Below are 115343 nucleotides of genomic sequence, written 5' to 3'. Positions count from 1 at the left end.
AAGTCGGCTCTCGCGGTCTCCGGGATCCGCAAGCGCTACGGCGACCGCGAGGTCCTCCGGGACGTGACCTTCGACGTCCCGGAGGGGCGGGTCCTCGCACTCCTGGGCCCCAACGGCGCCGGCAAGACCACCCTGATCCGCATCCTCACCACCCTGGTCCGGGCCGACGGGGGGACCGCCCGGCTCCTCGGGCACGACGTCGTCCGCGATCGGGCCAGGGTGCGCGAACTCATCAGCGTCACCGGGCAGTACGCGTCGGTCGACGAGGAGCTGACCGGCCGGGAGAACCTGGTGATGGTCGGGCGCCTGCTCCGGCTCGGGAAGTCCGAGGCGCTCCGACGCGCGGACGAGCTCCTCGAGGAGTTCGACCTCACCGCGGCGGCCCACCGCCGCGTCGGCCACTACTCGGGAGGGATGCGCCGCCGCCTGGACCTGGCGGCCAGCCTGGTCGCCTCCCCGCCGCTGATCTTCCTCGACGAACCGACCACCGGGATGGACACCCGGAGCCGGGCGGCGCTGTGGAACGTGGTCACCCGGCTCGCGCGCGGCGGGCGGACCATCATCCTCACCACCCAGTACCTGGAGGAGGCCGACGTCCTCGCCGACCGCATCGCCGTGCTCGACGGCGGGGCGATCGTCGCCTCGGGCACGGCGGCGGAGCTCAAGAAGCGGGTCGGGCGGGAGACCGTCGAACTCGTCCTCGACGACGGGGCCGTCATCCGGTCCGTCACCGACGGCAACCCCGAGCGGGTCCGCCTCCTGCTCAACCGCCTGCACTCCGAGGGGCGCCACGTCCGCACCCTCACCGTCCAGAACCCCACCCTCGACGACGCCTTCCTCGCCCTGACCGGCCACAGCACCGCGACGGCACCGACCGACAAGGAACCCGCCCGATGAGCACCGCCACGCTCCCCGCCGAGCTGGTCTTCGCCAAGCGCAGCATCACCCACTCGCTACGCAACCTCGACAGCCTGGTCACCGCCGTCGTCGCACCGGTGGCGATCATGCTGCTGTTCGTCACCGTGTTCGGTTCCGCCCTGGACTCCACCGTGGGCGGCTCCTACGCCGACTACGTGACCCCGGGCGTGATGTTGTTGTGCGCCGGTTTCGGTGCCGCCCTGACCGCGACGTCCATCCACACCGACGTCTCCAAGGGCTTCGTCCAGCGGCTGCGCACCATGCCGGTCCGGGCGTCCGGCGTCATCTTCGGACACGTCCTCGCCAGCGTGCTGCGCAACCTGGCCTCCATCGTGATCGTGCTGCTCGTCGCGGTCGCCATGGGTTTCCGGCCGACCGCCACCCCGCTGGAGTGGCTGGGCATCGTGGGTCTGCTCGCGGCCTACGTCCTCGTGTTCACGCTGATCGCCGCCGCCTGGGGGCTGGCGTCGAAGTCCGTGGAGTCGGCGGGCATGTTCAGCTTCATCGCGCTGTTCCTGCCCTACCTGTCCACCGCGTTCATGCCGGCCGACAACCTGCCCGGGTTCCTGCGCGGCTTCGCCGAGCACCAGCCCGTCACCCTCGTCATCGAGGCGCTGCGCGGGCTCGCCACCAGCGCTCCGGACTCGACCACCCTCACCCACTCGCTGCTCTGGCTCGTGGGCCTGGGCGTCGGGGCGACGTTGCTCACGGCACGCCTGTTCGACCGCGCCGCCCGGAGCTGAGCACTCGCGACCGGTTCGGCGTCCCGTGCGCACCCCGGCGGGGGCGCCAGGCCTGACCTCCCGTGCGCGCCGGAGCGGGCCAGGCGTCCCACGGAGGGCGGTCGCCACGGCGGCCGCCCTTCCCCACGCGGCGGACCTCTCCTCATCGATCCGCGTCGAACGGGTGCCCGGACCCCGCCACCCGGTGGTGCGGCTCTCGGGGGAGTGGCCGCCGCCGGGGCTGGCGGGGTGTCCCAGCCGGTCGGTCAGTTCAACGTGCGGGTGCCCGCCGGCAGCCCACCACCGGCGTGGACGTCCTCGACGAGCTCGGCCAGCGCGGTCAGGGCGACGTTCTGGCTCCACGGTCCGTAGGACACCCGGCTGACCCCGAGTTCCCGCGCCACCTCCAGCGAGATCGAACCGGGAACGCCGATCAGGTTGACCTTGCGCTCGCCCAGCTCGGACACCAGCCGGGTGACCTGGTCGACGTCGAGCCTCCCCGGCACGAAGACGTTCGACGCGCCGGCGTCGAGGTAGGCCCGGCCCCGGGCGATCGCGTCCGCGAGCACCTCCTCGGGATCGCGGTCCCCAGCCTTGAGGAACGCGTCGGTGCGCGCGTTGAGCACGAAGTCGACCCCGGCGGCCTCGGCGGCGGCCACCGCGGCCTCGACCGCCCCCACCGACTCCGCCAACGGCTTCATCTGGTCCTCGAGGTTGGCGCCGACGGCCCCCACCTCGATCGCGCGGGCGATCGTGCCACCCGGGTCGCCGTAGCCGGCCTCGAGGTCGGCGGTCACGGGTAGGTCACCCGCCGCGCGCACGATCAGCGCCACCTCGGCGATCATCTCGTCGCGCGGGATGCGTTCCCCGTCGGGGTAGCCGCGCGAGGCGGCGATGCCGTGGCTCGCGGTGGCCAGCGCCCGTGTTCCCGGGATCTCGGCGACGACCTTCGCCGTGATCGCATCCCACACGTTGACGACGAGCAGCGGCTCCGGTGCCGCGTGCAGCTCCTGGAGCAGGGTGGCCTTCTCCGCCGTTGAGGTCATGCCGATCAACCTAGCGGCGGACGGCGGCTGCCGGTACTCCAGTCGATGCCCGCCCACCAGGCGGGCCGACTCGGCGGCGAACGCGGCCGGCGCCCCGCGCTCCGCCCCCGCGGGGACTCCCGGTGGCCGCCGGTCCGCTCCCACCGGGGCACCGCGGCCCGCTCCCCGGTGCCGGTGGGACACCATCGCCCAGCCCGGGGAGCCCCCGGAGCGGCACCAGCCCTGGTGCCACCGGCCCGGCTCCGCCCGATCGGTCACCGCCACCCGGGCCGGCCAGGACCTCCGAGGTCCTGGCGGGGGCTGGCGCCACCACGGTGCGACCCGACGTCCCGCCCGGGCTCGGACGTCGTCCGCCCCTCAGCCCCGTCCGGCGACGGTCGTCAGCGCCTGGTCCAGGATGTCCAGTCCCCGGTCCAGTTCGGCGTCCGTGGTGGTCAGCGGCGGGGCCATCCGGAAGATGCTGCTGCTCCCGGGGAACTGGACGATGTTGAGGTGCAGGCCCAGCTCGAAACAGGCCTGTGTGACGGCACCGCCGAAGTCGTGCGCCGGGGTCCTGCTCTCGCGGTCGGTGACGAGTTCGATGCCCTGGAGCAGGCCACGGCCCCGCACGTCGCCGACCTGCTCGTGCCGGGACTGGATCTCGAGCAGCCCACGGCGCAGCCGGTCGCCCAGCTGGCGCGCGGTCCGGTCGAAGGCGTTCTCCTGGAGGACGGTGACGACCGTGAGACCGACCGCCGCCGCCAGCGGATCGGAGACGTGGGTGGTGCCGAAGTAGAAGCCCCGGTCGTGGCAGGTGGACTCGATCTCGTCGCTGGTGATGACCGCCGCCAGCGGCAGCCCGGCGCCGAGCGTCTTGGACAGGGTGAGGATGTCCGGGGCGACGCCCTCGTGCTGGAAGGCGTACCAGTCACCGGTGCGGCACAGACCGGTCTGCGCCTCGTCGAGGATCAGCAGCATCCCGCGTTCCTCGCACTTGCGCTTGAGCGCGGTGAGGTACCCCGGGGGCAGCTCGATCACCCCTCCCGTGCTCAGGATCGGTTCGGCGATGAAGGCCGCCAGGCTGCCCACCGACTGGCGGTCCACCATCGCGAAGGCGTGGTCGAGTTCGGTCCGCCAGTCGTGCCGCCCGTCCCGCTCGAACAGCGGCCGGTAGGCGTTCGGCGTGGGGATCACGAGGTTGCCGGGGGCCACCGGACCGTAACCACGCCGGGAGATCCCGTAGGTCGCGGCGCCGGCCGCGTGCGTGACCCCGTGGTAGGACTGGTCGAAGGAGACGACCTCGTGGCCGCCGGTGTGGAGCTTGGCCATCCGGATGGCCGCCTCGTTCGACTCGCCGCCGGTGCTGAGCAGCATCACCCTGTCCAACCCGGACGGCAGGGTGTTCGCGAGGGCGGCGGCCAGGTCCACCACCGGGCGGCTGAGCATCCAGCTGAACAGGTGGTCCAACCTGGAGACCGACCGGCTGACGCACTCGACGATCGCCGGGTGGCAGTGGCCGAGCAGCGCGCTCATCTGCCCGGAGGTGAAGTCCAGGATGGCGCGGCCCTCCGAGTCGAAGACCTCGGATCCCGCCGCCCGCTCGATGATGGCGGGCACGAAGTCGTTGTGGGCGTAGCGGATCAGGTGGCGACGAGCCGTCGCCCAGAACTCGTCAACCGACTCGGCGGCCCGCGCGGTCGTCTGAGGGTCGGTGGTCATGCCCATGTCCTGCCCCTTCTCCTGGCGGCGCTTGTGGCCAGGCTAGGACAGACGTGGCGGCAGCCGATTGCGGATGTTGCCCGTGAACGGGGGTATCGGGGCACACTCAGTGCGTGGATCGCACCGACCGCGCCATCATCGACCACCTGCGCCGGGACTGCCGTCTCGCCAACACCGAGATCGCCGACCGCGTCGGGCTCACCCCCTCGCCGTGCCTGCGCCGGGTCAGGCGGCTGGAGGACGAGGGCGTCATCCTCGGTTACCACGCCCGCATCGCCCCCCACGCCCTGGACCGGGCCTTCGAGGTCCTGGTCGACCTCGAACTCACCGACCAGGCCCGCGCCACCCTCGAACGGTTCGAGGCCGCGCTGGTGTCCTTCGACGAGGTGGTGGAGGCACGCCGGATGTTCGGTGCGCCCGACTACCACGCGGTCGTCGCGGTGGCGGACCTCGCGACCTACGAGCGGTTCCTGACCCAGCGCCTGATGGCCGTCCCCGGGCTGGCGAAGCTCCAGTCCCGATTCCCGATGAAGACGATCAAGGCCGACGTGCCCGGCGGGCGAGGTGGAGCGGGGCCGGCGGGCACGTGACCGGGTGCGGCCACCCGGCCTTCCCTGGCACCGCGTGCCGCCCGCCCCGGCGGCGGCGCGCTGACCTCGGGTGAACGGAGTCGTCCGACGGGCCGTTGCCGGTGCTGCGCCGCCGGCGCGGCCCCTCGGACACGACGGCGCCCGTCGGCCACCGCCCGAGCGGGTGCGCCTGGGTACCGGGTGCCGCCTTGCGCCGCACCCGGCCGTCCCGGCGGAACGCTCCGACGTCCACTGTGCTCCGTCAAGTTCGTGGAAAACGCCGATCGGACCTGCGGTCGCCGATAGACTCCGGTCGTCACGACGGGTCGGGACGCGGAGGTTCGTCGCAGCGTGCGTACCCCTGGTCCTCCCCGGCGCGCCGACCGCCTGGCAGCACGCCGCGGCCCCGGACATCACGGATCGAGGAGCGGAGCGGACCGCCCGACGCCCTCTCGCCTCCCCACGTGGCGCGCTCCCCAGACGGCCCTCCACCCGCCGGGCCGACGTGACGGCGACCAGCCCCACCACCCGCGCCCGGCCATCCACCCCCGCCTGACGCGGGTGGTGCCACTCCCACGGCCGACCCGGCCACGAAGGACGACACCATGCACAGCGACACGTTCGGTAGCGGAGACCCGGTCCTGCTGTTACACGGCGCGGGCGTCAGCGGTTGGATGTGGCGACCGCTACTCGAACACCTCGGGCGGGACCTCACCGCGATCGTCCCTGACCTGCCCGGATTCGGCCGCAGCGCCCACCGCCCCTACGTCTCCCACCAGGAGACCGTCGCCGAACTGGCGGACCTGATCAGGCGCACCGCGCCCCGGGGGGCCCACGTCGTGGGGTTCTCGCTCGGCGCCCAGCTGGCCATCCTGCTCGCCTCGCACCACCCCGACCTCGTGCTCGGCACCGTCGTCGTCAGCGCGGAGACCACACCCGCCCCGCTGCCCGGGACCACGCTGGCGCTGGTGTCGGCGACCGCCCCGTTGGCCCGGCGGGCGTGGTTCGCCCGAGCCCAGGCCAGGCAGCTCGCCATCCCCGCCGACCTGATGCCCGACTACGTCCGGGACAGCGCCGCGACGACCAGGGAGACGCTGGTGGCGAGCGTCGGCGAGAACATCCGCTTCACCCTCCCCTCCGCCTGGTCCACGGTGTCCACCCCCGTCGCGGTGCTGGTGGGGGAGAAGGAACGCCGGCTCATGCGGGAATCCGCCCGGCTCACGGCCGACCAGGTCCAGGGCGACGGCCCGCGCACCGTCGAGGGCGCGGGGCACGACATTCCCTTCACCCGACCGGCGGTCCTCGCCACCGTGATCCGCGAGACCTTCGGCATCCCCACCGACGGCGGGCACCCACCCGGCCCGGAACCCCGGGACTGAGCGGAGCGCCGACGAACCCCGCTCTGGCCGAGCGCGATCCGTGGCGCCGCGGGCAGGGCGTGACCGACGACCGACCCGGCGGTGTGCCGGGCGCCGAATGGAGGAATGACATGGCAGGACGTGTTCGAACCATCGCGGTGCTCGACGCACCCTCCAACCTCGGGCTGCGACCTCCGGAGGACGGCGTGGTGCCCGGCTGCGGCAAGGCACCCGGGGTGCTGCGGGACGCGGGGCTGGTGACCGCGCTCGACGCCGTGGACGCCGGCGTGGTCACCCCCGGGCGCTACCGCCCGGACTGGACACCCGGCACCGTGCGCAACGAGGCTGCGATCGCCGAGCACTCGCTGCGGCTCGCCGCCAGGCTCGACCGGATCGCGGACCGGGGCGAACTCCCGCTGGTGCTCGGCGGTGACTGCTCCATCCTCGTGGGGATCGGCGCGCACCTGCGTGGGCGCGGCCGGTTCGGCCTGGTGTCCTTCGACGGCCTCGACTACCGGCACCCCGGCAACAGCGACGCCGTCGGCGCCGCGGGCGGCGAGAGCCTGGCGTTGACCACCGGGCGTGGCGGGATGTTGGCGGAGTTGGGCGGCACCCGCCCCTACGTCCGCCCCGCCGACACCGTGGCGCTCGGCGTGCGCCCCGACGACGAGTACCTCGCGGACGCGGTGGACGCCGGCCTGCGGGTGATCACCTCGACGGGCGTCGCGGCCGACCCGGTCGGGGCGGCGGAGGAGGCGCTGAGGACAGTGGACGGCCCCGAGCTGGCCGGGTTCTGGGTCCACGTGGACGCCGACGTCCTCGACCCCGACGTCATGCCGGCCGTCGACAGCCCGGAAGCCGGCGGCCTGACCTTCGACCAGCTCGTCGCCGCCCTGGGACACCTGGCCGTCTCGCCCCGCCTGGTCGGGGTGGACGTGACCATCTACGACCCGGACCGCGAACCCGACCCCGACTTCCGCCACGGGCGGCTGCTGGCCGACCTGCTCGTCTCGGCCTTGGCCGAGGCGGGCCGCGCCCCGGCTGAGCGGTGAACGGGTCTCCGCCCCGCGGCCGGTGGGACCGCTGACCCGTTCCACCGGTGCCGCCCCGGGGGCGGTGGCCCGCCCGGATCTCGAGGTGGGCCGGGGCCGCGCTCGGCGTGGCGGCGACGTCACGAGCGAGAACCGGGGCCAGGGGTATGCCCCGGTACCCCGACCGCCTGTCGCGCCCGGGGTACCGGCCATCGTCCCCGCCCTGGAACGGGACCCCGTCCACCCCGCCGAGACGGGACCGGTCAGGTGGTCTTCCGGCGAGCGCCCCGACCTGCCCCACCCGGGGTGGGGCCCCGGTCGACGTCGGCCGGGGGCGCGGCGGACGAGGGGCGGGCCAGCCCGGGAGCCGGCCGTCGGGTCGCGTGCCGGAGGACACGGAACACGGTCTTCGGGCGGAACAGCGCCTGCGGCGGGTCCGCGAGGCCGGCGACCCGCATGAAGGCGTTCGTGACGGCGGGGTCCCTGCTCGCCGCGTACTGCAACCGCGCCATGTAGGCGTTGGCCAGCCGCGTCTTCAGGGTGCGCCGCCCCTCCACGCCGGGGAAGTCGAGATCCCCGCCGGCGGACACCTCCCACGGGGCGTCGACCACCCGGGCCAGGTCGGACATGACCGCGGCCGGGGAGGGCGGCGTGCCCCGCCGGAGGTGGTCGCGCAGGGTCAACGCCTCGATCGCCGCGACGCTCATGCCCTGGCCGTAGACCGGGTTGAAGCTGCACACCGCGTCCCCGGTGACCAGGAGCCCGTCGGGGAAGGCACCCAGCCGTTCGTAGTGGCGCCGCACGCTGGCCGGGAACCGGAAGGACACCGGCTCGTCGAGCGGCTCACCGTCCCGGACCGCGTCGTAGATCTCCGGCACCGGCAGCGACCGGGCGAACTCCAGGAACGCCCCCGGCTCGGTGGGCGGGTGGTCCCCGAGCATCCCGGTGAGCGACAGCACGCACACGTCGCGCCCCACCTGGCCGAAGAAGGCACCTCGGGGGTGGGCGGGGGACGCCACCGGGTTGATCGACTGCACGCCGTCGAACCACTCGGGGCGGGTCCGGTAGTGCCTCGTCGTGTAGGCCAGGCCGACCCGCACCTTCGTCTCCTCAGGACGCTGGTAGCCCAGCTCCTCCAACCACACGGGAAGGCGGGACCCCCTTCCGGACGCGTCCACCACCAGGTCCGCCCGTAGTTCCTCCTCGACGCCCCCCGCCGCCGGGACCAGTCGGACCCCCACGACCCGGCTCCGGTCCGGGGACGTCAGCAACCCCTGGGCCTGCTGGCCCTCCCGGAACCGGACCTCGGGCAACGCGGCCACCCTGGTGCGCACGTGGTGCTCCAGCACCGGGCGCGGCGCGGTCACCGAGAGCAGTCCGGTGTGGGCCGGGCGGAGCCGCCGCGCGTCGAAGTACCACCGCATCTCCCCGAGATCCCCGGTGGGGACACCGGTGGCCTCCAGCTCCTCGGTCAGGCCGGGGAACAGCTCCTCCAACGCCAGGTGGCCCCGGGCGTGGAGGCCGTGCGCGTGCCGGGTGTGGGGAGCTCCCCGCCGGGCGCCCTTCACACCGAGCACCGTGTCCCGGTCGACCACGACGACCTCGGTGAAGTGCTCGGCCAGCACGCGGGCGGTCAGGCAGCCAGCCATGCTGCCGCCGAGCACCACGGCACGGCCTCGGTTCTGGGGGCTCATCGGACCACCTCTCCTCGCGGGGCGCGCCCCGGTCTCGTGTCGTTGTGGGTGAACACGTCAGTAGGTGACGACCGCGCGGAACCGGACGGAGCCCCGCTCGACCGCCTCGACCGCCTCGCTGATCCGCGACGGGGGGAAGACCTCGCATCGGGGCTCCACCTGACCGTCGGCGACGATGCGCAGGGCCTCGGTCAGCAGCTCGGTCCCCTCGTGGGTGGCACCGAGGACCTGTTGGCGCTGGGCGAAGAAGGGGCGGCCGAGGTCCGGTTCGATGCTGAACGGGGTGCGCCCGTCGATGCCGGCGAGGACCAGCCGACCCCCGGGGCGCAACCCGCGCAGGCACTCGCTGGCCAGGCCGTAGGACGGCGCGGTGATCAGGATGACGTCAGCCCCGCCCGCCCCGGCCAGTTCGTCGGCATCAGCCACCGCCAGCGCCGCCCCCAGATCGCGCGCGGGGCCCCGTTTGTCCGCCGACCTCGTCACGGCGATCGTCTCGAAGCCGGCCGAGGCGGCGAACTGCACCGCCAGGTGGCCCATGCCGCCGATGCCGACCACGGCGACCCGTTCGTGCTGGCGCGGGCCGCCCACGTGGAGAGCGCTCAACGCCGTGTAACCCGCGCAGAGCACCGGCGCGGCGAGCTCGAAGTCGAGGTCGTCGGGCAGCAGCACGGTGCCCGACGCCGGCGCCACCACGTACTCGGCCTGCCCACCCGGCGCGGTGAACCCGGTCATCGCCGGCGCCACGCACGCGAACGCCGCGTGGCCGGACAGCCTCGGGTCCCGGGAGCAGTGGGCGCACCGCCCGCAGGTCCCCTGGATCCACGGCACGCCCACCCGGTCCCCGGGACGCCGGGACGTCACACCGGCGCCCACCTCCACCACCTCCCCGGCCGCCTCGTGCCCGGGGACGGCCGGTGCCGTGGACGGGAACGGGATGATCCCCCGGGACGCGAGGACGTCGTTCAGGCAGATCCCGGAGGCACGAACCCGGACCAGCACCTCGCCGGGCCCCGCGCTCGGGGTGGGGATCTCAGCGAGGCGCCAGGGCTCGCCAACCGAGGAAATCACCGTTGCCTTCATGGTCGGCCTTCTCCGCTCGTCGGAAATGGATGGGTGGTCTGGTCGGCGGCGACGGGCGGAACGAACGCGCGTCGTCGAGCGCTTCGGGCCGGCCGTGGGAAACGGGGGCGGGAAAGGCGTTCCCCGTCGTCCCGGTCCGGCGCGTTGGTGGAGGACGTGCCCGCTTTTCCCTTTTCTGGTGGGCGGGTCGTCGAACGCGGTGGGAAAACCGTCCGCGCCCGATCGGGGGTTTCCGACGTGGTCACGCCGATCCCGTCGTGTCAACGGGAATGGCGAGGTGAGCCGCGTCGGCACGTCGGGTGCCGCGGGACCCATCCTCCCGCCGGCCGGCGGCGGGCCTCATCTCCCGTCGTGCGCTCTCCCCGTCGACGAGGTCGGCGGCGCCCCGCGAGGGGATGGTCGCTGGTCGTGGCACGTTCGGAGGTGCCGGCACTCCGAGCGTCCTGTGAGGATGCGACGAGGCAGCCGGGGCGTGGACACCGCGTGCGAGCAGGCCACTCGTCACCCGTCACCCGTCGTTCGGCCACGGTGTTCCCGTCCTCGCCTTCCCTTCTCCGCCGGGCGGGCGAGGGGGACACCGAGCCGTTCGCCAGCGCTGGCCGCGAATCGCGATTCACGGATCAGGGATCAGGAATCACGAAACGCGAATCGCGGACCGGGTGGCGGTTCGGCTCGCCCCACTCGCACGACACCCGGCGGATTTCCCGTTCTGGGTCGGCACGGAGGGAGTTCTCGCAATGAGAAGCGGAATCGGAGCGCGCGCGGTCGTGCTCGGAGGCAGCATCACCGGTCTGTTCGCGGCGGCGGCGCTCGCACCGTCCTACCGCGAGGTGGTCATCGTGGACCGTGACCGGTTGGTCGGCGTCCGGGAGTGGCGTCGCGGCGCACCCCAGACCAGGCACATCAACGGCCTGCTCGCCCGTGGCCACCAGGCCCTGGAGGAGCTGTTCCCCGGCATCACCGAGGAGATGGCGGACGACGGGATCCCCTTCTCCGACCTCTCGGGCACCGTGCGGTGGTACTTCTACGGCAAGCGGCTCCAGCAGCTCCGGGGAGGGCTGAGCTGTGTCGCGGCCACCCGTCCGATGCTCGAGTACCACGTGCGGCGTCGAGTCGAGGCGATGGCGAACGTGACCTTCCTGGAGGAGTGCGACGTGGTGGGTCTGACGACCTCCCCCGACCGCGCCCGGGTCACCGGAGCCAGGATCCACCGGCGCAAGGCGGACTCCAACGCCCGCCGCAAGGCGGAGACCGCGGAGGAGGTCATCGAGGCCGATCTCGTCATCGACACCACCGGTCGCGGCTCCCGGTCGCCGAAGTGGCTGGTGGAACTCGGCTACCAGCGGGTGGAGGAGCAGGGCACCAAGGTCGGCATCGGGTACGCCAGCCGGCACTACAAGCTCACCACCGACCCCTTCGGCAAGGACCACTCGATCAACCCGGTGGCCTCCCCGACGCTGCCCCGGGGTGCGATCTTCACCAAGACCGACAGCGGCATGGTGGAGCTGACCACCTACGGCATCCTCGGCGACCACCCGCCCACCGATCCCGAGGGCTTCAACGCGTTCGTCAAGACCCTCGCCGCCCCCGAGATCCACGAGGCGATCTCCGTGGCCGAGCCGATCGACGACATCGCGCTGTTCAAGTTCCCCACCACGATGTGGCGGCGGTACGACCTGATGGAGACCCTGCCGGAGCGGCTGCTGATCATGGGTGACGCGGTGTGCACCCCCAACCCCGTCTACGCCCAGGCGCAGTCGCTGTCCGCGCTGGAGGCCCTGGCCCTGCGCGAGCGCCTGAGCGCCGGTCGCGCACCCGACACCCCGGAGTTCCAGCGCGCGGTCGCCGACATCATCCGACCCGCCTGGGAGATGACGACGGCCGTGGACCTCGGTTTCCCCGGAGTGGAGGGCGAGCGCACCCCCAAGGTGCGGATGATGCACGTCTTCTCCCGGCTCCTGCACGACGCCGCCACCCGTGACGGCCGGTTCACGGCGGCGTTCATGCGGGTCGCGGGCCTGGTCGACCCACCGACCGCGCTCCAACGGCCGGGGCTGGTGCTGCGGGTGCTGCGGGACGCCGTGGGCGTACGGCTCTCCCGGTTCCTCGCCAGGCGGCGAGGCGGGAGCGCCTGACCCTCGCCGGAGGATCGCGTCGGGCACTCCGGTTCCCGGGCGCGACGGTTGACCAGTCGGTCCGGGTCCGTCCACGCGGCACGCGACGTGGACGGACCCGGACCGCCGTGTCTCCGGGACAGCCGGTGCTCACCCCCCGGGGCGGACGTGACGCGTTCCACCCCGACCGGCTCGTCGGACCTCGCTGCCGCCGCACCGGCTGGGACCGCCCCGGGGCGCGAACCCACCACGCCGCCGCCGCGACCAGCCGGCGCCGGGTCCGGATGCCGGGGAACTGGTTCCCGGCGGCGGCACCACCCGGCAACTCGCCCACAACGACGAACGGCCCCCTCGCCGAGGCGAGGGGGCCGTCCTGTCAGGGGAACTCCCCGAGCCGGGTCGGTAGCGCGGGGACCGCGCTACCGACCGGGTTCGTTACCGAACGGCGGGAGCCACGTCGATCGTCGCGGCCGTGGCGGCCTCGCCGACGACGACGCACTCCGAACCGTCGACCACCGAGGTGATGGTGGCGGGAGTCAGGGACACCTGGCCGGGCTCGTCCAGGGTGATCTGGGTCTCGCCACCGGTGAACCGGATCGGCTCGTTCGCGGGAGTCTCGACGTTGCTGAGACCCGCCGCGGTGACGCTGCCGGACGCGTCGCCGCCGAGCTCGATGTCGAGCTCCGTGGCGAAGGAACCGGCCGGGGCGTCGAAGGGCACGCCGAGGAGGATGAGGGTGCTCGCCTCCACGGTCACGGTGTCGCCCTGGGTCGCGGTCGCCGGCGCCGTAATGGTGACGTCGATGTCCTCGACCCGGGGGTCGGCCGGGTCGCCGCAGCTGTAGGTCACCCGCGACGTGCCAGCCAGGGAGTTGTCGTCGTTGTCGGCCGCGGCGACGCCGAAACTGGTGGCGAGTCCGGCGGCCACCACAGCGCCGGCGGCGAGCACCGCGGAATTCTTCCGAGATAGCCTCATGGATTTTCTCCTTGATAGTGCGGGGAAATCCTCCGATTCCGGATTTCGTTTCCCCGCGTTTTTCGCCTGCAGGACCACGGTATCGGTGGTGGGTCGCCCTTCCCAACTCCCGAGTTGCCTTCCCACCTGGACCGCCGAATGTCCGTTTGTCATTTTCCGGATGATTCCGGCGGTGTACCGGTGGTGGCCGGTTCCCGTTCGGGGGACCCACCGCGCCCCGTCATCCCCCCTCGCGGACCCCGGCGCAGGACCCGTGGGCGCCCTCGAACACCGTGTCGAGGAAAGTGTCCAGGTCAGGGTCGTCGAACAGGGCTCCGACGTCCACGGTGAGCCCTAGTTCGTCCTCGATCCGAGCGGTGATCCGCACCGCGGAGATCGACTGGCCCTGGAGCTCGAAGAACGTCAGGTCGCTCCGGCCCGGAGGCATCTCCAGGACCGTGGACCAAATTCTCGTCACCGTTTCCCTGATGGTGGACCGGGACGGGGCTGGCGGTACCGCGGCATCCGACATGGTGGCGTCTCCCTTGTTTCGGTGGTGGTGGGGTGTGTCGTGTCCCCCAAGGAATGGAGACCGAAGCGCCAGTGTCCTCCGAAGTGGGTCGTCCGGGCATCCGCGCACGTGCCCTGCGCGCAGGTGCCCGTGGGGCCAGAAAAGCGGAGCAATTCACGAGAAGCGTTTTCTTCGCGGCGCGTGTGACGATTCCGGTCGTGATCGGAGTGACGAGATGACCGAGATCGACCCGCCGTCCGGCCTCGCGCCGTCGACGGCGGGGCGCCACCGCGCCCGGGCCTGCCTCCCGGTCCACGAGGAGGTGCGCGCCCGGGCGCGGAGCGCGCCCCGGGCGCGGGCGGTCCTCGGGGACTCCCATGTCCTCACCTACCAGCAGTTGGACGAGGCGGCCGACGACCTCGCCGACCGCCTCCGGGACGTCGGGGTGGTCGAGGGAGCGGCCGTCGCCGTGCGGATGCCCGGCGGAGCCGCGCAGGCCGTCGCCTCGCTCGGGGCGCTGCGGGCCGGCGGCCACCTGGTCTGGCTCGGGGTCGGCGAACTGGGGACCCGGGGCCGCCACGTGCTCACCCAGACCGATCCGGTGTGCCTGCTGCGCACGACGTCGGCGCCCGGCGAACCGGACGAGCTGGTCCGGTGGTACCGCGAAGAGCTGGGGAGACCCGTGCTGGACGTCCACCCGCCTCGGGGACGCTCCGGGAGCAGGGACCCGGGGCCGACCCGCCGGGGACGGGACGTGCCCCTCGACCTGACCGCCTACGTGGCCCACACCTCCGGGTCGACGGGGGTGCCCAAGGGCGTGGCCCAGGACCACCGGTCGCTGCTGGAGATCGCGAACTGGCTGGTCGAGGAGTTCGACCTGGGCCCGGGGTCCCGAGTAGCCCAGTGGGCCGCTCCCGACCACGACCCGAGCCTGTGCGAGACCTTCGCCGCGCTGATCGCCGGTGCCACGCTCTGCCCGGTCCCCCCGTCCGTCCGGGTCGACCCCGAACGGCTCCTCGACTGGCTCACCGTCCGGCGGGTCACCTTCCTCCAGACCGTGCCCAGCGTGGCGCGGGAACTCCTCCGGCTGATCACCCGCCACGGCCGGCGCCCACCCCCGACGCTGCGCGCGTTGCTGCTGATGGGCGAGGCCCTGCCGGGGAACCTGGCGCGGGAACTGCGCGCGGTGCTGCCCACCACGCGGTTGGCCAACGTGTACGGCCCCACCGAGACCATCGCGGCCACCTGGCACGAGGTCACCGGGAACGAGGGCCAGCGCGTGCCCATCGGACGTCCGATCCCCGGCCGGGAGGTCCTCGTCGTGGACGAGCAGGACCTGCCGTGCCCGGTGGGCGTCGCCGGCGAGATCGTCGTGCGGGGGCGGTGCGTCGCCAAGGGCTACCTCGGGGACGAGGGCGCCTCGGCCGCGTTCGCGCCCCTCGCCGGCACCGACGCCGCCCCGCCGACCACCCGGTGCTACCGCACCGGCGACCGGGGACGACGGCGGCCCGACGGCCTCCTCGAGTTCCTCGGCCGCCGCGACGACCAGGTCAAGGTGGCCGGAGTGCGCGTCGAACCCGCCGAGCTGGAGGCGGACCTGGCCAGCCACGAATCGGTACTGGAGTGCGCGGTCGTGCCCGCCGTGGACGCCGACGGGCTCGTGGGCCGGCTGGTCGCCCACGTCGTCACGGGCCCGGCCGGAGCGGAGGCGACGTCCGAGGGCACCCCTGCCGTCTGGCGGGCGCACCTGCGCCGGGTGCGCGTCGGGCCCACCGGGCCGCTCGAGTTCGTCACCCGCGCCGGACCCCTCCCCCGCACGGTGGCGGGCAAGGTCGACCGGCGGGCGCTGATCGCCGCCGGCCCCACCGCCCCACCGGGACCCACCACCGAGCCCCCACCGGACCAGGCCGAGGGGCACGTCCTCGCGGTCGTCTCAGACGTGCTCGGCGTCCCCCGCGTCGAACCGGACGTCTCCTTCTTCGCCCAGGGCGGGAGTCCCCCGCTCCTGCTGCGCGTCCTCGTCGGAGTCCGGGGCCGGTTCGACGTCGAGGTGACCCTCCAGGACCTCCTCGCCAACCCGACCCCCGCCGGCATGGCCGCGTTGGTCGGGGCGGCCGTCCGGAATCGACCACAACCGGGTCCGTCAGCGGGCTGAGCCGCGACGCCACGAGAAGGAGCGAGAGTTGACACAGCAGGAGAGCCCACGCCCGGTCGTGTTCGACGGCGAGAGCCTGGACATCCCCGACGTGGTCCGCGTGGCGGAGGGGATCACCCCGTGCTCGGTCGCCCCGTCCGCCCTGGAGAAGGTGGCGCGGTCACGGGAGCTGTTCGAGGACATCGTCCACGACGGCACCCCGGTGTACGGGGTCACCACCGGGTTCGGCGAGATGATCTACATGCTCGTCGGGCCGGACCACGAGGTGGAACTCCAGACCAACCTGGTCCGCAGCCACAGCGCCGGGGTGGGGCCGCTCTTCGCCGAGGACGAGACCAGGGCCGTCCTCGCCGCGCGGCTGAACGCGTTGGCCAAGGGGCACTCGGCGGTGCGCCCCGAGGTACTGGAACGGCTGGCCCTGTACCTCAACCTCGGGCTGACCCCCGCCGTCCCCGAGATCGGCTCGTTGGGTGCCAGTGGTGACCTCGCCCCGCTGTCCCACATCGCCGCCACCCTCATCGGGGAGGGCTACCTGCTGCGGGACGGCGCCGCCGTCCCGACCGGCCCGGTGCTGCGGGAACGGGGCATCCAACCGCTCGAACTGCGGTTCAAGGAAGGCCTGGCGCTGATCAACGGGACCTCCGCGATGACCGGTCTCGGCTCCCTGGTCGTCGACCGCGCCCTGACCCAGGTCCGGCAGGCGGAGATCGTCTCCGCGCTGCTGACCGAGGCGCTGCGCGGGTCGACCAGCCCGTTCCTCGCCGAGGGGCACGAGGTGGCGCGGCCCCACCCCGGGCAGGTCGACACCGCCGCGAACATGCGGGCGCTGCTGGCGGGCAGCGGCCGCACCGTGGAACACGCGGTGCTGCGCGACCAGGTGCGGGACGCCGGAGAGGGCGACAGCGGGGTGCGGCGCACCCAGCTGTACCTCCAGAAGGCCTACTCGATGCGCGCGACACCGCAGGTGCTCGGCGCGGTGCGCGACGTGCTCTCGCACGCCCAGGGCAAGCTCCGGATCGAACTGAACTCCGCCAACGACAACCCCCTGTTCTTCGAGGACCGGGAGGTCTTCCACGGGGCCAACTTCCACGGCCAGCCCATCGCCTTCGCGATGGACTTCGTCACCATCGGCCTCACCCAGCTCGGTGTGCTCGCCGAGCGGCAGCTCAACCGGGCGCTCAACCGCCACCTGAGCTACGGGCTCCCCGAGTTCCTCGTCGCGGGGGACCCGGGGCTGAACAGCGGGTTCGCGGGCGCCCAGTACCCGGCCACCGCCCTGGTCGCGGAGAACCGCACCATCGGCCCCGCCAGCACCCAGAGCGTTCCCTCCAACGGGGACAACCAGGACATCGTCAGCATGGGCCTGATCTCGGCGCGCAACGCCCGCCGGGTGCTGCGCAACAACGACCGCATCCTCGCCGTGGAGTTCCTCGCCGCGGCGCAGGCCGTCGACCTCGCCGGCGGCCCCGACGAGCTCGGTCCCGCGGCGGCGGCCGCGTACCAGCACGTCAGGGACGTCGTGCCCACCCTGGACCGGGACCGGTACATGGCGGACGACATCGAGCGGACAGCCTCGGCCCTCCAGCACGGCGAGTTCCTCGCCGCGGTGGAGGCCGCCATCGGAGGGCTGCGGTGACACCGAGCGGAATGCCCCGAGACCCGACAAGGAGCAACGGTGAGTGATCCCTACGACGTCGTCGTGGTCGGCGGCGGACCCAGCGGCTCGACGGTCGCGACCCTGGTGGCCCGACAGGGTCACCGCGTCCTCCAGGTGGAGCGGGAACGGTTCCCCCGTTACCAGATCGGGGAGTCCCTGCTCCCCGCCACCGTGCACGGCATCGGGAAACTCCTCGGCGTCACCGAGGAACTGGAGAGGGCCCGGTTCGTGGTGAAGCGCGGCGGCACGTTCCGGTGGGGCCGCAACCCCACGCCCTGGACGTTCTCCTTCGGCGCGTCACCCCGCTTCGCGGGCGACTCCTCCACCGCCTACCAGGTCGAACGGATGCGTTTCGACCAGATCCTGCTGGACAACGCCCGGCGCCACGGGGTGGAGGTCGTCGAGGAGACCACCGTCCACGACGTCGTCGAGGAGGACGGCGGGGTGGTCGGCGTCGTCCTGTCCTCCGCCGACGGCCGCCGCCGGGAGGTGCGGTGCCGGTGGGTGGTCGACGCCTCCGGCAACACCAGCCGCATCCACCAACGCGTGGGCGGCCGTCGACGCTACTCGGAGTTCTTCCGGAACCTGGCGCTGTTCGGCTACTTCGAGGGTGGGCGCCGCATGCCGGCGCCGAACCAGGGCAACATCGTCGCCGCCGCCTTCGACTCGGGGTGGTTCTGGTACATCCCGTTGACCGACGAGCTGACCAGCGTCGGCGCCGTGGTGCTCCCCGAGGCCCTCGACCGGGTGCGGGGCGACCGGGAGGAGGCGCTCACCAGGCTGATCCAGGACTGCCCGATGATCGCCGAGCTGCTGGCCGACGCGCGTCGGGTCACCGAAGGACCCTACGGCGAGATCCGGGTCCGCAAGGACTACTCCTACATCCAGGAACGCTTCTGGCGGCCCGGTCTCGTGCTCACCGGTGACGCCGCCTGCTTCATCGACCCGGTGTTCTCCTCCGGCGTGCACCTGGCCACCTACGGCGCGCTGCTCGCCGCCCGATCCCTGAACACCGTGCTGCGGGGAGACCTGGACGACACCACCGCGTTCGAGGAGTTCGAGACCCGGTACCGCATGGAGTACACCCGGTTCCACGACTTCCTCGTCGGCTTCTACGACATGCACCAGGACGAGGAGTCCTACTTCTGGCGGGCGAAGAAGGTCCTCGGCCGCCAGGCCACCAGCATGGAGTCCTTCGTGGAGCTCGTCGGCGGTGGCGCCTCGGCCGAGCTCGCGCTGGTCACCCCCGAGGCGTACGCGGCCCAGCGGCAGGCCGCCTTCCAGGAGCTGGCCGACATCGTCGACCAGCCCGTGGAGCGGGAGGGCGAGGACCGCGACCTGCTCAGCTCGGCACTGGCCAAGGACGTCGCCCGGGCCGGGGCCCGGATCCAGGTGCACGCGGCGACCGGGGACAACCTCGACGAGACCCGCCCCGTGCGTCCCGGGGGCCTGGTCCCGTCCGCCGACGGCTTCCACTGGGCCCCACCCGTGGGGGCCACCACCGAAGGGAAGGTCTGATCATGGCGCACGACACGTCACGCACCCCGCCGGGCCAGGGGGCGGAACGGGTGCCGCTCACCGCCCAGCAGGAGTTCCTGCGGGCGATGGACCACGGTGACGACAGCGGCCCCTTCGGGCCCTACTACCACATCGTCGGTGGCTGGCGGGTGCACGGCAGGATCGACGTGGAGGTCCTCCGCGCCGCCATGACCGACCTCGTCGCCCGGCACGAGGCGCTGCGCACCTCCATCGTCGTCGAGGGCGACGACGCCCACCAGGCGGTTCGGCCGGCGGCGGAGCCGGAGTTGACGCTGCGGGACCTGCCCGCCGACGGCGACCGGGACCAGACCGCCGAACGGTTCGCCTGCGAGATCGAGGCCGGCCCGTTCCCCGCCACCGAGTACCCCGCCCTGCGGATGGTGCTGGGACGGTTCGACCACCAGGACGGCGTCCTGGTCCTGATCGCCCACCACACCATGGTCGACGGGTGGTCGGCGCAGGTGGTGATGCGGGACCTCGCCGAGTTCTACGCCGCCCGCCGGGGAGACCGGCTCCCCGTGCTGCCGCAGGTGCGGCAGCCCCGCGAGTACGTGGCGTGGCAGCGTGCCCAGGCCGAGGGGCCGTCCACGGCTCGGGCCCTGGCGTTCTGGCGGGAGAACCTGCGGGGGGCGCGGATGACGGCCATCCCCACCGACCGGCCCCGCCCGAGCGAGGGCGAGTTCCGCACCGGCTGGCACCGCTTCGTCCTCGACGAGCGGTACGGGCGGGCCGTCGACCTCGTCGCCCGGCGGACCCGCTCCTCACCGTTCATGGTGTACCTCGCCGCCTACCTCACCTATCTGCGGGACCGCACCGGGAGCAGCGATCTCGTCGTCCCCACCTTCACGCCCGGCCGCAGCCCGGGGTGGATCCAGGACACCGTCGGCAGCTTCTACAACTTCCTGCCGCTGCGCGTCGACATCGGCGGCGGCGACCTGGCCTCGGTGATCGAACGCACGCGAACCGCCTGCCTGGCCGCCTACGACCACGAGATCCCCTTCCTCCAGCTCTCGGCGGCGGCCCCCGACCTGATGGACCCGGTGCAGGACCCCGGGGGAGCGGCGGCGGTCTTCCAGGTGGTGCAGTCGCCGTTCATCATGAGTGAGCGGACGGCGGGAGACGTGACGTTCAGCGCGATCCGGAGCCGCACCCTGTCCGCGGCCGAGGGATCCCAACTGCCGGACGGCCTGCTCTGGTCCCTGGAACCGAGACCTGACGGCGTCGTGTACGGCAAGGTCGGCTACACCACGAACATGTTCGACGAGGACTCGGTGGTCGCCCAGGTCCGGGACCTCACCTCGGTGCTCCGCGACTCGGTCGTCGCCTCCGCCGCCGAGTAGTGCCCCGCGCCCCGCGCGGCGGAGGCCGGTTCTCGAGCCCGCCGCGCCGCCCCCGGTGCCGGGACCGTCGAGGAGACGGTCCCGGCACCTCACCGGCGTCTCAGGGACCCAGCAGGTCACGTCCCGCCCGCCGCAGGTCCTCGAAGGACTCCAGGTCCGGCGCGCGCCAACCGCCGAGGTCGTACTCGTCGAGGCACTGGTCCACGAACGCCCGGTAACCGTCCACCGTGCCGTCGGCGAGCTGCGCGGACAGCAGCTCGATCCGGGTGTTCTCGTGGCTGCCGGCGTAGTTGCGCTCGTACAGTTCGTGCCGACCGGCGAACTCCGAGCCGACGGCGTCCCACAGCAGCTTCATGACCTTGACCCGTTCGGTCGCCTCGACCCCACCCGACCCCCGCAGGTACCTGTCGAGGTCACCGCGGATGCGGGGGTCGTCGAAGTCCTCGACGCCCGAGTTGACGTAGATCAACCCGCTGGCGACGTCCTGGAGGACGATCTCGCGGACCCTCGGGTACCCGAGCTGCATGAACCACCGGTAGGCCATCCCGTACTGGGGGTTGGGCAGCAGGGCACCGCCCTTCCAGGGCACCGGGTTGCGGGCGGCGGCGTCGGACAGGCCCCAGAACAGGTTCCGCCAGGCGAGGACCTCCCCGAGGCGGGCGCGCACGCCTCGGAAGTCGGCCGTGCCGGTGATCTCCAGCGCCTTGGCGAGCAGGCCCGCGATGAACTCCAACTTCACCGCGAGCCGGGTGCAGCCGTGGAACATGAAGCGTTCCGGGAACCCCGACCGCGCGGTGAACAGCGTCGCCCTGCCCAGGTCGCCGTAGACGAACACGTTCTCCCAGGGGATGAGGACCCGGTCGAACACCAGGACGCTGTCGTTCTCGTCCAACCGGGACGACAGGGGGTAGTCGAAGGGGCTCCCCATCACCGAGGCCGTCGCCGAGTAGGAGGGGCGGCAGATCAACCGGACACCGGGGGAGTTGGTCGGCACCGCCGCCACCAGGGCGTACTCCCGTTTCCGGATCGGCAGGCCGTAGTGCGCGACGAAGACGTGGTGGGTGAGCGCCGAGGCCGTGGCGACGACCTTCGCCCCGCTGACGACGAGCCCCGCGTCCGTCTCCCGCTCCACGTGCACGTACACGTCGCCCACCTCCTCCGGCGGGCGGTCCCGGTCCACCGGCGGGTGCACGATCGCGTGGCTGAAGTACAGGACCTTCTCCTGCGCCCGCCGGTACCAGGCGCGGGCGTTGTCCGCGTACGGGCCGTAGTAGTCGGCGTTCGCGCCGAGGGTCCCCAGGAACGACGCCTTGTAGTCCGGCCCCCGCCCGAGCCACCCGTAGCCGATCCGCGCCCACTCCGCGATCGCCCGCTGGTCGGCCACCAGGTCGTCGACCGTGCGGGGCGCCCGGAAGAAGCGGTGCGTGTAACCGTCGCCGCCGCTGTCGGTCGGCGCGGTGAGCACGTCACGGCGTTCCGGGTCGTGCAGGGAGTCGTAGAGGCGAGCGGTCATCCGGACCGGGTTGCGGAAGGCCGGATGCCGGGTGACGTCCTCGATCCGCGTGCCGTGCAGGAAGACCTGCCGGTCGTCCCGCAGGCTCTCGACGTACTCGTCCCCGGTCATCGGCCGGGTGCCACGGTCGCGGTCGGGGGGTGGCGCCGCCCCACCCGCACGAGAATCCTGGCCTGTGCTCATGGATGACGCCCCCGTCGTGTCGGTGGTGGACTGGGCCGGAACCCACGATCACGGCGCCGTCCTGGGCTGACAAGCGTTCCCCGGCGATGCCGCACGCAGCGACATGCCGACCGGGTGGGCACCCCGGGACGTGCCCCGTCCGCACCCTCGCCCCCGGTCGGCGGAACACCGTGGTGGAGGGGTGTGGGCGCGCCCCACCCGCCCCGGCCGGGGCCGGGAGGAGCCCCGCACGCCGGGAGATGCGGCCCGGAGCGCGACGCCACGACGATGAGGGCGGGACGGACCCGCCATGCCCGGAGTCCGGCGGGAGGAGACGCGGTCCCGCGAGTTCCCGCGCCGTGGCCGACATCCGATCGAGGGGTACCCATGAACGATTCCGCAGCCAGCGCCGACGGACCGCCGTCGTTCCCGATCAGCCGCCCGGCGACCTGCCCGTACCGGCCCTCCACCCGGCACACCCGGCTCGGCGAGTCGGGACCGATGACGAAGGTCCGGCTCTACAACGGCAGGGACGCGTGGTTGGTGACCGGCGCCGCGCAGGCCCGCGCCGTCCTCTCCGACTACCGACGCGTGTCGATCCGCCCCCAGCACGGGAACTACCCGCTGCTCAACGAGGAGTTCGAGAAGGTCGTCGACAGCGGCTACGCCGACGTGCTGTTCGGCGTCGACCCACCCGAGCACACCCGGCAACGCCAGACGATCATGCCGAGTTTCACGATGCGGCGCACCGCCGAGCTGCGGGACGACATCCAGCGGATCGTCGACGACAGCCTCGACGACCTGGTGCGCTCCGGGAAACCGGCGGACCTGGTGACCCGGTTCGCCCAGCCCGTGCCGTCGATGGTGATGAGCCTGGTCCTCGGGGTGCCCTACGAGGACCACGAGGAGTTCGAGACGCCCGCCCACAAGCTGTTCGTCCCGGAACTGGCCGACGAGGCGACCACCGAGCTGATGGCCTACCTCGACCGCCTCATCGCCAGGAAGGAACGGGACCCGGGGGCCGGCGCCACCGGGCTGATCGACGACCTGATCGTCGACCAGCTCCACCCGGGGAAGATGAGCCGGGACGAGCTGGCCCACATCGCGATGTCGATGCTCGTCGCCGGCACCGACACCACGACGAACGTCATCTCCCTCGGAACCCTGGCGCTGCTCGACCACCCCGAGCAGTGGCAGGCGCTGCGGGACGACCTCGACCTGGTCCCGGCCGCCGTCGAGGAGATCCTGCGCTACGTGTCGCTCGTGGAGGTCTTCGCCCGCGTCGCCGTGGAGGACATCGAGCTGGATGGCGGTGTCATCAGGGCCGGTGAGGGGATCCTGGTGAGCTGCGCCGGGGTGAACTTCGACCCCCGGTTCACCGATTCGCCCGACGCCTTCGACATCCGCCGGCCCCCTCGGCCGTCGTTCTCCTTCAGCCACGGCATCCACCGCTGCCCCGGCGACAACCTCGCCCGCCTCGAACTGGAGATCGCCTTCCGCCGCCTCGTCGAACGGTTCCCGGACCTGCGGTCCGCCGTGCCCACCGAGGAACTGCCCAGCAACAACACCGACGGCACGCTGCAACGCCTCTACGAACTCCCGGTGACCTGGTGACAGCCGCCCGAGGTACCACCGCGACCACGAAGGGAACGACCACGATGACAGCTCCGCACAGCCAGGGCTCCCCGACGGACGGGGTCCTGGCCCGCCGCGGCGTCGCCTACGACACCGGAACGAACTTCGAGACGGGGCAGGGCCCGCTGTCACGTGACGTGTGGAGCTCCACGCGGATGCTCGAGGAGATCAGCCTGATCACGGACCAGCTGAACGCCAACTCGGTCACCGTGTACGGCAGCGACCCCCGGCGCCTGGAGATCACGGCCACCGCCGTCGCCGAACGCGGGCTGCACGTCCGGCTCCAACCCCGGTTGGTGGACCGCCCCCGCACCGAGGTCCTCGAACACCTCGTCACCGCGGCCCGGATCGCCGAGCGGCTCCGCGTGGACGGCGCCGACATCGACATGACGGTGGGCGCGGTCCACCTGCTCTTCACCCCGGGGCTGCTCGACGAGGGGCAGTACCACGAGCGGATGGCGAACATCTACGCCGACGCGCAGCACCACCTGCTGGTCCCCACCCGGACCGTGGACGTCGCCGCCGCGGCGCCCCGGCTGAACGCCTTCCTCGACGACGCGCAGAACCTGGTCCGGGGTGTCTTCGGGGGTGACGTCGGCTACGCGGCGGCGCCGTTCGAGGACGTCGACTGGGACCTCTTCGACTTCGTCGCCCTCATGTACCAGTACCTGCCCGCGGCGCGCACCGCCGAGGAGCACCTTGACCTGCTGGCCTCCTACCGGGAGACGGGACTGCCGGTGGACGTCGCCGAGTACGGCACGGCCACCTACCGGGGAGCGGAGGACAAGGCGTTCTTCTTCTGGGACGTCGTCGACCGGGAGGGCCCGGTGCCCACGATCCTGGACGGGTACACGCGGGACGAGGGCGCGCAGGCGGACTACCACCTGCGGATGCTCGACGTGTTCGAGCGGGCCGAGGTCAGGGGCGCCACCATCTCCGAGTTCATCCACCCCACCCACCCCCACTCCGACGACCCGGCGCTGGACCTGGACATGGCGAGCATGGCCCTGGTCAAGACCATCCGGGACGACATCACCAAGCACGGTTCGCCCTACCGCGTGGAACCCAAGGAGGCCTTCCACGCCGTCGCCGACCACTACGCCCACCTGGGTTTCCAACGGCGGGTCCGCCGCTGACGCGGGAGGTCCGGGGCGCGCGCCGGGGCCGACGACGTTCCCGCCGGGGACGACGTCGGCCCCACCGCCGTGCCCGACCCGCGGCGGCACGGCGCGTGGACCGGGTGGGGACCGGGGGCGGTGGGGCGAGGCCGGGCCTGGTCGCGGTACCAGGGGGAGCGGGACGAGGTGGGACGTCGTGCCGTCCGGGGCGAGGGGGACGGGACGGCGGCCGAGCGGGACGGCGAACACGGGAACGGGACCGGTGAGGACCGCCGGGTGTGGGCGAGCGGCGGGCGGCACGGTCGGGGCGGGGCGCACCAGCCTCAGCGGCGGCGGGCGATCGTCAGACCGTCGGCCACCGGCAGCATCACCGTCTCCAGCCTGTCGTCCTCCGCCAGGGACGCGTTGGCCGAGCGCACCGCCTCGGCGCACCGGCGGGGCAGGCCCGGTTCCGCCCGTTCCGGGGCCACCGCCCACCCCTCCATCAGCACGTTGTCCACGACCAGCAGGCCCCCGGGTCGCAGCAGGGGGACCGCGGCCCGGCAGTAGGCCGGGTAGTTCATCTTGTCGGCGTCCACGAACACCAGGTCCACCGGCGGCCCCTGCGCGAGCTCCCGCAGCACCCGTGCCCCGGACGACCGCCGGAACAGCACCCGGTCGGCCACCCCGGCCAGCCGCCAGTGCTCCCGGGCGAGCCCCACCCACCGGTCGGACACGTCGCAGGTGGTCACCTGGCCGCCCTCGGCCACCCCGAGGGCGAGCGACAACGCGGACAGCCCGGTGAAGGTGCCCAGGTCGACGACGTTCCGCGCTGACAGGGTCCTGGCCAACAGGGTCAGCAGCGCCGCCTGTTCGAGGGGCACGGCCATGCCCGCCGCCTCCCCGAGGGCTGCGGTCCGCGCGGCGAGGGACCGCAGCGCGGGAACCGGTGTGGTGCTCGACCGGGCCAGGTAGTCGCCGGTGGCCCGGTCGACGAGGAAGTGCTTGGGGTCGTTCCCGTGGCGCATCTCGTTCCTCCCACCTCGTTCCGGGGGTGACGACGGGGCCGCGGCCGGCCCGCCGGGACCTCAGCCAGCCCCGGTGTCCGACTGGGCCAACCACCAGGGGGTGTCCCGGGCCCAGGCCACCGTCCGCGCGATGCCCTCGTCCAACGGGGTGTCGGGGCTCCACCCCAACAGCGTGCGGGCCTTGGTGTTGTCCGGCACCCGCCGCGGCAGGTCCTCGTAGGCCGAGCCGAGGTGCCGGGTCGTGTCCACCTCGGTCCACGATCCGCCGGTGGCCTCGGCGATCAGCGACACCACCTCGCGGATGCTGGTCTCGCGCATGCTGCCGACGTTGAACGTCTCACCGACCGCCCTCGGGCTGCGCGCGGCCAGCACGGTGCCCTCCACGACGTCGTCGACGTGGGTGAAGCACCGGGTCTGCGCGCCCCGGTCGTAGACGACCATCTCCTCGCCGTTGAGCGCGCGGTGGATCGACCGGCTGACCACGTAGGCCGGTCGCTGGCGGGCGCCGTACACGTTGAAGTAGCGGACGACGGTGGTCGGCAGCGCGTGTTCCCTCGCGAAGGCGAAGGTCAGGTGTTCCATCAACGCCTTGCTCGACGAGTAGGCCCACCGGTCGGCGGAGGTCGGCCCCAACACCCGGTCGGCGTCCTCGCTCCAGGGCACGGCCGGGTTCTTCCCGAACACCTCGCTCGTGCTGGCCACCACGACCCTGGCCCGGCACCGGTGCGCCAGGTCGAGGACGTTGCGGGTCCCCTGGAGGTTCACGTCGATGACCTCCAGCGGGCGGGCCAGGTACTGGTCCACGCCGACGACGGCCGCCAGGTGGTACACGACGTCGAACCTCGCGGGCACCGAGGCCAGGGCGGTCCGGTCGAGGACGTCGTGCGGCAGGTGCTCCACGTCGCTCCGGTGGCCCCCCGCCCCGCCGGGCGGTGCCACGTCGAGCACGGTCACCTCGTCGCCGTCCGCGACGAGTCGGTCGACGAGATGGCCGCCGACGAAGCCGTTGCCGCCGGTCACCAGTGCGCGGGCCATCGGGTTCCTCCGGTTTCCTGGACGGGGAAACGCCCCCGGTGCGGGGGCAAAGCTGGGAGATCGGTCGGGCTGGGTCGGGGGGCGGTGCCCGTGCGAGCACCGCCCCCGCATCCGGTCGGCGAGCGGGTCGAGGCCCGTCAGGAACCGACCCGTTCGCGCATGGCCGCGGCGACGGTGTCCGCGGTGGTGTCCGCGCCGCCCTCGTGCACCCAGATGAAGACGTCGTCGGTCAACACCATGGAGTCCTGCGAGTCGCACGGCCCCTCGGTGCACTGCCAGGATTCCCGGATGGTCCTGACCAGCTCGTTCTCCTCGTCGTGGAAGGAGATGGACTGGGTGATGCCCAGGGTCTGGGCGTCGGGGACCTCGGCGACCTCCCGCTCGGAGAACGACAGGGTGCTGGAGACGATCTCGCCGCCCCCCGTCGCGCTGGGCGGCCAGCCCTGCATCGTCTGGAAACCCTCACCGCAGCCCTCGACGCGCATCCGGATCAGGTCCAGCACGTTCTCGTCCGGGGCCTCGGCGACGAAGGCCATGAACAGGGCGCCGTCGGCGCGGTTGCCGAACTGGTACCAGCCGTCCAGCTCCTCCAGACCACCGATGACGGAGAAGTAGCTGACGCAGCGCGGCATGACCACGATGCCGGAAGGCTCGCCGGTCCCCGGCATCATCCGGGCGGTGGCCTCCCGCAGCGGCATCTCCGCGTGGATCTGGCTGCCCTCCGGGTGTTCCTCCACCGGAAGCAGGACGGACTGGAGGTCGGCCGGCCCGGCCGGCGCGACGGTCTCGGAGGCCGTCTCCTGGGCGGCCTCCGAGACCACCGGATCCGTGCTCGACTCGGGGCTGCACCCCGCGACCACGATCGCGGCCGCGGCGGTCGCCGCGAGCACGGTCCTCGTCCTGGTTCGGCTTCGCATGGTCATGGCTCCATTCGTGGGTTCGTCAGCTGGTGTGGTGGGGCTGGTCGCGGGGCGCGGCGCGGGTGCGGGCCCCGGTACGCCTGGCCAGAGCTCCTCGGGCGCGGCGACGGGCTGCGGTCGGGGTCGCGGTCAGCCGGCGTCGAACCGCACGGGCAGGGCCGTCAACCGGTGCAGGTTGTACGTGGGCCGCCACCTCAGGTCCGCGACGTCGACGGCGAGCCGGAGGCCGGGCAGGCGCCGCAACATCGTCGTGACGGCGATCTCCCCCTCGATCCTGGCGAGGGGAGCACCCAGGCAGTAGTGGATGCCGTGGCTGAAACCGAGCACCCGTCCACCGGTCTCCCGCGCGGTGTCGAGGCGGCGCGGGTCGGGGAACACCGAGGGGTCGTGGTTGGCGGCCGCCACCGAGATCACGACGTGCTCGCCGGCCCGCACCCGGACACCCGCGAGCTCCAGGTCCTGCCGCGCGAAGTGGTAGGTGATGCTGGAGACCGGGCTGTCGAAGCGCAGCAGCTCCTCGAGCGCGGCGGGCACCAGCCCGGGATCCGCCCGCAGCCGGTCCAGGTCGTCGGGATGGCGGAGCAGGGTGAGCATCCCGTTGGCGATCAGGTTCACCGTCGTCTCGAACCCGGCGCTCAGCAGGAGCATCGAGTTCGACCGGACCTCGACGTCGCTGAGGCGGTCGTCCCGCTCCTGCGCGAGCACCATCGCCGACACCAGGTCGTCGCCGGGGCGCGCGCGCCGGTCCTCCACGAGCCCGCCGAGGTAGGTGTCCAGCCAGCGGCCCGCGGTGATGATGTCCTCGTAGGACGACGAGGAGTTGATGCCGGTGAGGACCTCGGCGTGTTGCTCGAACTCCCCCCGGTCCTCCCGGGGGATGCCCAACATCTCGCAGATGACGGCGATCGGGAGGGGCAGCGCCACCGCCTCGACCAGGTCGGTGGAACCCCGGTCGGCGACGGCGTCGAGGAGGGAGTCGGTGATCTCCTGGACGCGGGGACGCATGGCCTCCACCCGGCGCCGGGTGAACGCCTTCGACACCAACCGCCGAAGCCGCTCGTGATCCGGCGGATCGGCGAAGAGCATGTGCCGCGAGAGCGGGAAGTCCTCGCCCCCCATCGGGTGGTACGGGTGCAGTTCCGGCGCGGCGGCCCCGATCCCCCGGACCAGGCGGGGGTCGGACAACGCGTCCCTGGCCGCCTGGTTCCCCGTGACGAGCACGGTCGGCATCCCGTCGGGGAGCGTGACCCGGTGCACCGGGCCCCGGTGCCCCAGCCGGGCGAACAGGGCCTCGGGGTCGGCGAACACCTCGACGGGGAGCGCTACCGCGTCCTCATATCCACGCATGACGGCTCAGCTCTTCCTCTCGGTCCTCGCTCGTGACCCACGGGCCCTGGGCGGTTCCTCGTCAGTGGTCCCGGACTCCCACGCGAATCCACCGGAATCGACGTCCGGGGAACCACCGGGAAAGGGAGATCCGGTTCAGGGGAATTCGGGGTGGGTCCGCCGAAATGGTGCGGACCACCGGGATCGAGTGGTGACCGTGAACCGGCCCGCCCCGATCACCACGCCCAACCTAGCAATCGACGCGCGTCCTCGGTTCTTCCTGCGTGCGGGGAGCGAATCGCCGAAACCCGAGGCCAGGGACCGGGAAGCGGGCTCCCCGCGTGGCGGGACCGCGCGCGGAACCGTTCGCGACGCGGCCCCGAACACCATTCCGGCCCAGCGGGCCGGAGCGCATTCTGGAAGGTGCGGTCGGTCTCCTCGCCGCGAACCATGATGAGCGCGATTTCGACTGGCCGACAGCAGTGGCGGACCGTTTTCCGTCGGCGACCGCCGCCCGACGCCGTTCGCGGCCCGCCGTCGCCGGGCGGGGCCGACACGTTCCGGAGGAGACCCCATGCGAGTGCTGTTCATCGTCTACCCGTCGCACGCCCACTTCTGGCCGGCCGTGCCGCTCGCCTGGGGGCTCCAGAGCGCGGGCCACGAGGTCCGGGTGGCCACCCACGCGCGGTTCGAGGGATCGGTCACGGCCGCCGGGCTCACCCCGGTCGGGCTCGGCGACGCCTCCGTCGACGAGGCGCGGACGCGGCCCGACGCGCGGGCACCCGCCCACCCCGAGGAGGTCCTCCGGTACGCCGACGCCCTCGGGCTCGACGAGCAGGGCCGCGAACACTGGATCGCCTACTACCAGTGGTTGCTGAACCCGATCTCCGACTACATCCGCACGGACCTGCCCTACGCCGACGAACTCATCGACTTCGCACGCCAGTGGAAGCCGGACCTGGTGATCTGGGACCCGACCTTCGCCTGCGGGCCGTTCGCGGCCCGCGCGTGCGGCGCGGCCCACGCCCGGATGCTGATCGGCCCGGACATCCTGGCCTGGAGCCTCGACCGGCTGGCCGAGCGCGGGACCGAACTCCTCGCGGCGGGGCTCTCCCCGAACCCGCAGGTCGAGCTCATGACCCCGTTGGCGGAGAAGTACGGCATGGAGATCGACGACGAGCTCCTGTACGGCCAGTGGAGCATGGACCCGATGCCGCCGGGCATGGTGCTGCCGACCAGCACCACGACGCTGGCCATGCGCTACGTGCCCTACAACGGGGCGGAGGCCTTCCCCCGTTGGTTGACCGACCGGCCGGAGCGGCCGAGGGTGGCGCTGTCCCTCGGCGAGTCCACCCGCCGGTTCATCAAGGGGGACTGGGGGCGGACCCCGATGATCCTGGAGGCCGTCGCGGACCTCGACGTCGAGCTGGTCGCGACCCTCAACGAGCCGCAGTTGGAGGGCGTCGATCGGATTCCCGACAACGTCCGCGTCATCGAGTGGGTGCCGCTGACCCACCTGATGCCCACCTGCTCGGCGTTGATCCACCACGGTGGCATCGGCACCTTCGCCGCGCCCGCCGCCATGAGGGTTCCGCAGATCGTCTGCGACACCGGCGAGACCCTGATGATGCGCCCGGTGGAGGTCGATCCCCGGGGCCCCGGGGACGGCACCTACCGCGTCGGTTTCGAGTTCGGCATCAGCGAGGACGTCGTCGAGAAGGTCACCTCGTGGGAACTGCCCGCGAAGAAGCTCGAGGCCACCCTCACCGCCGACTACGTGGTCGCGCGGGGTGCCGGCCTGCGCCTGAACCACCGCACCACCTCCGTCGAGGACATCCGGCGGATGATCACCGCCGTCGTCGAGGACCCCTCCTTCCAGCGGGGCGCCCGCGACGTCCGGGAGTCCTGGTTGGCGATGCCCAGCCCCGCCGACGTGGTGCCCCTGCTGGAGGGGATGACGGCGGAACGCCGCTGACGGCGGTGACACCCGCGGCCCGCCGGCCGCGTCGGTTCCGGCCGTCGGGAGCCACCACCGGCTCCCGGCGGCGACCGGGACGACCAGGAACCCACGTCGAGGAGGAGAGAGCATGCCCGTGTCCGCTGGTGGTCCGCCGTCCACGGCGGGCCGGAGGGAATGGTTGGCGTTGGCGGTGCTGGCGCTGCCCACGATGATGACGATGCTGGACATCGGGGTGTTGTTCCTGGCCCTGCCGGAACTGACCGCGACGCTGTCCGCGAGCGCCAGCCAGCAACTGTGGATCACCGACGCCTACGGTTTCCTCACCGCCGGGTTCCTGGTCACGATGGGCACCCTCGGTGACCGCATCGGACGCCGGCGGCTGCTGCTCGTCGGCGCCGCCGTGTTCGCCGTCGTCTCCGTCGTCGCCGCCTACTCCTCCTCGCCCGAGATGCTCATCGCCTCCCGCGCGGCGCTGGGGGTGGCCGGGGCGACGATCGTGCCCTCCAGCCTCGCCCTGATCATGGTCATGTTCCGCGACGCCCGGCAGCGCGGCATCGCCATCTCGGTGTGGGCGGCCTCCCTGACCGCCGGCGTCGCGCTCGGACCCGTCCTCGGCGGGGTGTTGTTGCAGTGGTTCTGGTGGGGTTCGGTCTTCCTCGTCGCCGTGCCGATCATGCTGCTCCTGCTGGTCACCGGCCGCGCCGTCCTGCCCGAGTTCGCCAACCCCTCGGCGGGCCGGCCGGACGCGGTGAGCGTGCTGTTCTCCCTGGGCGCGTTGCTGCCCTTCATCTACGGGCTCAAGGAGATCGCCCGGCTGGGCTGGCAGCCCGGACCGGTGCTGGCCGTCCTCGTCGGGGCGCTGATGGGCCTGGCGTTCGTCCTCCGCCAGCGGCGGCTGGACGACCCGCTCCTGGACCTGCGCCTGTTCTCCATCAGGGCGGTCAGCGCGGCCCTGCTGATCGGCCTGCTGGTCGCCGGGGTGCAGTCGGGGAGCGGCTTCTTCGTCGCGCAGCACCTCCAGATGGTGGAGGGGTTCTCGCCCCTGGTGGCCGGGCTGTGGGTGCTCGTCCCGACCCTGGCCCTCACGGTCGGGATCTTCGTCAGCCAGGCCGTCAGCGGTCTGCTGCGGCCCGCGCACCTCATCGCGATCGGCACCACCGTCGCCGCCGTCGGCATGCTCGTCCTCACCCAGGTGGGGCCGACGACGGGGCTGCCGGTCCTCATGACCGGGTTCACCGTCGTCTACTTCGGGGTCAGCCCGGTGGGCCCGCTCGTGGCCCGCATCGTGGTGCCCTCGGCGCCACCGGAGAAGGCCGGGTCGGCCTCCTCCCTCCAGTCGACCAGTGGGGAACTCGGTGTCGCCCTGGGCATCGCGCTGCTCGGCAGCGTGGGAGCGGCCGTCTACCGCTCGGGGGTCGCACTGCCGGCCGAGGTCGCCGACACCGGCGCCGGCGCGGTCGCCGGGGAGACCCTCGCTGGCGCGCTCGTCGTCGCCGAGGGCCTGCCAGGTCCGGTCGCGGCGTCACTGGTCGAGTCGGCCCGCGCGGCTTTCGTCGCCGGGCTGAACACCGCGGCGGGCATCTGCGCGGTCGCCTTCGTGGTGCTCACCGGGCTCGCCCTCGTCGCGCTGCGCGACGTCCCGACCCCGAGGGCTCCCGCCCCGTGACCGGCGCGCCGTGGCGGGTGGGACGCCCGCCACGGCCGCTCCCATGAGGAGGACACGTGGAACACCAACCGAGGACGGGGTTCCTCCGGGTGCCCGGGGCGCGCCTGTACCACGAGGTACGGGGGTCGGGAACGCCGCTGCTCATCATCCCCACCGGCAACGGTGACGCGGCTCCGTTCGCTCCGCTCGCGGACCGGCTCGCCCGGCGGCACACCGTGATCACCTACGACCGCCGGGGTTTCTCCCGCAGCACGCTCGAGGGGCCCGTCCAGGACGACCGGCGGATCGGGGAGGACGTCGAGGACATCCGCGCTCTCCTGGACCACCTGTCGTCGGGGCCGGCCCACGTGTTCGGCAGCAGTTCCGGGGCGATCATCGCCCTCGCGCTGGTCGAGCGGTACCCGGAGGGGCTGCGCACCGCCGTCTCCCACGAGCCGCCGCTGGCCTCGGTCATGGCGGACTCCCGGCGCTGGCTCGGCTTCTACCGCGACCTCCACGCCACCTACCAGCGGTCGGGTGTCGAGGAGGCGCGCCGGATGTTCAGGACGGCGATGGGGATGACGACGTCGACCCGGGCTCCCGCGCACACCGAGCAGTCCCCGGAACGCCTGGCGGAGATGCTGGACCGCCTGCGCCGCAACCAGCTGTTCTGGTTCGAACACGAGGTGATCCCCTACCCGGCCCACCGACCGGACCTGGACGTGCTCCGGTCGGTCTCGGACCGGCTCGTGCTGGCCGGGGGAGCGGACTCCCGTGAGCACTTCCCGTACCGGCCCAACCTGGTGCTCGCCGAGCGGCTGGGCCTCGACATCACGCACTTCTCCGGCGGTCACGTCGGCTACGTGACCCATCCGGACGAGTTCGCGGCGGAGCTGGGCGGACTGCTGCGGGCCCGGGAGCACTGAGGCCCGCGGATCGCCGGCCCGCACGGGATCGGCTTGTCGGTGGACAGGTCGTGGACGGTGAACCGTGCCTGGTTGTCCGTCAGGCGTAGTGGGTGGTCCAGTCCCTCGGTCCGTTCTTCCGGCGACGCGCCCCGGGACTGGTCCCGGGGGCGCCGGCGTGTCCCGTGGCCACTCCGCCGCGGACCGCGCCGGGGTCGTCCCCGAGCAACCGGTACCCGGGCGGCGCAGCGTGCCGTCGGAGCCTCGCCGCCGCGGTGGTCCCACCCTCCCCGGGGTGAGGAACGGCCGGTCGGCACTCCCGTGGCCAGGGGGCGGACCGGTGTCGTTCCGGGAGCGGGGGACCGGCCGACGCCGCCCCACCGGGATGAGCCGGACGAGGTCCTCCCGCCGGCCGGCGACCCGAGCCGGAACGCCCAGAGTGAACGCGCCACCGCAGCCCAGCCGGAACGCCCAGACCGAACGCCCCACCGCGGCCCGGACTGAACGCCCCACCGCACCCCTGCCCGGGACGACCGGAGCGGAGACGGGGCCGCGCCCAGCTCGGCGGTCGGGACGTGGTGGCCTCGAACGGGGTCACCCGGCGCACCCGAGGTGGTGGCACGGGCCCACTCGCACCCTCGGCGGCTCACGCGCCCGAGGCGCGCGACGAGCCAGGCCGGTGCCCGGTCCCGGGCGACCTCGGAGGACCGGGGCCGACCGGGTGGCCCGCCGAGGGGCGGCCACCCGCGTCCGCGCTACCGCCAGGTGCTGGCGCGGCCGAGGGAAGCGGTCGGGGCTGGCGCCGGCCCGAGCGGAGCGGAGCACCCTGGATCGCCGACCCGGCCCCCGGTGCGCCCCCGGTGGGAGCGCACCTCGGGGTCAGGGACGTGGTCAGTCGAGGTCGGCCAACAACGCCCGCAGCGCCGGTTTGTCCGGTTTCCCCACCGGGGTGTGCGGCATGTCGCGGATGATCTCAAGGCGTTCGGGGATCTTGAACGCCGCCACCCCGCGCGCGGTCAGCGCCGCGGCGATCTCGTCGAGAGACGGCGGTCGTCCCGGGTGGGGACGCACGAACAGGCACACGCGTTCGCCCACCTCCGGGTCGGGGGCCGCGATCGCGGCGGCCTCGGCGACCGCCGGCAGTTCCTGCACCAGCGTCTCGATCTCACCGGCCGACACCTTCTCGCCAGCCCGGTTGATCAGGTCCTTGACCCGTCCGCACACGACGACGTCGCCCTCGGCCGTGAGGCGCACCAGGTCCCCGGTGCGGTAGAAACCGTCGGAGGTGAAGGAGACCGCGTTCTGCTCGGGGACGCCGTAGTACCCGCGCGGGGTGTACGGACCCCGGGTGAGCAGTTCACCGACCTCCCCCGGCCGCACCGGGTGGCCCCGTTCGTCCACCACGCGCAGCTCGTCGTACGGGCTGATCGGGCGTCCCTGTGTGGTGTGCGCCACCTCGGGAGGCGCGTCGGTCGGGGTGTAGCAGATCAACCCCTCCGCCATCCCGTACACCTGCTGGACGCGGCAGCCCAGCGCCGGTCCGATGCGTTCGGCCACCGAGGGCGACAGCACCGAACCACCGACGTGGACGAACCGCAGGCTGGACAGGTCGTGCCGGGTGTCCTCGGCCGCCGCCACCCAGCGCAGCGCCACGGCCGGGACGGCGGAGGTGACCGTGACCCGCTCCGCCTCGACGGCGGGGAAGACCACCGCCGGGTTAGGGGTCGGCACCAGGACGACCCGTCCTCCCGAGTGGAGGGTTCCCAGGATCCCCGGTGACGCGAGGGGGAAGTTGTGCCCGGCGGGCAGGACCGCCAGGTAGACGGTGCCCTCCCCGAAACCGCAGGCATCCGCGCTCCGGCGGATGTTGTACTCGTAGTCGTCGTGGGTGCGCCCGATGACCTTGGGAACACCCGTCGTGCCACCGGAGAGCAGGAACAGGGCCACGTCGGAGGACGGGGGCGCCTGGGCGTCCAGGGCGCGGCGGCGTCGCCGCTCGTCCCCGTCCGGGCGGGCCAGGTGGCGGACGTCGTGGCACCCGGGCCGGACCTCGTCCCCCACGACCAGCACCCGGGCGGGGGATGGGAGGGCCTCGGCGACCCGCACAGCGAGGTCCTGGTGGTCGTGCCCCCGCCATTCGTCCGGGACGACGACCGCCCTGGCGTCCACGTGCGCGCCGATGGACGACAGTTCGTACTCGCGGTGCGGCGGCAACATCATCACCGGCACGACACCGACGCGGAGGCAGGCCAGCGTGACGACCACGAACTCCGCCACGTTGGGCAACTGCACGAGGACGGCGTCGTGACGGCGCAGGCCGAGCCCCAGCAGGTTCTCGGCCAGGCGGTCCACCGAGGCCGCGAGGTCGCGGTAGGTCAACCGCCGCTCCCCGTCCACGATGGCCACCCGGTCCCCCCAGCGCCCGGCCCACTCCCAGGGCAACCGCCCCAACGGGCGACCGAGCCAACAACCGTTCCGCCGGTGGGTCTCGGCCGCATCGGCCGGCCACGGCACCACCAGGTCCGGGTTCATCGTGCCTCCCCGTTCGTGTCGTCTCCCGACCCGGCGCGTTCCACCAGCAGCGCGGCCACCGAGTCGATGTCGGGCTGGTCCCAGAACAGCGTGGTGGGCAGCGACAACCCGAACCGGCGTTCCAGCGCCCGCCGGATGCGCACGGTCATCACCGAGTCCACGCCCATCTCCACCAGCGGCCGGCGGGGGTCGACGTCGTCCGCCGGGAGCCGGGTCTCCTCCGCCACCTGGCGGCTGATCTCCTCGACGAGCGAGGCGTGCGACCCGAGGGCCTCGCGTGCCGAGGGTGACGACGCGCCAGCGCCCTCCCCGGCCTGGTCGGCGGTGTGGTCCACGCCGAGCTCCGAGAACAACGGGGGCCGTCGGTCACCCGGGCCGAGCGGGACGGTGCGCAGCACCGCGACCTGGGCCCGCTCGTGGCGGGCGGCCAGTTCCCATGCGGGGAACGCCTCGGTGGCGGTGATCTCCCGGGTGCCCCGCGCGGCCAGCTCCTCGGCGATGACACCGGTGCTGCGCGCCATCCCCAAGCCCCGCCACGAGGTCCAGGACAGACTCAACGCGGCCAGGTCCCCCCGCGACCGCCGGTGCGCGGCCACGGCGTCGAGGAACGCGTTCGCCGCGCCGTAGGCGGCCTGCCCGGGAAGCCCGAGGAGGTGCCCGCAGGAGGAGAACAGGACCAGGAAGTCGACCGTGCCCGGCGGGAACAGGTCGTGCAGTACCCACGCGCCGTCCACCTTGGGGCGCAGGACGGCGCGCAGCGACGAGGCGTCGAGCTCCCGCACCACCCGGTCGTCGAGGACCCCGGCGGCATGGACCACACCCCGGATCGGGGGCAGTCCCAGCGCCGAGGGGTCGAGCAGGCGAGCGGAGGCGTCCCTGTCCGCCAGGTCCAGGGCGACCACCACCACCGCCACCCCCCGCCGTTCCAGGGCGCGCACCGCCTCCACCCGGCCGCGCTCGTCCGGATCGGACAGCGAGTCCCAGGTGCCGCGGGGCGGCAGGCCGCGCCTGCCCGCCAGGACGATCCGCCGGGCACCCCGCCCGGCCATCCACCGCGCGACCTCCAGGCCGAGCGCGCCGAGCCCGCCGGTGACGAGGTAGGTCGCCTCGGGGCGGAACGTCGGCTCCCGCCCCGTCGGGACGCCCGCCAGCTCCCGCATCCGGGGAACCTCCTGCGTGCCGTCCCGCACGGCGACGACGTCCTCGCCCGGGCCCGCGCGGAGCACGTCCACCACGGTCCCGGCGTCCCGCACCGGGTCGGCGAGGTCGATCACGCCTCCCCAGAGCTCGGGGTGTTCCCCGCCGACGACGCGACCGAGCCCCCACAGCGCCCCCTGGACCAGGGACGCGGTGCTCCTCGCCTCCCGGACGGCGTTGGTCACGCACCACAGCCGGGCGCCGTTCCCGCCCGGTGCCGAGGCGAGGCGCCGCGCGGTGTCCGCCAGCAGCCAGGTCGCCGCGCTGGTCGCGTCCGCCGGCCCGGCGCCGTCCGCGCCGTGCTCGCCGGGGACGACGACCACCGCCACGTCCTCGGCGCCCTCGGCGGCGTCCAGCCCGTCGGCGTCCGCCACGACCACGTGGGGGAGGCCAGCCGCGTCGAAGGCGGTCCCCACCGCCCGCCGCGTCGGGGAGTCCGGTCCGACGAGGACCGCCAGTCCGGGGAGCCGGCCGGCAGGGGCACTCGGGAGACCCCGGGGCCGCCACGCCACCTCGTGCAGCAGCGCCCCCGGATCGTGGGAGGCGGCGATGTCCCCGTCGAGCACCCCGTACCGCAGCCCGGCGATCCGGCCGACCAGGCGCCGCTCCCGGTCACCGATCAGCACCTCCACGGTGTCCTCATCGGTGACCTCGACGCGGACCACGGCCTCGCCCGGTGGGCGGGGTGCCAGCCAGACCCGGCGGATGTGCGCCGGCATCCGCAGCGACCGGGAACCGGGGAACACCGCGGACGCGGTCGACAGGGCCGCGTCCAGCAGCGGGGCCCAGCTGTGCGGGGCGGCCCCGGGATCGGCGACCACGGTCGCCTCCACCCGCGACGGCCCACCCCGGAGCCGTTCCACCGCCCACGGGAACCCCATGCCCCCGACGCCGCGTTCGGCGAGCACCTCGACGACCCAGGACGTGGGCAACTCCGGCAGGTCGTCCCCGGCCGGCACCCGGGGGTCCGCGCCCTCCGGCGCCGCTCGCCCGTCGTCGTCCTCGGCAGGCAGCCTCGCGGTGGTGTGGGTGACCCAACCCCGGTCGTCGACGTCGTCCTCGTCGAGGCGCGCGGAGATCTGGAGCGCGCCGTCGCGCAGGGTGACCTGGACGTCCCGGGGAGCGGAGAGGCTGACGGGCGTCCGCAACGCGACATCGGCGATCCGGTGGGAGTCGTCTCGGGACCCCGCGGCGGCGAGGAGGGTGCACAGCAACACCGCGGCGGGCACGATCTCCACCCCCCGCACGGGGTGCTCGCCGGGGAAGGGGCGGGACTCGCGGTCCAGCCTGGTCACCCAGACCTGGGCCCCCGATCCGTCGGTGAGCCGCAGCCGGGACCCGAGCAGGGTGTGCCGGGCCGGGTCGTGGCCGGCCCCGAACGTCGACGGGCGTCGGTGTTCCTCCACCCAGTGCGGTCGCCGGTCCCAGGGGGTGGTGGGCAGGTCGACGAGGGCGCCCCCCGGCCAGTGCCGCGTCCAGTCGACGTCGGCGCCGTGGCAGTACAGCGCGCCGAGCCCGCGCGACAGCGCTTCTCGTTCGGGGCGGCCCCGGCGCAGCGAGTGCGTGACGAACGCGTCGTCGATACCGAGGTGCTCCAGCGTCTCCCTGAGCGAGTGCTCGACCACCGGGTGCGGGGAGACCTCCAGGAACAGGCGGTGACCGTCCTCCACCGCCGCGGCGACGGCGGAGGCGAAGCGGACGCGGCCACGCAGGTTCAGCGCCCAGTAGTCGGCGTCCCGGATCGCCGCCGACCTCGGGTCCGGATCGGCCGTTCCGTACACCGGCAGGGCCGCCGCGCCAGGGGCCAGGTCGGACAGGCCCTCGCGCAGCGGGTCCAGCAGCGGGTCCATCGCCGGCCCGTGGAAGGCGACGTCCGCGTCGACGCGGCGCACGGCGACCCCCTGGTCCCGCCACCGCGCGCACACCTCTGCGACGGCCCCGGCGGGACCGGAGATCACGGTGGACGACGGGGAGGCCTCGACGGCGACGACCACGTCGGGGTGGTCGGCCAGCCGCCGCTCGGTCTCCTCGGCGGGCAGGCGGATCATGGCCATGCCGCCGTGCCCGGCCACCCGCCGCAGCAGCGCGGAACGCCGCGCCACCAGACGAGCGCCCTGCTCGAGGGTGAGGACACCGGCGGTCACGGCCGCCGCGATCTCGCCCACCGAGTGGCCCAGGACGGCGGCCGGTCGTAAGCCGAGCGAGGACCAGACGGCGGCGAGCCCCGCCTGGACGGCGAAGATCAACGGTTGGACGACGTCGGCCGACCGGGGGAGGTCACCGAGCAGCGCGGCCCTCGGGGAGAGACCCAGTTCCGCCTCGAACAGGGGGGCGATCCGGTCGATCGTGGCGGCGAACTCGGGGGAGCCGGTCAACAGCTCCCGTCCCATCCCGGTCCACTGCGACCCGTGCCCCGAGAACACCCACACCACGCCCAACGCGGAACCGGGCAGGACCGAGCCGACCAGCGCGTCGGCGTCGGCCTCGGCCACCTCCCGAAGACCCCGGGCCAGTTCCGCGCCGTCCCGGGCGACGACCGCCGCCCGGTGGGTGAGGTGGGAGCGGCGGCGGGCCAGCGTGTGGCCGAGGTCGCCGAGCGGGCTCCCGACCCCTGCGAGCCGGTCGGCCAGCCGGCCGGCGTGCCGGCGGACGGCGGCCGCCGACCCCGCCGAGACGGGGTGGAGGGCGGGCGGAGCGGTCGGGACGAGGCCGTGTCCCGACGGGTCCGCGCCGCCGGGGTCCTCGGGCCGTCGTTGGTCTGGCGGGTCCGCCTCCTCCAGCACGACGTGGGCGATGGTCCCGCCGTAGCCGTACCCGGAGACGCCGGCCAGCCGGGGCCGGTCGGACCTCGGCCAGGGGGTCGGTTCGGTCACCACGCGCAGGCCGGAGTCCGCCCAGGCGACGGCCGGGTTCGGCCGGGTGAGGTTGACGGTCGGCGGGATCAGCTCGTGGCGGAGCGCGAGCACCGCCTTGAGGACCCCGGCGATGCCCGCGCCGGCCTCCAGGTGACCGATGTTGGGTTTCACCGAGCCGGTGAGCAGGGGCCGCTCCGGCGGTCTGCCCCGGCCGAACACCGACGCCATCGCCCCGGCCTCGACCGGGTCGCCGGTGGGGGTGCCGGTGCCGTGGGCCTCCACGTAGTCGACCTCCGACGGGTCGACTCCCGCGTTCTCGCAGGCCCGTCGCATCAGCCGCGCCTGCGCGGTCCCGTCGGGGGCCATGATCCCGCTGGTCCGGCCGTCCTGGCGCACGGCGCTGCCCCGGATGACCGCGAGGACGCGGTCGCCGTCGCGGCGGGCGTCGGACAACCGCCGGAGCACCACCATGCCGGCGCCCTCGCCCCGCCCGTACCCGTCGGCGTCGGCGTCGAAGGTCTTGCACCGCCCGTCGGCGGCGGTCGCTCCCGCCGCGTCGAGCACGAGTGACAGCCCGGGTGAGGTGATCACCAGGACGCCGCCGGCCAGCGCCACCGGGCACTCGCCCGCCCGCAGCGCCTGCACCGCCAGGTGCAGCGACACCAGTGACGAGGAGCAGGCCGTGTCCACGGCCATGCTCGGACCCCGCAGGTCCAGGGCGTGCGACACGCGGTTGGCGACCCCGCAGTGGGCCGTGCCGATCCCCGTCCACGCCTCGATCCGGGGGAGGTCCTCCAACAGCCTGCGGCCGTAGTCGTCGGAGCCGACGCCGACGTAGACGCCGGTGTCCGTGCCGGTGAGGTCGGTGGGCGGGATCCCGGCGTGCTCCAGCGCCTCCCAGGACACCTCCAGCACCAGGCGTTGCTGCGGGTCCATCTGCGCCGCCTCGCGTGGCGTGATGCCGAAGAAGTCGGCGTCGAACCCCCGGACGTCGCGCAGGAACGCGCCCCGCCCTGGGGCGCGGCGCACCGCCGCCGCGTGGTCCGGGCCACGTGCCGCGTAGGACTCCCAGCGGTCTTCGGGGATGTCGTCGACGGTCACGCCACCGGTGCTCAGCAGGTCCCAGAACGCCTCCGGGGAGTCGACGTCCCCGGCGAATCGGCATGCCATCCCGATGACGGCGACGGGCTCGGAGGAACTCATCGTGGGGACAACCTCCTTCGACGCCGCCGGTGCCCCTCACCACGGCGGCGTTGGTGGGAACGATCGGGGGCGCGGTTACTTGCGGCCGATGACCAACGTGTGGCTGAACCCGAGGTCGTCGTGGCGTTCGACGTGGGAGAAGCCCGCGTCCCGGACCGCGCGTTCGACGTCGCGCGGCGAGTAGGTCATGCCCTCGCCGGAGGCGAGGGTGAGGAAGTAGGGGGAGACGAGACCGGCGCTGAGCGAACCGGTGCCCTCGTCGTTGGAGACGAAGTTGTAGACGAGGCAGACGCCGCCCTCGGGCAGGGCGTCGTGGCAGCGCCGGAGCAGCTCGGTGTTGCGCTCCAGCGACCAGATCTCGAAGAGGTGGAAGAACAGGATCGCGTCGGCGTCGCGGGGGAGGTCCACGGTGAACAGGTCACCGGGGTGGAAGCGCATGCGTCCGAGGAGCTCGGGGTCCTCCACCCGGGAGGAGGCGAGCCGGGTGACGCTCTCCTGGTCGACGACCGTCACGGTGAGCTCGGGGTAACGCCTGGCCAGTTCGCGGCCGTTGGTGCCGTCGCCGCCACCGAGGTCGACGAGGTGGCGGACGCCGGAGAAGTCGTGGAAGTCGAGGATCCGCGCGAAGGCCTTCCGCGAGGCGTCCCCCATGTTCGCGTAGAAGACCTCCTGGAGCCGGGGGTGCGCGGTGAGGCGCTCGTAGAGCGTGGTGCCGGGTCCCGGGATGTGCCGGAGCCCGACGTTGGTGCCCTGCCGCATCGACTCGGCGAAGTCCCCCATCGACTGGTTGATGACCTCCGCCTGGACGTCCAGCAGCGGCCCCAGGAACCGGGGAGCGTCGCGGAGCATCTTCCGGCGGATCACGGGGCTGTTGACGTAGCGCTCGCCCTCCCTGGTCACCAACGACAGGGAGGCGAGCCCCAGCAGGAGGATCCGCGCGGGTTGTTCGGCGACGCCGATGGCGTCGGCCACCTGTTCCAGGGTCAGCCCGTTCTCGGCCTCGAGCCGCTCGAACAGGTCGAACTCCATCGCGGTGCGCAGGAGCTCGAAGGCGGTCGTGCCGTGGATGATCAGCCGGAGGTAGTCGGCCTCGCTCAGGGTGACGTCGCCGCTGCCGGTCATGGTTCTCCTTGCCGGTCCGAGGGGAAGAGGGGGTCGAGGCCGCTTCCCGCCGGCGCCGGACGGGGGCCAGCCGAGGGGACCCGAGCGGTGGGTGCCGGGGCCGAGCTGCTCGCTCGTCCGCGTCCGGAGGCGCCCGTCCGGGGCGTCCCTCGGCCCCGCTGTCGGGGTCAATCCTGATCGCGCGGCGACCGCCTCGCACCTTCCTCCGTGCGGCGACGGACCAGCGGAGCGACCTGGGCGGCTCCCGGGCCGAACCGGCCCCCGGCGGCGGGGACCACCCCGTCGGCACCAAGGCACCGTCGCTGAACCGGGTGAGCCTTCTTCCGTCGTGCTTGACCTCAACGGACGAGACCGGTATAAAACCGCAAGGTAATAAACCCGGGGGGTTATGGACGATGGACTCCGACGTGCTCGACAGGACGTTCGCCGCGCTCGCCGACCCGACCCGACGCGCCATCCTCGCCCGCCTCGCCCAGGGGGAGGCGACCGTCACGGAACTCGCCGCGCCCTTCGCGATCAGCCAGCCGGCGATCTCCAAGCACCTCAAGGTGCTCGAACGGGCCGGTCTCGTCGTGCGGGGCCGCGACGCGCAACGCCGCCCCTCCCGGTTGGACGTCGCCCCCATCCGCCTGGCGGTCGACTGGCTGGAGGAGTTCCGCTCCGCCAGTGAGGAGCGCTTCCAACGGCTCGACGCCGTCCTCGCCGACCTCAGGGCGGAACGCGACGGGAAGTCGGACGACCACTGATGTCACTCGCCGGCGACGCCACCTCCACGCGCGTCACGACCCCCACGGACCGCGAGATCACCCTGCGCCGGTCCTTCGACGCCCCCGCGCGACTGGTCTTCGCGGCCTGGACCGAACCCGACCTGCTGGTCCGCTGGTTCGGCGCGCGCGGGTGGAACCTGGTGGCCTGCGAGGTGGACCTGCGGGTCGGCGGCACCTGGCGCTTCGTCTCCCGAGGCCCGGGCGGCGCGGAGATGACCCAGTCCGGGGTGTACCGCGAGATCGAGACACCGGGCCTGCTCGTCCACACCGAGTCCTACGACGGCGCCGAACACCCCGACCTCACCTCGCTCGTCACGACGAGGTTCGTGGAACGCGCCGGTCGGACCACCGTCACCAGCACGATCCTGCACCCCTCCCCGGAGGCGAGGGACAGGACGTTGCGCACTCCGATGGAGCGGGGACTGCGGGAGAGCCACGCCCGGCTCGACGCCCTGCTCACATCGGTCGGAGGACTCCGGGCGGGCGTGCGCCCAGGCCCGGACGGCGGAAGCAACATCGGAATCAGGCAGGAAGGAGCCACACGCATGAACTGGACCCTGGAAGTCGTCGCGATGCCGGTCAGCGACATCGACCGCTCGAAGAAGTTCTACGGGGAGCAGATGGGTTTCGTGGTCGACCACGACACCCGGGTGGACGGCGGCCCCGGCATCGTCCAGTTGACACCGAGGGGGTCGGGCTGTTCCATCGTCCTGGGGGTCGGCCTGGTGGAGATGGAGCCGGGCTCGATGCAGGGGCTCCAGCTCGTCGTCCGCGACATCCGCGCGGCCCGGGAGGAACTGCTGGGCCGGGGCGTCGAGGTCAGTGAGGTCCAGGTCCCCGGTCCGGAGGGCTTCCGGCCGGCGGAGGAGGGCGAGGACCTGAACAACGTGGGCTTCGCGTTCTTCTCCGACCCCGACGGCAACCGTTGGGCGCTCCAGCAGATCTCGTCCCGCACCTGATCGCCGGGCTCGTACTGCTGGTGGCACTCGGCTCCGGCCGAGGCGAGAGCACAGGGATGGGTGGATGACGACCACACTCACGGCCGACCATTTCGTCGAACGCCTCGAGGAGCACCGCTCCGAGGAGGAACTCCAGAAGATCCAGCGCTACTTCAAGTCCGGTGCGGGGGAGTACGGAGAGGGCGACACCTTCCTCGGCGTCCGCATGGGACAGGTGTTCGCGCTCGCCAAGGAGTTCATCGACATGGAGCCGGACGAGGTCGAACGGCTCCTGGAAAGCCCGATCCACGAGGTCAGGGCTGGCGGGCTGAGCATCATGGACAAACAGGCCCGGCGCAGGAGGACCCCGGAGTCGAGGCGGCAGGAACTGTTCGACCTCTACCTGCGGCGGATCGACCGGATCAACAACTGGGACCTGGTCGATGTGGCCGCCCCCCACGTGGTCGGCGGCTACCTGTTCGACAAACCCCGCGACATCCTCTACGAGCTGGCTCGCTCGTCGAACATCTGGGAACGCCGGACCGCGGTGGTGAGCACCTTCTACTTCATCCGGCACGACCAGGTGGACGACACCTTCCGCATCGCCGAGATCCTGCTGCACGACGAGGAGGACCTCATCCACAAGGCGGTCGGAGGGTGGGTGCGGGAGGCCGGGAGGAGACAGCCGGACCGGCTCATCGCCTTCCTGGACGAGCACGCGGCCACCATGCCGCGCACGATGCTGCGTTACGCCATCGAGCACCTCGACAAGGAACGTCGCGAGCACTACCGGGGGCTGGGCAAGGCCCAGCGCGGCAGGTAGACCCTTCGGCGGTCGGGCGGAGCCGCCCACCGCCCGTGCCCTCCACGGTGTCCTCGCTCCCGTTCGCCCGCGTCGCGCCACGCGGGCGAACGGGTTCTCCGTCCGGCCGGGATCCGCCCGGTGCCGGCCAACCGCCTCTGCACGCGCCCCTCCACGCGCCTCTCCACTCCCTCCTCGGCCCGCGCCGCGTCCCCGCACGCCGCCGTCCCGGCGGAGCCCCGCCGGCCCCGGCCCCCGACTCCCGGCCCTCGGCCCCCGGCCCCCGTCAGGCACGACAGGAGACGACGAACCGGCCCGCCCCCCGGCACGATGGACGGTGAACCCCTCGCCCCGGCGTCCACCACGCCGCACGGCGGGAGTCGACGACGGCGGTCCCGCCGCGCCGCGCACCCGGCGCGGGACGGCGCACCGCCCGTGTCCCGCGCCGCCGGGCGCACTCCCACCGCCCCTCCCGTCGAGCGGCCCGGACCGGCCGGGAGCGGCGCCTCCCCGAGGCAGCACGTCACCGCGACCGGTGCGACGGCCGGGTCGGCCGAGGGGCTGGCACGGGCGCGGGCCGGGACGAACGCTCCTGCCGCGTCCACGCCCGTGGCCGCCGACGACAGGAGGAGACGACATGGCACAGCCGATGGACGGGTCACCGCGGGCCACGACCGAGGACCTCCCCCACTACCCCCGCCCGAGGGAGTGCCCCTACCGGCCGTCCCCAGCCCTCGCCGACCTGCGGGGCCCCCGCCCGCTCAGCAGGGTGCGGCTCTACGACGGACGCACCGCGTGGCTCGTGACGGGCGTCGAGGAGGCCCGTGCCCTGCTGGCCGACCCCCGGTTGTCCAGCCGGGCCGACCTCCCCGGCCACCCCGTCCTCCACGAGAGCCACCTCCACATGCGCGCCACCCGGGAGATGGCGCGGGAGGAGGACGGCGGCTTCGCCGGTGTCCTCTTCGGGGTCGACCCGCCCGACCACACCCGGCAGCGCCGCATGTTGCTGCCCAGCTTCACCCTGCGACGCGTCCAGGCCCACCGCGACGAGATCCAACGCATCGTCGACGAGGTCCTCGACGGCATGGTGGAACGCGGCTCGTCCGCCGACCTCGTCGACGCCTTCGCCCGCCCGGTGCCGATGATGGTCGTCTGTTCCTTCCTCGGCGTCCCCTACCAGGAACGGGATCGCTTCGAGGGGCCGGCCTCGACGCTGTTCGACCCCGCCCGCGCCGAGGCCGCCGAGGCCGAACTGACCTCCTACCTGGAGGACCTGGTCCGCAGGAAGGCCGCCCGGGAGACGGCCGAGGTCGGCGGCACCCCCGGTCTCCTCGACCGCGTGATCGACGACCACCTCAGGACGGGGGAGCTCACCGTCGACGAGCTGGTCGCGTTCGCCCTCGCCATCCTGGTCGCCGGCACCGTCACCAGCACCCAGACCCTCGCCCTCGGCACCCTCGCACTCCTGGACAACCCGGGGCAGTACGCGCTGCTGGCCAGCTCGCCGGAACTCGTGCCCGGAGCCGTGGACGAGATGATGCGCCACCTCTCGCTCGTCGAACAACTCGCCAGGGTCGCGCTCGCCGACATCGAGATCGCGGGCACGCTGATCCGGGAGGGCGAGGGAATACTCATCGGTTTCGCCGCGATGCATTTCGGTCCCGACCTGTCCTCCCACCCCGACGAATTCGACATCGAACGGCCGCCGGTGGGACATTTCGCCTTCAGTCACGGAATCCACCACTGCATGGGGCACAACCTCGCCAGGCTGGAGTTGGAGATCGCGTTCCGCACCCTCACCGGCCGGCTCCCAGGTCTGCGGCTCGCCGTGCCCGCCGAGCAGGTCCCCTGGTACGACGACCTCACCCTGGCACGGCTCCGTGCCCTGCCCGTCTCCTGGTGAGCGCCCCCGGGGCGACCGTCGGCCCCCACCCGGGAGAACGAGCAACGTGGAAGTACGAGCGGCCCGGTCCACCGATCTAGCATCGGTTGAGCGTGAGTCCTGACTCCCGGAAAAGGTGCGGGAGGAAATCACGCCGTTCGCGGACATCACCGCCGCCCACCACCTCCTGCCAGCGACCCCCGTGGTCCTCGACGATGGGAAATCCCGTGACGATCCATTCCTCCGGAAAGCAGACGACGACATATTCCGCGGCCGAACTCGCCGATCTGGACCGCCGTCACCTCCTCCACCCCATGCAGGCGGACTCGGTGTCCGAACGGGTCGTGATCGTGCGGGGGAAGGGGTCGACGGTCTGGGACGCCGAGGGCAGGGAACTGATCGACGCGACAGGCGGGGGGCTGTGGCACTCCCACGTCGGGCACGGGCGGCGCGAGCTGGCCGACGCGGCCGCGAAGCAGATCGCCGAGCTGGAGTACTTCACCGCCTACCAGGAGTTCAGCACCGACACCACCGTCGCGTTGGCCGCCCGCCTCGCCGGAATGGCGCCCGGCGACCTGAACCGGGTGTTCTTCACCAGCGGTGGAGCGGACGGCGTGGAGACCTCCATCAAGGCGGCCCGCCTCTACCACGGTCGGCGCGGAGAACCGGACCGCACCTGGATCATCTCCCGCAACTTCGGTTTCCACGGCGGGAGCTACGGCGCGGGCACCCTGACGGGTTTCGACGCGATGCAGGCAGGGGTCGGTCCCAACCTCCCCGACGTCGTGAAGGTGTCCCCTCCCTACCTCTACCGCGCGTCCGAACTCTACGGGGACGCCGACCCCACTGACTTCCTCATCGCCGAGCTGGAGGAGACGATCGACCGGATCGGACCCGACCGGATCGCGGCGATGGTCGGCGAGCCCGTGATGGGCGGCGGCGGAGTGCTGACCCCGCCCGAGGACTACTGGCCCCGTGTCCGGGAGGTGCTGTCCCGGCACGGCATCCTCCTCGTCGCCGACGAGGTCATCACCGCGTTCGGCCGCACCGGATCCTGGTTCGACTCCGAGACCAGGGGCATGGACCCCGACATCGTCGTCACGGCGAAGGGGATCACCAGCGGGTACTTCTCCTTCGGCGCCGTGCTCATGAGCGACGCCATCGCCGAGGTCCTGTGCCAGGACTACGGCTTCTTCCACGGCTACACCTTCAGCGGCCACCCGGTCGGGAGCGCGGTGGCCCTGGCCAACCTCGACATCATCGAACGGGAGGGGCTGGTCGCCCGCTCCCAACCGCTGGCAGCCCGCTTCCGGGAGGGCCTGGCCTCGCTGGCGGACCACCCGCTCGTCGGTGACATCCGGGTGGAGGGCGCCGCGGCGGCGGTCGAGATGGTCCTCGACCGCGAGACCCGCGAACCGATGCCGTTCCCCGAGGTCTTCGCGTTGACCGCCAGGATCAGGGACGAGAAGGGCGTGATCGTCCGCCCCTACGCCCACAACATCATCCTCTCGCCGCCGCTGGTCATGAGCGACGACGAGGCCCGGCGGACGACCGGGGCGATCGTCGACGTGCTCGGCGAGGTGAGCCGCTGACGTCGGGGCGACCCCCGGGACGGCACGGGGCGGGGCGGGCGCGATGAGAGCGCCCGCCCCGCCGCCGCGTGCGGGGCGGTCCACGGGATCGAGGGCACGAGGGACCACCGGGGCGACGGTGGGCGGTCGGCGCACCCCGCGGTCGCGGCGTCGGCTCGCGCCCGCGGAGCGCGGCAGGACGCGGACGCGGCGGGTGATCGGAGGGGACACGCCAACACCGGTCAGCGCTCAGCGCCAGCGGGGCACCGGGAACGGACTGGACGAGCCTCCGGGCGACCGGAGCCACCCGGAGGCCGGCCGGATCGTCACCGCCCGATCCCCCGGTACCGCAGGCCCAACCGGCGCATCTCCTCGATGTCGGCCTTCGGGAAGTACCTGCGCCCGTCGAACACCAGGCACGGGTGCGCGGCTCGCGCGCGCAGCACCGCGAGGTCGAGGTCGTGGAACGGCCGGTGGCCGGCGAGGACCGCGACGCAGTGCGCGCCGTCGACGGCGTCCTCGAGAGTCGCGGTCGGGCGGATCCCGAATCGGGCCCGCACCTCCTCGGCGTCGGCCAACGGGTCGAAGAGCCGCACCGCGCACCCCTGCGCACGCAACGCCTCGACGACCCCGGCGACCGGGGTGTTCCGGAGGTCACCGGTGTCGTTCTTGAAGCTGACGCCGAGCACGGCCACGACCGCCCCGGCCGGCGGAACGCCGAGGCCGGCCAGCTCCGCCCCGATCAGCCGCGCCGTGTGCTCGGGCATCCCGTCGTTGACCCCCCGGGAGACCGGGACGGTCCGCAGCTCGACGCCCCGGTCGCGGGCCGCCCGCCACACCATCCACGGGTCCTTCACCAGGCACGAACCGCCCACCCCGATGCTCGGCAGCAGGATGTTGACGTGGCGGTCTCCCTTGGGGAGCTGGTTGGTGGCCCCCAGGACGTCGAGCACGTCGACGTCGAACGCCGCGCACAGCTGGGCGACCTCGTTGGCGATGGCGATGTTCGCGTCGATCCACCAGTTCGTGGCGAGCTTGGCGACCTCCGCCGCCTCCGGGCTCGGCAGCGGGTGGGTGGCCGTGCCCAGGGTGTCCGCCCAGAATCGGACCGTGGCGGCGGTGCTCGCCGGACCTCGGCCCCCCACGATGATCGGGAGGGTCCGGAGCTGGGCCAGGGCGGCACCCTCCGCCAGCCGTTCGGGGCAGAAGGACAACCCGAAGTCCCGTTCGGCGCGGAGACCGGACCCCTCCAGCAGGGGGATGACCAGGTTCGTGGTCGTCCCCGGCGACACGGTGCTCTTGAGGATCACCAGGCACCCCGGCCGGATCCGGGCGGCGACCTGGACGCAGGCCTGCTCCAACGCGCCCGTGAGCAACGCCCCGTCCTCGTCGACCGGGGTTCCGACCGTGATGACCACGACGTCGGCGTCCCGCACGGCGTCGTGGTCGGTGGTGAACGTCAGCAGGCCGGTGTCCCGCACCCGTCCGAGCGCCTCCGCCAGCCCCGGCTCCGGAATGGGGCACTCGCCCGCCCGGAGCCGCTCGACCAACGACGCGTCGTCGTCGACGGCGACGACCGGCACGCCCAGTTCGGCGAGCGTCACACCGAGGCAGGACCCGACATAACCAAAACCGATGACCGCGACGCGGGGGGAATCCGAAACGAATCGCATGTTTGCCTCTCCGTCGCCGTCGGCGCCGTTCTCCGCGCGGGTGCAATGGTGGACGGCCGGCCCGGAACGGTGTGATGGACCGTGCCCGCGCGTCCATTCGACGGTAGCAGCGGGGGAACGGGGGCAACGTGTCCGACAATGCTCGAAATCGTATCCCGTGTAAACCGGGACGAATGGTTCCCGGCGAGGACAGGAACCGTTCTCCCCCACCGTTCGACGAGGATTTGTCGCAGCGTGCCCACCTCGGTGCGGAACCGAACTCCAGGCGTTTCCGCCGGGGAAGATGAGTGCCGAAAACGACATTCGCCGACGGAGAGGAGCGTCGCGTGAGCGGCATGATCAACATATTCCAGCCCGCCCTCGGGGAACGGGAGCTGGCGGCGGTGCGCGAGGTGTTCGAGAGCAACTGGATCGGCCGCGGCCACCGCACCGAGTCGTTCGAGTCCGACTTCGCGCGGCACATCGGGGTCGATCCGGCGAACGTCACGTCCCTGAACTCCTGCACGGAGGCGACGTTCCTGGCGATGCGCCTCGCCGGTGTTCGAGCCGGGGACGAGGTCGTCCTGCCCACGGTGAGCTTCGTGGGCGCCGCCAACGCCGTCGCGGCCCGCGGCGCGCACCCGGTGTTCTGCGACGTGGACCCGCGAACGCTGAACCCCACCGTCGACATGGTGCGGGCGGTGATGACGGAGCGGACCAGGGCCGTCGTCGTCCTGCACTACGGCGGCGTGCCGGGCGACATCGTCCGCATCGCCGAGATGTGCCGCGAGCGCGGTGTCCTGCTGATCGAGGACGCCGCGATCGCGGTCGACTCGCGGGTGGACGGGCAGGCGTGCGGCACCTTCGGGGACCTGGCCGTCTGGAGCTTCGACCACGGCAAGATCGTCGTCACCGTCGACGGGGGGATGCTCCACGCGCGGGACGCCGAGCTCGTCGCCGAGGCGAGGAAGCGCGCCTACTTCGGGCTGGAACAGACCAGCGGCTACGACCAGGCGCTGCGCAGCCGCACCCGGTGGTGGGAGTTCGAGATCTCGTCCTTCTCCCGCCGCTCGGTGACCAACGACGTCCTCGCCTCGGTCGGCCGGGTGCAGCTGGAGAGGTTGCCCGAGTTCATGCGCCGCCGCCGGGAGGTCGCCCGGCACTACGACCAGGAGTTCGCCGACCTGGGCGGGATGTGGACCCCGCCACCGCTGCCCGCCGGGCAGGAGACGTCCCACTACATGTACTGGGTCCAGTTCGAGGACGACATCAGGGACGACGTCGCCCGCGAGCTGTACGAGCGCGGGATCTACACCACCTTCCGCTACCCCCTGCTGCACAGGGTCGCCGCCTACGGCTCCCGGGCGGTGCTGCCGGGGGCGGAGCGGGCGGCGGCGAGGACGCTGCTCCTGCCGATGCACCAGTCCCTGACCGACGGGGACGTCGAGAAGGTCGTCACGGCGACCCGGGACGCGGTCCGCACCCGCCGGGCGGCCAGCCGGCGCTCCTGATCCTCCGGCCACCTGGTGACCCGCCGGCTCACCGGGTGGCCCGCCCGGCACCCGGGACCAGCGCGGGCCGGAGCGCGGGCGACCAGGCCTCCCGGCGGCGCGAGGGGGAGGGGCCGCTGGCACGGCGAAGAGCCAGGACCCGGAGGTCCTGGCTCGGCGTCGGCTCGCGCCCCGAGGGGATCAGCTCACGCGGACCTCGGGCACGTAGGTGATCCACCGCCCGCCCGCCCGGGTGAAGTCCCGCTCCCGCCGCATGATCTCCTCCGCGTGGTTCCAGGCGAACAGCAGCGCGTGGTCGGGGAACGGGTCGGCGAACGCCTCGGGCGGGCGGACCGGGAGGTGGGACCCGGGCACCAGACGCCCCTGCTTGGCGGGAGTGGAATCGCACACGAAGGGCACGAGGTCCGTCCCGATCCCGCAGTAGTTCGTCACCGTGGCGCACTTTCCCGGCGCGCCGTAACCGACCACGGTGCGCCCCTCGGCCCGCAGGTCCCCGAGCAGGGTGCGGAGGTCGTCCCTGATCCGGCCCACGGCCTGACCGAAGGACGCGAGGGTGTCCGGACGCGACAGACCGCGCGCGTGCTCCTCGGCCAGCAGGTCGGCCACCCGGGACCGCACCGCCCGGGTCCCCCTCCGCGCGAGCGTGTAGCGGATCTGCCCGCCGTGCAGGGGAGTCCGCCGCGCGTCGACGAGGTCGAACCCGAACAGCTCCGCCATCACCTGGACCGAGGTCACGCTGAAGTACAGGACGTGCTCGTCGTAGATCTGGTCGAAGGCGAGCCCCTCGACGATGGTCCCCAGGTAGGGCTCCTCGAACACGAACACCCCGTCGGGCGACAACAGGGTCCGCACGCCGCGCAACACGGAGCCGATGCCACCGATGTGGGAGATGGTGTTGGCGCCGAACACGACGTCCGCCGGCCCGTTCTCCTCGTGGATCTCGGCCGCGCTCGTCTCGTCGAAGAAGGTGTTGCGCACCGAGACCCCCTTCTCCCGCGCGACCCTCGTCACCGTGGTCGCCGGGTCCACGCCGAGGTGCCGGACACCGGCCCTGGCGATGGTCGAGAGCATGACGCCGTCGTTGCAGCCGATCTCCACCAGGAAGGGATCCCGCTCGGTCAGCTCGTCCTCCAGGAACTGGGTCGCGACGTCCGCGAAGTGGCGTCGATGGCCGTCCGATCCGGAAGCGTGGTACCGGTATTCACCGTGATAGCGCATTTCCGCCGGAACCTCGTCGACGAGTTGCACCAGGGAGCAGCGATCACAGGAACCGACGGCGAGCCGGAAGTGGAACTCGTCGGCCGTCTCCGAGGGCAGGAGAAAACCGTTCGCCATCGGCTGCCTGCCCATGTCGAGGAATTCGCTGACCCGGCTACCGCAGACGCGACATCTCCTGTTCATGGCGAGAAGTCTAGGCAGGACCAGGAAATGGCACTTCTCTCGAAATGCCTTTTTCGGGGGCCGCCCTCGCGTCGTTCCGAGCACGGCGGAACGGGGGCGGTGACGGCACCGAGGCGAACGGTTCATGGTGCGTTCGGGGGCCGGCTGGGGGAGGCCCGCCCGGTGGCGCGGCAGGACCTCGGGTCGTCCTCGTGCCCGGTGGTCGCGGGAACGGGCGCGGCGAACACCGGCCCGGGCCGCCGGCGGACCGGTCCTCGATATCCCGAGGGTCGGAACGCCCAGGAGGTCCGGGTCGCCGGTGATCGTTCGGCCCGAACTGGCCACCGAACCCGTGCCCCGGAGGAGGGGACGGACGGGCGCGACGCCCCAGCTCGTCCCCCGTCGGCCGACCCCACCGGACCGGCTTCGGGTGGGCGGTGCCCCCGGGTGGCGCTGCCCCCGCCGAGGTGATCGAGCTCGGCGTCCCGACGACCACGACCGGCCGCCGCCCGGTGGCACCGCGCCAGGGACGCGCGACGGGGTCCCCGCGCCAGGGCACGCCCCACGCGGACAGCGGCCCGGGGTGGTCGGCGGACATCGCCGGCGGGAGCCGGAGCCGACCGGGGGACCGGGTTCCCTCCGCACCCCCGGGTGCGCCCCCGCGTCGTTCCCACCGGGCCCGTCGGCGCCGTCTGCCCTCCGGCTGGGGGACGGCTCGGCAGCGCCGACCGCCACACCGGGCTACCGGCCGGTGGCGCCGGGGGTGGGGAGGCGGTGCACCGCGGGGGTGTTCTGGTACGCGGCAAGCCGCCACTCCCCGTCCTGCCTCACCACCAGCCAGGAGGCCCGGATCGCCTGGTCGTCGGACACCTCGGACTCACCCTCGGCCAACACCCCGCCCCGGGTGAGGAGCAGCGCGGTGTCCTCGGTGAGGAACCGGAGGTCCACCGGCCTGCCGGTGACCTGGGTGCCCCGGTACTCGTTCGCGTAGGCGTCGACGAGGAAGGACCGGATCTCCTCCCGCCCCTTCCGGTAGATGCCCGGCAGGATCATGGTGCCGTCCTCGGTGAACACGTCGGCGAACGCGTCCGCGTCGTGGTAGGCCCAGGCGGCGATGACGCGTTGGGTGAGCGCCGCGACGGCCGCCTGGTCGGCGGCGGAGGCGCGAGGGCTGCTCGAGCTCATGGTCGTCCCTTCGATCCGAGTGGTGGTCAGACGTACTGGGTGTTCGGCTCCAGGCCGCACAGGACCCGGCCGTACAGCTCCGCGTTCGTGTTGGGGTTCATCAGCGCGTGCAACGTCATCGCCTGGACGTCACGCACGATCCGCTGCATCGGGACGTCCTCGTAGATCGAGGAACCGCCGCTGGCCGAGGCGAGGACGTCGACGGCCTCCTTCGCCAGCCGGCACGTCGCGCCCATGTCGGCCCGCGCGCGAACCCGGTCGAGCAGGTCCCACTCCTGGTCGACGCCACTGGCGTCGACCAGGGACGTGAGCCGGCGAGCGTGGAACTCGGCCTGGTCGACCTTCATCGAGGCCTCGGCGACCTGCAGGTGCGTCAGCGGGGCGTCCCGCTGGCTCTCGTACGCGGTGTAGGTGATCTTGCGGGTGGGCAGCCGCCGGAGGAAGCCCTCCCGAGCCGCCCTCGCCAGACCCACCATCGTGCCGACGGACGACGCGGCGGCGACCGGGAGCAGCGGGTTCCGGTAGATCGCCGTGCCCGCGTTGCCCTCCGACGCGGTCCGGCCCTCGAGGACCACCGGCAGCGGGAGCACCCGCTCCTCGGGAACGAACACGTCCTGGGCCACGGTGCTGACGCTGCCGGTCCCCTTCAGCCCCGAGGTGTGCCAGTCGTCGACGACCAACAGGTCCGACAGCGGGACGAGCGCGACGACGGGGTAGGGCTCACCGTCCTCGGGGACCAGCACGGCGATGATCTCCTGCCACTGGGCGTGCAGGGCACCGCTGATGAAACCCCACTTGCCGTTGACCCTGATGCCCCCGCCGACCGGCGTGGCGACGGCGCTGGGACTCAACGTCCCGCAGATCCGCACGTCCGGGGTGGCGAAGACCTCGTCCTGCACCTCGTCCGGGAACTGGCACGCCATCCAGGTGGGGATGCAGTAGACCGAACTGACCCAGGAAGCGGCCCCGTCTGCCGCGCCGAGTTCGGCGACCACGTCCAGCAGCGTTCCCGTGTCGGCCTCGTACCCGCCGTACCGGGCAGGGGTGCGCAGGCGGAACACACCGGCTTCGGCGAGCGCCGCGACGGTGTCCTCGTGCAACCGCCGGTTGCGCTCCGACCAGGTCGAGTTGGCCCGGAGCACCGGCGCCGCCTCGGAGGCGCGGCGGACGAGTTCCTCCCTCGTCGGAACCTGAGTGGTCGACACATGTCCTCCCTGAGTGCGAGCGACGACGGTTCTGGTGGTACCCGGTGTCCTGTCAGCGCCGTGGAGCCGTGCGCCTACCCCCAGGCGGTGCGGGGACGAGGTACGCAGTCCGACACTTCCGCACCGGCGCCGGCGGCCGCATCTTCCACCGTGCCGGGACCAGGGCGGGGCGTGGCCCAGCAGGGTCGATGCCCCGTGGCGCACCAGGTCGCCGTGCGGAACCGCGCGGCCAGACTGGCCAGGGCGGCCACCGGAACGGTCCGTGAGGAGGTGGTGCCGCCCTCGAACCCGGTTCGAGCGGGCCGGGTGGAGCCGGGCTCGGCGCCTCGCGGGACAGGGCGTTCCCCGGTTGGCTCCGCGACCCACCCCGTCAGTCCTCGGGGCACCCGTGGCTCGCCGTGGCACGGGCTTCGGCTCCGGTGGGGGCGACAGCGCGGGGGGCACCGCGCGGCCGGCGGGACGCGAGACCGCGCGGGGCAACGAGCGGGCCGCCACCGGGACCCGTCAGGCCTGAGGCGGCACCGACGGCCGGGGGGAGCGGGGCGTCCCCGTCCACACCTCGGCCGTGCGGCGACCCCCATCCACCCGGCTCCCGCGAACCCAGCCCCGGCCACCCGCTGGCTCGCCCTGGGGCCGCGTGCCCCCAGGAAGCCCGGCGCGGCCAGCGAACCGACCCGCTCGGCCGGGCTCGACCTCGGACAGGCCGTGCCAGGCGGCGGCCCGGTCGGTGCACGACGACCGGATCAGGTCCTCCGCCTGGGAGGGCACCAGGCTCGACCGCCGCCGCCACCCGGACCTGACGGCGGTCCGCTCACCGCTCCGGACGTGGGTCCGGAGCGGTGAGGACCACCGTCACAAGCCTCCGCCGGCCGGTTCTCGTACGGCGCCGGACGGGCGAGCGTCAGCCACCCGGGGGAGCGGGACGGAACCCCCCGGCCCGTCCGGCTGCCCGCCATCCCGCTGACCGCCCCGGAGGTCGACGAGCCGGTCCCGCGCCCGGCAGCGGTCCGAGGCGCTCGCCAACAGGATCGGCGGATCGAAGATGGAGCGCGGCCGCAGGGTGACGTCCGCGGCGCACACTCCCTCCGCCTCCACCGTGACCGGGCCGGTGGTACCGAGGAGGGTTCGTTCGGCGGGTGGCCCGGCCGCGCGGTCCCCCCACCCGCGGTGCGGACGGCCCGCTGGCAGCGCGTGCGCGAGGACGTACCAGATCCCGGCCGGAACCCGGTCCATCGTGTACGGACCGGGCCCGTCCAGCACCACGCACTCGGCGGGTTCCCCCTCGGGGAGGCGACCGGCGAACAACCCCAGGAAGATGACCCGTGAGCAGTCCCACACCGCCGACTCCACGGTCCCCCGGACGCGGCTCGCCGGTCCCGTCGGCTGCTCGGGCACCGCTCGCCCGAAGGGCTCGGACACCGACCCGTCGCACTGGCGGTAGGTGGTGGGCGAGACACCCACGCTGTACCGGAACCGCGAGCTGAAGGTGCCGATGCTCGAGTAGCCCACCAGGTGGCTGATCTCGGCGACGGTGAGGCTGGTCGAGACCAACAACTCCTTCGCCCTCGCCAACCGGATCGCCGACAGGAAACGGCCGGGGGACACACCGGTGATCCGCTGGAACACCCGGGTGAAGTGGAATTTGCTGAACAGCGCGGTCCGCGCCAGATCGTCGATCGTCAACTGCTCGCCGAGGTGGTCGTACATCATCTCGATGACACGCTCGACCGCTTTCTCAACCCCCGATGTCATATCTCCTCCGTTCGACTTGGAGCCGGGTCGCCGTCGGTCCGGCGGAGTGAAGTTCGGTGTGCGCGTTCGCGGCCCGGTGGCGGCGCCGGAGTGGAGGCACGCGTGTCGGTGCGGAGTCCCCGAGCAGGAGGGGAAGGGCGTCGCCCGCCGAGCCCCCAGCGACCGTGGAGCCCGGTGCTCCGGCACCGCTCGGCTCCCGGTCGCTCCCGGAGCCGGCCGGGATCAGGGTCGCCCCGCTCCGGCCAGCCCGCCGAGGGCCGGCCCGGGCCGAGCCGCTGGTGAGGTCGTGATCCGAGCCCGACCAGCGACGACCCCGCCTCGACACCGGCGGGACCGGTGCCGCGCCGGTGGCATCGTCGTCCCGGACGGACGGCGAGCCGCGCCGCGTCCGCCCGAGCCCCGGCCCGCCCACCACATCGGCGGTCACCGCGTGGTCGGGGACAGCCCCCGAACCACTCGGTCCGGGATGCTCGGCACCGGCGACGAGCGCCGGGGACCACGAACGAGAACGGTGACGCGGAACGTGAGCCCGTTCTGGTTCCGGTACCGGCGGTCGGTTTCCACACGGGTGGTCCGGTCCGATCTCCCGTCGCCTCGACCAGCCGGGTAGCGGGATCACCGCCACCACCCGGCGGCACGCCGCACGGGGTCGCCGGAATAGGATTCCGACGCGGACGGACTCGTGTCCCGATGATCCGTGGCCGGCTCCCCGAAAAGGGTGACCGGCGTTTTCCGGGAACTGGTACCACGGCGGAACATCGACATCCTCCGGTGATGTTCTGTCGAACTGGAGCGAGTACCCGCCCCGGAGGCGGACTCGGCTCCGGTTGGCCCCCCGAGTGCCCGGTGGCGAGGTCCGCGAGCCTGCTGACCACTGCGCAAGGCGCCCCCAATCGGACGGGGTGTTTTCCCCGGATTCCTTTGACGACAGATCCTCACAGCGCCCCCGTTGCCCCGTCCACTTCAAACTTGCGGACTGTCCACGGCAGTGAACCATTCCCGGGGCCCCGGTGCGGACGGTTTGTGGTAGTCATCCGGGCCTCTTGGCGAGCCGGGGTGTCTCCGGGTATGGGGCCGCCACGACCCCGGTGGATGATCTCGCCGCCCGACCGGGACGACCCAGTCGACGACCCTCCCCGTGCGTGAGCCGTCGCCGCCCCACCGGGCCCGTTCCCGCTCCCATTCCGGGTGCCGTGGAGAACCAGCGCCGACGGGCGCCGGGCTTCCGTTCCCGGGGGCGGGTGGTGATTTTCTCACCCGATCGGACCGCTGTCGGTAAACCCTCCCGGGGCGGTCAGCCCCGGGTGGGGCATAACAGTGTTCACCCGCATTCCGACCAGCTTGGCCAGCGCGAATCCAGGCGTGGAACACGGTGTCCCCGTAGGAGCACTGGTCCTCCCCCTCGTTTCGCTGGATCCGGCACCTGGACGTTCTTGCTTCCGTGAGCAAAGATGTCGGCCGGGTGATCAGGACTTGCCGCACGGAGCGTAGACGGGATCGCTGATGACAACTGGGGACAACGCGTTCGGTGGCACTCGCGAGCCGCACGGCCGGGTGTCGGTTCGACGCGGCGCGAGACGGGGACGCCTGCTGGTAGCGGGCCTGCTGGCTGGCACGATGCTGGTCTCGACCAGCGCCGCGGCCTTCGACGAGGACCGGGGCCCGGCGCCGCTGGCGGGCGCGGAGCACACCGGCTACGAGCACGGCACCGTCGACGTGGACGGAATCGGCCTCCACTACGTGCGCACCGGTGAGGGCCCACCACTGGTCCTCCTGCACGGCTGGCCCGAAACCTGGTACCACTGGAACGAGGTCATGCCCGACCTCGCCAGGACGCACACCGTGCTGGCGTTCGACCTCCCCGGACTGGGGGACTCCGAGATTCCCGAGGACGGATTCGACAAGGCCACCACGGCGCACCGAATTCGCGCGGCGGTGCGCGAACTGGGATACGAGGAAGTCGCCCTCATGGGGCACGACCTCGGAGCGATGGTCGCCTACAACTACGCGCGGGACTTTCCCCAGGAGGTCAACAAACTGGCGGTGATCGAGGCCCCGCTGGCCGGACTCGGCCTCGAGGACATCTTTTCGGCGAGCTTCCACTTCCAGTTCAACATGGCCCCGGCCCCCGTTCCCGAGGAAATCCTCGACGACGAGGACGTGGAGGTGTACCTGGGCTATCTCTACGACGGCAGTTACCGCCCCGACCGGATCTCCCAGGAGGTCTACTTCGAGGCGTACTCCGATCCCGCCGTCCGCTCCGCCGGCTACGAGTACTACCGGGCTTTCCCCGAGGACGCGGCCGACAACCTGGCGCACGCCGAACCGAAGATCGACATCCCGGTGCTCGCGATGGGCGCCGAGTACGCGTTCGGTGAGGCCATTCCGGCCTCCTTCGAGCACGTCGCCGACGACGTGCGCCCGGTCATCGCACCCGATGCCGGCCACTTCGTGGCGCAGGAGAACCCCGAGTTCCTGATCGACTGCGCCGAGCTGTTCTTCGGAGCGTCCACCGGAGGGCCGGTTCCGGACGAGCTGACCAACTGCGTGGGCTGAGCACCACCGGCCGACCACCGCGGTGGTCGGCCGTGCCGGGCAGGGCCCCGGCACCCGACGCCGAGGCGGGCCCGCCCGTCCTGCCCGCCGCCTCGCGTTCGCCCGCGAGAGCGGTTCACCCGCCTCGACGGCGGAGGGATCGCCACGGGGGCCGTCGGACCATCCCGGCTGGGAGGGTCACCGCGAGTGCGTGGCCCCGGGGAGGTGCCCGCGAGGCGGACCCGGCCTGGTGCGGCTCGGCGCCCGCGCACGACCGCCGCCGCACTGACCCGGGGCACCCGACCCGACCGGTCCGCCGCCACCCCCGTGGCCGGCCGGCGTGCCGCACCTCGCCGGCGCACGATCCGACGGTCGCCGGTCTCGGTGCTCGTGACCGGACGGGACCGAACCGGCCGGCTGGCGGAACCAGACCTCGGCCCACGGTCGCCGCGCCGGTGCGGACGGGACCCGCCCGACTGCCGGTGTCGCGTCCGCCGGGTCGGCGGTGCCAGCCGGTCGGCACCGGGCTGGGCGGGGTCGGGTGGCACCGGAGTGCGGGGGCGCCCACGCCCGCCGGAGACGAGCGTGGACGCGTGACGGGACGGCGCCGCCGGCCACCGCCACCCCGAGCACTCGGAAGTCCGGGTCACGCCGGGCGCGGCCGAAACCGTTCCCATGCGGTGGCCACCGGCCGGACGGCCGGGGTGGCGGGTCAACCCCGCCCGGCGGCGGCGAGGAGGATCGTCTCGGCCGCCGCCGCGAGGTCGACGTCCAGGGGTGACCTCGCGCGGGCCCCCGAGGCGCCGGTCGCGGCGGGAGGCGCCGCCAGCATTCCGGATCGCAGGCAGACGACCCGGACTCCCCGATCGCCGAGCTCCCGGGCGAGCCGGTCCGACATCGCCTCGACGACGGTGTCGCCGAGCCCCGCCCCGTCCTGCCCCGTCGTGCCGCCGCCACCCGTCCACGCGGTTCCCGACACGGTGAGGATCACCCCCGACCCGCTCCTCGTCATCTGCCTGGCGGCGGCCTGCGCGGTGATCAGCTGGGCCGCCACCTGCCGGTTGAGCGCATCGACCAGTTCGGTCACCGACGCGTCCACCAGGGCGGTGCTGGTGGTGCGGGGAAGGGGCACCGCGTTGAACAGGATGTGCGGACCACCCGCCCAGGAGGTCACCTCGTCGATGTGGGCGCGGACGGCGCGGGGATCGAGCGGGTCCACCGCGGCGACCTCGGCGACGCCGCCCGCCTCCGCGATGCGACTCGCCACGGGTTCGAGGGCGGCCATGTCCCGCTCGGCGAGGAAGACGTACGCGCGCTCGCGGGCGAACGCCCGGGCCACCGCACCACCCAGCGCGCTTCCGGCACCGTAGACCACGGCGATCTTGTTCTCGAGCAGCACGCTCCGGTACTTCCTTTCTGCTGCGGCCTCGCGGTAAGTCGGTTATTCCCCGTCTTTGGCGATCGTTCGACATAACGGACACCGGTCGACGGACCGAGGCGTCCAGCAGAGTTCCGGTGCGATCCGAACGCGCACCGCCATCCAGGGTCCGCACTTCCGGCCTCGTCGCTTCGGTCTTCGCGGCGAAGCGGCCCGTGTTCGTCCTCCTGGACCCGGTATTCGGTTCTTTCCCGGCGTCGGGCCCTGCGATGCCCGAACGGTGACGACGCGGTTCGCACCTGGCCGAAGGAGTTCTGGGACTTTTTCCCTGATCCTAACCTCACGAAACTGCGACAGCCACAACCGGTACGAGAAGCGCGTCGCGTTTGCCTCGGGCGCCCTCCGCACCGGCCCCGAACGGCGGGCCCGGTACCCGACGGGCCTGGAAGCATCCACCGCCACTCGGGTATTCCTCGTATCGCCGCGAGAGGGGCGAGTGGCATCGCCACGTCCCCCTCGTATCGGGAGGACGCCCCGGGGAAGAGCCCCGAGGAGGTGAGGAAGCCGGGACGCGAATGCCGCGGGTGTGGACAATCCCTTGACGCGTTCCGACGGAATCGGAGGAAAGACGGCCGGGAGTCGCGGATGCACCGGGGCGAGGTGGGCGCCACCCCGTTCCCCACCCGCCGTCGACCCCCGCCCCGGGGTCCCCGGCGCCAACGGCGCAAGGCGCCGCTCCTCGCGGGCTCGGGCCGCTGGCGGTGCGGGCGCGATGAGCGCGCTCTGCCTGGTGGGGCCCGCCTGGCCGTTCCGGCGGGGATGCCCGGCGCGCCGCGCGTCGCCCCGGATGCCACGGCCGGGGACCGTCCCCGTCGACCGTCGAGATCCGCCAGCCGACCGGTGTCCGACGCCGTGTCGGGGCGTGGCGTGTCATGCCCGCCGCCGATGCGGCGAATTGCCGCCATCCGGTCGAGCCGGTCGAGTTCCATGGGTGGGGAAACCTCTGTGGGGTACCGGGGTCGATACCGCCCGTTCGTCGCGGAAAGGAGTGAGGACGCGCTGGCAACCGGGTGGGCCGCCGTGGAATCGGCCGAGGCGGTGACCGGTACGCGTCACATTACCAGTCCCGGCCGCCCGTGCCCTCCCCAACCGGAACGGTTGGAGCGCATCCCGCGTCGGCACGCCGTATTCGGAGCTGGGCGGCCAGCGAAAGGGACATCGGAGCTGGGACGTGATGAATGGTCGGACGTGCCCAGAACTGCGCGGAGGCCGCCGGATAGCCGGGCAGCGCTTAACTCGAACGGGCGGTTTTCTGCGGCAGTTGGTCTCGCGCCGGGTAGGGCTTTCGGCTGCCCCCGCTCCTTCCGTTAACCGAATGACAACCGCCCGCCGTGGTGGCGCGCGGGTCAGCACACCGCCGGGCGCCAACGGAAACCGACGGAAACGGGTGGTCACCGTTGGTCCTCGCCGCCCGTGCGGTCGGACACCCTGCCGACACCCCGCGTCGGATCGCCCAGGTGCGCGGGCGAGCTCGGGCGCACCCGGGTATCCCGCCAACCGTCCACGACGGGCGGACGCCGCGACCTGCCCTCCCCACCGCTGGTGCGAAACACGTCACACCCCGTGGTTCCCAACCGGCGGGACGGGCTCGGGGGAGCCCGGCGCGTCCCGGGCACCGGCATCCCGCGACGGCGCCCGGACGGGGACGCCGAGGGGCGGGTGCGGTCCGGTCCGCCACCAGATCGGCCGACCCACCCCAACGAGCTCCGCGCCACCCCGGCGGGTGGAGGCCGACCCGGAGCCGGCAGGACCACCCGGGTGGGGGTGCCAGCCGCGGGCCCCCGGTGACCGAGCCCCACCCGGTCGGCGTCATCCGGCGTCCAGCGGCCCCGACACCGGGACGAGACGGTCCCTCGGGGGCAGTGCCGGCGGGAGCGCGGGGTGGCGGGCATCCGCCCGCCACCGGTACAGCACCGTCGGAGGCGGCGGCACGGACGGCGACGGGTAGCTGGTCGCCCAGGACCGGAAACCACTGGAGCTGGGGCTGGCACCCGGGAACGCGACGTCCAACATGGCGCCGTACCGGCCACGCCGTTCCGATTCCTCCCCTCCCCGCAACGGGAACCGGGGCCGTGCCTCCTCCGACAGCAACTCCGGGGTGACCAACCACGGGGCGAGGTGGTGCGCGCGCCCCGACGACGCCCCGGCCCGCAACGCCCGCTCGGCACCCATCCACCCGGCGACCACCAGGGTGTGGTCGGCGTCGGACGCCAGCGGCACCAACCGCACGCGGTGATCGGCGGCGGCCTCGACGACGACCCGGCGTGCCGCCAGCGACCGCGGGGAGGTGTCGGACACGACGTGCACCCGGCCACCCGCGAGGTGGCCCACCATGCCCCGCAGCACGGACTCGTCCTCGGCCAGCAGACCCCCGTCCGGCCAGGGAACCTCGTCCCGGCCGCCGGCGACGAGGTGCGCCAGCACCGCGCTGGCGTACTCGGGGCCACCCGGATCCCGGATGTCGCGGCCCTCCCAGGGTTCAGCACCGGTGTCGACGGGCACCGAGGCCGTCCGTCCACCGAGGCTCAGGTAGAGCCGAGCGGGACCCTCGTCGAGGTCCACCACCGCCCACCCGCCCCCGGCTCCGGGCCGTCGCTCGACCGGCTCCATCGTGGACGGTGAGGTCCCGACGGCGGCGCGGTCCGACCCGACGTACACGAGGTTCGGGCCGGGCCGGTGCGGGACGACGAGGACCTCGACCCGCTCGTCGCCGACCACCGCGCGGGCCAGGAGCGGTTCCCCGCTGCGGGGAACGACGAGGTGCCCGGCGGTGACCACCACGGCCGCGCCCACGATGAGCGCGAGACTCGACAGGACGGCGGCGGAGCGCACCGCCACCGTCGTCGCGCCGGGCCGCCGACCGCTCCACAACATGCTCCAGGAGAGGCTGGCGAACGCCGCCACGATGGCCAGGTACGTCGCCGACTGCGGCGGTGACACCACCCCGACGGCCCGCGTGAGGAGCGCGACCACCGCGACCACCGTCCCCGCACCGACCACGAGGGGCGCCGCGCCGCGCAGGAAGGACAGGCGGGACCGCGAGCACGCCACCGCCACCGGCGTCCCCAGCGCCACCAACACCAGGAAGGCGGCGCCGTCGGCCAACCACGGCAGGTCGGCGAGCAGCAACCCGAACAGCCCGCCGAACGACGCGGCCCCGGTGAGCGCGGCGGTCGCCCGGCGGCTCAGCTCCCCGAGCAGGGGACGCAGCAGGGTGGCGCCGGTGGCGACGAGGAGCGCGACGAGGAATCCCAGCCGCACCAGCAGGCTGCCGGACGGGCTTCCCGTCCCCTCCCCGTGCGAGTGTCCCCCGACCACCGGGACGGCCGCCTCGGCTGGCAACGCGAGCAGCACCGAGGCGACCGTCCAGGCCAGGAGCACGGCGGCCGTGGACCTGATCATCCGCCCGAGGGAACGCGGGCGCAGGAGCACCGCACCTGGGGTTCCCCGGCGTCCTCGCCGCGTCGGTGCAGCACCATCGCCACCACCATCGGGACGAAGACGATCGCGTTGTAGAGCAGGTGCAGTTCCACCCGGGGCATCACGAGCTGGATGATGCTGGTGGGCACCGGCCTGCTCAGCAGGTGGACCCCGCTCCACGCCTGCAGGAGCAGCAACAGGTGTTCGATGTGGTGCCAGAACTGGATCCCCAGCGCGATGCCCCACCAGGTCCGGGCGCGACCGCCGAACCCGTGCCGGAGCACGAAGAACGCGACGATCATGACCAGGGCGAACCCGTAGTGCAGCAGCTCGGACTCCACGAGCCAGGGGAACGCGAGACCGAGCGCCCCACCGGCCTCGGGGACCGGCCAGTCGAACAGGTAGATCTGCGCGGCCTGCGCGACGTGCTCCAGCCAGTGCGCGAGGACCACGATCCCGTACAGCACCAGCGCGATCTCGTGCCTGCTGGTGTTCAGGATCTCGATCACGCCGGCCGAACGGGTCGGTGGGGGGTGTGCCAGGTGCGTCGTCATGGAAGGGCCTCCTCGGTCAGGGGAAGGGCGATCCGAACCCGAACCGGTACCTGGAGAAGGGGGAACCTCGACCGGCCGGTCGCGGGTGCGATCCCCGGGGGGCGGAGCCCGGTCGCCCGGGCCCGTGACCGACGGTACGGCGGGAACCCGCCGGTCACGGCCTTCGTGAGAGCGCAGTCGGGCGATGCGGCACTTTGGGAGTCCACGCCCGGGAATACGGGCGCGGGTGCCCCGTCCGGCTGCCACGGCCGGGGGCGGTAGCTGGTCTCGCGCCCGGCACGGCGAAGCCGACCGCGCGGCTGGGCGGCGAGCGCGGGAGCCGCCGCGAAGCGGTTCGTGCCACACCCCACGACTCGGCGTGCTCACCCGGCCGCCGGCGGCCTCCCCTCGCGCACCGGCCGCGACCGGTGCGGTGGCCGGTGCGCGTCAAGGGGGCGGCCCGGCCCGGTGCCGCCCCACCGGCGGGGGAGCCGGAGCCCGGCCGTCCCCCCGCCGTCCCGGCCCGGCGGCGTTCGGTCAGCCGCCGCCCGCCATCCACCGGCCGACGCGGCGGGCCGCCGTGAACGCCGACCAGCCCACCAGGTCCACCAGCGCCGCGTCGCCGAGGTGGTGGCCTCGGAAGTCGGCCACCACCCGGTCGTCCACCTGGTAGGAGCGGAAGGCGGTGAGCAACGCGAGCCGGGCCGCCGCCCGGTCCGGCGCGGCGAGACCAGCGCACAGGTCCTCGACCCAGTCCCGGCCGGGACCACGACCCACGTCCTCCCAGACGGCCACCGCGTCCAGCACCCGGCTCCTCGCCCGCTCGGACAGCCCGCTCCCGCCTGCGGCGCGGTCGGCGGCCCGCGCGACCCGCGCCGCCGCGCCACCGATCCCCGGATGCGCCGCCGCCCACCCCAGGTCCGGTGGAGGATCCTCGCGTTCCCCGCCCCGCTCCGAAGTCCCCGGCCCGACCCCGCGGCCGGCGGCGGCCCGAGATGGCGGGCCAGCAGGCTCCGCACGCCGCCGCGCACCCCGGCCGGTACCCCGGCGGGGGTGGGTGACTCCTCCAGGAACACGTTCACCAGCCGGTTCAGGAACTGGAAGGTGACCGCGACGCCGACCAGTTCCGCGCGATGCCCGACGGGGAAGGGTTCGGGGGGCGGCGGCGCACCGGCCCCCGGTCCACCCGCCCCCGCCCACTCGACGACGGCGCGGAGCCGAGGATCACCGACCTCGCCGCTCCGCCCCGCCACGATCGCCGTCGCCGCCGCACCCGACCCCAGCCCGCGCAGGGCGGAACCGTGCACCTCGACGCAGTAGGGGCAGGAGTTGGACGCCGACACCGCCGCCGCGACCGCCTCCTTCACCGGCCGGTCCACCGCACCGTCGACGACCAGCGTCTCGCGGAGCAGCGACCAGGACGCGGCGAGCAGGTGCGGGGCCGGTGACAGCACCGCGATCGGGGGAGCCAGCACTCCGAAGTCCCGCTCGAGTTCCCGGTACACCTCGGCGACGACCCCGGTCGCGGCGGAGGGGAGCACCGGGGTGACGTGGCGGGTTCGCCCCAACGACCTCCGCACCGCCGCCCGCACCAGCGGACCGGTCACCTCGGTCGCGCCCCCGTCGGGCCGCCCGCTCCGGCGGACGAGGTCGTGCCCGAGGGAGCGGGAGCTCCGTACCGGACGTCGACCCCCCGTTCGCGAGCCGCGTCCACGATCGCGGGCACGGCCCGCTCGGCCAGGGCGGCGATGGTGAGCGCGGGGTTCACCGTCAACGCCCCGGGCACCGCGGAGCCGTCGGTGACGAAGATGCCGGGATGACCGCGCAGTTCGTGCCGGTCATCGAGGGCGGAGGTCGCCGGGTCGTCGCCGATCCGGCACGAGGCCAGCGGGTGCACCGTGTAGGCGCCGACGACGTCGTTGGTCCACGGCATGACCTTCGACAACCCGTCACGTTCCATGACGCGCCTGACCTCCGCGTCGGACTCGGCCCACCCCCGCAGCGTGTTCGCCGTCGGCCGGTAGCTGATCGTTCCCCGGCCGAGCATCTGCTGGGAGATGCGGTAGGCGTTGCCCCGGGGCGGCGGTGCGCCGAAGACGCCCTCGTTGTCGTCCTCGGTCATGGAGAAGATCGTCAGCCACGACCGCCAACGGCGCAGCACCTCCTTCTTCTCCCGGCCGAACCAGGTCGGGCCCCCCGCCGCGTCCGGGGCCTGCGCGAGGATCGTGCCCAGCCCCGGCGGGAAGTACAGCTGCTCAAGGGAGAAGCGGGAGTACTCGGGCAGGTCGCCGTCGAGGTGGTCCCAACTCGCCACCACCGGTCCCTTGCCGATCTGGTTCGCCTCGTAGGCCCGGCCGTCCGGCCGGGACAGCCCGAACAGCTCGGAGACCCGGTCCTCGTCGACGATCGCGGTGTTCAGCCGTTCCCCGTTGCCGGAGAAGTAGCGTCCCACCGCGTGCGGCATCGCCCCCAGCTCCGCCTCCGACCGTTGGAGGATGACCGGGGTGGCGCCCGCGCCCGCGGCCAGCACCACGATCGAGGCGTCGATCGTCCCGCCGCCAGTGGTGATCCGGTAGTCCTCCGCGTCGACCGTCTCGTAGTGCACCCGGTACCGGCCCCCGTCCACGCGGGAGATCCGCTGCACCTCGTGCAACGGTCGGATCTCGGCCCCGTGATCCACCGCGGAGGGCAGGTAGTTGAGCAGCAGCGACCGCTTGGCGTCGAAGCGGCAGCCCGCCATCATCCAGTTGCAGTTGGTGCAGCGGCCGGTGTCGATGGCCACCGGGACCGGGTTGGCCGACCGCCCGGCGTGCGCGCAGGCGGCGGCGAACAGCCCGCCGGCGTAGCTCACGTCGTCCCAGCTCTGCCGGGTGACGGGCAAGGACTCGGACACCCGGTCGTACCAGGGGTCGAGGCTGTCGCGCGTGATCGAGGCCGGCCACATCCGCCGCCCGAGGGAACCCTGCCGGTCGAAGACGAACCGGGGCGCCCGGGGCATCGCCGCGAAGTAGACGACGCTGCCACCCCCGACGCAGTTCCCCCCGAGCAGGCTCATCCCGTCGCCCACCACGAAGTCGAAGACACGCGTGTACGACGAGCCAAGCTTGAAGTCGTGGTCGAAGTCCTCGCTGGACAGCCACGGCCCGCGTTCCAGCAGCACCACCCGGGCGCCGCCGGCCGCCAGGTGGTAGGCGGTGATGGCACCCCCGAACCCGCTGCCCACCACGACGACGTCGGTGCGTTCGGTGGCGTTCATGCCGGGCTCCCTGAGGCCGTCGTGTCCGGATGGGTCTCGGCCAGAACCCGGCCGTAGGAGTAGTCGGCGAAGCGCCAGAGTCCATCGTCGTCGGCCGGCGCGTAACCGATGGTGAGCAGGCCGGGGTGGCCCTCGGCGAAGGCGTCCGCGGTGTGCAGGTGCGCCGCGGTGTCGAACGCCATGTTGCTGAACATCGCCAGGGCGACCCAGCCGTCCCGCTCGGGGTTGTCCGGCGCCGTCAGCCGGAGGACGAGGGCGGCCCGCTCCTCGTAGGGCAACGCCACGAACTCGGGGAGCGTCTCCTCGGGCGGCGCCCCCCGCCCCTCGGCGAACGTCCTGGCGTGCCCGTTGAGCATCGCGGCCAGCGGCCCGAGCGCCTCGGCGAAGCCGCTGGCCGGATCGGTCAGCAGGGCGAACGCGCCCGACTCCACGGCCCCGCCGCCCTCGGAGACCCCCGCGATCGCGGCGTCCCCGGGCGACCGCTTGGCCCCCGGCACGATCGTGTCCGCGAACGCCTCGATCGTCATCCTCGTCCGTTCCTCGTCGGTACCGTCCGGTGGCATCCCGCCTCCTCGTGTGGGGCCGCGTCGTCTTCCGCACCGGGCCGGGGTTCACGACCCGGCTCGCCCGACCGGCGCGCGCGAGAACGTCCGATTCCGCGTCCTTCCGGAACGGCCGGAATCGCCGGAAACGAGTTCCCGTCCGCTGCCGGCGAATCCGCTCACCAGCCCGGATATTCGCGTCCTCGGTGGCACGATGCTCCGATCGGACCGGCGCTCCGCGCATCTCACGGCGTGCTCGGCGCGTCGACCCGCGAAGGGCGAAGGCCAGAACGCCTGACGTTTCCGCACGTGAGGAGTGGTTCGGCCTGGTGCCGTCTGTGATGGTCTTCTCCGGGCGCCAGGTTCACCGCCCGATCCGTGGAATTCGTGGAAGGGAAGTGCGGTGGTTCGGCTCATCCGAAGGATCAGGAGTCTCGTGCTGACTCCGGGAATGGCGGCGACCGAGGTGTCGACGCGCGGATTCCACGAGAAGAGCACGGAGGCCAGGGACCTGATCGAAACCGTCGGCCGCACCTTCCTCACCGCGTACTCCTACGCGGCCGAGGCCCGGGCGGTGAGCGACGCCGAGGACCGGTTGGAAGGACTGCCCCGCTCCTTCCGGGGATTCGGGTACGAGGGAGCCGCGATGGGGTGCGCGGTCCTGGACGCCCTGCCGCTCACCAGTGGCCGCCGCGTCCTCGACCTCCTCGCCGGGCGGGGCGACGCCCACGTCTACATGGCCTACATCGGGGTGGGGTGGGCGATGGCCCGCGTCCCCCGCTTCCGGTGGTCGAGGTTGCACCTGCCCGACCCGCTCCTGCGGTGGCTGGCGCTGGACGGCTACGGCTTCCACCAGGCCTACTTCCACACCCGCCGCTACGTGGCCGAGCGGTACCTCGAACCGGTGCTACCCGCCCCCTTCGACTCCGACTACGCCCAGCGGGCCATCGACCAGGGCATCGGCCGGGCCCTGTGGTTCGTCGCCGGAACCGAGGCCCAACGGGCCGCGGACCTGGTCGACACCTACCCGGCCAGCCGGCGGGGGACCTGTACAGCGGGGTGGGGCTGGCCGCCACCTACCTCGGCGGGGCGGACGAGGACGAGCTCCGCCGGCTCGCCGACCGGGCCGGGCCGCACCGCCCGGACGTCGCGCAGGGCTCGTCCTTCGCGGCGGAGGCCCGCGTGCGCGCCGGGCTCGTCGTGCCCCACACCTCGGTCGCCACCCACGTGTTCTGCGGGCTCGATGCCGAGGCCGCCGCCCTGGTGTCCCGTTCCGCACGTCCCGACCCCACGGCCACGGGGCCCGGGGGCGTGCCCGCCTTCGAGGTCTGGCGACGCCGCATCGCCGACGAGTTCGTCTCTCATGGGAGGTCCTGACGACATGTTCACGACAGCTGGCTGGATACGCAGGCAGCTCGCCGGCGTGACCGCCGTGGTGCTCATCGCCGGTACGTTCCTCGCCGTGCGACTGCCCACCTCCTCCGCGGAGGAGGTCGAGGCGATGGCCGCCGAGTACGGGTTCGAGCCGATGTCCATCGAGTTGCCCAGCGGGCTCCCGCGACGGACGATCCGCTCGGTCAACCAGGACTACAGCCACATCGACGCCTGGATCTCCTCGGTGGGCGCCTCCATCGCCATGAACGACCTCGACGGCGACGGCCTGGCGAACGACCTGTGCCTGACCGACCCCCGGTTCGACGAGGTCGTGGTGACCCCGACACCGGGCGAGGGGTCGGACCGCTACGACGCCTTCGTCCTGGACCCCGGCGACCTCCCGATGAACGACGTGATGGCCCCGATGGGCTGCGTGCCAGGGGACTTCGACGAGGACGGACGGCTCGACCTGCTCGTCTACTACTGGGGGCGGACGCCGATCCTGTACCTGGCCGACCCCGGCGCCTCGTCGTTCGGCCCGGAGACCTACCGGGCCACCGAGGTGGTCCCCGGTGCCACCGGCGGCGAGTACGACGGTCCGCAGTGGAACACCAACACCGTCGCCGTGGACGACTTCGACGGAGACGGCCACCTCGACATCTTCGTCGGCAACTACTTCCCCCACGGCCCGGTCCTCGACGACTCCGTCAGCGGGGGAGTGGAGATGAACTACTCGATGTCCCGGGCGTTCAACGGAGGCGAGGACTACTTCCTGCGGTGGACCGGGCTGACCGACGAGGACGAGCACTCCGTCACCTTCGAGCTGGTCAGCGACGTGGTGCCCGACGACGACGCCCGCACCGGCTGGGCGTTGGCCTCCGGCGCCAACGACATGGACGGGGACCTGCTGCCGGAACTCTACGTCGGCAACGACTTCGGCCCCGACCGCCTGCTCCACAACCGGTCGGTGCCCGGGGAGATCAGGTTCAGCGTCGTCGAGGGCGACCGCAAGGCGATGATCCCCAAGTCCAAGGTCATCGGCATGGACTCGTTCAAGGGCATGGGCGTCGACTTCGGGGACCTCGACGGCGACGGCATGTACGACATGTTCGTCAGCAACATCACCACCTCCTTCGGCATCCAGGAAAGCCACTTCGCGTTCATCAGCGACGCCGAGGACAAGGACGAGGTGCGAGAACGGCTCCAGGAGGGGAACGCGCCCTGGACCGACCGCAGCGCGCAGCTCCACCTCGCCTGGTCGGGTTGGGGGTGGGACGCCAAGATGGCCGACTTCAACAACAGCGGCGATCTCGTGGTCGCCCAGGCCACCGGATTCGTGAAGGGCAAGACCAACCGCTGGCCGCAGCTCCAGGAACTGGCCGCGGCCAACGACACCCTGCTCAGCAACCCGAAGGCCTGGCCGAGGATCAGCGAGGGCGACGACATCGGCGGCGACCAGCACATGGCCTTCTTCGCCAAGGGCGACCACGGCCGCTACGTCGATCTCTCCCGGGAACTCGGGCTCGCCGTGCCCGTTCCGACCCGGGGGATCGCCACCGGCGACTCCAACGGCGACGGCACGCTCGACTTCGCCATCGCCCGGCAGTGGGACGAACCGCTGTTCTACCGCAACACCGCCCCGAACCCGGGCGACTACCTGAACCTGCGGCTGGTCCACGACGAGGAACCGGCCCCCGGCGAGCTCGCCGCGCCCGGCTCGCCCGTGGTCGGTGCCCAGGTGACCGTCACCAGGGCCGACGGGCGCCGGTTCGTGTCGCGGGTCGACGGCGGCAGCGGCCACGCCGGCAAACGCAGCCACGAGGTGCACATCGGACTGGGCCACGGCGTCGCGTCCCCGCTCGACGTCGAGATCGCCTGGCGCGACCGGGGCGGCACGGTCCGGGAAGAGCAGCTGCGACTCGACACCGGCCAGCACACGCTGCGGCTCGGCGCCACCGTGCGGGAGGACTGAGGGACATGGCGGAGAAGACGACGACAGCGGCCCCGCCGCGTCACGACAACAAGGTCACCACGGCGCTGCGCCGGTTCGCCATCTCGATCACGGTCTTCAACATCCTCGGCTACACCGTGCTCGGTTTCGAACAACCCTGGCTGTGGCCGTTCATCGCGCTGGCCACCGGCTACACCGTGGAACTCGTGCTGGAACGCATCGCCGCGCACTCCGAGGGCCGGGCACCCCGGTACCTCGGCGGCGGGGTCCGGGGCGTGGTGGAGTTCCTCTACCCGGCGCACATCACCAGCCTGGCCCTGAACATGCTCATCTACGTCAACGACCAGGTCTTCGTGATGATGTTCGGCGTCCTGGTCGCCGTGGGCACCAAGTGGGTGTTGCGGGCGCCGGTCCGGGGCAGGCTCCGCCACTACATGAACCCGTCCAACTTCGGGATCACCGTGATCCTGTTGCTGTTCCCCTGGGCCAGCATCGCGCCGCCCTACCACTTCACCGAACACGTCACCGGATGGGTGGACTGGCTCATCCCCGCGTTGATCGTCCTCGGCGGGACCATGATCAACGCGAAGCTGACCGGGCGGATGTGGTTGATCGCCGGCTGGGTCGGCGGGTTCGCGCTCCAGGCCGTGATCCGGGGCCTGCTGGAGGGCACCTCGATCCCCGGCGGGCTCGCGACGATGACCGGCGTCGCGTTCATCCTGTTCACCAACTACATGATCACCGACCCGGGCACGACCCCGTCGCGGCCCTGGGCGCAGGTCGCCTTCGGCGGTGGCGTCGCCGCGGCCTACGGCGTCCTGACCGCCATGCACATCGCCTACGGGATCTTCTTCGCCACCGCCATCGTGTGCCTGGTGCGCGGGGCCTTCCTGTGGGGCCTGCACCACAGCGAACGGTCCCGCGCCCAGTTCGAGGCGTCCCGCCGGGCGGCGACACCCGCCGAACCCGCGGGGGCGCGGCACCCGCCCCCGCCGAGCGCCAGGAGGGCACCGGGCCCTCCACCGAGGGCGCGGCCCCCAGCGCCGACGGGCCGCCCGGGACGGCGAGTGAGGTGCGCCGAGGATGACCACCGACCACGGGCGGCGCACGCCGCCCGGGCCGTCCCGGTGGGAGACGCCCTCGATGCTCCGGAAGCTGGCCGCCGACCGCCTCGGACTGATGTCCACGGCGGCGGCCCGCTTCGGGGACGCCTCCCGCCTGGCGATCGGCCCCAAGGCCCTGTACTTCTTCAACCACCCCGACCACGCCAAGCACGTCCTGGCCGACAATGCCGGCAACTACCACAAGGGCATCGGTCTCGTGCAGGCCCGCCGCGCCCTGGGTGACGGCCTGCTCACCAGCGAGGGCGAGCTGTGGCGCACCCAGCGCAGGACGATCCAACCCGTCTTCCAGCAACGCCGCATCACCGGGCTGGCACCGGTGGTGGCCGAGGAGGCCACCACCCTCGTCGACCGGCTCCGCGCCCGCGTCGGCGGCCCGGCGGTGGACCTCGTCGCCGAGCTGAACACCATGACCCTCGGGGTGCTCGGTCGCACCCTGCTCGACGTCGACCTCAACGCCTTCGACACGGTGGGACACGCCTTCGAAGCCGTCCAGGACCAGGCGATGTTCGAGATGGTCACGATGGGCACCGTGCCGACGTGGGCGCCGCTGCCCAGGCAACAGCGGTTCCGGCGCGCCCGCGCCGAGCTGCGGCGGATCGTCGACCGCCTGGTCGCCGACCGCGACGCCCGAGGCCCCCGACGCCAGGGGGTCCCCGACGACGACGTCCTGAGCCGGCTCATCGAGTCGACCCGGCGCGAACCCGATCCCCGGGTCGGCGCGACCCGGATGCGGGACGAACTCGTCACCCTGCTGTTGGCCGGCCACGAGACGACCGCGAGCACGCTGGGCTGGAGCCTGCACCTGATCGACCGGCACCCCCCGGTCGCGGAGCGGCTGCGGGCGGAGGCCCGGGCGGTGCTCGGCGACCGGGCACCCCGGCACGAGGACCTGACCCGCCTCACCTACACCCAGATGGTCGTCAAGGAGGCCATGCGCCTCTACCCGCCGGTGTGGATCCTGCCCCGGATCGCCCAGGAGGACGACGAGGTCGGGGGATACCACGTGCCCGCGGGGGCCGACGTGCTCATCTGCCCGTACACCCTGCACCGGCACCCCGCGTGGTGGCCGGACCCGGACCGCTTCGACCCGGAACGGTTCGCCCCCGACCAGCTGGAGGGCCGCCCGCGGTACGCCTACCTGCCCTTCGGCGCGGGACCCCGCTTCTGCGTGGGCAGCAACCTCGGCATGCTCGAGGCGGTCTTCGTCCTCGCCGTGCTCATGCGGGAGCTGCGGCTCACCGGGGTCCCGGGACGGGCGGTCGTCCCCGAACCGATGCTGTCGTTGCGGGTGCGCGGTGGCCTGGCGATGACGGTGCACCGAGCCGAGTGACCCCAACGCCCCGGCCAGGCCCGGCCGGGGCGTCCTCGGCCGGGCCGGGACCCGCCGCCAGTCGCGCCACCTCGGGCCACCGCCCGAACCGGGCGGGCCGGCGCCGCGCCGCCCGGCCGGGTGCGCCAGCCACCCGCGCCCCTCACGACCCCGGTCGCGGGATCGACAGATCCTTCCCCCGGGACCGCCGGCCCTCCCGGCCCACCCGCTCCTCGGCCCGCCGACGCTCCACGCGTGGCCCGACCCGGGGCGGGGCAGCGGACGCCACCGCGCGGGACACGCCAGCGCCCGTGCGGTGGGACACCCGGCCCACCATCCGCCGGAAGGTCGTGGGGGACACCCCGACCGTGCTGGCGAACCTCGACCCGAAAGCTCCCACACTGGCATAGCCGACGCGGTGGCTGATCTCGGCGACCGACAACGACGTCGTGCCCAGAAGTCGTTTCGCCTCCTGGATTCGGACCGCGGCGAGAAAACGGCCCGGCGAGATCCCGGTGACCCGTTGGAAAGCGCGCGAGAAATGGAACTTGCTGTACCTGGCGGCGCGGGCCAGGTCCTCGACGGTCACCATCTCGCCCACGTTGTCCAGGATGCGATCGATCGCCTGCCACACCGCTTGGTCAATGCCGCCCACCGCGCGGCCGGTGGTGCTCCCACCGGAATTCGACGCGCGACCGATCCCAGGGCCGCCGGAAACCGGGCAGGTGGTGTCCGAAGGGAATTCGACGCGTGGCACGGTGGTTCGCCTCCGTGGAGGCGGTGGGTCAGGAAACGACGACAGGTCTCGACGCTGCCAGCTCAGGAGGCCACCGCCGTGAAACTCCCTTCGCGGCACGTGAATTCGACGCTACCAGCGCCGCGCTGGCAGGAGCAACCGATATTCCCCGCCCCGGAAAGGCGGGAGACGCCGGGCGGTGGGCAACCCTCGCCCGCCCACTCCCCGGCACCCCACCCCACCCCGGTCGACGCGGCGGACCGACGCCGGAGGGCTCACGAACCGCCCAGCGCGTGCCGGATCCGCCCCCGCCACACCTCGTACGGCGGCACGTCCCCGTCCGAGGTGTGGGTCGCCGTCGACTCCGCCAAGCGCACCGCCTCGGGAACCGTCAACCCCGCCAGGCCCTCGACGACCCGGGCGGTGTGCTCGGGCACGTGGTCGGCGAGGTTCCGCGCCGACGCCGCGAACACCGCGCCCAGTCCCAGCTCGGCGCGGTACGCGCCCGCACGGCGCCGCAACGCCGAGGTCGCCTCCGCCGTCCCCCCGCCCGCGAAGGCCGCCGCCAGGCCGACGCCCGACCACAGGTCGCCGCGCCGCCGCTCGGGGAACCGCTCCACCGCGTCCGCGACATCGTCGACCCGGGCACCGTGGACGAACCACAACGCCCGACCGACACCCTGGTCGGCGGCCCGGGGGAAGTACCCGGAGTCGCCCTGCCATGCGTAGGCGGCGGGCACCCGTTGACCCCCCACCCAGTGGCGGGTCCGGAAGTAGGCCAGGTCGAAGCCGTACCCGTCGACGGCCAACCAGCTCATCGTGGGGTGGTACGGGGAGGTGCCCGCCAGGTCCGGGAGCACCCGCCGCCACAGGACGCGCGGCAGGCGGGCCATCGCGAACCCGATGCCGATGTAGGCGAGGAACAGGTGCGGCGCCCCCTCACCGCGCAACAGGTCCCGGGTGCGGACACCACCGCTCATCGCGTCCAGCACGGTGAACGCCATCGTGGCGCCCTCCACCGCGAACCCGCGCATCGCCGGCTCCACCAGCCGCAGACGACGTTCCACCTCCCCCACGCCGCGCGCGTCGATCCCCCACTCGAACCCGCACACCACCGCCTGGGGGATCGCCTCCAGAGCGGGGGTGTCCGGCGTGCGTGGACCGGGGAAACCCCGGCCGTCGAAGGAGACATCGGCCAGCGACGGCGCCAGTACCAGGCGACGCAGTGAGCCCAGGAACGTCGGCATCGTGACAACCCCCTAGCGGACCCGGCGACGCGACGCCGCGCGGTCGGACTCGACGGTGGACGGTGGACGGTGGACCACGGGCGGGCGGACACGCCCCACCCGCCGCGTGGGGCACCCGGCGGCGGAGCGGCGTTGGGCCGCTGGCCCCGCTCCGCCGACCCCGACCAGCCTGCACCTCGCGCCCCGCCCGTGTCCTCTCCCAACCTGCGCCCCACCCGCCGCACCGGCTCCGCGATCCCGCCACCCCGGAACCGCCACACCCCGCGCACCATTCCGCCAGCACCCCCGATTCCGCGTTCCCCACGGCCGAGGAAAACCGGCGGACGACCCGCGACCGAAACCACCGAGGAACACCGCGCACCGTCAGAGAAGACACCGAACACGGTCGTGACGGACGATCGGCTCGGAACGGGTGCGAATACCACCGCCCCGAACCGGATGACCACCGCTGTCCATTTCCAACGAGCGAGACAGCGCGAGCACGTCGGGTGCACGGGCACGCGGAACCGGCCCGGCGGCGGTCGACGGCGGACCCGCCACCACGGCGAGAAGTCCGTCGCCCGAGAATCCAGAGACGGTGGGGTGTATGAACAGCGCGCGAATCGCAGTCGTCGGAATAGGCCTCCGCTACCCGGACGCCGAATCCCCGGACGACCTGTGGGCGAACGTACTCGCCGGCCGGCGGGCCTTCCGCCCGCTGCCGGACGAACGCATGAACCGCGCGGACTACTGGTCACCGGACCCGGCGGCACCGGACCGCTTCTACGCCACCAAGGCCGCGGTCCTCCGCGACTTCGAGTTCGACCGGGTCGCCCACAAGGTCGCCGGCAGCACCTACCGGGTCACCGACCTCACCCACTGGTTGGCGCTGGACGTCGCCACCCACGCCCTCCGTGACGCCGGATACCCCGACGGCGCCGGACTGCCCTCCGCCACCACCGGGGTGGTGATCGGCAACAGCCTCACCGGGGAGTTCACCCGCGCCGGCATGATGCGGCTGCGCTGGCCCTACGTCCGGCGCACCCTCGCCGCCGCCCTCACCGACCGGGGCTGGGACGACCAGGAGATCTCCCGGTTCCTGCTCGACCTCGAACCCCGGTACAAGGCCCCCTTCCCCCCGGTCGACGAGGACTCCCTCGCCGGCGGCCTCTCCAACACCATCGCCGGCCGGATCTGCAACCACTTCGACCTCGGCGGCGGCGGCTACACCGTCGACGGCGCCTGCTCGTCCTCCCTGCTGTCGGTGGCCACCGCCGCCACCGCACTGGCCGAGGGCGACCTCGACGTGGCCCTCGCCGGCGGCGTCGACCTGTCCATCGACCCGTTCGAGGTGATCGGATTCGCCAAGACCGGGGCGCTGGCCACCTCGGAGATGAAGGTCTACGACCGCGACTCCAACGGGTTCTGGCCGGGGGAGGGCTGCGGTCTCCTCGTCCTCATGCGGGAGGCCGACGCGCTGGCCGAGGGCCGGCGGATCTACGCCACCCTCGCCGGGTGGGGGATCTCCTCCGACGGGCGGGGCGGCATCACCCGCCCCGAGGCCACCGGACACCGGCGGGCCCTCACCCGGGCCTACGACCGCGCCGGCTACGGCCTCGGAACCGTCTCCTACTTCGAGGGGCACGGGACCGGCACCGCGTTGGGCGACGCCACCGAGATCGACGCGCTGTCCTCGGCGCGGCGGGAGGCCGCCCCCGAGGCGAGACCCGCGGCGCTGAGCAGCGTCAAGGCCAACATCGGGCACACCAAGGCCGCCGCCGGGGTCGCCGGTCTCATCAAGGCCGTCCTCGCGGTGCACCACCAGGTCATCCCGCCCGCCACCGGCCACCACACACCGCACCCGGGCCTCCGCGCCCCCGACGCCGCCGTCTACGTCCCCGACCAGGCGGAGCCCTGGCCGGTCGACCAGCCCGTCCGCACCGGGGTCTCCGCGATGGGCTTCGGCGGCATCAACACCCACATCGCCGTCGACCAGCCCCCGGGAGTCACCCGACGCCACACCCTCGACGACCGCACCCGTTCCGCCGTGGCCTCCCGGCAGGACGCCGAACTGCTGCTGCTCGACGCCGAGGACCGGGCCTCGTTGCGGTCCCGGGTCGCGGAGCTGGTGACGATCGTCCACCGGCTCGCCTACGCCGAGCTGGCCGACCTCGCCGCGGTCCTGGCCGACGAACTCGCCGGCCGGCCAACCCGGGCCGCGATCGTCGCCGGCACCCCGGAGGAGGCGGCCCGTCGGCTGGAACGCCTGCTCACCGCGCTGGACGGGGACGAGGTGCCCTTCCTGTCACCGGCGGAGGGGGTGTTCCTGGCCGACCGGGGCGACACCCCGCACATCGTGTACCTGTTCCCCGGCCAGGGATCGGGCCGGGCGGCCGCCGGAGCGCTGCGCCGCCGCTTCCCCGCCGCCCGGACCCCGTTCGAGACGGCGCGGGAACGCGCGGGCGACGCCGGGGAGCTGGACGCGACGGCCACCGAGAACGCCCAACCCCGCATCGTCGCCGGCTCGCTCGCCGCACTCACCGTGCTCCGGGCGCTCGGCGTCGACGCCGACACCGCCGTGGGGCACAGCCTCGGCGAGCTGACCGCGCTGCACTGGGCCGGGGCGCTCGACGACCACCAGGTCAGCGCGCTGGCCTCGGCACGGGGCCGGGTGATGGCCGCCGCCAGCCGAGGCGGCGGCGGGATGGCCGGACTCACCGCCGGCCCCGCCGAGGTCGGTCGCCTCATCCGACTCGCCACGGACGAGGCGACCGACCCGGACGCGGCTGCCGAGGCCAGGGACGTGGTGATCGCCGGCTACAACGGTCCCCGGCAGACCGTCATCTCCGGGCCGGCCCCGGCCGTGGACCGGGTGTGCGACGCCGCCCGCGCCGCCGGGATCGACGCCACCCGCCTCGCCGTGTCCCACGCCTTCCACTCCCCACTGGTCGCGCCCGCCGCCGAGGCCATGACCGACCACCTCGCCACCGTCGACTTCGCACCACCACACCGACGCGTCATCTCCTCCGTGACGGGCGAGGAACTGGACCGCGACGTCGACCCGCGTGACCTGCTGCGGGACCAGATCACCCACCCCGTCCGCTTCGACCGCGCGGCCGCCACCGCCGCCCAGGGCGCGGACCTGGTCGTCGAGGTCGGCCCGGGTCGGGTGCTGACCCGGCTGCTGGGCGACATCGCCCCCGAGGTCCCCGCGCTCGCCGTCGACACCGACAGCCCCTCCCTGGCCCCGCTGCTCTCCGTGGTCGCCGCCGCCTTCGCGCTGGGCGTCGACGTGCGCGCGGCCGCCCTGTTCGAGGACCGGGTCATCCGGCCGATACCGCGCGACGGGTCGATGACGTTCCTGGCCAACCCCTGCGAGACCGCCCCCGACCTCGACACCGGCCTGGTCGGCACGACGGCCACCCCGTCACCGGGCGGGCCCCCACCAGCCGTGGCGCCGGAACCCGCCCCCACCACCACCGCGTCGAAGGCGACCCCGGCGGACGTCCCCAGCCAGGCGGACGCCCCCACCCTGGAGGTCCTGCGCCGGCTGGCCGCCGACCGAGCCGAACTGCCCCCGGACACGATCGACGCGGCCACCCACCCGCTGGACGACCTGCACCTCAGCTCGATCACGGTCGGGCAGATCGTGAACGAGGCCGTCCGGGAACTGCGGCGCCCACCGCTGGCCGCCACCCCCAACTTCGCCACCGTCCGACTCGGGGAACTGGCCGACCTCATCGACGACCTGGCGGCCACCAGCCGCGACGACGACCACCAGACGGGGGAAGCCGCCGGCGTCGGCCCCTGGGTGCGCGCCTTCGCGCTGCGGCACGTCCCTGAACCGAGACCGGCGGCGCCCGCCCCACCCGCCGCTCCCACCGCCACGAACTGGGCGGTGCACGCCCCGCCCGGCCACCGCCTCGCCGAGCCGCTGCGCGCCGCCCTGTCTGCCGCCGGGCTGGGCGACGGCGTCCTGCTGGCCCTCCCCGGCGAGGGCGGCGAGGACCAGGTGGGCCGCATCCTGGCGGCCGGGCGCGCCGCCGCGACCGCCGCGCCCGGCACCCGATTCGTCGTGGTGCAGCGCGACCTGGGAGCGTCGGGCCTGGCCAAGACCGTCCACCTCGAGGCTCGGACTCCCACCACCGTCGTGGAGCTGCCCGACGTCGAACCCGACGACCCGCACGACCTGGCCCGGACGGTGGACCGCGTCGTCGGCGAGGTCGCCGCGACGACCGCCTACACCGAGGTCCGCTACGACGCCCACGGTGTGCGCACCGTCCCCGTCCTCACCGCCCGCGTCCCCACCGCCCCCACCGCGACCACGACCGCACCACTGGACGCCACCGACGTGCTGGTCGTCACCGGCGGTGGCAAGGGGATCACGGCGGAGTGCGCGTTGGCGATCACCCGCGACACCGGCGCGGCCGCCCTCCTCCTCGGCCGCTCCGACCCGGGCGAGGACCCCGAACTGGCCGCGAACCTCGAACGCCTGGGGGTGGAGGGAGTCCGCTACCGGTACGAGCGCGCCGACGTCACCCGACCCGACCAGGTCGCCGCGGCGATCGCCCGGGCCGAAGCCGAGTTCGGGCCCGTGACCGCCGTCCTGCACGGCGCCGGCCGCAACGAACCCACCGCCCTCACCGGCCTCACCGAGGGGCACTTCCGACGCACCCTCGCCCCTAAGATCGACGGGCTGCGCGCCGTGCTGTCCTCCGTGGACACCAACCGGCTCCGGCTGTTGGTGACCTTCGGCAGCATCATCGGCCGCACCGGCCTGCGCGGCGAGGCGCACTACGCGACCGCCAACGACTGGCTGACCGAGCTGACCCTCCGCTTCCACCGGGACCACCCCCACACGCGGACGGTGGCCCTGGAATGGTCGGTCTGGTCCGGAGCCGGCATGGGAGAACGCCTCGGTGTGATCGAGTCGCTGCTGCGCGAGGGCATCACCCCGATCCCCGCCGAGGAGGGCGTCGCCGCGCTCCGGGGCATCCTGGCCGACCCCGAGGGACCCGCCGCCCTGGTGGTGGCGGGCCGCACCGCCGGGCTGCCCACGCTTGGAACGCCCCGCCAGGAGCCCCCGCTGCTCCGGTTCGTCGAACGCGTCCTCGTGCACTACGAGGGCGTCGAACTGGTCACCGAGGCCCGGCTGTCGGTGGGTGCCGACCCCTACCTCGCCGACCACCTCCTCGACGGTGACCTCCTGTTCCCCGCCGTGATGGGCATGGAGGCGATGAGCCAGGTCGCCTCCGTCCTCACCGGACGGCCCGACGCACCGGTGCTCACCGACGTGGAGTTCCTCCGCCCCGTGGTCGTGCGCCCCGGCGGCTCCACCACCATCCGGCTGGCCGCGCTGCTCGTCGAGGACGGCACCGTCGACGTCGTCCTCCGCAGCGAGGAGACCGGGTTCGGCGCCGACCACTTCCGGGCCAGGCTGAGGGTGCCCCGCACCCGGGAGCTCCCCGACCCCGGGACCGAACCCACCGACCACCTGCTCACCGCCGTGCCCGTCGACCCCGCCACCGAGATGTACGGGAACCTGCTGTTCCAGGGGGGCAGGTTCCGCCGACTGCTGCGCTACCGGCGAGCCGCCGCCCGGCACGTCGTGGCCGAGCTCTCCGTCGACGCCTCGACCGCCTGGTTCGGCGACTTCGTCCCAGCCCCGCTGCTGATGGCCGACCCCGGCACCCGGGACGCGGCGATGCACGCCCTCCAGTGCTGCGTACCCGACGCGACCCTGCTGCCCCGGGGAGTGGAGCGACTGTGGTCGGCGGCGCGGGTGGACGACCCCCCGGAGTACCTCGTCCTCGAAGCGCGCGAGCGCCACCAGGACGGCGACGACCACACCTACGACATCTGCCTGCGGGACCCCGCTGGTGTGTTGGTGGAGCGCTGGGACGGGCTCACCCTGCGCGCGGTGCGCCGCCGCGACGGCGCCGGTCCGTGGCCGCCCGCCCTGCTCGGGCCCCAGCTCGAACGCGCCCTGGAACCGGTCCTCGGTGGCCGCCGTTCGGTGGTCGTCGAACCCCAGGCGGGGACCTTCCCCACCGGCCAGGACACCGGCGCCCGCCCGGGAGCCGAGGAGAGCGGGCCCGCCGAGGCCGACCGGGCCGGCGCGGTCGCGCGGCGCCGCGCCGGGACGGCGGCGGCCGCGGACCGGGCGCTGGGACGGCCCGCCCGGCTGCGCCACCGGCCCGACGGCAGGCCCGAGGTCGACGGCGCCGAACTGTCCGCCGCGCACGGAGCGGGACTCACCCTCGTCGTCGCCGGCCCGGCCGCCCGGCCCGGCTGCGACGTCGAACCCGTCGTGGAACGCACCGACGCCGAGTGGGCTGATCTGCTCGGCCCGGCACTGACCCCGGTCCGGGACCTGCTCCGCGCCGAGACCGGGGAGTCGACGTCGGCGGCCAGCACCAGGGTCTGGTGCGCGTTGGAGTGCGCCCGCAAGGCGGGGGTGGCCCGTGTCGACCTCACCGTGGACCACGTCCGGCCCGACGGCTGGGCGGTCCTCGCCTCCGGGGACATCAGGATCGCCACCTGGATGACGACCGTGACCGACCGCCCCACCCCGGTGGTCTTCGCCGTACTCGCCTGGAAGGAGCGGTGACATGACCGGCTACTACGAGATCCGGCACGTCGTCGGCTTCGAGGAGACCAACCTCGTCGGCAACGTGTACTACGTCAACTACCTGCGCTGGCAGGGGCGGTGCCGGGAGATGTTCCTCCGGGAGCGGGCACCCGGCGTCCTGGACGAGCTCAGCCAGGACCTCAAGCTGTTCACGCTCACCGTGGACTGCGAGTTCTTCTCCGAGATCACCGCGTTCTCCGAGCTGTCGATCCGCATGCGGCTCGAGGAGCTGACCCAGACCCAGATCCAGTTCACCTTCGACTACGTCCTGGTGGAGCCGGCCGGTGAGGTGCTCGTCGCCCGGGGCCGGCAACGCATCGCCTGCATGCGCGGCCCCAACTCCGCGACCGCGCCGGCCAGGGTCCCCGAGGAGCTCCGCCGCGCGCTCGCCCCGTACTCCTACGGTGGTGGCGGCAGCAGCCCGACCATTCCCGAGCCTCGGCGAGGGACACCGTGACCGGGCGGGACCGGCCCGAAACGCCCGCCGCCCCCGGGCGGCACGACGGACGCGGGACGGGGGGCGTCGTCGAGCCCTCCGCCCTGCGGGAGACGATGTCCTGGTTCGCCACCGGGGTGGTCGTCCTCACCGTCACCGGGGAACGGGTCCACGGGATGACCGCCAACGCGGTCAGTTCGGTGTCCCTCCGCCCCCCGCTCGTCCTGTGCTGCGTGGGCCGAAGCGCCACGATGCACGACGCGATCACGGCCGCCTCGGGTTTCGCGGTCTCGGTCCTGGCCGCCGACCAGGAGGACACCGCCCGCTACTTCGCCGACCGGAACCGCCCCAGGGGCGCCGCCCAGTTCGACACCGTCGCCTGCGAACCCGGGCCCCGAACCGGGGCGCCGCTGCTGGCCGGAGCACTGGCCTGGTTGGAGTGCGAGCTGACGACCTCCGTCACCGCCGGAGATCACACGGTCTTCCTCGGCGAGGTGGTGACGGCCCGGCGCGGCCGGGGCGACCGGGCACTCACCTTCTTCGGGGGCGGCTACCGCGCCCTCCCCGCCGGTGACACCCGCGCCGGGGACTGACCGGGCACGGGAACGGGACCACGGCCCCAGGGTGGTCCCCATGCCGCCGGCGGGACCACCCTGGGGTGCGGCGTCGGTGAGGCCCGCACCCGAGTGCCGACGGGGCCGCCACCGGCGGACACGCCGAAGCACCCCGCCCCGTCGCTGGCGCTCACCAACCGTGCGGGTACCCCACCAGGCTCGCCAGCCCCTCACCCCGCCGCGACCGCGACCCGAGACGCCCGAGCGTCAGGCCGCGTCCGCCGAGCAGCAGCGGGACGCGCTGCGCGGTGACCATGCTGCCCCGGGCCTCCCGCGAGGGCGGTGACCACCGCGACCGGCCCGCGTCGAAAGCCACGACGGCCAGCACCCCGGTCGCCCTCGCATGCGCCACCGCCCGTCCTCGGGACGGGGCACGCCGCCCGGTCCGGTGGGGACCGTCACCGCTCAGCCGCCGTCCAGCCGGCCCGGCGCCGTTCCCGACGCGCACCGAGCCAGGCCGGACGACGTCCCCCGTTCAGAACTGCCCCGGCCTCCGGCCAGGACCGGCGGGGCCCCGGTAGGCCTGGGCGATCTCCACCCAGCGCCGAGCCTCGGCTCCCGACGCCCGCACCGCGAGGTCCGCGTGGTGCCGCCGGCGGGTGACCAACAGGCAGAAGTCCCGCGCGGGCCCGGTGACGCGTTCCCCGGCGTCCTCCGGGCCGAAGGCCCAGAGGTCGCCGGACGGCCCGCTGATCTCGAAGCGGAAGGGCTCGGTGGGCGGTGCGATACCCCTGGCCTGGTAGCCGAAGTCGCGGGTGAGCACGGCGAAACCGACCAGCCCGCGCAGCCGGTCGGTGGCCTCCCGGCGGACGCCCAGCGCGTCGGCGATGTCCTGGCCGTGCCCGAACAGTTCCATCAGGCCCGCGCAGGCCAGCACGGACGGGGGAATGGGGCGGACCAGCCAGGGCACCACCGAATCGGCCGGTACCGCGGCGAGGGCCGTGATCGTCCGGTCCCGCTGCGTGCGCCAGTGCCGCAGCATCTCGGCGGGCGGCCCCAGGAACGCGGGTAACGCGGCGTTGACCGCGCCCTCGAAGTCCGCCTCCGCCCCCGAGACCATCGCCCGGAACGCCTCGGGTTCGGCCGCCGCCGTCTCCGCGAGCCGGAAGATGAAGGTGAGGTGGGCGACCTGGTCGGCGATGGTCCATCCCGGTGCGGGAGTGTCCAGCGCCCACCGGGGCGGTTCGAGATCGGCGACGAGCCGGTCGACCTCCTCCGCCTCAGCCGTCAGGTCGGCGATCGCGTCGGCTAGCCCGATCATCCGCTTCGTCCTTTCGTCCACGACGGACACTGCTGGGAAGACGCGGCGCCGGGACGGCTGCCCGTGGGCCGTGGGTGGTGGCGTCGGCGCCCGCACCCAGGATGTGTCGGCGGCTCCCACCGTGTCCTCTTCCGACGTGCGCGCTTCCCACGGTCCGCTGCCCGTCGCCGCGCTCGCCGGCGCCACCCGGCGTGACCGGCCGTGGCCGGAGCGGGCCGGTGTCCGACGTGGCCGGCCGCCTACCCGCCCGCGACGCGCGGGGCCGTCGTGGGAACGGTGCGACGCGGGACAGCGTGGGCGGTGGACGGGTCGGCCGGGGCCTGGCCCCGGCCGGTGCTCACGCTGTCGGGGCCCCGCGCTGGCCGGGGACAGGTCGCCGCACGACCGGGGCGGTTCGAGGCGCGCTCGAACTCCGGCTCTCCACCGGGATCCGGCCCGCCCCTCGACGATGACCGCGCCCGCCACCCCACCGGCGCCGAGCGGGCACGGTGCGACTCGCCCGCCCCGCACCGTCCTGGCGGGGCGTCGGAGGACGCCTCGACCCCCGGGCATCCCCCGCTGCCGGCCCGCCGACCACGACCAGCGCGGCCCGCGACGGCGACATCCCCACCCGTTCGAGCCCACCGGCAGCGGGTCCGTCAGCCGACCAGGTCGGACGCCCGCCGCCGACGTGCGCGACGAGCCAGCTCGGTGGCACCTCCCACGGATCAGAAGGTGAGCAGCGTCTTGATCGCCCTGCGCTCGTCCATCGCCCGGTAGCCCTCCGCCGCCTGGTCGAGCGGTAGTTCGAGGTCGAACACCCGACCAGGATCGATCCGGCGGTTCCAGATCAGGTCGATCAGCTCGGGCAGGAAACGGCGCACCGGCGCCGGCCCGCCGTGCAGGTTCACATGGGAGAAGAACAGCTCCTCGCCCGGTAGTTCGACCCCGTGGGAGACGCCGACGTATCCGACGTGACCTCCGGGCCGGGTCGAGCGGATCGCCTGCATCATCGACTCCTGCGTACCGACCGCCTCGATGACCGAGTGCGCCCCCAACCCGTTCGTGAGGTCCTTGATCCGCGCCACGCCCTCGTCACCCCGCTCGGTCACGATGTCGGTGGCCCCGAACTCGCGGGCCAACCGCTGGCGGGGCTCGTGCCGGCTCATCGCGATGATCCGCTCCGAACCCAGCTGCCTGGCCGCGAGCACCCCGAGCAGGCCGACCGCCCCGTCACCGACGACGGCGACGGTCCTCCCCGGCCCGGCCTGCGCCGCGACCGCGCCGAACCAGCCGGTGCCCAACACGTCGGAGGCCGCCAGGAAGCCGGGGATCAGGTCGGCTGGGGGCAGGTCCGGCGTCGCCACGAGCGTGCCGTCCGCCAGCGGCACCCGCAGCAGCTCGGCCTGGGACCCGATCGCGCCCATGGGCACCCGGTGCACGCACGAACTCTGGTATCCGTCCCGGCAGATCTCACAGGTGTTGTCGGACGCGAAGAACGATCCGACGACGAACTGGCCGGGCCGCACCGTCCGCACCGCGTCGCCGACCTCCTCGACGACGCCGACGTACTCGTGGCCCATCGGGGCCGGGCCGGTGACGGGTTCGATCCCTCGGTAGGGCCACAGGTCGGACCCGCAGACGCAGGTCGCGGACAGCCGGATGACGGCGTCGGTCGGCGCCGTGATCGTCGGGTCGTCCCGGTGCTCCACCCGGACGTCGCCGGGGGAGCGCAGCACCACACCACGCACGATGAGTCTCCATTTCGTCGCTCCGGGGCCCCCGGCCAGGGGTGGCCGGGGGCCCACCTGAGGCGTTCCAATCGAGGCGGTGGTTAAACCCCGTGGTCGCCAGGCAGGTGTCACGTGGTCCGGGGCACAGGCAACCACTGACCCCGGCGAGCGGGGAGTTCCTCCGGAGAGGTGTACCAGAAGGGCACCCCTCGCACCGGCCGCGAGCACCTACCGTGGTGTGCGTGGACAACCGCCAGGAAGTGCGCGAGTTCCTCGTCTCGCGGCGAGCCAAGATCAGCCCGGACCAGGTCGGACTGCCCGCCGGCCGGCACCGGCGGGTACCCGGCCTGCGCCGCGGCGAGGTCGCCGCGCTGGCGGGCGTGAGCGTCGAGTACTACTCGAAGCTGGAGCGGGGTGCGCTGGCCGGCGCGTCCGCCAGCGTGCTGGACGCGCTCGCCCGCGCGCTCCAGCTCGACGAGGCCGAACGCGCCCACCTGCTCGACCTCGCCAGGGCGGCGGACGGCACCAGCGCGCTCGCGCGGCCCCGGCGCAGGCGGAGCAGGCAGTGGGTGCCGCACCGCAGCCTGCGGTGGGTGCTGGACGCCATCACGGCGGGCCCCGCCTTCGTCCGCAACGGCCGGCTGGACCTGCTCGCCTCCAACCAGCTCGCGCGGGCCTTCTACTCCGACGTCCACGCGTCCCCGTCCCAACCGCCGAACCTCGCCCGGTTCCAGTTCCTCGACCCGGCCGCGCGCCGCTTCTACCCCGACTGGGACCTGTTCGCCGACATCAGCGTCGCGATCATCCGTACCGAGGCCGGTCGCAATCCGCACGACAAGGAACTGCACGACCTGGTCGGGGAACTCTCCACCCGCAGCGAGGAGTTCCGCACCCGGTGGGCGGCGCACGACGTCCGACAGCACGGCACCGGGTCGAAGGCGTTCCACCACCCCGTGGTCGGTGACCTCACCCTCGCCTACGAGGGCCTGGAGATGGCCGCGGAACCGGGTCTCACCCTCACCATCTACACCGCCGAACCCGGCTCGCCCTCGGAGGACGCGCTCCGGCTCCTGGCGTCCTGGGAGACCAGCCACTCCCCAGCCGCCACCCGCTCGGACCCGGCGGCCACCGGCCTGGGCCCGGTCGCCCCCTAGCGAGGGAGCGGCCCGCCCACCACCCCGCGACGGGGACGCCACCCCGGGGGCGGCGGTCAGCCGCCCGAGAGACCGGTCAGGCCCGATCGCTCCCGTCCGACGGCAGGTGCGGAGCACGCGTCCCGCTCCCGACCTCGCCCAGCGGTGGGGCGGGCCAGAGCGCGGGGGCGGACCAGGGAAGCACGGGGGCCCACGACACGCGCTGCCGCGCACCCGCAGCAGGTCCACGTGTCGCGGCACCACCCGGAAGAGATGCTGATCCATGACGGGGGTGCGCACCACGACGCCCCCGAAGGATGTGCAGTGGGCGTGGGATCCGGCTCCCTTCGACCGCGTGTCCCGATGCCGGGAACGACGCGAGGTCACCACCGCCCGCGGCGCGGTGCCGTCGGCGACGGGCTCGCCGACCTGGGCTCCCCTCGCGGCGGTCGGTCAGCCGCTCCGGGCGCTGGTGACGGCGGTACCCCGCCAGCCCACCGGATCGGTGGGCTGGCGGGAGCCTGGTCGGGAGAGGTCCTCCGACGCGACGCGCCGGGGCCGGCCGGTGCCCCGCGGCCCCGGCCCTGGAGTGGGCAGCGCGGAGGAACCGTTGGGTGCGACCCGGCCGGCTGAGCCGCCGTCGCCCGTCCCCGCCTGTTCGGGCGCCGTGAGGCGGCGGGGGAACACGCGGGCGGCCACCGGGTCCAGTCCGCCGCCGGGCTCCGAGGCCGCCGGCCGGACGCGCGGTGGCGACGACCACGGACGGGGACTACCGGACGCCCGGTGGGAGTGACCAGTGGGAAGGCCGCCCTCGCCTCGGGCCTCGGACGTGACGACCCGGGCCGACCTCAGCCCCGCAGAACCTCCCCGACCGCGTCGAGGACCACCTCCGGCTGGTCGTGGGGCACCTGGTGGCTCGCGTGCTCGGCGACCAGCACCCGTCCGCGTGGGGACAGCGCGGCCAGCGCCTCGTGGTCGGCGGTCAGGTGTTCGAGCTGCGCGCGCGGCATCCTGGGCCGTCGGCCCGCCGTGATCACGCGGACCGGTACGGGTGGCAAGCCGTGTTCCTCCCGTATCCGCGCGGTCTCGGCCATGGCGTCCGGCATGCCGCGCAGCGTCACGGCCAGTTCGCGCAGGGGCCGCGCGTTCCGTCCGCCCAGGGCCGCCCTCGCCCGCAGCAGCCATGCCGCGAGGACGAAGGACGAACTCCGCACCACGGCGGACCCCGGGGGCGTCCCCGCCGCCGTCGGGTCGACGAGGACCAACCCGGCCACGTCCTCCGGATGGCGGGCGGCGTACACCTGGGTGACCAGTCCGCCGTACGACCAGCCCACGAGCACCGCCGGCAGGTCGAGGTCGAGAGCGCGGAGCAGTCGACGCAGGTCGTCGGCCATGTCCACGACCGACCCCGCCTGGGTCCCGCCCGACCGACCCACCCCGGCCCGGTCGTAGGTGACCACGGTGGCGAACTCGGCGAGACCTTCCGGTACCGGCCCCCACGTGCCCAGTCCCTGACCGGCTCCGCCGCCGTCCAGGACCACCGCCGGCCCCGATCCCTGGACCCGGGCGTGGAGCGCGTACCCGCCCACGTCGACCAGTCTGTCCGTCATCATGGTGTCAACCTATATTGACATCCTGGGATCGTCAACTCAGGTTGACAATCCCTTCGTGGTCGAGTGGCCGGCGGAGGGCACCCGGTACGACCACGGGACGGGCCGACTCGACACCACCACCCGGCGGCCGAGGCGACAGGACCCTCGGCGTGCCCGGGGCGGCCGGGATCGTGCTCGTGGTGACCCCGTCGCGGAACGTCGTGCCGAGCATGTCCTTCCTGGCGCCGCCCACCCCCCCCACAGCGTCGGAGGAACTGAACGAGGACACCGAACCCACCCGTTCAGTGGGGTCGCGACCCGCTCCACCACCCCTCGCCGCCGACACCCGCCCACCCCGGAACACGACGGCCACCCCGACACCACACCCCCTCCGCCCGCCGCGCGCGGAACCCGGCACCGCCCGGAGCGGCCGCCGGCGCCCGCGACGTACGCGGCCCACCCGGACCAGGTCACCCCTCCGCGTCGCGGACCAGGAGCGCGACCCGCACCCGGTTCTCCAGACCCAACTTCGCGAACACGCTGCCGATGTGCGCCTTCACCGTCGCCACGCTCACGTGAAGCCGCGCGGCGATCTCCGAGTTCCCCAACCCGTCCGCGACGGCCCGCGCGGTGTCCAGCTCCCGCTCGGTCAGCACCGCCAGTCGTCGACGCGCCGCCTCGCGGGACGAGCCGCGCGCATCGGCCGACCCCGGCCCGGTGGCCGCGGCGATCACCCGCGCCATCGCCGCCGGGGACAGCACCGGGTCACCCCGTGCCACGCTCCGCACCGCCTCCACGATCCGAGCCGGCGGGGTGTCCTTGACGACGAACCCGTGCGCGCCGGCACGCAGCGCGCCGAGCACCAGGTCGTCCGAGTCGAACGTGGTCAACACCAGCACCCGGGGCGGTACGGGCCACGTGAGGAATTCCCGGGTCGTGTCGAGCCCGTCACGACGCGGCATCCGCACATCGACCAGCACGACGTCCGGACGCCGCTCCTCCACCACGGCGATCGCGGTGACCCCGTCGGCCGCCTCACCAACCAGCGCCAGATCCGGCTCGCCGTCGATGACCAGGCGCAGCGCCATCCGCACCAGCGGGTCGTCGTCGACGACGACGACCCGCACCGGCTCCCGTTCACCCGTCACTCGGCGCTCTTCTCGTCGTCGGGACCAGGCCAGGGCAGGCACGCGGTGAGCAGGTACCCGCCGTCGGAGGTCGGGTGGTGCGACAGGCGCCCACCGGCGAGCGCGACCCGCTCCGACAGACCGAGCAAACCGAACCCCGAGGACGGCGGCGCGGCGACCCTCCGAGTGCGGGACGCGTTGCGCACACCCACGCGCAGCCCGTCCCCGACCGCCCCTCCGACCGTGACGCGAACGGAGGCGCCGGGCGCGTGTTTCGCGGCGTTCGTCAGCCCCTCCTGGACCACCCGGTAGCAGCCCCGTCCGGCCGCCTCCGGTGGTGACCCGTCCACGGACAGGGTCAGCGCGACGTCCAGCCCCGAGGCGCGGGCGTCGGCGACCAGATCGGGGATCCCGTCGAGGGAGGGTGGCTCCGGCTCCGGGGCCCCCTCGTCGGCCCTGAGGACACCGAGGACGTCCCGCAGCTCCTCCAACGCCTGGTGGGAACCGTCGGCGATGCCGCGGACCAACACCCGGTGCTCCTCGGCGCTCAGACCGCGACGGTGGTCCAACACCCCGGCCTGCATGGCGACCAGTGAGATCCGGTGCGCGAGCACGTCGTGCATCTCGCGGGCGATCCGGTTGCGTTCCAGAACCCGGGCCCGCTCCGCTCCGGCGGCCCGCTCCCGCTCCGCGCTCTCCGCCCGGTCCCGCAGGGAACGCACCTCGACGCGCCGCGCGCCGATGGCGAGGCCCACCGCCACCGCCGTACCGGCGCTCAGAGCCGGAAGGGCGAGCCGCACCCACAGCGAGGGCGAGGACACGACGACGGGGTAGAGGCCCAGCGCGAGCTGCGAGGCGGCCATGTGGACCAGGACGACGATCCCGATCTCGACGGGCCGGCGACGGGTGGAGATCGAGCACAGGGCGAGCAGCGCGGTGCCGGTGGCCAGCGACGACGCCGTCGAGGCGGCCGCGACCACCACAGCCACCGCGAGCGGGAACCGCCGCCGCCACAGCAGGGCCACCACGCAGCCCACCGCGACCAGCGGATCACCGGTGGCGAACCAGGAACACGTGTCGGCCGCGCACCCCGGTGGCAACACAGCGGCGGTGGCGAGCCAGAACGGAACGCCCAGTGCCAGGGCCGCCGCCAGTCTCCATGCCTGCTGCCACCCCCCGAGCCGTGGCGCGCCGTCCGTGATCACCCCGCCATTATCGCCACGGCGGCGCGTCGCCGGGCGGGTCCGGCGGACAGGGACCTCGACCAGGGTCGAGGCACCGCGTCCGACTTCCGTCGGAGGCGGTTCGAGCCCTGAGGCCGATGTGCCGGCCGGGTCAGAAGGACAGACTCGGGCCGTACCAGAACGACGGACACGACACCGAGGACGTGCGGACCCACGAACCACCCGAACGGCGACCAGCACGCCACACCGGGCGGTCCACCGCGTCCTCGTCGAGGAGTGGAGCTGTATGCACCGACCACGGAGTGCCGCCCGAGGCGTGACCCTGACCGCCGTCCTCGGCCTCGCCACGGCCGTCGCCGGGGTACCCGCCCTGGCCGGCGAACACGGGGAGGAGACCGCCGCCCAGGTGCGGTGGGGGGAGTGCCCCGACGACGTCCCCGCCGCCCCGACCCCGTTGGACTGCGCCACCGTCCCAGTGCCCCTGGACCACGACGACCCCGACGGCGAGCACATCGACATCACGATCTCCCGGCTCGCCAGCGAGAACCCCGACCGGCGGCGCGGGGTACTGCTGCTGAACCCGGGTGGCCCCGGCGGAACCGGGCTGACCCAACCCCAGCTCCTGGTCTCCCAGGGCATTCCGGCCAACGTCCTCGACAGCTACGACCTCATCGGGATGGACACCAGGGGCGTCGGCCACTCGGCCCCGGTGAGCTGCGGTTTCACCGACGACGACCAGTACCACGGTGCCATCCCGCCCTACGCGGTCGACGACGCGGCGGTCGCCGAGCAGGCGAGGATCGCCGAGAGCGTCGCCGAGAAGTGCGCCGCGAACGACGACGAGGGACGACTCCGCCACCTCACGACGGCGAACAAGGCCCGCGACCTGGACCGCATCCGGGCCGCGCTCGGCGAGGACAAGGCCAGCTTCCTCGGGTACTCCTACGGAACGGCCCTGGGCGCCGCTTACGCCTCGATGTTCCCCGAACGCTCCGACCGGATCGTGCTCGACAGCAACATCGGCGACACGCACCTGGACCACGACGGGATGCGCCGCTACGGCAGCGGCATGGAGGAGACCTTCCCCGACTTCGCCGCCTGGGCAGCAGCACGGCACGACAGCTACGGCCTGGGCCGCACGCCCGAGGAGGTGCGCGCCACCTACCTCACCCTCGCCGAACGGCTCGACGAAACCCCCGTCGGCGAAGTCGACGGCCACCTCTTCCGCTTGTCCACCTTCGCGACGCTCTACCACGAGCAGTCCTACGGCCAGGCCGCGCAGACCTGGCAGTCACTGCTCTCCCGGACCGAGGCGGGCCCCGAGGACGACCGGCCGGCGCCCACTGGGACGCCCGCACCGCACGACAACTCCTGGTCGGTCTTCCTCGCCGTGACCTGCAACGACGTCGAATGGCCCGAGGACCTGCGGACCTACCGGCGGGCCGTCGCCGAGGACCGCGTGGAGTACCCGCTCTTCGGTGCGGCCACGGCGAACGTCATGCCCTGCGCCTACTGGCGGGAGCCGGCCGGGCCTCCGGTGGAGATCAACGACGACGGGCCGACCAACGTGCTGGTCGTGCAGAACCAGCGTGACCCGGTCACCCCCCTGCGGGGCGGTGAACTGCTCAACGAGGAGTTCGGCGAGCGATCCCGGCTGCTGAGCGTCGACGGGAGCGGGCACGGCGTGTACGTCCTCGGCGGCAACCCCTGCGCGTTGAACGTCACCACCCGCTTCCTGGTCGACGGCACGATGCCCGAACGGGACCTGACCTGCGAGGCCCCGGCCGCTGGGTGAGGACCGAATGCCGGGCGAGGCGGTGTCCCCCGGCCGGGGTGGGTGGCCACGACCGCTCACCCCGGCCCGGTGCCGCCCGCCGCCCCGCCGCCCCACCGCCCCGCCGTGGCCGCATCGACCAGCTGGAGCCCTTCGGGCTCACTGAGGACGTCCGCGTGCGGCCTCGCCCGTCCTGAACGCGAGACGGTGCGGGCCATCGGTGGACCGGGGCCGGCGACGCTGTCCCGGCCGGGGTCCAGTGGCGCCGACCTGGTGCTCGACCTGGCCCTGGAAGGCGAAGGCATGACTTCGACGAGGTCACCGGTGCTGGCTCCACACCGCTGCCGTGATCCAGCGGTCCCGCGTCGACCGGTCGAGCGTGCCCCACCCGGTTCCGCCGCCGGCCGAGCGATCACGTCCACCCGTGCGGTGACCAGAACCGGCGGCCGGCCACCCCACTCCCCGCCCCGGCGGCGCCCTCCACGATCGCGGGTTCGTCGGCCCCGGGGTGCAGGATGCGGGCGTGTCCGAACCCCGCACGCACCAGCACCACGCCCTCGACTACATCGAACTCGCGGTCACCGACCTCGAGCGGGCCAAACGCTTCTACAGCGAGGCGTTCGGCTGGCGGTTCAACGACCACGGACCCGGGTTCGCAGGCATCCGGAGCCCACGGGGCGACGCGGAAGTAGGCGGACTCCGAACAACCGACGAGGTGCGAACGGGTGGCCCGCTCGTGCTGCTCTACTCCGCCGACCTCGACAGGTCCGTGGAGGCGGTGAGGAACGCCGGCGGCCAGGTGGTGAACGGACCGTACGAGTTCCCCGGTGGACGTCGGTTCCACTTCACCGACCCGAGCGGGAACGAACTGGGCGTCTGGGCGGAGGCGTAGGGCGCGGGGCGGCTGGGGGTCCGCTCGGCGCTCGCGTCGCGGGACGAGCGGCGGGGGCGGCGGCCGCCTGGTCGGGACCGCCGCCGAGGACGCGCACCGGCGCTGTTGAGCGGGCGCTCGACCCGCCCCGGCCGCGGCGCCCGACCCCAGTTCGCCGTTCCTCGTCGACCTGGTCGGTCACGAGTCCCGCTGAGTCCCTGGTGCGGGTCGCCCGGCGAGGTGGCGACCGCGAGCGACCCCGCCGCCAGCGCCCTGGTCGGCGACGGCGTCCCTCGCCGCCCCGGCACCGAGGTCGACCGTCCCCGCGTCCCGGTCGCGACGCCGGCCCCGGCCAGTGACCTTCCTGGCCGCGTGTGCTGCCGACTCCTGGCGCCACCGGCATCGCCGTGTCGCTCCGCCGAGTCCGCGCCGGCGATACGGGCGGCCTCGGTGGCTGACCGCGGATCTCCCCGCACGTCGCGAGCCGCCCGGCAGGGGGTCGAGCTCGTGCCAGACCTGACCGGCAGGTGAGGTCGCCGGCGGGGGAGTGGGCGGTGCGGTGGAGGCGGCGGTGCCGGTCACGGCGCCCGGCTGGACGATGCCCCGCGGTTCACGATGACCCCGCCCCCGCTCCTCCTTCGGCGGCGTCGAGCAACAGACGCGCGGCCAGCGCGGCGCCGTCGGTGCGGATCGTGGCCGCGACAGCGGCCGCCCTGGCGCGGGTCTCGGGAGCCAAGGCGGTCGCGAGCGCCGACGACAGCGACCCGACGGTCGGGGTCGGACCGTCGTGTGCCGAGCCGATGCCCAGGTCGGCCACCCGGCCCGCCCAGTACGGCTGGTCCGCCAACTGGGGGACGACGACCTGGGGCACCCCAACCTGGGTGGCCGTGGTGGTGGTGCCCGCACCACCGTGGTGCACGACGGCGGCCACCCGGCGGAACAGCGCCTGGTGGTTGACCTCGCCGACGGCGATGTGGTCGTCCCCACCGCCGATCAGGGACAGATCCGCCCAGCCCCGACCGAGGACGATGCGGCGGCCCTGCGCGCGGACCGCCTCGACGGCCACCTGGGCCACGTCGGTCGAGGCGTGCATGGGCATGCTGCCGAAGCCCACGTGGACCGGCGGCTCGCCGGCGTCCAGGAACGCCACCAACTCGGCCGGGAGCGGGCGCTCGTCCGGCAGCACCCACGCCCCGGTCTGGACCACGTCGAGTCCCGGGGTCTCCTGCCACGGATCCAGGACCGGGTCCGTCGCCAGCCACGGCCGGACGCCGACGACGTAGTCGCGGACGCCGTCCACCCGAGGCAGGCCGGCCGCCACCCGGTTCGTGTTCAGCGCCTCGCCGAACAGCGCGTCGATGTTGCTGGCGTCCAGGTCCCAGAGCACCCGGTTGTCCGTCACGTCCGGTGGGAACGGCCGGCCCGGGTACGCCAGCGGCCGCCGGTGCGGCGCTGGCAGGGTCAGCTGCTGGAAGGTCACGGACACGGAGGGGATGCCCAGCAGCTCGGCCACCGACAGCGCACCGGCAGCGGCCGGCATCATCCCCGTCGCCACCAGCACGTCGCATCCCTCGGCCGCCGAGGCGACCGCCTCGAACTGCCCGGCGATCACCTCGGCCGCCCGTCGGGGCAGGGCCTCCGCCGGAGGGGCCGCCTTCGTCCACACCCGGGCCGACTCGCTGACGCCCACCACCGGCACGCCCACATCGCCCAACCGCCGGGCGAAGTCCTCGTCCGGCGGTGCGCACACCCGCACCTCCGCTCCCGCTTCCCGCAGTCGCACCGCGAGCCCCACCAGCGGTTCGACATCCCCACGCGACCCGTAGGTCGACAACAGCACCCGCATTCCACGCCACCCGTTTCCGTAGGTTCTGGCTTCGGCCGGCGATTCTGCGGCACGACCGGGGTCTTGCCGCAAGACCACCAGTGCGCTATATGTTGAACATGGCCGAGAGCGGGTGACCGCCTCGCCATTCCTCCGCCCGGACGGCCGCCGAGGGACGACAAGCGCGCGGCACCGAGTTCGGGGACGAATTGACCGTGGACTCGGGGACATCTCCGGCCAGCCCCTGCTCGCGGTTGAGCAAAGGCCCCTCGTCCTGCCTCGCCCGCGCTTTTCGCGTCGAGATGAGTACTCGTGCCCAGTACTCGTACCCAGCGTCATTCGAATGGGGAAACGTCCTCCCGCTATCGCGGCGATGCCCCGCGCCCCGTCCGGCACCGTCCCTGTCGTGCGTCCGGGTGACCGCAGGCGGGCGTTCGGCGTCGCACGTGGGCGTGCTCGAGCACGCGGTTGTCGATGACGACGTCCGCCACCCGCATGGGATCGGCCTCGGCGATGTGGACCCGTTCGGCGCCCAGGTAGCGGTCGAGGTGCAGGGCTTCGGCGTCGGAATCCGTCCAGTCCTGGTCCCGTGCGGTCCCTCGCTGGATGGACAGGTCAGCACCGATGTCCAGCCAGCCGCGGAAGTCCCAGCGGTCGTTGATCTCGGCGCGGAACGCGAAACACGCCGTCGACGATGAGCACGGCGTCCGGCGCCGCGCGGGTGGTCACCGACGAGTGGTCCACCTGGGCCAGCGGGTCGATGCCGCAGAGCACGCACATTCCCGAGCCCTGGGGAGCAGCCGGATCGAGCAGGAGGTCGGTCACGGCGTCGTAGTCGTACGCGTTGCGGTAGTAGCCTTCGCCGGACTCACGATCGTCGAGGTGCCGGTCCCGCCAGGGCTTCTTGTCGTCATCGAGGCTCGCGCGCGGAGAACCGGTCGGCCACGGTGAGCGATGTGCTCGGCGAGTTCATGGCCGAAGCTGGTCTTCCCCGCGGCGGTGCGGCCGTCAACGGCCACGCGGAGGCGATGGGGGCCCAGCGCCAGGACCTGGTCCGCGATCGTGGCGATGAGCGCGGTGCGAGCAGGCGAACAGGGAGGCGGTGTCGGCTGCGTCCACGTCGAAACGGACCGGTGCACTCGCGCGCGGTTGGCTCCCATGACCCGATCCCCGCACTTCCGTCCACCGGCGACAACCCCGGCGGCACTGCTCGTCGTCGAAGGGCGACCGACGAGCTGATCACCCTGGCGTGGTTCCTCGGACGGTACTCGGCCACCGGCCAGGCAGGGCGGGGCCGCGAGGCGCCGCCGGGGCGGTCGGGTGTGCGGGCGTTGCTCGTCCACGTCGGGCAATCCGCGTGTCCCGGGTGGTGGCGGGTGGCGGGTGGCGTGCGGACGAGTGCGCGGACCCTCCCCACCTGCCCCGCCACATCCGGTGTCGACGCCTGCCCGGTCGGCTGCCGCCGACAGTGGGCCCAGCACTACCCGAGGCCGGGGTGGACACCGGCCGCGTGGCGCGCGCGTCGACGGGACGGCATACGGGACGAGCGCGGTACCCGCCTGGCTGACCGCGACTGACGTGCCCGTCCTCGACCGGCTACCGGTGGCCCGGGACGGCCGCCGAGGCGCGCGGTCAGACCGTGAGCGCGCGGTGCACCCCGACGTCGCCGTCCGGGTCGCCGCTGGGAGTCCCCCGTGTGCCAGGCCCCCGGGTGGGTCGCCTGGTTCCGGTCCTCGGCGGACGGATCGGTGCGGGGCGGTCCCCTATCCGCCCGAGCCGGGCCCAGGACCCGACTCGGTGAGACCGATCAGGTCCCTCTCCAGTTCGCGGACGTCGTCGCCGTCGAGCGCCGAACCCCACAGGGGGCCGGTGCTCACCCCGTCGCACGCGGCGATGACGAGGGTGATCGTCCGGTCGGGCAGGCCGTCCTCGCGGAGCCGTGCCCGCCAGCGGCGTCCGTCCTGGTCGGCGAGCTCCTGGAGGTCATCATCGCTGATCAGGTGCGCGGCTATCGCGATGTTGTCCCGCATGGCGACCGGGTCCTCGACATCGGCGAAGCAGGCCCGGATGTAGGCGCGGGTCAGACGTCCTGGACGGGTGTCCGAGGGGTCGATCCTGCTGGTGACCAGCGCCTCGAAACTCCGGGCGATGGACTCGCCCAGGGCGACGAGCAGCGCCTGCTTGCTGCGGAAGTGATACACCAACCCGCCCTTGGACACCCCCGCCTCTGCCGCGATGTCATCGAGGCTCGCGGCCAACCCGTCGCGGCGGATGACCTGGGCGGCCGCACGGAGGATCAGGCGTTTGGTGTCCTCGGCGGTGCGCCCTTCGGTGCGACCCATCGGTTCTCCTTCAGTGCTCGACCGGCGTGGTGGTCCGGGTGGCGGGGATCAACCGCCATGCAACCACGGCGGCGAGGGCGAGGATCCCAGCGGCGATGACCGTGGTGACCTGCATGCCCGATACGAAAGCGCTCTGGGCCAGGCCGAGAGCCGGCGAGCCGGGCTCCAACGCGGCGACCGCGCCGGCGAGGGAGTCCTCGACCTGTGCCCGGACCAGCTCGGGCAACGCCACCTGCGAGAGGTCGAGGCTGGAGCGGTAGAGCGCGGTGACGATCGAACCGAGGACGGCGATCCCGAGCGCGACGCCGAGCTCGTACGCCGTCTCGGAGATGGAGGCCGCCGCGCCGGCCTTCGTCGGCTTCACGGCGGACACGACCGCGTCGACGCTGAGGGTCTCGGCCAGGCCGATCCCCAGCCCGATCGGGACGAGCGCCAGGGCGATCCAGCCGAAGCCGTCGGCCGTCTCGGCCAGGGCCAGCAGGAGGAGCCCGGCGGCCGCGACGACCAGCGCCACCGAGATCGCCCGTCCTCGACCGAGGAGCCGCAACGCGCGGCCGACCAGGACGACCACGATCATGGCGGCCACCGCGACGGGCAGCTGTGCCACGCCGGCCTGGAGTGGGCTCATCCCGCGTCCGAGTTGCAGGTACTGCGCGAAGAAGAACAGCAGCCCGCTGAGGGCGAAGATGGTGATGAAGTTGACCAGGACCGCGCCGCTGAACTCGGGAACGCGGAAGAGGTCGACATCGATCATCGGTGAGGCGGTGGACCGCTGACGCCGGACGAACAGGACCGCTCCGACGACGCTCAGCAGGAGCGCGGCACCGACCACGAGGTCGACGTCCCCGCCCACGGCCTTCTTGATGACGTACACGAACGGCACGATCGCCACCATCGACAGGAAGCTCGAGAGCAGGTCGAACCGGGCGGGGTTCGGGTTGCGGGACTCGGGGAGCAGCGCGAGACCGGCCACCACCAGCGCGAGGGTGATCGGGATGTTGATGAGGAACACCGAGCCCCACCAGAAGTTCTGCAGCAGGGCGCCACCCACCAGGGGACCCAGGGCGATCCCGCTCGCCGCCGCCGCGGACCAGAGCGCGATCGCCCGCGTTCGTTCCACCTGGTCGGTGAAGATGTTGCGGATGAGCGACAGCGTCGAGGGCATGATGGTGGCGCCGGCGACACCGAGCAACAGGCGGGCGACGATCAGCATCTCCGGGCTGACGGCGAAGGCCGCCAGGGCGGAGGCCCCGCCGAACGCCGACGCGCCGATCAACAGGAGCCTCCGGCGTCCGATGCGGTCGGCGACGTTGCCCATCGTCACGAGGAGCCCGGCCAGCGCCAACGAGTAGATGTCACCGATCCACAGCACCTCGGTCGCGCTCGCGCCCAGGTCCTGGGTCAGTGACGGCACGGCCAGGTACAGCACGGTGCTGTCGATCGCGAGCAGCAGCACGGCTGCCACCAGCACTCCCAGGCTCGCCCAGCGTCGCGCGTCGCTCATCCCTGCCACGTCCGTCACTCCTCGGTGTTACTGTACTGACTAGTCGGTACAGTAACAGTCGATTGACCCACCCCGCCGCTCACCACCAGGGAGGTCCGCCATGGCCGAGGTCACGTACCGGCCCTACCGGGAGTCCGACGCTTCTCGGGTCAAGGCCATGATCAACGAGGCGTTCCACATCCACCGCTACGCGGGCACCCCACGACTCCTGCGCCACGCGCTCGAGATCTACCTGCGCCAGTGCCTCGTCGCGAGCACGTACACGCGGGTCGCGGTCCTCGACGGACGCGCGGTCGGCATCGTGATGGGACGGGTCGAGGGCCACCCCCCGTTCGCGCGTCGGGCCCGCGACCGGCTTCGCCTGGCCGGGCACGCCGCGATGATCGCCCTGACGGGATTCGGGCACTACCGCTCCCTGGGCCAGTACTTCACCTTCGCCCGCACCTACGCGGGCCTGCGACGGGACGCTGGCGGGACCCTCGGCGACGAACTCACCCTCTTCGTCGTGGACTCCGCCACGCGGGGGACCGGCGTCGGCAAGCAGCTGCTGACCCACTTCACGGACCACCTGCGGGCCTCAGGCCGCGATGACTACCACCTCTTCACCGACTCGCTGTGCACCTACGAGTTCTACGAGCGGAGGGGTCTCCACCGCGCCCACGAGCGCACCATGCCGCTCGCCCTCGAGGGGCTCCCGAGCTCGGTGGGCGTCTTCATCTACACCGGCACCGCCAACGCTCCGGGTGCCGGACGGGACGCGAAACGCTGAGCCGCCCCTCCGAGCCGGCGAAACCGGCCGGGAGGTGGCGCGTGGCCGACGCCAGCGCGCCAGGTGGTGGTGGCCCGTCGGAGCGGGTGGTCCGACCGACGGCCACCTGCCGGGCGCGGGGCCACACCCGCCGAGTTCGCGCGCCACCGGCCTCGGGGGAGGGCTGGAGACACCACAGACGGGCTTCGGTCGGCGGCTGGCGGTCCACGACGTCGTGCGGGAAGGCGACGGGGGATCGACGAGAGCCGCCGCTCCATCAATCGGGCAGAGGCCCGCGCATGGGGGAGAACAAGGACAAGGGCAAGGACACCGACAGCAACGGATTCCTGGATCCGGGTAGCCGCGGGAATCACGGCCTCCGCCGCACTGCTGGCGAAGTGGCTCGGATCGGCCGGCATCGCTGCTGATGACGGGGTGTCGTGGCAGCAGGGCGTGTTGATGCTCGTCATCTCCTTCGGCCCTGTCCTGGTCCTCCCGGGTGTTGGTGAAGTGCTCGTGCGCGTTCCGCGTGCGGTGGTGATGCCGATACCACCCAGTCGCGCTGAGGTAGCCGGTCCTCGGCCAACACACCTCCTGCGGGCTGGCGTGGTGTTCCTCGGTCGGGCGGACCGCTCGACCGGTTCCCGCCCGACGCACGGGCGCACGATGGCAGGATCGATCGCGAGGACGTGGTTCGGAGCGCCACGCGGGGACGCCGGGACAAGGCGGTCACGGGGACCACCCCGACGATCTCGTGTGACTCGTCGAACTCGTCCGCGAACGCGGGATGGAACAGCGGCCGTGCCGCGTTGCACCTGAGCGACGACAGGTAGGCCGAAGGGCTGGAGGTTACAGGTGGTGCTCGATCCACGGGAGCTGTACGAGGTGGACTCCGACGTCCCCGACCTGAACGGTGCGGTCCTCCTGCATCACCTCGAGGGGTTCATGGACGCCGGTTCGGCGGGCAGGTTGCTGGCCGAGCACCTCGCCGAGAGTGGTGGGGGACGCATCGTCGCCCGGTTCGACGTCGACGGGCTGATCGACTACCGGTCCCGACGGCCAACGATGACCTACGCCGTCGACCACTGGGCGGCCTACGACAAGCCCGAGCTGGTCGTCCGGCAGCTCTTCGACGAGGAGGGCACGCCGTTCCTGCTGCTGACCGGGCCCGAGCCCGACCGGCACTGGGAACTGTTCATCGCGGCCGTGCGCGATCTGATGGACCGGTGGGGTGTCCGGCTCGCCGTCGGCTTCCACGGCATCCCGATGGGCGTGCCGCACACCCGACCGCTCGGGGTGGTGTCGCACGCCACGCGAACCGAGCTGCTGGACACCGTCGCCGGGCTCGGTCACCCGGCGTTCAGGGACCGGTTCCAGGTACCCGGCAGCGTGGCGGCCCTGCTCGAGTTGCGGCTGGGTGAGGCGGGCTTGGACGCCATGGGCTTCGCGGCGCAGGTGCCGCACTACCTCGCGCAGTCCAGCTACCCCACGGCCGCCGTGACCCTGTTGGAGTCGGTGAGCCGAGCCACGGGGCTGGCACTGCCCTCCGGGGGACTGCCGGCCGCGGCCGAGCGGGTGAACATCGAGATCGACCGGCAGGTGGTGGAGTCCGCCGAGGTGTCGGACGTGGTGCGCGCGCTGGAGCGCCAGTACGACTCCTCCTCCCCGGCACCGGGCACGCGAGGGCTCCTGGTCGAGGAGGGCGAGGCGCTGCCCACCGCCGAGGAGATCGGCTCCGAGTTCGAGCGCTTCCTCGCCGAGCAGGGACCGACCGGGCTACCCGAACAGTGAGCCGCATGACCGCACGCGGGCAGCGGGCGGGCCGCATCGGGCGGGCTCTCCTGAGGGCGGCCCCGGAGCGTGCGGCCCACCGCGGGTCACCGCCGGTCGCTCGATGCCGCGGGGACCGAGTGGTCGAGCCGCGGGCCGTCGAGCGAGAGCAAGGCGACGAGTTCGCCTCGACTACGCGCGCCGACCTTCGAGAAGATCGACTTCAGGTGGTCCTGCACCGTGACCGGTGCCACTGACAGTTCCTTGGCGATCTCCCTGGTGCTGCCGCCCCGCAGCACCTGCGCTGTCACCAGCTGCTCACGGCGGGTCAGGCCGTGGGAGCTCAGCACCAGGGGCATGATCTCGGCGGCCGTCGGCGTCGAGGCCGTCACCACGACCTGCCCGGCGGCGATGCCGTGGAGTACCGAGCCGCGCAGGACGATCCACTGCCCGGCTGGTGTCTGTAGCCGCATCACCGCCGGAATACCCGTCGGGTCCGCCTCGGCGTGTCGGGCCATCCGGGAGAGGACCAGGAACACGGCGGGCACGGCCATCACGTCGAACACCGAGTCCGCGAGCTCGAGCAGCAGGGCCTGCCCCGGCTGGTCCGCCGCGACTAGTTCGTCGCTCGAGCCGAGGACGATCACGGCGGGAACCGGAGCGGCCACCGCGAGCGTGGTCGGTGGGCGGTAGGTGCGGCGGAGCGCGGCGCTGATCAGCCGGTTCGCCTGACCGGCGAAGCGGAGTTCCTCCTCGGAGTACGGGCCGCTGCCCTTCTCCCGCATGAGGGCCGCGAAGCCCCAGGTGCCCTCACCGAGATCGAACCGCAGCCGCAGTTCGTCGCCGAACCCGTGCGTGGACAGGTGTTCGCGCATGCGGATGCTGCGTTCCGGGTGGCCCTCGGTGACCTGGCTGAGGGCCGCTACCCGGTCGCCCCGTGCGTGCATCTGCGCCATGGTGGCGACATCGCCGCCGGCGAACTCCAGGTCCATCGCTGGCCCCATGCCCCGTGGGTCGAGGGTGGTGCTGACCATCGAGGTCGGTAAGCCGGTCAGCGGATCGGTGTGGTGCCAGCAGACGGCCTCGAAGCCCATCAACGACGGGAGCAGGCCGTCCAACTCGGCGAAGAGCTCCCTGGCGGTCACGCCCGCCCTCGCCAGGTCACGGAGATCCCCCAGAACCTGTCGCTCGCGCTGCCGCCGGTTCGCCACGGGTGTCCGTTCTCGTGAGTCGTTCCGGCGACGGTGGTCGCCGCGATCAACAGGACGATACTGCGAGCAACTGGTTGGTGGCCGACGGTGTTCCCAGATTTCTGGGATACCGCTCGGCACGGGGTCGAACCATCATGAGTTGGGACACGAGATCCACTCCGGACCCGAAGGCAACGGAGACGATCACCCTGCCGGGGCAGCCGGAGGGGGTTTCCTGTCGCGGTCGCGACGCGACAGCGGATCGTCTCCGGTCGCCCCAGGGGACGGGGACGTGACCGGACCCGGCCGGCCTGGGGGGCGGCCGGGCCCGATCACCGTGACCGGCGGCCCGCGCCGGTCACGGACCCCGTCCTCGACGAGTCCGAGGTGGACCCAGGAGTTCGGTGCCTCGCCCTGGAAGTCCCGCGGATTCGAGGGACCGTTCCACCTCACGAATTCAGCAACGGGCTCGCGTGCGCGGCCTGGTTGTGGGACGAGGCGGCCGAAGGGGAGTTCGACATGGCGTCGCAGACCTGTTCGAAGTGCGGCAGGACCTATGACTACGGCGGCGAGTGCCTCTACTGCTGGGGGCTCGAGGCCGGAACGGCCGTCAACGCGGGAAGGGAACCCCGCAAGCCCAACGCCTCGGCCCCGAACTCGGGCTGCGCCGTGGTGGGTGTGCTCGTACTGTCCGGTCTCATCACGCTCATGCTGCTGCTGGACAACATCATCGCCTGAGCTGGACGGCGCTGCGCGTGGACGGATACCCGACCGGTGGCGGCACAGGATCGGTGGTGCTCCCGCCCGGCGCCGTTCCCGTGCCAGGGGACCGGGCTCCCCTGATCGACGAGCACGGATCGAAGGGTTGCTGAGCCGACCGTGTCCACCGTTCCGGGAGCGCGGGCAGTGGTGGACCCCCTACGAGCCCCTCGCCCCGGGGAAGTCCTCCTCGTCGTCGATGAGTTGGAACCACGCGACCGGCACCCAGGCTCCGGCGCGACGGTGCCCCCGTCCTGTCGGGCCGGTATCCCCGCCAGGTCGGCTCAGACGGGGAACGTGACCTTGGTGAGCTGCTCGGACAGGGTCCACAGGCGCTGTTGAACGGCCCTGTCATGGGACTTCTCGCTGGAGGCGACCACGCGGGGGTATCCCCGAACCCCTCCCATCCCGGTGGGGCCGTAGTACTGACCGCCGGTGACCGCGGGGTCGGTCGCGGCCCGCAGCGTGGGCAGCGCGCCCATGGCCGCTGTCTGGGTGAACAAGGGGACGAGGAGGCCCGCGGTCGCACGGATCGGGCCGGGCAGGTTCCGCATCAGTTCGGTGGCGGCACCCCCGGGGTGGGCCGCGGCGGCGATGGTGGTGCCGGTGCCGGTGCCGGTGCCGGTGCCGTGCGAGGCGAGGCGGCGCTGCAGCTCGTAGGTGAACATCAGGTTCGCGAGCTTGGCCTGCCCGTAGGCGGCGACACGGTTGTAGGTGCGGTCCCACTGCGGGTCGTCGAAGTGGATGTCGGCCCGGATGCGGTGGCCCAGGCTGCTGACGGTCACCACCCGGGAGTCGGGTAAGGGCAGCATCGCCTCCAGCAGGAGCCCGGTGAGCGCGAAGTGCCCGAGGTGGTTGACGCCGAACTGCAGGTCGAAGCCGTCCTGCGTCTTCTGCCGAGGCGTGTACATCACACCGGCGTTGTTGATGAGCAGGTCGATCCTCGGGTGGGCGTCACGCAGCTCGGCAGCCGCGGCGCGCACCGATTCCAGGGAGGCCAGGTCCAGGCGCTGGAGGCCGAGTTGGGCGCCGGGCACCTGGTCGGTGATGGCGGCCATCGCCTGCCGGCCCTTGTCGAGGTCGCGTACCGCGAGGACGACACACGCCCCGTGTGCGGCGAGGACCCGCGCCGTTTCCCAACCGAGGCCGCTGTTCGCACCGGTGACGACGGCCACCCGGCCGTCCTGGTCCGGGACGTCGTCCTCGGTCCAGCGGGTGGCGGCGGTCGTGCTCGTCATGATCGTCCCCTGTCGGTAAGATGAATGCCGATTCACCTCTATGGTGAATCATAATTCACCTTGACACAAACCCGTACCCGGAGCAGCCCATGTCCCCCCAACGGCCACTGCGAGCCGACGCCGCCCGCAACCGCGCCCGGATCATGGCCACAGCACACGAACAGATCACCGAGCACGGGGCCGGAGTGTCGATGGAGCGGATCGCCGCCGCCTCCGGCGTGGCGGTCGGCACCCTCTACAAGCACTTCCCGAACAAAACCGACCTGGTCAACGCCGTGATCGCGGCTTCATTCGCACCGGTCGCCGACGACGCAGAAGACTCCCTGCGGCGCGCCGGCCAGGGCGCGCCCGCCATGGAGGAGCTCACGGGGTTCCTCACACGCCTGATGGACACCGTCGCGCACAACCAGGCGGTCAAAGCGGCCGCCCACGCCCTCAACACCGACCACGCCGTCCATCCCGCCATGCGCGACCTGGAGGCACGCGTGACCAGCGCGCTCGGTCAACTCCTCCGCGCCGCACAGGCACAGGGCGAGCTGCGCACCGACTGCACCGTCGACGACCTCTACCTGGTGCTGTCCACGTTCCCCACCGACCAGGCCCCCGCCGCCCGTGTCCGCTGGCTCGCGCTCGTGCTCACCGGGCTCATCGCCCGCTGACCCGTCCCCACGACCACCGGAGGAGGAACGTGCTCCGGGCTCTCGGGCCGCCGGCGCTCTCCTCGGCAGCCACTGGCCGGGTTGGGTGCCGAGTCCGGTCGCCCGCTGCTTCGGTGTGCGTACCCTGTGCGTGATCCGCCTGGTGCCCGGCGAGCGTCGTGATCGTCCAGGCGCCAGAGCGACGGTAGGTCGAGGATCAACCCGTCCGTGCTCATCGTCGAGCGGGGCCGGCTCGCCGCCCGGAAAATGCCCTTGAACACGGGGGATCACCGTCGTGGCCGTTCTGGTCACGTCGACAGGCGCCATGGTGGAACAAGTGGTGATCAAGTGACGAGTGAACTGGCGAGCGGCATTGAATGAAGGCTGCGGAGAAATGGGCCTCATCCCGTGTGGAGTCGCAGGTCAACAAGTATCGGCCCCGCGTACGCGGGGATACTCCCGTGGCGTAGGTCAGCTTGAGGACCGCCAGGGCATCGGCCCCGTACGCGGGGATGCTCCCTACGACGAGTACGCGCTGTTCCTGAAGCGAGATAGGGGGCACCCTCGTGCTGCTCCTGGTACGGCACCCTGCTGGGGTTCCGGCAATACTGGGCGCGCGGTCGGTCGGCACGCCGGCTTGGCTCCCGCTGGGCCGCCACGATCACCCCGTTCGGGCGACACGGTTCGCTTCTGGGAACGCGACCACATTTCGCCCCGTCGGACCCGATCCTCCCCAAATCCTCCCACCGCGGGGGTTACTCGCGGGTAGGGGCCGAAGTGGATGATCGGTCGCTGATCGGCACCGGAACGCGAAGAAGGCCCGCTGACCTGGTATGTTCCCAGTGTCAGCGGGCCTTCTCGTAACCGTCGGGACGACAGGATTTGAACCTGCGACCCCTTGACCCCCAGGCATACGCGCGATAGGTGGCACCTGAACAACCACCGTCAACTACCAGCCACGGACATCCGTCGCCGTCCGTGGAAGTCCGGCGGTGTCCGGGACGGTAGGCAGGCAGATTGACAGGCAGTATGGTGCTGCTCAGGTAGCCACTGAATCCACTCGCGGTGAGACGTAGCAGTAGGCCGGGACACCCGATTCCTCGAGGGCATGGGTGGTACTGCCAATCCGGCGCCATCCGAGTCGCTCGTAGAGCGCGATTGCCGCCCGGTCCTTCTCCATCACGTCGAGCACTAGACGCCGCCCTAGCTCGACCGCGTGCGCCATTGCCGCTCGGGTCAGGCGCTCGCCCAGGGAGTGGCTCCGGGCCCGCGAGAGCACGAAGAGGCGGCCGAGGACCGCGACCGAATCCGACGCTGCGGCAGCATGCTCACCCCACATCGCAACGGCAGCCTCCCCGGCGGGCCGGCTGACACCGACGTGGCCGACGACGATCCCGTTCACCTCGGCGACCCAGGCGGCTAGAAGGCTCGGAGGGGTCAGCCACGCTACCGGGTCGCCGACCCCTTCCACCGGGTAGCCGTCGGTTGCGTGCACCTGGACGAGGACATCAGAACAGGCAGGTATGTCGTGGTCGGTTCGCCTGCGGACGTTCACGCTGGTCATCGGTCCTCCACTGGCATGTCGTAGTCCAAGCCGCCGAAGTCAGCTCTCATGACAAAGTGAGTGATTTCGAAAGCCGCCCCGTGAGCATCGATCCCGGTATGTAGGATGTCGAGCACGGGCACCCCCTCAGGAAGCTGCAATCCTTCACGTTCAGAAGGGGTTGGCATCCGAGCACCGATTTCCTCGCGGTTGCGCGTGATCGAGTAGCCGAGGTCTTCGAACCTGGCGTACAGGCTTCCCGGCCCCAGCTTTTCAGACGTTGCGAGGACCGTTCCCTTGGCGATTTCCCACGGGATGTACGTGATGCCGACCTGCACGGGCCATTCGTCCTGGTCACGCCGGGCGTAGTACCAGTTCTCGCGGCGGACCACCGACGCCAGGTTCGGGTCCACCCCAAGCCGCGTCGCCACATTGACTGGTGGCACCACGCGTTGGATGGCCGTGCAGTCCACGCGGGGAGTCAACCCCTGCGTCGCTAGCTCTGCCCGGTACGGCGACACCCCGGTCCGGTCCCGTAGGCGTTTCGAATACCTCTCACTGCCGAACCTGATCAGCCGGCGCCTCGTACGGACGAACACTCCTCGCCCGTGTCGGGTGTCGACTAGGCCCTCCTCCGCAAGGAGTCGGATGGCAGCCCGGGCCGTGTTGCGCGCTGTGCCGTATGCCGCAGCGAGCGCACGTTCGGACTCGAGCTGCTGTCCCTCTCGTAGCTCCCCCGACTCGATCGCCGCCCTCAGATCAGCAGCTATGCGCCTGCTGGCTACCTGCTCTCGCTCTCCCACAGCACCAGTCTACAAACTGGCTTGAGCCAGGGGCTTGACTGGCTTAAGCCAGCATGCTCTACTGATCTCATCGAGCTGGCTTAAGCCAGTTGGATAGGGTTCAAGAGGTAGTCAGGGGACGCGCGGCGACCCAGCCGAAGGTCCTCTGACGCTGGTTCTTTGACATTTCCATAGTGGACTTTTTGCGCCCTTTTTCCGGTGCCTGATACGGCACCGGGACCCATGTTGACCAGCGCAAACATCGGTTGCGCTGGTCTTCATGGCTCCCCAGAGAGAAAGGAAGAAGCAATGCATGACACGTACGAACTCGAGGAACCCGCCGACCGGGACCTCGCGGCCATCGAGCTCGAGGGCCCCCTCATCGACGCCGGCGTGGCAGTGGTGGACGCCGAGTGCGCGGTGCTGCTCACCGGCGGGGGCGACCTCGCCGTTCAGCGCCTGTCCCGCGCCCGGCGCCAGGAAGCAGCGGAGCGCGTGCGGTACGCCCGCCGCCGGTCGATCGCCCACACCACCCCGGCGACCCGCCGGCTGGGCCAGGTCATCCCACTTCACCGCGTGCGCGTCCTCGGCGCGGCGGTGGACGCCGCCGCCTGAACCCGCCCCCATAGAGAGGAAGCAATGCGCATCTGGCACCTGGCACGCACAGACCGATGCGACGTCGAGGAGACCGTCGCCGGCGTCGTCGTCGCCTCGTCCGAGGACGAGGCCCGCCAACTCATGGCCGCCATCGCCGGCTGGGAGCAACCGGAGTGCTGGCACGACCCCGACCGCGTCACGTGCATCCCGATCGGCACGGCGGACGAGGGCGCCGTGGCCGGGGTCGTGCTCCGCGACTACGTCGAGGTCTGACGCCCGTGGGCGGGCCTGCTTGCCGGCTCCGCCCGTCCACGGTCCATCCCCCCCCAACACACGAAAGGGGCACTCAGTGTCTCAGGTCATCATTGCGACCCGCGGCTTGCCCGGGTCGGGCAAGACGACGTGGGCGGAGTGGGTCGCCCTCCAGCTCGCCACGCACGGCGCCTCCGTCCTTTCCATCAGCCGGGATGAGGTTCGCGCCGCACTCGGTGTCACCCACGGCGAAGCCGAGGCGCGCGTCACCCGGATACAGCACTCGCGGATCCGCGAGGCCCTCGACTTCGGAATGGAGGTGATCATCGTGCACGACACGCTCCTCACGGAGCGGGCTGAACGGGCCCTCCGACGGCTGGCGGACGCCGGGGGTGCCCGACTCCTCATCTCGAGCTTCCTCCACGTGCCGCTCGCTACCTGCATCGCCCGCGATGCCCTACGGGCCGCCCCGGTCGGCGCGGACGTCATTCGCCGAATGTGGAGGTCCTGGCAGTCTGCCAGCCGTCGGAGGGTCTCCCTGCCCGACGAGCCCACCCGCCCGCGCAACCCGAAGCAAGGCATGAACCCGACCGCCGCTGTGTTCCGGGTCCTCGGTCAGCACTTGCAACGCCACCCGTCCCTCAAGGTGAGAGCGATTGACTTCTACCGCGATGGCGATGACTACACGGCGCGGCGCGCCACCGTCGTGGTGGGTCTGGGCGTCGCGCCGCTGCTGGCCTGGGCGAGAACGATGGCTAGCCCCCGGATCGAGTGCGGCCCGACCCGCCCCACCGGCCGGTCCGATCTGGCAGCGACGGGCGGACTCGGCGACCTCGGCGCTGTCCAGGTCACCGTGTGGAGCTCGGTGGACGCGAGTGTGGTCGCGGACCTGCCGTCCCACGTCGAGCTGGACGACCTCGTGCGCCTGGCCACGGAGCACTACGACGTCGACCGGGGGGCGGCATGAGCCGGGCGGAACGTGTACCCGACGTCGTGCCGCTGGTGACCGTGGGCGCGGTTCTGATCGTGGCGATCGTCGCCGCGGTCGTGTCCTTCGAGCACCTCCGCGTCCTGGGAGTGTTGGCGGGGGAGGGGTGGCGGGCGCCTCTTCTTCCGCTGTCGGTGGATGGCCTGGTCGTCGCCGGATCGCTGGTGTTGTACACGACATCGCGTTCCGGGGACCCGTTGCCGTTCGTGGCGACGATGGCGGTGGTCGCGGGGTTGGCAGCCAGCCTTGCCGCAAACATCTTGGCCGCGGGGATTCACGTTCCGGCTACGACGCTGACGGCGGAACAGCGGGCGGAGATTCTCGGCGACGTGCCCTGGGGCGCGTATGTGGAGTGGGTGACGTGGGCGGTCGCCGCGTGGCCGCCGATTGCGTTGGCGCTCGCCAGCGAGCTCCTGTTGCGACAGCTCAGGCCCACGTCGCCGACCGGTGAGCAGGGAGAACCGTCGTCTGCCGACGGGTGGGCTCAGGGACGCTCTGTCCCACACTCTCCGACACCCACGATGAGCGGGTGCGGCGGTGGTGGTGATCCAGACGTGCAGGCGCGCGCGCTCACTGACGACACGTCGCTGGCGTCCCCGCTGCGCTCTCCGTACCCGGCGACCGACCGCCTGCCGGCGACCGACCGCCTGCCGGCGGCCGTTCCGCCCGAGGAGTACATGGAGCCGCAAGCGGAAACCTCGCCGGAGAACGAGGGTGACGTCGGCACCGACACGCAGACCGAGGCGTGGCCGCGTGTGCCCACCGTTCCGGCGGACGCGTCCGCCGCAGACCGCCGGAACGCTGCCAGGGAGTACGCCCGGACCGCGCTCGACGCGGGCTTGGAAATTTCCGGCGCGACGCTCGGTGACCTCTTCGGTCGCACCGACCGCTGGGGCCGTGACCAGCTCGCAGCCATCCGAACCGTACGTGAGGAGACCTGATGACACACGCCACGCGCACCGACAGGTTCGTTGAGGAAAGCCGGGCGGCGCTCAGCCGGGCCGCCCGGAGCACGGAGACCGGGCGCGGCGCGTGGCTGACTCGCGCCGCCTGCTGGAGGCGCTTGGCGGCGGTGTCCCGGCGGATGCGCGACGAGCGCGCGCTCGCACTGCTGGACGAGGCGGCCGAACACCTCGGGGCGTCACTCGCCGAGATGCCGGACGTGATCGAGGCATACGTGAGCCTGGCCTGGGAAATCGACGACGCCACGGTGTTCGGAGACGACTGATCAGTTCAGCAAGGCGGGGGGCGGCCCGATCGGGCCGCCCCCCGCCGCATATCAGGGAGGAAGCACATGAGTAGCGAGCCAGACGGCGAGGTTGTCGACCCGCCCGCGGTCGTCCTCGTGCCGACCGGGCAGCAGGACCCGGAGCAGGAGCAGGAGCAGCCGAAGGAGACGGAGAAACGGGGGGCAAGGCCGGCGCCGCTCGTGGTCCCCGGCTCCGCCGCTGCCGTGGGGGCGGCCGAAGCCGCGACCATCGTGGGCTCGACGGCGACCTACGTGGCGGGGCCGGCTGGCCTGGCCGCCGCGGTGGGGGTGGCGGGGGTGGGTGCGGCGGTGGCGGCGGCCCGCCGGGCCCGACGACGTTCCCGCGCCGCCAACGGTGCCCGTGGCGGGGAGCCCGGAGCGCCCGCCACGGGCACCGGACTCGGCGCCCGCCGGAAGAACGGGACAGGCGGGCTCCTCGGAGCCAGCGGTCTCCTCGGGGCGGCCCGCCGTCGTCGGGCCCGGCGGGCCGCCGGGGCGGCTGATGGCCGCCTGACGCGGTCACCCGCCCGGACGCCCGGGCTCGGTCCGGCGGGACCACGCGGGTCGGCCCCGCCGGGCAGCGGGTCGGCCCCGGCAGGGGGGCGGGGCGGCCGACGGACGGCCGGGGGCGCCCGTGGTCCCGGAACATCCGCCCCAGGCAGCCCTGGCAGGGCTAGCGCGACTGGCGGGGAGTCCCCGTGGGCCGGTGGGGCCTCGCCCGCCCCGGGGGCCGGGGGCGGGCGAGGCCCTAAGCCACCGAAGTCGCGGTCCCCGGGGCGGTGGCCGTGGCGTGGTGGGGGCACCCCCAGCGCGGCGGGTGGCGGCACCAGCACCAGCAGCGGCCGGCCGGGCGGTGGTGGGGGCGGACGGCCGACGACGACCGGTCCGCACCCCCTGCCGCTGCCCGGCGGGGGTCCGGGGCGATCCACCCCGCCCACCATCCCCCCCGCCGCTGGTGGGGGAGCCCCGCCCCCGACCGACGGGGGCGGGACACCGCCCAGCTCCGGCGCGCCCTGGTGGACCGGGCTCCGCCGCTGGTGGCGGGACCGCCCCCGCGATCCCCGCTGGGAGCCCCCGTCCCCGACCGGACGGGGACGGGGAACCGCAAGAGACCCGCTCTGGGTCGTCGCCGACGCGGTCCGTGGCCACAGCAGCGGCGGACCCACACAGCACGTTCCCGCCCCCGCCCCCGCCCCCGCCCCGGCCGGGGCCCTGACCAGACCCGCACTCGACGACGCCGAGCCCGTGGCCACCGCCGCCGCGGCGACCGGCATGACGCTCGATCCCGCTTCCCGCCTGGCTCTTCAGCCGGGTATCGCACGAACAGGAGGTCACGGCATGTCCCGCTTCCTCATCTCCGATCTCGCCGCTGAAATGCACGTCCGCGCTAGCAGGTACGACCCGGAAAGAATGACCGATTTCGCCTCCGACCTCGGGCAGTGGGGCGAGAGCATCGCACACCTGGCACTCGCGCTGGCCACATTCACGCGGACCGGGCAAGACCGGTGGCCGCTGAACCCCGCCGTCATCGAATCCCTCGCCCGCGTGTACCAGCCGCTCGGCAACGCGGCCGCCGCCGCCGCCGAAATGCCCGCCACCTTCCGTGGCGCGCACGCGGTCGACCTGCACCGCGCCGAGGCGCCGAGGCCCGGCGAGAACAAGTGGAACGTCTGAAAGGAGGTACCTGATGCCGAAGGAAAGGCACCTGGACTGGTCGGCCCATCACACACCCGGGCTGGCCACCCTCAACGCCGCCGGGGGCGCCGCCGCAACGAGCATGGTCGGATCTCTCGCTGACGTGCCGCCCACCTGGGCGCTCGGGGCTGCGGGCGTCGGCGCCCTCGGCCACGCGGTCGCCACCATGGGCGCGACGGCGGCGCGGCGGTGGCACCGCACCGGCTGCTGGGCCGCCGCCGGGGGCTGGGTGGCCTGGTCCATCGCGACCACCCCGTGGTCGGTGACGTCGCTGGCGTCGCTGGCCTGCCTGAGTGTGGCCGGGTACGCCACCGCCCGGCTCGTCACCGCCACCGATCAGCGGTCGGCTGACCGGGCGCACCGCATCATGCTGGCCACCCGCCGGGCCAGGACGGGGGCGGAGTGGGAAGCCCGCCTGGCCCGGGTGTGCGGCATCGCGGGCGCCCGGGTCGTTGGGGTGGAGCAGTGGGAGACCGGGACGGGGTACACCCTGGATGTCGAGCTGCCCGAGGGGGGAAAGTCCTGGCGTGACCTGGCTACCGCTGCTGAGGCCCTGGCAGCGGACGCCGATCTGCCGGCGGGCTGCGGAGTCGAGGTCGGCCCAGGGGTGTCGCGGCGCCTGGCGCTGATCCGCGTCGCCACCACCAACGTGCAAGCCGCCACCCTCGACTACCCCACCGACCTCACGCCGCTGACCATCAACAATCCGATCCCCATCGGACTGCACAGAGACGGCAGTGACGCCGGAATCTCCCTCCGACAGGACACGATGCTGCTCACCGGTCAGAAGGGGGGCGGCAAGACGAACCAACTCCAGGTCATCAACGCGGGTCTCGTGCGGTGCGTCGACACGCTCGTGTGGCACATCGACCTCAACGGCGGCGGCATGAGCCTGCCGTGGATCCGGCCGTGGTGGGAGCGGGACGACGTGCCGCGACCCGCTGTCGACTGGGTCGCCGATACCGGCCGGGAAGCCGCGAAGATGACGGCGGCGGCGCTGCGGATCGCCAAGAGACGGAAGGTAGCGCACCGCCGCCTCATGCGGGAGGCGGGGGACGACAAGATCCCTGTGTCGCCGGACGTCCCGGAAATCGTGATCGTGGTCGACGAGTGCCGCGAGGTCATGGGGGAGCGGACCAAGCACCGGCAGGTCGCAGACGACCTCGAGGAAATCCAGGCCATCGGGAGGTCGGTGGGGGTCAACATCGTCTTCTGCGGCTTGCGCGCGACGACCGAAGTCATCGGGTCTACGAGCATTCTTAAACAGGCTCGCGCGAG

Annotated in this window: 83 protein-coding genes and 3 pseudogenes (2 of these 86 cut by a window edge); 45 read left to right on the top strand and 41 right to left on the bottom strand. The window is 73.0% G+C overall.

Annotation, left to right across the window (positions count from 1 at the left end; translation table 11 throughout):
- Both G443_RS05470 and G443_RS05465 read left to right on the top strand, forming a co-directional pair.
- A protein-coding gene (locus tag G443_RS05470) for an ATP-binding cassette domain-containing protein (RefSeq protein ID WP_051314280.1) crosses the window boundary here: on the top strand, window positions 1-897 show its 3' portion. 57 nt of this gene lie to the left of the window's left edge; only the last 897 of its 954 coding nucleotides appear in the window; its start codon lies beyond the left edge, outside the window; it ends in the stop codon at window positions 895-897.
- Complete coding sequence (locus G443_RS05465; protein WP_026420217.1) at window positions 894-1661, top strand: ABC transporter permease; 768 nt, start codon at window positions 894-896, stop codon at window positions 1659-1661. The genes G443_RS05470 and G443_RS05465 overlap by 4 nt, the downstream gene beginning before the upstream one ends.
- Window positions 1662-1906: 245 nt before the next feature.
- Here G443_RS05465 and G443_RS05460 read toward each other — a convergent pair whose 3' ends face one another.
- The gene (locus G443_RS05460) at window positions 1907-2686 is read right to left on the bottom strand and encodes an isocitrate lyase/PEP mutase family protein (RefSeq protein ID WP_026420218.1); all 780 of its coding nucleotides are present in this window, start codon (window positions 2684-2686) and stop codon (window positions 1907-1909) included.
- Between the two features lie 357 nt (window positions 2687-3043).
- Complete coding sequence (locus tag G443_RS05455; RefSeq protein ID WP_026420219.1) at window positions 3044-4390, bottom strand: aspartate aminotransferase family protein; 1347 nt, start codon at window positions 4388-4390, stop codon at window positions 3044-3046.
- Between the two features lie 107 nt (window positions 4391-4497).
- Between G443_RS05455 and G443_RS05450 the strand changes: the two genes are divergently transcribed.
- The 3 genes from G443_RS05450 to G443_RS05440 all read left to right on the top strand — a co-directional run bounded on the left by G443_RS05450 (window position 4498) and on the right by G443_RS05440 (window position 7363).
- Window positions 4498-4974, top strand: a complete 477-nt coding sequence (locus G443_RS05450) for an Lrp/AsnC family transcriptional regulator (protein ID WP_026420220.1) — start codon at window positions 4498-4500, stop codon at window positions 4972-4974.
- Between the two features lie 584 nt (window positions 4975-5558).
- A complete protein-coding gene (locus G443_RS05445) occupies window positions 5559-6332 on the top strand; it encodes an alpha/beta fold hydrolase (RefSeq protein WP_026420221.1) in 774 nt (257 codons plus the stop codon).
- 110 nt (window positions 6333-6442) lie between these two features.
- A complete protein-coding gene (locus tag G443_RS05440) occupies window positions 6443-7363 on the top strand; it encodes an arginase family protein (protein ID WP_026420222.1) in 921 nt (306 codons plus the stop codon).
- A 242-nt stretch (window positions 7364-7605) separates the two neighbouring features.
- On the opposite strand, the gene G443_RS05435 is transcribed toward G443_RS05440, so the two are convergent.
- Together G443_RS05435 and G443_RS05430 are read right to left on the bottom strand one after the other, a co-directional pair.
- Window positions 7606-9036, bottom strand: a complete 1431-nt coding sequence (locus G443_RS05435; protein ID WP_051314281.1) for an FAD-dependent oxidoreductase — start codon at window positions 9034-9036, stop codon at window positions 7606-7608.
- A gap of 57 nt (window positions 9037-9093) precedes the next feature.
- Complete coding sequence (locus G443_RS05430) at window positions 9094-10116, bottom strand: alcohol dehydrogenase catalytic domain-containing protein (protein WP_026420223.1); 1023 nt, start codon at window positions 10114-10116, stop codon at window positions 9094-9096.
- 737 nt (window positions 10117-10853) lie between these two features.
- Between G443_RS05430 and G443_RS05425 the strand changes: the two genes are divergently transcribed.
- Window positions 10854-12251, top strand: a complete 1398-nt coding sequence (locus G443_RS05425; RefSeq protein ID WP_051314282.1) for an FAD-dependent oxidoreductase — start codon at window positions 10854-10856, stop codon at window positions 12249-12251.
- Between the two features lie 414 nt (window positions 12252-12665).
- On the opposite strand, the gene G443_RS05420 is transcribed toward G443_RS05425, so the two are convergent.
- A complete protein-coding gene (locus G443_RS05420; protein ID WP_155886245.1) occupies window positions 12666-13205 on the bottom strand; it encodes a hypothetical protein in 540 nt (179 codons plus the stop codon).
- Between the two features lie 220 nt (window positions 13206-13425).
- Window positions 13426-13716 carry a phosphopantetheine-binding protein gene (locus G443_RS05415; protein ID WP_051314283.1) on the bottom strand — a complete coding sequence of 97 codons (291 nt, stop codon included), beginning with the start codon at window positions 13714-13716 and terminating at the stop codon, window positions 13426-13428.
- A gap of 214 nt (window positions 13717-13930) precedes the next feature.
- On the opposite strand from G443_RS05415, the gene G443_RS05410 reads away from it, so the two are divergent.
- From G443_RS05410 to G443_RS05395, 4 genes are read left to right on the top strand one after another with little or no spacing between them, the layout of a single operon-like run.
- The gene (locus G443_RS05410) at window positions 13931-15850 is read left to right on the top strand and encodes a non-ribosomal peptide synthetase (protein WP_051314284.1); all 1920 of its coding nucleotides are present in this window, start codon (window positions 13931-13933) and stop codon (window positions 15848-15850) included.
- Between the two features lie 28 nt (window positions 15851-15878).
- Window positions 15879-17486: a tyrosine 2,3-aminomutase gene (cmdF, locus tag G443_RS05405; protein WP_026420225.1), complete on the top strand. Its 1608-nt coding sequence runs from the start codon at window positions 15879-15881 to the stop codon at window positions 17484-17486.
- A 39-nt stretch (window positions 17487-17525) separates the two neighbouring features.
- Window positions 17526-19025 (top strand): FAD-dependent oxidoreductase, encoded by a 1500-nt coding sequence (locus G443_RS05400; protein ID WP_026420226.1) that lies wholly within the window; start codon window positions 17526-17528, stop codon window positions 19023-19025.
- A 2-nt stretch (window positions 19026-19027) separates the two neighbouring features.
- Window positions 19028-20386: a condensation domain-containing protein gene (locus tag G443_RS05395; protein ID WP_051314285.1), complete on the top strand. Its 1359-nt coding sequence runs from the start codon at window positions 19028-19030 to the stop codon at window positions 20384-20386.
- A gap of 100 nt (window positions 20387-20486) precedes the next feature.
- Here G443_RS05395 and G443_RS05390 read toward each other — a convergent pair whose 3' ends face one another.
- A complete protein-coding gene (locus G443_RS05390; RefSeq protein ID WP_245588930.1) occupies window positions 20487-22010 on the bottom strand; it encodes a 4-hydroxyphenylacetate 3-hydroxylase family protein in 1524 nt (507 codons plus the stop codon).
- 438 nt (window positions 22011-22448) lie between these two features.
- Between G443_RS05390 and G443_RS05385 the strand changes: the two genes are divergently transcribed.
- Window positions 22449-23675, top strand: a complete 1227-nt coding sequence (locus G443_RS05385) for a cytochrome P450 (protein WP_026420229.1) — start codon at window positions 22449-22451, stop codon at window positions 23673-23675.
- A 44-nt stretch (window positions 23676-23719) separates the two neighbouring features.
- A complete protein-coding gene (locus tag G443_RS05380) occupies window positions 23720-24832 on the top strand; it encodes a glycoside hydrolase family 113 protein (protein WP_051314286.1) in 1113 nt (370 codons plus the stop codon).
- 305 nt (window positions 24833-25137) lie between these two features.
- Here G443_RS05380 and G443_RS05375 read toward each other — a convergent pair whose 3' ends face one another.
- From G443_RS05375 to G443_RS05360, 4 genes are all read right to left on the bottom strand, one after another.
- Window positions 25138-25821 (bottom strand): O-methyltransferase, encoded by a 684-nt coding sequence (locus G443_RS05375; protein ID WP_026420230.1) that lies wholly within the window; start codon window positions 25819-25821, stop codon window positions 25138-25140.
- Window positions 25822-25881: 60 nt separating this feature from the next.
- Window positions 25882-26856 (bottom strand): NAD-dependent epimerase/dehydratase family protein, encoded by a 975-nt coding sequence (locus tag G443_RS05370; protein ID WP_026420231.1) that lies wholly within the window; start codon window positions 26854-26856, stop codon window positions 25882-25884.
- Window positions 26857-26993: 137 nt separating this feature from the next.
- On the bottom strand, window positions 26994-27773 hold the full coding sequence (locus G443_RS05365) for a hypothetical protein (protein WP_155886246.1): 780 nt from the start codon (window positions 27771-27773) through the stop codon (window positions 26994-26996).
- Between the two features lie 132 nt (window positions 27774-27905).
- Window positions 27906-29123, bottom strand: a complete 1218-nt coding sequence (locus tag G443_RS05360; RefSeq protein WP_035292884.1) for a cytochrome P450 family protein — start codon at window positions 29121-29123, stop codon at window positions 27906-27908.
- Between the two features lie 553 nt (window positions 29124-29676).
- On the opposite strand from G443_RS05360, the gene G443_RS05355 reads away from it, so the two are divergent.
- From G443_RS05355 to G443_RS05345, 3 genes are all read left to right on the top strand, one after another.
- The gene (locus G443_RS05355; RefSeq protein ID WP_026420232.1) at window positions 29677-31077 is read left to right on the top strand and encodes a nucleotide disphospho-sugar-binding domain-containing protein; all 1401 of its coding nucleotides are present in this window, start codon (window positions 29677-29679) and stop codon (window positions 31075-31077) included.
- 112 nt (window positions 31078-31189) lie between these two features.
- Window positions 31190-32728 carry an MFS transporter gene (locus G443_RS05350; protein ID WP_035292886.1) on the top strand — a complete coding sequence of 513 codons (1539 nt, stop codon included), beginning with the start codon at window positions 31190-31192 and terminating at the stop codon, window positions 32726-32728.
- Window positions 32729-32784: 56 nt separating this feature from the next.
- The gene (locus G443_RS05345) at window positions 32785-33633 is read left to right on the top strand and encodes an alpha/beta fold hydrolase (protein ID WP_026420234.1); all 849 of its coding nucleotides are present in this window, start codon (window positions 32785-32787) and stop codon (window positions 33631-33633) included.
- An 870-nt stretch (window positions 33634-34503) separates the two neighbouring features.
- Here the strand turns inward: G443_RS05345 and G443_RS05340 are convergent.
- The 3 genes from G443_RS05340 to G443_RS05330 form a co-directional block, all read right to left on the bottom strand.
- Window positions 34504-36144 (bottom strand): (2,3-dihydroxybenzoyl)adenylate synthase, encoded by a 1641-nt coding sequence (locus G443_RS05340; RefSeq protein ID WP_026420235.1) that lies wholly within the window; start codon window positions 36142-36144, stop codon window positions 34504-34506.
- Window positions 36141-41399, bottom strand: coding sequence for a type I polyketide synthase (locus tag G443_RS05335; RefSeq protein WP_026420236.1), 5259 nt, complete (start codon window positions 41397-41399; stop codon window positions 36141-36143). The genes G443_RS05340 and G443_RS05335 overlap by 4 nt, the downstream gene beginning before the upstream one ends.
- 75 nt (window positions 41400-41474) lie before the next feature.
- Window positions 41475-42521, bottom strand: coding sequence for a methyltransferase (locus G443_RS05330; protein ID WP_026420237.1), 1047 nt, complete (start codon window positions 42519-42521; stop codon window positions 41475-41477).
- A gap of 395 nt (window positions 42522-42916) precedes the next feature.
- Between G443_RS05330 and G443_RS05325 the strand changes: the two genes are divergently transcribed.
- From G443_RS05325 to G443_RS05300, 5 genes are all read left to right on the top strand, one after another.
- On the top strand, window positions 42917-43267 hold the full coding sequence (locus G443_RS05325) for an ArsR/SmtB family transcription factor (protein ID WP_026420238.1): 351 nt from the start codon (window positions 42917-42919) through the stop codon (window positions 43265-43267).
- Window positions 43267-44247 carry an SRPBCC domain-containing protein gene (locus G443_RS25355; RefSeq protein ID WP_308208832.1) on the top strand — a complete coding sequence of 327 codons (981 nt, stop codon included), beginning with the start codon at window positions 43267-43269 and terminating at the stop codon, window positions 44245-44247. Before G443_RS05325 ends, G443_RS25355 begins: the two co-directional genes overlap by 1 nt.
- Before the next feature lie 64 nt (window positions 44248-44311).
- Entirely contained in the window at window positions 44312-45049 is a 738-nt protein-coding gene (locus tag G443_RS05310) for a DNA alkylation repair protein (protein ID WP_026420239.1), read from the top strand.
- Between the two features lie 616 nt (window positions 45050-45665).
- The gene (locus G443_RS05305; protein WP_026420240.1) at window positions 45666-46931 is read left to right on the top strand and encodes a cytochrome P450; all 1266 of its coding nucleotides are present in this window, start codon (window positions 45666-45668) and stop codon (window positions 46929-46931) included.
- Window positions 46932-47137: 206 nt separating this feature from the next.
- Window positions 47138-48502: an aminotransferase family protein gene (locus G443_RS05300; protein WP_245588931.1), complete on the top strand. Its 1365-nt coding sequence runs from the start codon at window positions 47138-47140 to the stop codon at window positions 48500-48502.
- Window positions 48503-48807: 305 nt separating this feature from the next.
- Here the strand turns inward: G443_RS05300 and G443_RS05295 are convergent, their stop codons facing one another.
- Entirely contained in the window at window positions 48808-50154 is a 1347-nt protein-coding gene (locus G443_RS05295; protein ID WP_026420242.1) for a nucleotide sugar dehydrogenase, read from the bottom strand.
- A 335-nt stretch (window positions 50155-50489) separates the two neighbouring features.
- Here G443_RS05295 and G443_RS05290 point away from each other — a divergent pair, with 335 nt between their 5' ends.
- Window positions 50490-51644 carry a DegT/DnrJ/EryC1/StrS aminotransferase family protein gene (locus G443_RS05290; RefSeq protein ID WP_026420243.1) on the top strand — a complete coding sequence of 385 codons (1155 nt, stop codon included), beginning with the start codon at window positions 50490-50492 and terminating at the stop codon, window positions 51642-51644.
- Between the two features lie 180 nt (window positions 51645-51824).
- On the opposite strand, the gene G443_RS05285 is transcribed toward G443_RS05290, so the two are convergent.
- The 4 genes from G443_RS05285 to G443_RS05270 all read right to left on the bottom strand — a co-directional run bounded on the left by G443_RS05285 (window position 51825) and on the right by G443_RS05270 (window position 57166).
- Complete coding sequence (locus tag G443_RS05285) at window positions 51825-53045, bottom strand: class I SAM-dependent methyltransferase (RefSeq protein WP_026420244.1); 1221 nt, start codon at window positions 53043-53045, stop codon at window positions 51825-51827.
- 720 nt (window positions 53046-53765) lie between these two features.
- Window positions 53766-54209 (bottom strand): SgcJ/EcaC family oxidoreductase, encoded by a 444-nt coding sequence (locus G443_RS05280; protein ID WP_026420245.1) that lies wholly within the window; start codon window positions 54207-54209, stop codon window positions 53766-53768.
- A 26-nt stretch (window positions 54210-54235) separates the two neighbouring features.
- Window positions 54236-55414, bottom strand: a complete 1179-nt coding sequence (locus G443_RS05275) for an acyl-CoA dehydrogenase family protein (RefSeq protein WP_026420246.1) — start codon at window positions 55412-55414, stop codon at window positions 54236-54238.
- A gap of 852 nt (window positions 55415-56266) precedes the next feature.
- Entirely contained in the window at window positions 56267-57166 is a 900-nt protein-coding gene (locus G443_RS05270) for a helix-turn-helix domain-containing protein (protein ID WP_081715662.1), read from the bottom strand.
- A 1503-nt stretch (window positions 57167-58669) separates the two neighbouring features.
- Between G443_RS05270 and G443_RS05265 the strand changes: the two genes are divergently transcribed.
- Window positions 58670-59722 (top strand): alpha/beta fold hydrolase, encoded by a 1053-nt coding sequence (locus G443_RS05265; RefSeq protein ID WP_211237596.1) that lies wholly within the window; start codon window positions 58670-58672, stop codon window positions 59720-59722.
- A gap of 691 nt (window positions 59723-60413) precedes the next feature.
- Here the strand turns inward: G443_RS05265 and G443_RS05260 are convergent.
- The 7 genes and pseudogenes from G443_RS05260 to G443_RS05235 all read right to left on the bottom strand — a co-directional run bounded on the left by G443_RS05260 (window position 60414) and on the right by G443_RS05235 (window position 68911).
- A complete protein-coding gene (locus tag G443_RS05260) occupies window positions 60414-61100 on the bottom strand; it encodes an SDR family oxidoreductase (protein ID WP_051314289.1) in 687 nt (228 codons plus the stop codon).
- 1848 nt (window positions 61101-62948) lie between these two features.
- Entirely contained in the window at window positions 62949-64541 is a 1593-nt protein-coding gene (locus G443_RS05255) for a DUF6239 family natural product biosynthesis protein (protein WP_155886247.1), read from the bottom strand.
- Window positions 64538-65113, bottom strand: a complete 576-nt coding sequence (locus tag G443_RS05250; protein ID WP_030107024.1) for a hypothetical protein — start codon at window positions 65111-65113, stop codon at window positions 64538-64540. Before G443_RS05250 ends, G443_RS05255 begins: the two co-directional genes overlap by 4 nt.
- A gap of 516 nt (window positions 65114-65629) precedes the next feature.
- Window positions 65630-65899 (bottom strand): hypothetical protein, encoded by a 270-nt coding sequence (locus G443_RS05245; RefSeq protein WP_253860144.1) that lies wholly within the window; start codon window positions 65897-65899, stop codon window positions 65630-65632.
- Between the two features lie 446 nt (window positions 65900-66345).
- A pseudogene (locus G443_RS25730) lies at window positions 66346-66459 on the bottom strand (carboxymuconolactone decarboxylase family protein); the annotation flags it as partial.
- Between the two features lie 236 nt (window positions 66460-66695).
- Window positions 66696-68348 (bottom strand): FAD-dependent oxidoreductase, encoded by a 1653-nt coding sequence (locus tag G443_RS05240; protein WP_051314290.1) that lies wholly within the window; start codon window positions 68346-68348, stop codon window positions 66696-66698.
- Complete coding sequence (locus G443_RS05235; protein ID WP_026420251.1) at window positions 68345-68911, bottom strand: DUF5987 family protein; 567 nt, start codon at window positions 68909-68911, stop codon at window positions 68345-68347. The genes G443_RS05240 and G443_RS05235 overlap by 4 nt, the downstream gene beginning before the upstream one ends.
- 430 nt (window positions 68912-69341) lie before the next feature.
- On the opposite strand from G443_RS05235, the pseudogene G443_RS25725 reads away from it, so the two are divergent.
- The 4 genes and pseudogenes from G443_RS25725 (at window position 69342) to G443_RS05215 (ending at window position 74669) form a co-directional block, all read left to right on the top strand.
- Window positions 69342-70267, top strand: a pseudogene (locus G443_RS25725) (DUF1702 family protein).
- Window positions 70268-70271: 4 nt separating this feature from the next.
- Window positions 70272-72236, top strand: coding sequence for a CRTAC1 family protein (locus G443_RS05225; RefSeq protein WP_026420253.1), 1965 nt, complete (start codon window positions 70272-70274; stop codon window positions 72234-72236).
- Window positions 72237-72241: 5 nt separating this feature from the next.
- Window positions 72242-73177 (top strand): annotated as a pseudogene (locus G443_RS05220) (enediyne biosynthesis protein); the annotation flags it as partial.
- Between the two features lie 121 nt (window positions 73178-73298).
- Window positions 73299-74669 (top strand): cytochrome P450, encoded by a 1371-nt coding sequence (locus G443_RS05215; protein WP_026420254.1) that lies wholly within the window; start codon window positions 73299-73301, stop codon window positions 74667-74669.
- A 142-nt stretch (window positions 74670-74811) separates the two neighbouring features.
- On the opposite strand, the gene G443_RS25340 is transcribed toward G443_RS05215, so the two are convergent.
- A complete protein-coding gene (locus G443_RS25340) occupies window positions 74812-75303 on the bottom strand; it encodes a helix-turn-helix transcriptional regulator (protein ID WP_308208831.1) in 492 nt (163 codons plus the stop codon).
- 356 nt (window positions 75304-75659) lie between these two features.
- On the bottom strand, window positions 75660-76631 hold the full coding sequence (locus G443_RS05205) for a DUF1702 family protein (protein ID WP_026420255.1): 972 nt from the start codon (window positions 76629-76631) through the stop codon (window positions 75660-75662).
- 586 nt (window positions 76632-77217) lie between these two features.
- Here G443_RS05205 and G443_RS05200 point away from each other — a divergent pair.
- The 3 genes from G443_RS05200 to G443_RS05190 all read left to right on the top strand — a co-directional run bounded on the left by G443_RS05200 (window position 77218) and on the right by G443_RS05190 (window position 84270).
- On the top strand, window positions 77218-83220 hold the full coding sequence (locus tag G443_RS05200; RefSeq protein ID WP_026420256.1) for a type I polyketide synthase: 6003 nt from the start codon (window positions 77218-77220) through the stop codon (window positions 83218-83220).
- Window position 83221: 1 nt separating this feature from the next.
- Window positions 83222-83698, top strand: coding sequence for an acyl-CoA thioesterase (locus G443_RS05195; RefSeq protein ID WP_051314292.1), 477 nt, complete (start codon window positions 83222-83224; stop codon window positions 83696-83698).
- Window positions 83699-83793: 95 nt separating this feature from the next.
- Window positions 83794-84270, top strand: a complete 477-nt coding sequence (locus tag G443_RS05190) for a flavin reductase family protein (RefSeq protein WP_081715685.1) — start codon at window positions 83794-83796, stop codon at window positions 84268-84270.
- A 151-nt stretch (window positions 84271-84421) separates the two neighbouring features.
- On the opposite strand, the gene G443_RS05185 is transcribed toward G443_RS05190, so the two are convergent.
- From G443_RS05185 to G443_RS05175, 3 genes are all read right to left on the bottom strand, one after another.
- Window positions 84422-84643, bottom strand: coding sequence for a hypothetical protein (locus tag G443_RS05185; protein WP_155886248.1), 222 nt, complete (start codon window positions 84641-84643; stop codon window positions 84422-84424).
- Between the two features lie 123 nt (window positions 84644-84766).
- Window positions 84767-85552: a TIGR03084 family metal-binding protein gene (locus G443_RS05180; protein WP_026420258.1), complete on the bottom strand. Its 786-nt coding sequence runs from the start codon at window positions 85550-85552 to the stop codon at window positions 84767-84769.
- A 707-nt stretch (window positions 85553-86259) separates the two neighbouring features.
- On the bottom strand, window positions 86260-87282 hold the full coding sequence (locus tag G443_RS05175) for a zinc-dependent alcohol dehydrogenase family protein (RefSeq protein ID WP_026420259.1): 1023 nt from the start codon (window positions 87280-87282) through the stop codon (window positions 86260-86262).
- A gap of 224 nt (window positions 87283-87506) precedes the next feature.
- Between G443_RS05175 and G443_RS05170 the strand changes: the two genes are divergently transcribed.
- Window positions 87507-88418: a helix-turn-helix transcriptional regulator gene (locus G443_RS05170; RefSeq protein WP_026420260.1), complete on the top strand. Its 912-nt coding sequence runs from the start codon at window positions 87507-87509 to the stop codon at window positions 88416-88418.
- An 827-nt stretch (window positions 88419-89245) separates the two neighbouring features.
- On the opposite strand, the gene G443_RS05165 is transcribed toward G443_RS05170, so the two are convergent.
- From G443_RS05165 to G443_RS05155, 3 genes are all read right to left on the bottom strand, one after another.
- Complete coding sequence (locus G443_RS05165; RefSeq protein WP_026420262.1) at window positions 89246-90010, bottom strand: alpha/beta fold hydrolase; 765 nt, start codon at window positions 90008-90010, stop codon at window positions 89246-89248.
- 449 nt (window positions 90011-90459) lie between these two features.
- Window positions 90460-91137, bottom strand: coding sequence for a response regulator (locus G443_RS05160; RefSeq protein WP_026420264.1), 678 nt, complete (start codon window positions 91135-91137; stop codon window positions 90460-90462).
- Complete coding sequence (locus tag G443_RS05155) at window positions 91134-92321, bottom strand: sensor histidine kinase (RefSeq protein ID WP_026420265.1); 1188 nt, start codon at window positions 92319-92321, stop codon at window positions 91134-91136. The genes G443_RS05160 and G443_RS05155 overlap by 4 nt, the downstream gene beginning before the upstream one ends.
- A 265-nt stretch (window positions 92322-92586) precedes the next feature.
- On the opposite strand from G443_RS05155, the gene G443_RS05150 reads away from it, so the two are divergent.
- Complete coding sequence (locus G443_RS05150) at window positions 92587-94095, top strand: alpha/beta hydrolase (protein WP_026420266.1); 1509 nt, start codon at window positions 92587-92589, stop codon at window positions 94093-94095.
- Between the two features lie 502 nt (window positions 94096-94597).
- Entirely contained in the window at window positions 94598-94966 is a 369-nt protein-coding gene (locus G443_RS05145) for a VOC family protein (RefSeq protein ID WP_026420267.1), read from the top strand.
- A gap of 589 nt (window positions 94967-95555) precedes the next feature.
- Here G443_RS05145 and G443_RS05140 read toward each other — a convergent pair.
- Window positions 95556-96791 carry a glycosyltransferase gene (locus G443_RS05140; RefSeq protein ID WP_155886249.1) on the bottom strand — a complete coding sequence of 412 codons (1236 nt, stop codon included), beginning with the start codon at window positions 96789-96791 and terminating at the stop codon, window positions 95556-95558.
- A 425-nt stretch (window positions 96792-97216) separates the two neighbouring features.
- On the opposite strand from G443_RS05140, the gene G443_RS05135 reads away from it, so the two are divergent.
- Together G443_RS05135 and G443_RS05130 are read left to right on the top strand one after the other, a co-directional pair.
- Window positions 97217-97468: a hypothetical protein gene (locus tag G443_RS05135; RefSeq protein WP_155886250.1), complete on the top strand. Its 252-nt coding sequence runs from the start codon at window positions 97217-97219 to the stop codon at window positions 97466-97468.
- A complete protein-coding gene (locus G443_RS05130) occupies window positions 97465-97605 on the top strand; it encodes a hypothetical protein (RefSeq protein ID WP_155886251.1) in 141 nt (46 codons plus the stop codon). Before G443_RS05135 ends, G443_RS05130 begins: the two co-directional genes overlap by 4 nt.
- A gap of 928 nt (window positions 97606-98533) precedes the next feature.
- Here the strand turns inward: G443_RS05130 and G443_RS05125 are convergent.
- Both G443_RS05125 and G443_RS05120 read right to left on the bottom strand, forming a co-directional pair.
- Window positions 98534-99112 (bottom strand): TetR/AcrR family transcriptional regulator, encoded by a 579-nt coding sequence (locus G443_RS05125; protein ID WP_026420268.1) that lies wholly within the window; start codon window positions 99110-99112, stop codon window positions 98534-98536.
- Between the two features lie 10 nt (window positions 99113-99122).
- The gene (locus G443_RS05120) at window positions 99123-100616 is read right to left on the bottom strand and encodes an MFS transporter (protein WP_035292895.1); all 1494 of its coding nucleotides are present in this window, start codon (window positions 100614-100616) and stop codon (window positions 99123-99125) included.
- 100 nt (window positions 100617-100716) lie between these two features.
- Between G443_RS05120 and G443_RS05115 the strand changes: the two genes are divergently transcribed.
- Together G443_RS05115 and G443_RS05110 are read left to right on the top strand one after the other, a co-directional pair.
- Complete coding sequence (locus G443_RS05115) at window positions 100717-101385, top strand: GNAT family N-acetyltransferase (RefSeq protein WP_026420270.1); 669 nt, start codon at window positions 100717-100719, stop codon at window positions 101383-101385.
- Window positions 101386-102219: 834 nt separating this feature from the next.
- On the top strand, window positions 102220-103155 hold the full coding sequence (locus tag G443_RS05110; RefSeq protein WP_026420271.1) for a proteasome assembly chaperone family protein: 936 nt from the start codon (window positions 102220-102222) through the stop codon (window positions 103153-103155).
- An 86-nt stretch (window positions 103156-103241) separates the two neighbouring features.
- Here the strand turns inward: G443_RS05110 and G443_RS25335 are convergent, their stop codons facing one another.
- Window positions 103242-104279: a helix-turn-helix transcriptional regulator gene (locus G443_RS25335; protein ID WP_155886252.1), complete on the bottom strand. Its 1038-nt coding sequence runs from the start codon at window positions 104277-104279 to the stop codon at window positions 103242-103244.
- A 564-nt stretch (window positions 104280-104843) separates the two neighbouring features.
- Here G443_RS25335 and G443_RS05100 point away from each other — a divergent pair.
- Window positions 104844-105062, top strand: a complete 219-nt coding sequence (locus tag G443_RS05100) for a hypothetical protein (RefSeq protein WP_030225820.1) — start codon at window positions 104844-104846, stop codon at window positions 105060-105062.
- 305 nt (window positions 105063-105367) lie between these two features.
- On the opposite strand, the gene G443_RS05095 is transcribed toward G443_RS05100, so the two are convergent.
- Entirely contained in the window at window positions 105368-106321 is a 954-nt protein-coding gene (locus G443_RS05095; protein WP_035292897.1) for an SDR family NAD(P)-dependent oxidoreductase, read from the bottom strand.
- 89 nt (window positions 106322-106410) lie between these two features.
- On the opposite strand from G443_RS05095, the gene G443_RS05090 reads away from it, so the two are divergent.
- Window positions 106411-106980 (top strand): TetR/AcrR family transcriptional regulator, encoded by a 570-nt coding sequence (locus G443_RS05090; RefSeq protein WP_026420274.1) that lies wholly within the window; start codon window positions 106411-106413, stop codon window positions 106978-106980.
- 1018 nt (window positions 106981-107998) lie between these two features.
- Here G443_RS05090 and G443_RS05085 read toward each other — a convergent pair.
- Window positions 107999-108523, bottom strand: a complete 525-nt coding sequence (locus G443_RS05085) for a GNAT family N-acetyltransferase (protein WP_026420275.1) — start codon at window positions 108521-108523, stop codon at window positions 107999-108001.
- Window positions 108520-109305 (bottom strand): GntR family transcriptional regulator, encoded by a 786-nt coding sequence (locus G443_RS25330; protein ID WP_026420276.1) that lies wholly within the window; start codon window positions 109303-109305, stop codon window positions 108520-108522. Before G443_RS25330 ends, G443_RS05085 begins: the two co-directional genes overlap by 4 nt.
- 288 nt (window positions 109306-109593) lie before the next feature.
- Between G443_RS25330 and G443_RS05075 the strand changes: the two genes are divergently transcribed.
- The 7 genes from G443_RS05075 to G443_RS05045 all read left to right on the top strand — a co-directional run.
- Window positions 109594-109899 (top strand): DUF6284 family protein, encoded by a 306-nt coding sequence (locus tag G443_RS05075; RefSeq protein WP_035292899.1) that lies wholly within the window; start codon window positions 109594-109596, stop codon window positions 109897-109899.
- A gap of 24 nt (window positions 109900-109923) precedes the next feature.
- Window positions 109924-110154, top strand: a complete 231-nt coding sequence (locus tag G443_RS05070) for a hypothetical protein (protein WP_026420277.1) — start codon at window positions 109924-109926, stop codon at window positions 110152-110154.
- Between the two features lie 76 nt (window positions 110155-110230).
- Window positions 110231-111100, top strand: a complete 870-nt coding sequence (locus tag G443_RS05065) for an AAA family ATPase (RefSeq protein ID WP_051314294.1) — start codon at window positions 110231-110233, stop codon at window positions 111098-111100.
- A gap of 26 nt (window positions 111101-111126) precedes the next feature.
- Window positions 111127-112062 carry a DUF2637 domain-containing protein gene (locus G443_RS05060; protein ID WP_051314295.1) on the top strand — a complete coding sequence of 312 codons (936 nt, stop codon included), beginning with the start codon at window positions 111127-111129 and terminating at the stop codon, window positions 112060-112062.
- Window positions 112062-112349, top strand: coding sequence for a hypothetical protein (locus tag G443_RS05055; RefSeq protein WP_026420279.1), 288 nt, complete (start codon window positions 112062-112064; stop codon window positions 112347-112349). The genes G443_RS05060 and G443_RS05055 overlap by 1 nt, the downstream gene beginning before the upstream one ends.
- 1266 nt (window positions 112350-113615) lie before the next feature.
- Window positions 113616-114044, top strand: a complete 429-nt coding sequence (locus tag G443_RS05050) for a hypothetical protein (protein ID WP_155886254.1) — start codon at window positions 113616-113618, stop codon at window positions 114042-114044.
- A gap of 13 nt (window positions 114045-114057) precedes the next feature.
- Window positions 114058-115343, top strand: partial view of a hypothetical protein gene (locus G443_RS05045; RefSeq protein ID WP_051314296.1) — the 5' portion only. The gene runs 772 nt beyond the window's last position; only the first 1286 of its 2058 coding nucleotides appear in the window; it begins with the start codon at window positions 114058-114060; the stop codon falls past the right edge of the window.

This window comes from Actinoalloteichus caeruleus DSM 43889 (assembly GCF_000429185.2).
Classification (GTDB): domain Bacteria; phylum Actinomycetota; class Actinomycetes; order Mycobacteriales; family Pseudonocardiaceae; genus Actinoalloteichus_B; species Actinoalloteichus_B caeruleus.
Note: the sequence above shows the minus strand (reverse complement) of the source record. Positions and strands in the feature narration are given on the sequence as shown.

What these genes read in the sequence shown, in the direction of transcription:
- G443_RS05465 (WP_026420217.1), top strand. Translation starts at nt 894, where the DNA reads ATGAGCACCGCCACGCTCCCCGCCGAGCTGGTCTTCGCCAAGCGCAGC.
- G443_RS05460 (WP_026420218.1), bottom strand. Translation starts at nt 2,686, where the DNA reads ATGACCTCAACGGCGGAGAAGGCCACCCTGCTCCAGGAGCTGCACGCG.
- G443_RS05455 (WP_026420219.1), bottom strand. Translation starts at nt 4,390, where the DNA reads ATGGGCATGACCACCGACCCTCAGACGACCGCGCGGGCCGCCGAGTCG.
- G443_RS05445 (WP_026420221.1), top strand. Translation starts at nt 5,559, where the DNA reads ATGCACAGCGACACGTTCGGTAGCGGAGACCCGGTCCTGCTGTTACAC.
- G443_RS05440 (WP_026420222.1), top strand. Translation starts at nt 6,443, where the DNA reads ATGGCAGGACGTGTTCGAACCATCGCGGTGCTCGACGCACCCTCCAAC.
- G443_RS05435 (WP_051314281.1), bottom strand. Translation starts at nt 9,036, where the DNA reads ATGAGCCCCCAGAACCGAGGCCGTGCCGTGGTGCTCGGCGGCAGCATG.
- G443_RS05430 (WP_026420223.1), bottom strand. Translation starts at nt 10,116, where the DNA reads ATGAAGGCAACGGTGATTTCCTCGGTTGGCGAGCCCTGGCGCCTCGCT.
- G443_RS05425 (WP_051314282.1), top strand. Translation starts at nt 10,854, where the DNA reads ATGAGAAGCGGAATCGGAGCGCGCGCGGTCGTGCTCGGAGGCAGCATC.
- G443_RS05420 (WP_155886245.1), bottom strand. Translation starts at nt 13,205, where the DNA reads ATGAGGCTATCTCGGAAGAATTCCGCGGTGCTCGCCGCCGGCGCTGTG.
- G443_RS05415 (WP_051314283.1), bottom strand. Translation starts at nt 13,716, where the DNA reads ATGTCGGATGCCGCGGTACCGCCAGCCCCGTCCCGGTCCACCATCAGG.
- G443_RS05410 (WP_051314284.1), top strand. Translation starts at nt 13,931, where the DNA reads ATGACCGAGATCGACCCGCCGTCCGGCCTCGCGCCGTCGACGGCGGGG.
- G443_RS05395 (WP_051314285.1), top strand. Translation starts at nt 19,028, where the DNA reads ATGGCGCACGACACGTCACGCACCCCGCCGGGCCAGGGGGCGGAACGG.
- G443_RS05390 (WP_245588930.1), bottom strand. Translation starts at nt 22,010, where the DNA reads ATGACCGGGGACGAGTACGTCGAGAGCCTGCGGGACGACCGGCAGGTC.
- G443_RS05385 (WP_026420229.1), top strand. Translation starts at nt 22,449, where the DNA reads ATGAACGATTCCGCAGCCAGCGCCGACGGACCGCCGTCGTTCCCGATC.
- G443_RS05380 (WP_051314286.1), top strand. Translation starts at nt 23,720, where the DNA reads ATGACAGCTCCGCACAGCCAGGGCTCCCCGACGGACGGGGTCCTGGCC.
- G443_RS05375 (WP_026420230.1), bottom strand. Translation starts at nt 25,821, where the DNA reads ATGCGCCACGGGAACGACCCCAAGCACTTCCTCGTCGACCGGGCCACC.
- G443_RS05370 (WP_026420231.1), bottom strand. Translation starts at nt 26,856, where the DNA reads ATGGCCCGCGCACTGGTGACCGGCGGCAACGGCTTCGTCGGCGGCCAT.
- G443_RS05365 (WP_155886246.1), bottom strand. Translation starts at nt 27,773, where the DNA reads ATGCGAAGCCGAACCAGGACGAGGACCGTGCTCGCGGCGACCGCCGCG.
- G443_RS05360 (WP_035292884.1), bottom strand. Translation starts at nt 29,123, where the DNA reads ATGCGTGGATATGAGGACGCGGTAGCGCTCCCCGTCGAGGTGTTCGCC.
- G443_RS05355 (WP_026420232.1), top strand. Translation starts at nt 29,677, where the DNA reads ATGCGAGTGCTGTTCATCGTCTACCCGTCGCACGCCCACTTCTGGCCG.
- G443_RS05350 (WP_035292886.1), top strand. Translation starts at nt 31,190, where the DNA reads ATGCCCGTGTCCGCTGGTGGTCCGCCGTCCACGGCGGGCCGGAGGGAA.
- G443_RS05340 (WP_026420235.1), bottom strand. Translation starts at nt 36,144, where the DNA reads ATGAACCCGGACCTGGTGGTGCCGTGGCCGGCCGATGCGGCCGAGACC.
- G443_RS05335 (WP_026420236.1), bottom strand. Translation starts at nt 41,399, where the DNA reads ATGAGTTCCTCCGAGCCCGTCGCCGTCATCGGGATGGCATGCCGATTC.
- G443_RS05330 (WP_026420237.1), bottom strand. Translation starts at nt 42,521, where the DNA reads ATGACCGGCAGCGGCGACGTCACCCTGAGCGAGGCCGACTACCTCCGG.
- G443_RS05325 (WP_026420238.1), top strand. Translation starts at nt 42,917, where the DNA reads ATGGACTCCGACGTGCTCGACAGGACGTTCGCCGCGCTCGCCGACCCG.
- G443_RS25355 (WP_308208832.1), top strand. Translation starts at nt 43,267, where the DNA reads ATGTCACTCGCCGGCGACGCCACCTCCACGCGCGTCACGACCCCCACG.
- G443_RS05310 (WP_026420239.1), top strand. Translation starts at nt 44,312, where the DNA reads ATGACGACCACACTCACGGCCGACCATTTCGTCGAACGCCTCGAGGAG.
- G443_RS05305 (WP_026420240.1), top strand. Translation starts at nt 45,666, where the DNA reads ATGGCACAGCCGATGGACGGGTCACCGCGGGCCACGACCGAGGACCTC.
- G443_RS05295 (WP_026420242.1), bottom strand. Translation starts at nt 50,154, where the DNA reads ATGCGATTCGTTTCGGATTCCCCCCGCGTCGCGGTCATCGGTTTTGGT.
- G443_RS05290 (WP_026420243.1), top strand. Translation starts at nt 50,490, where the DNA reads ATGATCAACATATTCCAGCCCGCCCTCGGGGAACGGGAGCTGGCGGCG.
- G443_RS05285 (WP_026420244.1), bottom strand. Translation starts at nt 53,045, where the DNA reads ATGAACAGGAGATGTCGCGTCTGCGGTAGCCGGGTCAGCGAATTCCTC.
- G443_RS05280 (WP_026420245.1), bottom strand. Translation starts at nt 54,209, where the DNA reads ATGAGCTCGAGCAGCCCTCGCGCCTCCGCCGCCGACCAGGCGGCCGTC.
- G443_RS05270 (WP_081715662.1), bottom strand. Translation starts at nt 57,166, where the DNA reads ATGACATCGGGGGTTGAGAAAGCGGTCGAGCGTGTCATCGAGATGATG.
- G443_RS05265 (WP_211237596.1), top strand. Translation starts at nt 58,670, where the DNA reads ATGACAACTGGGGACAACGCGTTCGGTGGCACTCGCGAGCCGCACGGC.
- G443_RS05255 (WP_155886247.1), bottom strand. Translation starts at nt 64,541, where the DNA reads ATGATCAGGTCCACGGCCGCCGTGCTCCTGGCCTGGACGGTCGCCTCG.
- G443_RS05250 (WP_030107024.1), bottom strand. Translation starts at nt 65,113, where the DNA reads ATGACGACGCACCTGGCACACCCCCCACCGACCCGTTCGGCCGGCGTG.
- G443_RS05240 (WP_051314290.1), bottom strand. Translation starts at nt 68,348, where the DNA reads ATGAACGCCACCGAACGCACCGACGTCGTCGTGGTGGGCAGCGGGTTC.
- G443_RS05235 (WP_026420251.1), bottom strand. Translation starts at nt 68,911, where the DNA reads ATGCCACCGGACGGTACCGACGAGGAACGGACGAGGATGACGATCGAG.
- G443_RS05225 (WP_026420253.1), top strand. Translation starts at nt 70,272, where the DNA reads ATGTTCACGACAGCTGGCTGGATACGCAGGCAGCTCGCCGGCGTGACC.
- G443_RS05215 (WP_026420254.1), top strand. Translation starts at nt 73,299, where the DNA reads ATGACCACCGACCACGGGCGGCGCACGCCGCCCGGGCCGTCCCGGTGG.
- G443_RS05205 (WP_026420255.1), bottom strand. Translation starts at nt 76,631, where the DNA reads ATGCCGACGTTCCTGGGCTCACTGCGTCGCCTGGTACTGGCGCCGTCG.
- G443_RS05200 (WP_026420256.1), top strand. Translation starts at nt 77,218, where the DNA reads ATGAACAGCGCGCGAATCGCAGTCGTCGGAATAGGCCTCCGCTACCCG.
- G443_RS05195 (WP_051314292.1), top strand. Translation starts at nt 83,222, where the DNA reads ATGACCGGCTACTACGAGATCCGGCACGTCGTCGGCTTCGAGGAGACC.
- G443_RS05190 (WP_081715685.1), top strand. Translation starts at nt 83,794, where the DNA reads ATGTCCTGGTTCGCCACCGGGGTGGTCGTCCTCACCGTCACCGGGGAA.
- G443_RS05180 (WP_026420258.1), bottom strand. Translation starts at nt 85,552, where the DNA reads ATGATCGGGCTAGCCGACGCGATCGCCGACCTGACGGCTGAGGCGGAG.
- G443_RS05165 (WP_026420262.1), bottom strand. Translation starts at nt 90,010, where the DNA reads ATGATGACGGACAGACTGGTCGACGTGGGCGGGTACGCGCTCCACGCC.
- G443_RS05150 (WP_026420266.1), top strand. Translation starts at nt 92,587, where the DNA reads ATGCACCGACCACGGAGTGCCGCCCGAGGCGTGACCCTGACCGCCGTC.
- G443_RS05140 (WP_155886249.1), bottom strand. Translation starts at nt 96,791, where the DNA reads ATGCGGGTGCTGTTGTCGACCTACGGGTCGCGTGGGGATGTCGAACCG.
- G443_RS05130 (WP_155886251.1), top strand. Translation starts at nt 97,465, where the DNA reads ATGAGCACGGCGTCCGGCGCCGCGCGGGTGGTCACCGACGAGTGGTCC.
- G443_RS05125 (WP_026420268.1), bottom strand. Translation starts at nt 99,112, where the DNA reads ATGGGTCGCACCGAAGGGCGCACCGCCGAGGACACCAAACGCCTGATC.
- G443_RS05120 (WP_035292895.1), bottom strand. Translation starts at nt 100,616, where the DNA reads ATGAGCGACGCGCGACGCTGGGCGAGCCTGGGAGTGCTGGTGGCAGCC.
- G443_RS05115 (WP_026420270.1), top strand. Translation starts at nt 100,717, where the DNA reads ATGGCCGAGGTCACGTACCGGCCCTACCGGGAGTCCGACGCTTCTCGG.
- G443_RS05100 (WP_030225820.1), top strand. Translation starts at nt 104,844, where the DNA reads ATGGCGTCGCAGACCTGTTCGAAGTGCGGCAGGACCTATGACTACGGC.
- G443_RS05095 (WP_035292897.1), bottom strand. Translation starts at nt 106,321, where the DNA reads ATGACGAGCACGACCGCCGCCACCCGCTGGACCGAGGACGACGTCCCG.
- G443_RS05090 (WP_026420274.1), top strand. Translation starts at nt 106,411, where the DNA reads ATGTCCCCCCAACGGCCACTGCGAGCCGACGCCGCCCGCAACCGCGCC.
- G443_RS05085 (WP_026420275.1), bottom strand. Translation starts at nt 108,523, where the DNA reads ATGACCAGCGTGAACGTCCGCAGGCGAACCGACCACGACATACCTGCC.
- G443_RS05075 (WP_035292899.1), top strand. Translation starts at nt 109,594, where the DNA reads ATGCATGACACGTACGAACTCGAGGAACCCGCCGACCGGGACCTCGCG.
- G443_RS05070 (WP_026420277.1), top strand. Translation starts at nt 109,924, where the DNA reads ATGCGCATCTGGCACCTGGCACGCACAGACCGATGCGACGTCGAGGAG.
- G443_RS05055 (WP_026420279.1), top strand. Translation starts at nt 112,062, where the DNA reads ATGACACACGCCACGCGCACCGACAGGTTCGTTGAGGAAAGCCGGGCG.